The following is a 115,343-nucleotide window of genomic DNA, read 5'->3' as shown; positions in this document are numbered from 1 at the left end:
CGTCGAGGGGCACGCCGTCGTCGACCACCCGGGCGACGCCCAGCGGGCCGTGCGTCAGGACGTGGGTGACGGTCCGCCCGTCGACCGTGGTCTCGGTGACCCGCCGGGGTGTCTGCTGGCCGAGGCCGTCGTGGGCGATGTCGGCGACGATCGCGCCGCCGAAGACGCCGAGCACGGTCTGGTTCGTGTCGCTGTAGCGGAACGAGCCGGTCGGGTTGACCTCCTCGACGAAGTTGCCGGCGCCGTCGTAGTCGAACTCGGTCGCGCCGAAGCGGGTGACCTCGCCGGCCGCGCCGATGGTGAACGCCGTCTCCCCGAGGCGGACGAGGTTGAGCGCAGCGTCGTAGGCGTAGCTGGTGGGCCCGGCCTGGATGAGCTGGCCGAGCGGGTCGTAGGCGTACTCGGTGGCCTGCCCGTCCAGGACGAGCCGGCGCAACCGGTCGCCGTCCGCGCCGGTCGGGTCCCGGTAGTCGTACTCGGCGCTCAGCAGCGTCGCGCCGTCCGCGCCGAGCAGGGTCAGCGCCCGGCGGCGGCCCGCCGCGTCGTAGGAGATCTCCTGGACGGCGCCGCCGAACTCGATCCGCAGCGCGCGCCCGGCGGCGTCGCGGGTGAAGCGGGCCTGGTGCCCGGTGGGGGTGCGCACCCCGGCCAGCCGGCCGGCGGGGTCGTAGTCGTAGTCCGTGGTGCCGCCGGCGGTCGTCAGCGAGCGCAGCGCCCCGTCGGGACCGTGCTCCGCGCGCACCTCCTCCCGGCCGGCGTCGTCGGTGCGCACCACCGCGGCGAGCCGGCTGCCGGCCGACGTCGCCACCCAGCTGTAGTCGTAGCGCCAGCCGGCGCCCGCGCGGCGCACGATCCGGCCCAGCGGGTCGTGCGTCTGGGAGAGGAGCACCCCGCCGGGGCCGCTGACCTCGACGAGCCGGCCGACCGGGTCGTGACGGTACGCCGTGCGCCGCCCGTTGCCGCCGGTCACGGCGACGACGCGGCCGAACTCGTCGTAGTCGTACGAGGCGCGGCGCCGCGGTGCCGGCGGGCTGACCGCGACGAGCTCGCCCGCCGCGTCGTACTCGAAGGAGGTGCGATGGCCGGCACCGTTCGTGACGGAGCTGATCCGGCCGTGCACGGGGTCGTAGGCCCGCCGGTCGAGAGAGCCGGCCGCGCCCGCGGTGTCGGCTGCCCCCGCGGTGCCCGGGGTGCCGGCGCGCACCACCCGGCCGGCGGTGTCGTGCTCGAGGACGACCTCGTTGCCCGCCGGGTCCCGCAGTGTGGTGACCAGGTCCGGATGCGCCGGGTCGCCGTAGCCGACCGACGAGCGGGCCGAGGTCGGCGCGACCCGGGCGACGAGGCGGCCGTGCCCGTCGTACTCGTAGGCGGTGCGCCCGCCCGTCCGGTCGACGACGGCGGCCAGCCGGCCCACCGGATCCCATTCCTGGCGGTGCACGCCGCCCAGCGGGTCGGTGACCGTCAGCAGCCGGCCGTGGCCGTCGAAGGTGTACGCGGTGGCGCGGCCGAGCGGGTCCGTCACCACGGTGCGGGTCCCCTCGGCCGCCGGCCCGCCGGAGCCCGCCGGCCCGCCCGTCCCGGACGGTTCGTCCTGGTAGGTGAAGCCGGTGCGCCCGACGCCCTCCAGGACGACCTCGCTGACGGCCCCGGCGGCGGTGTAGGAGAGGCGGACGAGGGCGCCGGCCGCGTCGGTGAGCCCGGTCAGCCGGTGCTCGTCGTCCCAGCTGAAGGCGGTGACCGCGCCGGCGGCGTCGGTGTGCCGCACCGGCCGCCCGGCCGGGTCGTACTCGACCCCCGCGGAGTCGTCGGGGCCGGTGACCGACCAGCCCGGTCCCGGCCCGCTGTTCTCGCCGGTCCGCCGGCCGCGGTACTCACGCGACGGCGGCCGGACCGCGTCGGCGCGTGGGGCGAGCAGGTCCCGCTGGCGCAGCACCGGCTCACCGGTGGTGAGTTCGACCAACAGGATCGTGGTGTCACTGACCGGCAGCCGCCACACGGCGCCCGGATCGTGGTCGTCCTGGAAATCTGACACGGACGGTCCCCTCGTCGCTGTCTCGACGAGGTGAGAGTCGGCGGGCCGTCTAAAGGTTTTCTAATCCGGCGGCCGGACCAGCGCCCGGCGGGTACCGCCAATGCCGTCATCGCGGATGGCGGGCCGGGCCGCCACGTCCTTGATCGCCCGCTATAGTGCGGTACTCCGCAGGCGGCGCGCCCCGCGCCGCGGCGGGAATTCCCCCCCCGACGCCCCGGCCGGAGGAACGCGGCTGGAACGCCGCCGGGCGGCGTATCGGTTTACCTACGCAGTTTCACCGATGTGCGCACCACGTTGCCGCGGGACAGTGAGGCCCTCCCCTTCCCGGACTCGTTTCCTGCTGCCTGCACGAGGTGTCAATGCGATACGAACTGCTCGGGCCCCTGCGCGTGTCGAACAGCCGGGAGAGCCACCTGCTGAGCGCGCCGAAGATGGAGACCACCCTGGCCGTGCTGCTCGTCGGCGCCGGCCGGATCACGACCAAGGACACTCTGGTCATGGAACTGTGGGGAGATCGGCCGCCCCGCCGGGCGGCGGCCGCCATCCACGTCTACATCTCCCAGCTGCGCAAGTTCCTCGCGGCCGCCGGCGCGAACCCCACCCGCACCATCGTCACCAAGCCCGCCGGCTACCTGCTGCGGCTGGACGGCGCCAGCTACGACGTCGTCGAGTTCCAGGAGGCGATGCGCGACGGGCGGGAGCACCACCTGGCCGGGCGCTACGAGGAGGCGCTGGCCGCCGCCGAGCTCGCGCTGTCCCTGGTCCGTGGCCCGGTGCTGGAATCCGCCGTGGAGGGGCCGGTCCTGACCGCCTTCGCCGCCTGGGCCGAGGAGGAGCTCCTCGCCGCCCTGGAGCTGTCGGTCGAGGCCCGCACGGCGCTCGGCCGGCACCGGGAGGTGATCAGCCTGCTCGGCACGCTCATCGCCCAGCATCCGCTGCGGGAGTCGCTGTACTCGCAGCTGATGCTCGTCCTCTACCGCTCGGGCCGGCAGGCCGAGGCACTGTCGGTGTACCGCGACGCCCAGCGGGTGCTGCGGGCCGAGCTGGGGCTGGAGCCCTGCCGCTCGCTACGGCGGCTGCACCACGCCATCCTCACCTCCGACCGGCTGCTCGACCTGCCCACCGCGAGCTGACGTGGCGGCGGGTGCCGAGCCGTCCCGTGGTGTCACGCGCGGCGCGCGCCGTTGCGCGCCGCGCGCCGATCAGCGGATCGGCGACATCAGCGGCCCGGGGGCAGCAGTTGGACCGGGGACAGCAGCCGGGCCAGCTCGACCCGCGAACTCATGCCGAGCTTGTCGTAGATGTGCGAGAGGTGGGTGTCGACGGTGCGCGGGCTCACCCGCAGTCGGCTGGCGATGTCCCGGGTCCGCAGCCCCTGGCCGGCGAGCTGGGCGACCTCCTGCTCCCTGGTGGTGAGCTCGACCAGCGGGTCGGGGCCGGGGCGGTGGCGCCGTTGCTGAGCCGACCGCGCGAACGTCCGGGCCCGGCCGCCGGCGGGCGCGCCCGCCAGCAGGTCGGCCGCCTCGGCGTAGCACCGGTCGGCCTCCGGGCCGCGGCCCAGTGCGTAGCCGCGGGCGAGCAGTGCGTGGCCCCGCTGCTCGGGCAGCCCGACCCGGGCGGCCTCCTCGGCCGCGCGGGCCGCCCATGGCCGCGGATCCTCCCCGGCCAGCAGCGCGGCGGCGGCCAGCACCTCGAAGATGCGGGCGCCCAGCACCGGGATCGGCTCGGCGACCCGCCAGGTCTCCCGCTTCGACCCCAGCAGGGCCAGGGCAGCCGGTCCGTCGCCGGCGGCCAGCGCGGCCTCGGCGAACAACAGCGCGGTCAGCGGTGTGCGGGGCGCGTCGGCGTGCACGCCCTCCGGCAGCTCCGGGCCGAACGTGGGGGAGCGCCCCAGCCCGGCCCAGGCGGCCGTGGCCACGGCCTGTGCCAGCGCCGCCTGGTCGGCGCGACCGGCCCGCTGCGACACGTGCTGGGCCTCCCGGGTGACCTCGATCGCCTCGCTCCGGCGCCCCGACTGGTAGTGGATGTAGGCGAGGCTGTTGAGCAGGGCGGGCAGCAGGTGGCGCTCGCCGTGCTTGCGGGCGCCGCGCACCGCGCGGGTGATCCTGGCGTGCGCGCTGTCGTAGCGACCGAGCATCGCCTCCGTCCAGCCCAGGCACTGCAGGAGGTACAGCTCCGGGCCCGAGGGGTCCGGGCCGTTCACCGCCAGGGCGTCGAGCGCGGTGGCCGCCGCGTCCGTCTCCGCGCCCGCGGACCTGTTCCCGGTGGTGCCGCGGTCGGTGGTGAGCGCGGCGCACAGCGCCCGGACCGCGAGCCCGCCGGCCCGGGTCAGCGGGTCACCGGCCGGCTCCGGCCCGGTCAGCGCGTCGACCTCGGCGCGACTCGGTATGCCACCGGAGACGATGCGGGCGAGCTGGGTGAACAGCTGCACGCGCCCCTCCTCCGCCGGCCCGCGGGCGTCGGCGAGCGCGGTCGACAGCAGGGCGACGGCGTGGTCGTGGCAGCCCATCGAGGCCGAGACCATCGCCAGGTGCGCCGCCGTGCCCACCCGGCCGGCCGCCCCGTACGCGGCCGGGGTGTTCAGGACCTCCTGGCCGAGGGCGCGCAGGCGCGGGACGGTGTCGGGACGGGCGAGCAGGTCGATCACCGGGCGCCAGACGTCCGGGCCGACCGGCGGGAGCCCCGCACCGGCTGTGTCGCCGGTGCTGTCTGTGCTGCCTGTGCCGTTCGGGGTTTCCGGGGTGGCGCGGCGCAGCCGCAGGGCGGTGCTGAGCCAGTGGGCGGCCTCGGTGCCCTGCTCGCTCTGCACGGCCGCCCGGGTCGCGTCGAGCAGCACCGTCAGGTCCAGGGCCTGGCTGTGCGATCCGGAGCGCTCGACATGCCGGGCGAGCACGGCCGGCGCGGCGAACGTCGACCGGAGGTGCTCGAGGGCGCGCCGGTGCGCCCCGGCCCGCCAGCAGGAGTCGGTCTCCCCGTAGACACAGCTGCCCAGCAGCGGGTGGCGGAAGGCCAGCTCGCCGCCCGGCACCATGCGCACCAGGTCGCGGCCACGCAGCTGGCCGAGCGCCTGGCAGGCGTCCTCCCGGTCGAGCTGCGCGACGGCCGCCACGGCGTCGATCGAGAAGGTGTCGCCGAGTACGGCGGCCGCGTGCGCGACCAGCCGCTGGCGGGCGTCGAGATGCACGGTCTCGGCCAGCAGCCGGGCGCCGAGCGCGCTGCGCGTCCACAGGTCGGGCGGCTCACCGGCCGGGTCGTGGCCACCCGCGCCGGTCGGGTCCGGGCCGGTCGGGTCCACTCCGTTCAGACCGCGCTCCCGCTCGGCCAACGCCGTCAGGTAGAGCGGATTGCCGGCACTGCGCTCGTGCAGGTCGGCCAGCCCCGGCGCGGTGACCGCGAGCCCGAGGAGCTCGGCGCTCTGGCGCAGGCTGAGCGCCGGCAACGCGACCTGGTCCACCGCGCCCACCTCGACGCCCTGCTGCAGGGTGACCTGCAGCCAGGAGGACATCTGACGCCGGCGATGCGCCACCACGACCGACAGCGGCTGCCCCAGCGGCCAGCGCGTCAGGATCTCGAGCAGCTCGACCGACGCCCGGTCGGCGAAATGCACGTCGTCGAGCAGCAGCAGCAGTGGGTCGGGCGCCGCCGCCAGCGTCTCCTCCAGCAGCGATCGCAGCTCGGCGAAGAGCCGGCAGCGGCCGGTCTCGGTGTCGGCGAGCATGTCACCGGCGGTCGCCAGGGCCTGGACGAACGCGGTGGCCTGCGGCAGCGGCCCGGCGCCGGTGGGCCGCCAGGTGCTGAAGGCGTCGATGAACGGGTGGAAGGGCCGGTGCCGACGGGTCTCGAGCGACCTGCCCCGCAGCACGTCGACGCCACGCTTGCGGGCCTCGTCCGCCACGGCCGTCAGCAGCCGGGTCTTGCCGTAGCCGGGATCGCCGGTGAGCTCCACGATCGCCGGGCCACCGCTGTCCGCGCCCGCGAGCACGTTCAGGATCCGGCCGTGCTCCGCTGTTCGGACGGTGCCGCGCGCACCCGTCGCAGTGAGCTCGGCGGTGGTCATCGCGGCTGTGGTCATGCCCTGTGCCTCTCCTTCTCGACGCGGTTCCGGACATTCTTCGACGGACGACGGCGCTGTGGTGGCCGGGGCACGAATCATGCATGCCCGTGGTGGTCGCCCGGTCGGTGGGACGTGCCCGCGCCGGCCGCCGTGCGATGTCACGGCATCGTCGTAGCCGCCCCAGGCTTCTCCGGGGCGGCTGGTCTGCTTCATCGGCGGGCAGGCGCGGATCTCGAGGACGCGGGCGGCCGGGGGGCCGCGTTGATACCGTCTCGATCTCTTCTTCGGTTTTGCGTCACGGGGGCCCACACCGGCTGTCAGCGCGGTGTGAGAAGGAAGTAGTCGGCGGGTGCGGCTGTATTCCGATGCCGGGATGCCGATGCTCAGACGCGACCGTGGGGGCCGTATCCCGTGGAGCCGGGGTCGGGTCTCCGTCGTCCGTGCTGGGTGCTACGAGCCGTTCAGCCGTTGGTACAGGCGGCGGAGTTAACGCGCAGGAAGTCGATGTGACTTCGGGTCACCAGCACGGCCGAACGATACACATTGCGTATTTGACCATTTAGCTTCGGTCTCGTCAATGTGGATCTTCGTCCTGCCGTTCTCGTGTTCGGGTCCCGCTTTCGGTGCCTGACCGGCTGTTATGGAGAGCGGGCCAGGGCTTGGCGCGGTGGATGTGACGCAGCACCCATATCGGCGCCGCGGTGCGCGCTTCGACGGACGCGGGTCCGCTCCGTGGGCTGTCGCGCGGACGGTTGATGGGACGAAATGGTCGTGCCATGACAAACCGGGCGTTCAGCGCGAACCCTTCGCGTTTGGTCGCTACCGCTGACGCACCGGACAGGCCTGGTCATCGGCACCGGGCTGAGTCGGACAAGGCGGCGGCCGCCCGGCGTTGCCCCGACGACGCGGCGCTCGGCGCGCCGGTCGAGAGCCGGAAGAACCGACCTGCCGGAGCCGCCGGATCTTCCGATTCCGACCGACGGCGACGTCGCGTGCGGCCGGTGTCAGTACTCCGACCGACGGCACCGCCCGTCACGGCGGCTAATTCCGCCGCCCCGGCCGGAAAACCGGCAATTCACCGGCATCCGGGTGGGCCGGACCGCGTCGCCGGGGAGTGTCGGCGTACTTCGTTTTCCGGAACAGCGGGTCGGCGTCGTCGAGCGCGGGCCGTCCGGTAACTCTTCGGCGACCGATGATCAGGTGAGCAGCTTTTTCTTCTGCACCTTGCCCATCTGGTTGCGCGGCAGTTCGGTGGCGAACCGGATCTCGCGCGGGCGTTTGTGCGGGGCCAGCGCGGTCGCGACATGGTCGATCAAAGTCGTGGCGTCGATCGGTTCGTGCGTGACGACAACCGCCACGACGCGCTGGCCGAGATCGTCGTCGGGCACGCCGACGACCGCGGCCTCGGCGACGGACGGATGGGCCAGCAGCGCGTTCTCGACCTCACCGGCTCCGATCTTGTATCCGCCCGACTTGATGAGGTCGGTGCTCTGCCGTCCGACGATGCGCAGCTGCCCGTCCGGCTCGAAGAGGCCGAGATCTCCGGTGGAGAACCAGCCGTCGGATGTCAGCGCCGCGGCGGTGGCGGCCGGGTTGCCCAGGTAGCCGGTGAAGACGTTCGGGCCGCGCACCTCCACCGGTCCGAACTCGTCGTCGCCGGTGACCCGGACCTCGACGCCGCCCAGCGGCGCACCCACCAGGCCCGGCCGGCGGTCGCCGTCGGCCCGCGCGGCGGTGTTGATGAGGGTCTCGGTGAGCCCGTACCGTTCGGCGACCCGCTGGCCGGCGCGGGCGACGAACCGGTCGAACACCGGCACGGGCAGCGCCGCCGAACCCGACACGAGCAGCCGGGCGGACGCGAACGCCGCGGGCTCGGGCACCCGCGACCACATGGTCGGCACGGCGAAGTACAACGTCGCGCCCGGCACCGGCGCGAACCGGGCCACATGGTGCAGCGCGGACCCGATCCGCAGCGGGCCCAGCGTCCCGAGCACCAGCCCGTGCACGTGGAACAGCGGCAGCGCGTGCCCGAGCACGTCGTCCGGCGACCAGGCCCAAGCGTCGGCCAGCGCGTCGATGTTGGACGCGACCGCGCGGCGCGGGATCACCGCGCCCTTCGGGGGCCCGGTGGTCCCGGAGGTGTAGATGACCAGCGCGGGTGCGTCGTCGTCGGCCGACTCGGCCGGCAGCGCGCCGCGCGCGGTGAGATCCACGTCGTCGAGCAGCAGGTCGGGGTCGCTGTCGGCCAGGACGTACGCCCGCTCGGCGTCGCCGGCCTGCGGGTTGACCGTGACCACGGTGACGCCGGCCTCCACCGCCCCGGCGATCGCGACCACGGTCTCCAGGGTCGGGGTGGCCACCACCGCGATCCGGCGCAGCCCCCGCAGCCGCCCGGCGACGGCGCCCACCGCGCCGGCCAGGTCGTCGCCCGCGAGCGCGGCGCCCGACATCCGGACCACGGCCCGGCCTTCACGCAATGCAGTCAGCACACCCGCATTCTCCGGCGTGCCGCCCGTCCGGGTCGACCCACCCGGGTCGACCCGGACGGGTCACCCGGGCGAAGCCGAGCTCGGCGAGTCCGTGGTCCGTGACGTGCTCCAGGCAGGAGCGCATGTCCGGCGCGGTCATGCCACCGACGCCGCCGGCGAGCGGGTTGGGCGCGAACACCGTCTCCGCGTCGACGGCGTCGGGTAGCGAGCTGCTTGCCCTCCGGCGGCCACCTTGCCCTCAACGGGAGCAGAACCCGGCCATACCGCCCCGCAAACGGCGAGGACGTCAGCAAAAGCCGGCTCAGCTCCTCGCCGTTTCGCATCCTTCTCGCCATTCCGAGGGGATATTTCGGACAAATTTTAGCCCGAAGAGGTGAGAAAGAAATGAGATGGCGAGGACCGCGAGGCCGACCCGGCTCGGGCGGATCCCAGCGGGAGACCGGGTCCGGGCCGGGTGGACCGCGGCGGAACCCGGCCCGGCCCGAGAGGGTCGCGGCGGGCCGGGGTTCGGCCGACTGATCTCGAACAGGTGGTGGACGACGGGGCCGGGCGGATCTGAGCCGTGCTCGAGGTCCTCGTCGATCGAGCTTCGCGGTCAACCTTGACACCTGATATATCAAAATGTCAGTGTTGAGGTGACGGGGACGTCGTCCGCCCGGGCGGACACCACGCATCCTTCGCTGATCGAGAGGTGGGCCACGATGGGCCGGCGGCCGGAGGCAACCAGGACCAGCGCGGTCGACGCGGCGTCCACCGACACGGCGTCCGTCAACACCGTGTCCGCCGACACGGCGTCCGTCAGTGCCGCGCCCGCCGACGTCGGCGCCGTGCCTGTCAGCGCCGTGCCTGTTGACACCGCGCCCACGGCGGCGGCGTGGGCGGCCGCGGAGGACGACGCCGGTCGGTTCCGTGACGCCATGGCCTCGTTCCCCAGCGGCGTCACGATCGTGACGACCGCCGACGAGACCGGTCGGTGGTGGGGCTTCACGGCGAGCTCGTTCTGCTCGGTGTCCATGAGCCCGCCGCTGGTCCTGGTCTGTCTCGCGACGTCCGCGCAGTGCCACCCCGCGTTCGAGCGGGCGCGGCGGTTCATCGTGCACGTGGTGCCGCCGGAGCACACCGACCTCGCGGTCCGGTTCGCGACGCGCGGCGCGGACAAGTTCGCCGACGCGGGCTTCCGCCCCGACGAGAGCGGTCTGCCGGTGCTCGACCGGGCGTGCGTGGTGCTGGACTGCGCCTCCCACGCCATCCAACCGGCTGGTGACCATTCGATCCTGCTCGGCCGGGTCGAGCGGACGCGGGTCGGGGAGGACCGTCCCGCTGTCTACTTCCGCCGCCGGTTCCACCTGCTCGGGGATGCCACCTGAGCTGACGACCGCGGTCGGGCGGCCGCCGAACGAGTCCCAGGTGGCCGCCGGGCGGTACTCGGGCGGTTTCGCCGATGTCATCACGGTCATCGCGCCGCCCACTTGACGGCGCGGCCTCGCCCTCTCTCTGATATACCCTGGTCGCGTGTCCAGGCCCGAACACCTCCGCGCCCAGGAGGGCGCGTTCGTCGGAGATGAGCGGGCGGCAGCCGACACCGGTGGAGGCAGTCTTCGCAGGCTCCGGCTCGGCGCGACCGCCCGCGACAGGGTGGCCGACGTGCTGCGGGACGAGATCATGGGCGGCCGGCTCGGTCCCGGCGCCCGCGTCGACCTGGACGAGACCGCCGCCCGGCTGGGCACGAGCCGGACTCCGGTGCGCGAGGCGTGCCTGACCCTCCAGTTCGAAGGCCTGGTCCGCGTCGCTCCCCGCAGTGGTGTGTCCGTGATCGGCCTGCGTCAGCGCGACGTCGAGGACAACTTCGCTCTGATCGCCATGCTCTCCGGAGCGGCGGCGGCCTGGGCCGCGGAGCGGGTCTCCGAGTCCCACCTGGCCGAGATCCGGCGCCTCGCCGGCGACGTCCGCTCCGCTGTCGAGACCGGCGGTGATCTGAGGACGGCGAACTTCCTGTTCCACCGGGCCGTGAACCGGGCCAGTGACTCGGTGCGCCTGATCGCGCTCATCCGTCAGACCGGGCGGATCATCCCGTGGTCGTTCTTCGACCTCGTCCCCGAGCAGGTGGGCTGCGCCCTGCGCGAGCACGACGACATCGTCGACGCGCTCGCCGCCCGCAACGGCGCCCGCGCGCGCCGGGTGTCGGAGGAGCACGTGCTCAGCGCCGGCCGCCTGCTGGTCACCCGGGTGTTCGGCGCCGGCCCGGCCGGCGCCGCCACCGGGCCGGCAGCCGGCTCGGCCGGCTGACCGGCCCGGAGACCCCGCTGCCCGGCCCAAGCGGCGGCGGCGGCCTGTTCAGGCGCCGGCGCCACCGCCGGCGGTGGCCGACGCCGTGAAGCTGCTGGCCGGACGGGCCAGCCCGAGGTTCTCCCGCAGCGTCGAGCCCGTGTACTCGGTACGGAACAGCCCGCGGCGGCGCAGCTCGGGCACGACCAGCCGGACGAAGTCCTCGAACGCCCCGGGGAAGTGGGTGGCCGCGAGGACGAAGCCGTCGCAGGAGTAGGTCTCGAACCAGTCCTGCATCTGGTCGGCGATCTGCGGGCCGGTGCCGACGAAGCGCGGGCCCTGCAGCAGGGTGGCGCGGTGGTTGGCCAGGGTCCGCAGCGTCATCGGCCCGCCGCCGAGGTGCTTCTTCACGCCCTGGACCAGGCCGCGGATGCCGGAGACGGAGTCGATGAGCTCGTCGGTGATCTCGTCGTCGAGTGAGTAGCCCGCGAAGTCGTGGTTCGTCAGCTCGGAGAGCAGCGTCAGCGACGCCATCGGGTGGACGAGCTCGTTGAGGAAGATGTTCTCCTTCTCCCGGGCGATCGTCTCGGTCTCGCCGACGATGGCGTACGCCATCGGCAGCAGCCGGACGGCCTCGGCGGACCGGCCCTCGGCGGTGATGAGGTCCTTCTGGGCGCGGTAGTGCTCGGCGGCGACGTTCTGGCTCGGGTCCGCGGTGAAGATCAGGTCGGCCCACCGGGCGGCGAACCGCTGGCCGCGGCCCGACTGGCCGGCCTGGATGATGGGCACCCGGCCCTGCGGCGGGCGCGGCACCGTCAGCGGTCCCTGCACGTCGAAGTACTTGCCGTGGTGGTCGAGCTCGTGGACCTTGCCCGGGTCGGCGAAGACGCCGGACTCGCGGTCCAGCACCAGGCTGTCGTCCTCCCAGGAGTCCCAGAGCCGGGTGACGACGTCGATGAACTCCTCGGCGCGGTCGTAGCGCTCGTCGTGGCCGAGGTGCCGGTCGACGCCGAAGTTGCGGGCCTCGGAGTCGTTCACCGAGGTGACCACGTTCCAGGCCGCCCGCCCGCCGCTGAGGTGGTCCAGGGTCGCGAAGGTCCGCGCGACGTGGAACGGCGGGTAGTACGTCGTCGAGTAGGTCGCGCCGAGACCCAGGTGGGTCGTCGCGGCCGCGGCGGCGCCCAGGACGGCGGTCAGGTCCAGCTTGACCGGGCGCGCGCCGTAGCGGACGGCGTCGGCGGTGGAGTCGCCGTAGATCGACGGCATCGCCAGGCGGTCGTCGAAGAACATCAGGTCGAACGTGCCCTCCTCGAGCACCCGGGCGATCCGCTGGTAGTAGCGGAGGTCGAGGAAGTCGTGCGCCGAGCTCGGGTACCGCCACGACCCCGAGTAGACGGACACGTTCGAGGCCTGCATGAACGCGACCAGGGTGAGCTGGTCCTCGCGCCTTGGCGACACGGTTGCCCCTCTCGCGATTGATATATCAGAGTCTCGACATTAGACGTCGAGTCCGCCCTGAGGTCAACCGGATCGACGGTGTGTGGCCAGGCGGGCGGGGCCGGCCCGGGTCGAGGGGTGGGACTTCCATTCCACGTGCGCCACCGCCGAGCAGAAGGAGGGCATGGCCGCGTTCACCGAGAAGCGCGGGTCGGTCTCCCGCGACGCCTGACAGCTCAGCCTCGCCGTCGGGGACCCGTCAGGGACGCAGCCCGGCGAAGACGACGGCGAGGGTTCGGGCCTGCAGCTCGTCGTCCCAGCCGTCGTGCAGGGCGGCCTGGCAGCAGGCCGTGAGAAGCGCGAGCACCTCGGGGACGCGGACCTCGTCGCGCACGCCGCCGGCCTGCTGGGCGCGGGTGAGCAGTTCCGTGATCGGCTGCCGGAGGGCGTGGACCGGTTTGGCGACCGGGAGGTCGATTCCGGAGGCGGCGAGGAGGTCGACGACGGTCCTCTTGGCCGCCGCCTGCTCGACCATGCTGGTGAAGAAGGCGAACAGCCCGGTGGCGGCCTCGCCTCCGGCGACGAGGGCGGTGATCTCGCGCTCCAACCGGGTCACGAGATCGCCGACGAGTGCCCGCAGCAGGGCTTCCTTGGTCGGGAAGTGCCGGAAGACGGTGCCGACCGCGACCCCGGCCCGCCGGGCGACCTCCTCGGTCGACCCCGACGCGCCCCGCTCGGCGAAGACGGCCTCGGCGGCCTCGAGGATCCGTGTCCGGTTTCGCCGGGCGTCCGCGCGCAGGCCCTGGCTGCTGGCCGGTGGGGTGCTACGGCCGTCCGCCGCGGGCGTGCGTGACGTCATGACCGGACGTACCCCCGTGCGGTTGACAACATGAGTGGTGACTCACCATAGTCTGAGTCGCCACTCATGTTAGTGCCCGCGGTAGCTCCCGGACTGCTCCCCGCCGCGCGCACCGGCCGAAGGGAACGGGATCCATGCCGCCGTCCGGCAACGCCGAGCTCACGCCGCGGGAGGCCTACGCGCGCTTCCAGCAGGTACTGCTGGGGAACGCCCCCGAACTCGCGGACGACCTGTACGCCGAGGACGTCGTCGTCGAGTTTCCGTTCGCCCGGCCGGGCATGCGCCGGTGTTTCGAGGGGCGGGACGCGTTCCGGTCCTTCGCGGCGGCGGCGGGCGGCGCGTCGAGCCCGGTACGGTTCGAGGAATTTCGCGACGTGGTCATCCACGACACGACTGATCCTGAGGTGATCATCGCGGAGTATGACCTGGCCGGAACGGTGACCACCACCAACCGCCAGGCGGCGGAGTCGTTCGTCCTCGTGCTCCGGGTCCGCGCCGGACGGATCGTGCACCTCCGCGAGTACCAGAACGTCCTCGGTATGGCGGCGGCGCTGGGCCAGCTCCCGGAACTGCTGACCGGCCTCGACCCGACCACGGGAAACGGCGACGGGAGCCCGGGTGAGGGCTCGGGCCGGCGACGTCGGGAAAGCGCGGACGGACCAACGGGAAGCTCCGAGGAGGGCGTGAACACATGATCGACCACAAGGTCCGGGCACATCGCAGCGTCGAGCGGCTGGCCCGGGAGGACCAGCTCGCCTGGAAGATCGCCGCGGTGGCGACCGACCCGGTCGAGGTCACCGGCGACGTGACCGACATGGTGATCAACCGGGTCATCGACAACGCCGGGGTCGCCGCCGCCGCGCTGAGCCGCGGACCGGTGGCCGCCGCCCGCGACCAGGCGCTGCGGCACGTCCCCGCCCCCGGCCGGGCCGGCGCGACCGTGTTCGGCGCGCCGGCCGACGTCCGCGTCTCCCCGGAGTGGGCGGCCTGGGCCAACGGCGTCGCCGTGCGCGAGCTGGACTTCCACGACACCTACCTGGCGGCGGACTACTCCCACCCCGGGGACAACATCCCGCCGCTGCTGGCCGTGGCGCAGCACCTGGGGCGCGACGGCGCCGCGCTGCTGCGCGGGATCGCCATCGGCTACGAGATCCAGGTCGCGCTCGTCCGCGGGATCTGCCTGCACCGGCACAGGATCGACCACATCGCGCACCTCGGCCCGTCGGCCGCCGCCGGCGTCGGGACCCTGCTCGGTCTGCCGACGGAGACCGTCTACCAGGCGGTGCAGCAGGCGCTGCACACGACCACGACGACGCGGCAGTCCCGCAAGGGCGAGATCTCGAGCTGGAAGGCGTACGCGCCCGCGTTCGCCGGCAAGCTCGCCGTCGAGGCGGTGGACCGCGCGATGCGCGGTGAGGGCGCGCCGTCACCGGCCTACGAGGGGGAGGACGGGTTCATCGCCTGGCTGCTCGACGGGCCCGGCGGGCAGTACGTGGTCTCGCTGCCCGCCGCCGGGGAGGCCAGGCGGGGCATCCTGGAGACCTACACCAAGGAGCACTCCGCCGAGTACCAGAGCCAGGCGCTGATCGACCTGGCCCGCCGCCTCGGCCCGCGGATCGGGGACTTCGCCCGGGTCCGCTCCATCGTGATCCACACCAGCCATCACACCCACCAGGTGATCGGCTCCGGGGCGAACGACCCGCAGAAGTACGACGCGAAGGCCAGCCGGGAGACCCTCGACCACTCGATTCCCTACATCTTCGCGGTGGCCCTGCAGGACGGCGACTGGCACCACGAGCGCTCCTACGCCCCCGAGCGGGCGGCGCGGCCGGACACCGTCGCCCTCTGGCGGAAGATCACCACGCTGGAGGACAAGGAGTGGACCCGGCGCTACCACGCCATCGACCCCGCCGAGAAGGCGTTCGGGGGCCGGGTCGTCGTCGAGTTCGACGACGGCACCGTGCTCACCGACGAGATCGCCGTCGCCGACGCGCATCCGCTCGGCGCCCGCCCGTTCGGCCGCGACGAGTACGTCGGCAAGTTCCGCCGCCTCGCCGCGGGCGTTATCTCCGACGCCGAGCAGGAGCGGTTCCTCGGCCTCGCCGCCCGCCTGCCCGAACTCACCCCCGATGAGCTCGGCGGACTCACCCTCACCCCTGAGCCCGCGCCGACCACCGGGCACACCCGGGGAATCTTCTGACCACAGGACGATCTGACCACGGGACGAGTCGTCTGATGCTGCACGCGAGAACACCCGCCCACGCCCGCCGCGCCGCGTTCCGCGAGGCGCTGCGCTCCGGCCGGCTGCTGCGTTTCCCCGGCGCGTTCAACCCGCTGAGCGCCGTTCTCATCACCGAGCTCGGCTTCGACGGCGTCTACGTCTCCGGCGCGGTGCTCTCCGCCGAGCTGGCCCTGCCCGACATCGGGCTGACCACCCTGACCGAGGTCGCCGGGCGGGCCGGGCAGATCGCCCGGGTCACCGACCTGCCGGCCCTCGTGGACGCCGACACCGGCTTCGGTGAGCCGATGAACGTCGCCCGCACCGTCCAGGTCCTCGAGGACGCCGGACTCGCCGGCTGTCACCTGGAGGACCAGGTCAACCCGAAGCGGTGCGGGCACCTCGACGGCAAGTCCGTGGTCGGCACCGCGGAGATGGTCCGCCGGATCCACGCCGCGGTCACCGCCCGCCGGGACGACAACTTCGTCATCTGCGCCCGCACCGACGCCCGCGCCGCCGAGGGCCTGGCCGGCGCCACCGAACGGGCCCGCGCCTACGTCGACGCCGGCGCGGACCTGATCTTCCCGGAGGCGATGGCCGACCTCGCCGAGTTCGAGGCGATGCGCAGGGCGGTCGACGTGCCGATCCTGGCGAACATGACCGAGTTCGGGAAGAGCGAGCTCCTCACCGTCCCGGCGCTGGAATCCGCCGGCGTGAACCTCGTCATCTACCCGGTGACCCTGCTGCGCCTGGCGATGGGCGCCGTCGAGGACGGCCTGCGTCAGCTGCTGGCGGACGGCACGCAGGCCGGTCTCGTCGACCGGATGCAGACCCGCTCCCGCCTCTACGAGCTCCTCGACTACCCCGCCTACAACACCTTCGACACCAGCACCTTCAACTTCCGGATCTGAGCTCTCCGGTTCTCCTCGGAATTTCCGGTCCTCTCCCTGGAAGGACGTCCGCCGTGCCCGCCCCTTCCGCCCTGTTCGGCTCCGTCCGGGCCGCGCACCGCCATCCCGACCAGCACGGCCGGACGGACGGGACGGCCTGGTGGTGACCCGGCGGGTGCTGGTGCTCGGCGGCACCGCGGAGGGCCGCCAGCTCGCCGGCGCGCTGGTCGGGCTGGCGGGAGTCGAGGTGGTCTACTCGATCGCGGGCCGGGTGGCCGCGCCCGCGCTGCCCGAGGCCGCGCGGATCCGGGTGGGTGGCTTCGACGGCGCGGACGGCCTGGCCCGCTACCTGCGGTCCGCCGGGGTCGCGGCGGTGATCGACGCGACCCATCCCTACGCGGCGGTGATGACCCGGTCCGCGGTGGCGGGCTGCGGTGCCGCCGCGGTGCCGCTGCTGGTCGTGCGCCGGCCGGGCTGGCGGGAGGCCGACGGTGACGACTGGCACCGGGTGCCGTCGCTGGCCGCCGCCGCCGTGGCGTTGGACGGTTTCGGTGAGCGGGTGTTCCTGACCACCGGACGCTCGGGGGTCGCCGCGTTCGCGGGACTGGACCGGCACCGGTTCCTCCTGCGCTCGATCGAGGCGCCGTCGCCCCCGCTGCCGGCGCGGCTGGACGTCCTGCTCGAACGGGGGCCGTTCACGGTGGACGCGGAGGTGGCGCTGATGCGCGGGCACCGGGTGGACGTCGTGGTCACCAAGGACAGCGGTGGCCCGCTGACGGCCGCGAAGCTCGTCGCCGCGCGCCTGCTCGGCCTGCCGGTCCTGGTGGTGGACCGCCCGCCGGTGCCGCCGGGCGCGCTGGTCGCGGCGACCACACGGGAGGCCCTCGCCTGGGTCACCCGGCTGGACGGGCCGGCCGGCCCGCCGGGTCAGACGGGGTCGGTGACGTAGGCGTTGCGGATCGCGGCCAGGAGGTCGCGCGGTCCGGTGCCGGGTCCGGAGCGGTCCGCGAGGTGGTCGAGGGTGATCCCGCACAGGGTGGCGAGACCGAGGACGAGTTCCGCCATCGCCGCCGCGGGGTTGGCGCGGTCGGCTCCGTCCGCCATCACCCGCTGGACGGCGGTCCAGAAGAACGCGGGGTCGGTCGCGGAGTCGGTGTAGGCGGTCATGATCTCGATTGCCACCGGCAGGCACACCGCCGGACGGTCAGGGACGCCGGCCATGATCCTGCTCCCCTCGATCGACCACCGAGCTGACAGTAGTTGCAACTTATACGCAGCTGCAAATTCGATGCATAACTGGGGTGTCGGGGTGCGGCGTGACGGACGGACCGAGGGGCCGCCGGGATCGGGGAGGGGCGCTGCCACCCGCCGGGGGATCCGGCGGGCCGCTGACGTTCTAGGACAGCCCGGTGGCCTTGCGGGCCTCGTCCAGAGTGCTCCAGCCGGTGCCGAGCATCATCCAGCCGTCGTGGCCGGCCAGGCGGTTGATCGGGTCGCGGACCTTCACCTGCCAGTTGCCGGGGCTGGTCTCGCGGGCGAGGGCGGCCTTGCCGTCGCAGGAGCCGTAGTGTCTGCCGAGCGCGGGCGGTTCAGACTGGGTCGCTGTGAGCAGGTTGTCGGAGTCCATCAAGTCGCTCCGTAAGATGGCCACCGGTGCGCCCTGGCTGGGCGCCGCTCGCGGGTCACGACCCGGGTGGCTGTTGCTCCGTTTCGATGTTACGCCGCCGCCGGCACCCCGGCAGGATGGGAGACCCCACCGTCACCGTCGGTGCCGCGGGGCGTCAGCGCCGCCCGCGCGATCCGGGCCGGGCCGGCCTGACCTCGGGCATGCCGTCGCGGAGGTCGACGTCGACGGGCAGCCCGTAGGCCCGTTCGATGAGCACCGCGGTGTAGACGTCCGCCGGAGCCCCGGAGGCGACGATCCGGCCGTCGTGGAGCAGGGCGACCTGGTGACAGAACCGGGCGGCCAGGTTGAGGCCGTGGATGGCCGGCAGCACATGCAGGCCGTTGCGTTCGGCCAGGGTCTGGACGAGATGCAGGGTCTCCACCTGGTGACGCAGATCGAGGGCGCTGGTGGGTTCGTCGAGGAGCAGCACGGTCGGCTCCTGGGCGAGCGCGCGGGCGATCACGACCCGTCGCGCCTGGCCGCCGGAGAGCTCGTCGACGTGCCGGTCGGCGAGCGCGGTGAGATCGAGCAGGTCGAGCGCCTCGTGGACGCGCCGCTCGTCCGCGGCGGAGGCCCGCAGCCGGCTGCGCGGGGTGCGGGGTGCGGGGTGCGGCCGAGCATGACGGCCTCGGTGACGGTCAGCGAGAAGGCGCCCGGCGAGCCCTGGGGCACGTAGGCGACGACGCGGGCCAGGTCACGTGGTGCGAGCCGGTGCAGGTCGGTGTCGCCGAGGCGGAAAGTGCCCGCCTTCGGCCGGTGGATGCGGCCGACGCCGCGGATGAGGGTGGACTTGCCGCTCCCGTTCGGCCCGAGCAGGTCGACGACGGTACCGGGTGCGACCGTCGGGTCGAGATCGGCGATGACGGTGCGCCGCCCGTAGGCGAACCGGGCGCCCCGGATGTCCAGCGCGGCCGGAGACTGCCGGCGGAGGTCGCGGCGCGCTCGAAGGGCTCAAAGGAACTGCCTCCGCCGGGTCAGGATCAGGTTGATGAACAGCGGGGCGCCGAGGAACGCGACGACGATCCCGACGGGGATGACCGCGGGGGCGAACAGGGTGCGCCCGGCGGTGTCGGCGGCGAGGACGAGCAGGGCACCGCAGATCGCGGCGAACGGGAGCAGGAAACGATGATCGGCGCCGGTGACCAGGACATTCGAGCTACGGGAGACAGTTTGACGGGCCAGCCCGACCCAACCGAGGTGGCGAGCGCGCTGCGGAGGCTCGCCGAGATCAGCCCCTACTTCGAGGCTGACGTCGCGGCCGATCCCGCCGATCCCGCCGGTGCCGCCGGTGCCGACGAGGCGGGTGGCCCCGGGCCGGCGCCGACCCGCGTCGACGAGCTCCACCGGGGCGGAGCGGCCCTGGCGGCCGCGGTCGACGGGGTGAACGAGCGGCTGGGCGGCGTCGAACGACGGGTCGCCGCGTCCACCCTCGCGCTCGGCCACGCCGCCCGGCTCTGGTCCGTCGCCCTGGGCTGCTGGGCGACCGCCGGCATCATCCCCGACCTGCCCGCGCACCTCCTGTGGGTCCAGCCGAGACTCACCAGGCCGGTGCGGCTCATCGTGGCCGAGCCCGCCGGCCGGCGGGTCGAGAGCCTCGCCGAGGCCGTCGACCTGCTCCGCGAGACCGTCGTCGAGAACCACCTGCGGCCCTACTTCGCGGCCCTGGGCGGTGAGACCCGGCTCGCCCCGCGCCTGCTCTGGGGCAACGCCGCGTCCGCGCTGGTCGGCTCGACGCGGGCACTGGCCGCATCCCCGCTCGCCACCCGCGCCGGGGACGTTCCCCGGGCCGCGGCGGCGCTGCTGGCGACCCCGCCGCTCGCCGGGACGACCGTGCACGCCGTCACCTCCGACGGTGGCCTGGCGGTCTCCTCGGTGGTCCGGCGCAGCTGCTGCCTGTTCTACCGGGTGCCGGGCGGCGGTACCTGCGGCGACTGTCCCCTCCCCCGGGAAACCTTCCCGGGTTAGCGGGGCACGGCTGGGACCTGGATTTCCAGCCCCACCCGCGACCAATCACATCCACCGCTAGGCACCGCCAACCACCACATGCGGCCCGTGGACCGTCCAGTGTTTGACGGTTAGCAAGAGTTGGGGGTGTCGGGTTTCGTGGGCTGTTCACCTGGTCGACCTAGCGTTTCCGCCCGTGCCCCTCTCATCCCACCGGAATCGCCCGGTCGCCGTGCTCGGGTCGATCGTGCTCTCCGGATCACTGGTCGCGCTCGCCGCCGTCCCCGCGGCGGCCGCGGCCGCCGCGCCCCCGCGTTCCTTCTCCGCCCAGGTCGACCAGGGCCGTCCGGTGCCCTTCACCGCCGCCTCGGTCACCCCGGCGGGCGCCGGCAAGGTCACCGTCTCCTGGACCGCACCCGGCGTGGGCCACGTCCGGATCGAGGCCGGGAAGACCTCCACCACCGCGACCAGAGTCGTGGCGGTCGGCCCGGGCCGGGGCTCGCGGACGCTGCCCACCACCGGCGGCAGCTGGTTCCAGCTGGTCCCGGAGCACGGCCGCTCCCTGACACTGACCGTCCGTGATCCCGGCCTGGTCAGCGACCCGAACCTGCGGGACTTCGGCGGCTACCGCACGTCGGACGGCCGCTGGGTCCGGATGGGGATGATCTACCGGTCGCAGGCACTCACCCTCAGCCCCACCGACCAGCAGGTCGTCGACCAGCTCGGCATCACCGCCGACTACGACCTACGCACCCCGGCCGAGTCCACCGCCAAGCCGGATGTCGTTCCCGCCGGTGCCACCTACACCCAGCTCAACGTGCTCGGCTCCGGGTTGTCGGCCACTCCCGCGCTGACCTCCGAAACGGTGGCGCAGCAGCTCCTGCAGGACGGAGAGCGGCAGTTCGTCACGAACGCCACCTCCCGCCAGGTGATCGGAACCCTGCTGACGGACTTCGCCGGCGCCTCCGGCCCGGTCCTCTTCCACTGCACGGCCGGCAAGGACCGCAGCGGCTGGGTGTCCGCCGTCCTGCTCACCCTCCTCGGGGTCGACCGGGACACGGTCATGCGGGACTACCTGCTGAGCAACCAGTACTACTACGACTCGCCGGCCGTCCAGGCCTCGCTCGCCGCGCTGCCGCCCGCGCAGGCGAACATCTACCGCCACCTGTCCGACGTCGAACCCTCCTACCTCCAGGCCGGCCTGGACCAGGTGAGGACGTCCTACGGCTCGATGGAGAACTACGCGGTGAAGGGACTCGGTCTGAGCAGCCAGACGCTGAAGGACCTGCGGTCGAGGCTTCTCGTCGGCCGTAGCTGACCCTCCGCTCCACGCCCGGTCACCGGCCCCGCCGCCGCGCTCCCCACTGCGGCCAACAGCCTCCGCCGGCCTGTCCGCCGGACAGATCCCCCGCTGCCGGCCACGGCCAGTTTCTACGGCCGGCCGACGTGCGGTGGCGGTGGGCTCCGGTGCTCCGCAGAACACCATGATCGCCCGTGGCCTACGCGCGGTCGAGCGGGCGGTGTGCGCGCGGGAGCGTTGGGGGTCGGACTTCAGCCGGCTCGCCGCCTGGGACGCCCTGCGCGAGCGTCCCGCCGGGCTTCACTCCCGCGCCGCGTGCCACTGACCGGCTGGCGCGCGGGGCAGGCCGACGTCGGCCAGGTGCAGGATCCCGGGCCTTGCGGCCTTGACGTTGAAGACGGCGTTGACCGCGGGCAGGGCGGTCATGGTGTCCCACTCGTGGTTCCCCCAGTGGTCGGGCGGGATGAAGCGGATCCGGGTGTCGATCCCCGGCTCACCGTCGATGACCACCCGGTACTGGTCGTCGCTGAACTCCCAGCCCTCGTTCAGATGCTTGGTCAGGTACCAGCGGAACTTCATCTGGATGACCGTGCTGCCGCCCAGATTGCCGTTCCAGCCGACCTCCACAGCGGCGTTCGTATCCTTCTCGATGGTCATATAGCCCAGGTCGACCGTCTGGGAAGCGGTGGCGTAGCCAAGGAAGAACTCGACGTCGTCGAGCGTGTATTCCAGGGCGTGCGCCATGCGCTGCACAGCTTCCTCGGCCGACATCATCCACAGTTTCGCCGTGTCGATGATCTGCTGTGTGGTGCCGGTCAGGGAGATGCCCATGCCCTCCCAGGTCTCCTTCGACTCGTAGACGGCGCAGTCGGCGGACTCCAGAATGGAGATCTTCCGCACGTCCCGGCATGCGCCGGTCATGGCCGTCACCATCGTGTTGATCCACCCGGGACTCACGCCCGTGATGTAGAGCGAGCTGTTCCCGCGGGCGCAGGCGGCCTCCAGCCGCTCCTTCGTCGCTCCCCTGACGCCGCCGACGTTGAAGAACAGGTTGGTGCTGACCACGTCCATCCCCGCCTCGAGCAGCGGCAGGACATGGTCGAGATCGGCCATGAACGGGGTGTAGACGACAGTGTCCGCCTTGAGCGCGACCAGGGCGTCGACGTCGTTGGTCGCCGCGACGCCACATGGCGGCCGACCGCACAGCGTTCCCGCATCGGTGCCGACCTTGTCCGGCGACCAGGCGTACACACCCACAAGGTCCAGACGCGGGTCGTCAAGTACCGCCCGTAACGCCAGCTTGCCCACCTTCCCGGTGGTCCACTGGATGACGCGAAGCCTTTCCATACGCCTGCCCGTCCTCTCGGTTGAAGCGCACTGCCGCCCCGATACACGGCGTCGGACCTGCTGCCGTCCGCGCCTTCGACGTCGACCGACACCGGGAGCGGGACATCCGCTCCGTCTCACGTCACCGGGCGCCCTTGATCCACCAGTCTTGCTGCTGAACACCTGTATAACAGCGAGGTGCGGGCCGTACAAGGTGTCGATGCCCGCCGAGGGCGGAGTAGCGCAGGGAGGTGAACCGGGCCTCTGAGCGCATCGTCCCGTGCGGGTTCGCCGGGGTCTTGTGGCTACCGTGCCGCCAGGTCGGCTGACCCGCGACCCGTTCGCCAGCCCGGATGCCACTGGTCTGGCGAACGGGTCGTAGTCGCTTCAGTCGCGCAGGCCGACCGCGCGGTGGAGGAGCTGCCGGGCGGCGGTGACGAGCCGGGTGGTGTCGTCCATCTCGTTGCGGTGCCAGATGCGGTCGAAGGCGCGGTGCAGGGCGCTGCACAGCAGGACGGCGGTCAGCTCCGGGTCGTCGACGCGGTCGGCGAGGGTGGACTCGAAAGTGGCCAGTTCGCCGACCTGCGGGCCGTCGCCAACGCGCTGTCCGGCGGCGGCGCGCCGGAGATCGTCGCGCGCACCCCCGCGGCCACCCGCGCCGCCGCCGACCAGGCCCTGCACGCCGCGTTCGCCGCTGGCCTCGACCGGGTCTTCCTGATCTGCGGCGTCGCCGGTGTGGTCGCCGGGGTCGTGGTGCTGCTGCTCGTCCGTCCGGCACAGGCGACCGCCCGCGTGGCGGCGGTGGACGACGGCTCGGCGGGCGCGTCACCCGGCGGGCCCGTGATCCCGGCGCCCGGGGACGGCGGCCAGATGCCCACGGGGGCGAACGGCTGAGCGGGTGCCCGGCCGGGCTCCGTCGGCCCGAGTGAACCACCGGAAGGGATGGTCGTGACAGGGCGTGGCCGGGGTCAGGGCGTGGCCGGTGCCGCGTGGGTGACGATCTCGTCGGCGTGCCGGGCGATCCAGGCCATCAGCGGCACGAGCCGGGTGACCAGATCGTCCCCGAGACCGGTGAGGCTGTACTCGACGTGCGGCGGGATGACCACGAAGGCCTCCCGGTGGACGAGCCCGTCCTGCTCGAGGACGCGCAGCGTCTGGGCGAGCATCTTCTCGCTCACACCCTCGACGGCCCGACGCAGCTCCCCCCATCGGAGGGTCCCCTCGGCGAGCGTCAGCAGGACGAGGATCCCCCAACGACTCGTGACGTGGTCGAGGACCGTCCGGGTCGGGCAGTCACGGGGGAAGAACCCGCCTGCGAAGAGCGCCCGCAGCTCGCTGAACTCGCCCGCGGACCGGTCGACGGATTCGCCGCGGGACTGGCTGTTGGACTGACGAATGGACTGGCTCGCCACCTGGTTACTAACCACGAAGACAGTACCTTACCTGAAGGTGGGTACTGTACCTGGGAAAGTGGTCACGAGAGGGTCCTGGTGGGCGCAGACGGCGCTGTTCGACCACACCCACCCCAGGAGGGCACCATGTCCATCGTCGTCACCGGAGCCGGCGGTCACCTCGGCCGGCTCGTCGTCGAGAACCTGCTCGCCCGCGGCGTCCCCGCAGGGCAGATCGTGGCGGGCACCCGTGATGTCGCCGCGCTGTCGGCGCTGGCGGGGCGGGGCGTGGACGTCCGCCGGCTGGACTTCGACGACGCCGCCTCGCTCGCGGCGGGGTTCGCCGGGGCCGAGAAGGCGCTGATCGTGTCGGGGACGGACTTCGGCCGCCGGGTCGAACAGCACGTGGGCGCGGCTCGGGCGGCGCGCGACGCCGGCGCGTCCCTCGTCGTCTACACCAGCGCGCCGTACGCCGACACCACGGACATGCTGCTGGCCGCCGACCACCGGGAGACCGAGGCGGGTATCCGCGATCTCGGCGTCCCGTTCGCCTTCCTGCGCAACGGCTGGTACTACGAGAACTACACCGCCCAGCTGCCGGTGTACCTCCAGACGGGCGCGGTCGTGGGCTGCGCCGGCGAGGGTCGGGTCAGCGGCGCCGCCCGCTCGGAGTACGCCGAGGCGGCCGGCGCCGTCCTGACCGGGACGGGCCACGAGGGCGCCGTGTACGAGCTGGGCGGCGACACGTCGTTCACCCTGTCGGAGCTGGCCGAGCAGATCGTCAGGCGCACCGGCCAGCCGGTCGTGTACCGCGACGTCACCCAGCCCGAGCTGGAGGCCGTCCTGACCGGCGCGGGTCTGCCCGCGCCCGTCGCGCGCGTCCTCGCCGACGCGGACCGGGCGATCGGGGCCGGGTGGCTGCGGATCGACACCGGCGACCTGAGTCGACTCATCGGTCACCCGACCGCGCTCCTGACGGACGCGGTGGCCGCCACCGTGCCCGCGGCCGGGTGACGCCCCGGCCCGACCGCGCTCCGCCGCGGTCCGGCTGAGGCCGCCGTCGACACCGACCAGGAGCGGGGCGTACGGATCGGGGAGGACTGGGAAAAGCGGCTCTATCAGGAACTGCGGGCCGCGGACGCGCTTGTCGCTGTGATCACCTCCGGCTATGTGGCGTCGAGCTGGTGCCTGGCCGAGCTGGCCGTCGCCCGCTCGCGCGGCGCGGTCCTGTTGCCGCTGCTGGCGGAACCGGGCGTCGGGCTGCCGTTGCTGAGCTCCCTGCACTGTCTCGACTACGCGGCCGGCCCGGCCGCCTCCGTGCGGGCGGTGCTCGACGCGCTGGTCCGGGTGGATCTGGGAAGTGGCCGGGGCTGCTCCGAGGGCCGGGACGGAGGGCCGGCGCGGCCGGCGCGTGCCTCGGTTGTTCCGTGGCTATTCCTCGGCGAGGATTCGCCGCAGGAAGTCGGCGAACTCCCCGGGCTGTGTGCTGTCAATGATCATGCGGCCCATGACCTCCGAGTACCGGAGCACGTCGGCCGGTTTGTCCAGGTAGACCGCACCGCTCAGGTACCTGCAGTGGACGATGTCGGAAAGCTCCGGCTCGGCGAAGCGCAGGATGCTGAAGGTGCCGCCTTCCGCGGCGTGGCCGCCGAAGGCGAACGGCATCACCTGGATGATGATGTTCGGCTGTTCGGAGACCGCGAGCAGGTGTTTCAGCTGGGCGCGGGTGACTCGCGGCCCGCCGATCGGGCGGCGCAGGGCCGCCTCGTCCAGGACGACCCAGAGCGTGGCGGGGTCCTCCGGGTGCGTCAGTATCTCCTGGCGGCGCATCCGCAGGCTGACCCGGCGTTCGAGCTCCCCGCGCGGGCCCGCGACCTGGCTGCTGTTCAGGCCGATGGCGGCGCGGGCGTAGTCCTCGGTCTGGAGCAGATCCGGGATGAACTGGGCCTCGTAGGCCCGGATCCGCGTCGCGGCGGTCTCCAGGCCGAGGTACAGCTCGGACCAGTCCGGCAGGACGGCGGCGTAGGCACGCCACCAGCCGGGCTGGTTGGCCTCCCGGGCCAGGGCGAGCAGCGGGGCGCGCACGGCCTCGTCGGTCACCCCGTAGAGGGTCAGCAGGTCCTCGATGTCGCGGATCTTGAACGCGACCCGTCCCAGCTCCAGGCGGCTGATCTTCGAGTCAGAGCTCCGGATCGCGTACCCGGCCGCCTCGCGGGTGATCTCCTGTTTCTCCCGGAACCGGCGCAGCTGGCCGCCGAGCAGGATCCGCAGCGCGACCGGCCCGCGGTTCCGCTGGTCTACCATCCCGTCCCCCGTGTGTGATCATCGTCCGAGGATCTCTTCCTTTCCCTGGGGCACTCATCCCTGGGGCGCTCACGCCTTGCGTGCGACACCGCAGAACGAGTCCAGTGTGGTGGGGGTGGTGCCCGGGTCGGGGCGCCACAAGGGGGTCGAGATCAGGCCGGGTTCGAGCAGTTCGAGCCCGTCGAAGTACCGGGCGATCTCCTCGGCCGTCCGGTTGTAGTAGCCGTGCCCGCCGGATCCCTCGCTGAGGGCGTGCACCCGCCCGTCGGCGATGGCCCCGTCCGCGAGCACCAGGTGGCTCCCCGACGGAACGGCGTCGAGAAGCCGCCGCACGATCGCGTACGCCTCGTCGAGGTCGGCCACGTTGCCCATGATCCCCATGAGGATGACCCCGACCGGGCGGCTGAGGTCCAGGGTCCCGGCCGCGCCGGCCAGGATCGTCCCGGGGTCGTGCACGTCGGCGTCGAGGTAGGCGGTGGCCCCTTCGGGGCTGCCGGTCAGCAGGGCGCGGGCGTGCGCCAGCACCAGCGGGTCGTTGTCGACGTAGACGACGCGGGACCGCGGGTCGACCGACTGCGCGACCTCGTGGGTGTTCCCGCTGACCGGCAGGCCGGTGCCGATGTCGAGGAACTGGCGCAGGCCCACCTCGCCGGTCAGGTGGCGGACCGCGCGGCCGAGGAACGCCCGGGAGGCCCGGGCCATCTCCACGATGTCCGGGTAGAGCCCGACGTAGCGGTCGCCGTACTCGCTGTCGACCTCGAAGTAGTCCTTACCGCCCAGCCAGTAGTTCCAGACCCGGGCCGACTGGGGTCTGCTGGTGTCGAACGTGGCTGGCGGGTGGTCGTCGGCGGGGCTGTTCACGGGGCGGCTCCCTGCGTGCGGTGGATGGCTGCTGTTCGGCTACTTCAGGGAGATCGACCGGTCGAGGAACTCGTTGGTGACCAGGTCCTTCGGGGCCAGGCCGGGCTTCAGCCGGTCGCCCTGGGCCTCGAACACGGGAGTGAGGCGGCCGATCAGAGTCTGCACCCGCGCGGTGTCGAAGCTGCCCAGGACGCCGTCGCTGCCGTCGGCGATCAGGCCGAGGCGCTTCTGCTGGGCGTTGGCGTTCGCGAGCAGCTCGGGGGAGAGGGTGAACCCGCTGGTGTTGAGCGAGCCGAGGACCTTGAGCAGGAGCTGGTTGGTCGCCGCCGGATCGTCGAGGTAGTCGCGCTGCGCCTGCTGGAACAGCGGCACGAGCCCGCTGAGGCAGGCCTGGTTGGCGGCGAGCTTGTCCGGCCGGATGGAAAGCTGCGACCGGTAGACCGGGTAGTCCTTGTCGAGAAGCAGATATCTGACGGGCCTGTTCCAGGCCTTGACATCGTGTTCGAGCTGGTAGGGCTCATAGGTCACGAACCCCTGCTGCACGACCTTACCGTCGGCCGCGACGAACCGGTCCGGGGTTCCCTGGTAGGAGGTGTCGATCTGGGACTTGTTCAGCAGGCCTTCCCGCTCGAACACGTCCGGGTAGGAGACCTGGCTGGTGGAGACCAGCACCGTCGCGCCTTCCCGACCGATGTCGGCGACGCTGGTGAAGTTCCAGTCCGGATTTCCCCACAGCAGGACCTGCGGGTTCTTCTCATACACCGAGAAGACCGCCGTCGACGGGGCCTTGGCCGAGTTCTGGACCGCCTCGTCCGTGCTGATGTCGCCGAGCAGGATGTCGTCGTCCTGGGCGAGGAGCGACGACGCCGGCTGGAAGCCGACCGCCGGGCCGCCGGCCCGGATCTCCAGCGTCACACCGGTTCCGCCGAGCTGGCCGGTGATGCGGCTGGAGTCCTTGTCGACGGTGGGGTTCGGCCCGAGAAGCTGGAAGAGGAATCCCTGGTCGGCACCGGGCCACCATGGTTGTTGGACGACGACGGTATCCGGGCAGATTCCCTTCAGCGGAGTGCTGTACCGGGATGCGGAGACCGCTCCCGTGCCGCTCGCGGCCGGCTGGTCGTCGGAGTCGGCACACGCGGTTAGTCCGCACAGGAGGGCGGCGACGCAGACGCTCGTGGTCACGGAACGGCGACGGAATCCTGAAACTCGCACGGGGATGGATGTTTCCAGACCCGCGGAATCCGCGTCGTGACGGGATCGGACCGTCCACCGAGGTTTTTCAAGTCGAGATGTTCTGTAGTGTTTTCATTGATTTGGTCGAACCTGGTGAAATTCGCTGCCGGTCGCGTGCCGATCGCCGGGAAACCAGCTCTGACCTGGCTTTTCCCTCGCTCCGTTCGCGCCTGCCGGCCGAGTGGGCGGGGATGCGGTGGACCGTGGATTGATCTGCTGTGACAGCAGCGATCGGATCGTGGGGCCGGGGCGGGTACCGGCCGGCGCTCGCTGTCGGGCCGGCCGGCCGGCGCGGCCCCGGGGCGCTATGCGCCGTCCGGATCCTGGCGGATCCACCACTGCAGGGCCTCCGCGGTGCCGAGGGTGTCCGGGTGGTCGGGCCCGAGGATCCGGCGGCGACTGGCCAGGACCTGCTCGCCGAGCGCGCGGGCCTCCCGGTACCGGCCCAGTTTGCCCAGGTAGACGGCGAGGTTGTAGGCGGACGTGACGGTGTCCGGGTGCTCGGGCCCGAGGACGCGGCGGCGTCGGGTGAGGGTGTCCTCGCCGAGGTCGCGGGCGGCCCGGTGGTCACCGAGCGCGCTCAGCCGCACGGCCAGGTTGTAGGCCGAGTCGAGGGTGTCGGGGTGGTCGGCGCCCAGCGCGCGGCGCCGCCGAGCCAGGGTGTCCTCGCCGAGGTCGCGGGCGCCGGAGTGGTCGCCCAACGCGTTGAGCAGGATGCCGAGGTCGGTCGCCGAGCTGAGGGTGTCCGGATGGTCGGGCCCCAGCGCCTGACGGCGCCGGGCCAGGGTGTCCCGGTACAGCTCGCGGGCCGCGGGGTGCTCGCCGATCTCGGCCAGGTCGACGGCGAGGTTGTGGGCCGAGGTGAGGGTGTCCGGATGGCTGGGCCCCAGCACCTGGCGGCGCCGGGTGAGGGTGTCCTCGTCGAGGTCGCGGGCGCCCCGGTGGTCACCGAGGGCGCTGAGCCGTACGGCGAGGGTGTTGGCGGCGTCCAGGGTGTCGGGGTGCTCGGGGCCGTGGGTTCGCCGCAGCCGGGCGAACAGCTCCTCGGCGGATTCGGGGCCACCCGGCGGCCCACCCGCGGGCTGTCTCCTCGTGCGGACGGTCGTCGGGTCCACCCGGGCGGTCGTGGAGATCGCGGCCCCGGTGGCGCCCCGGGTGCGGCCGGCCCCCGGTGACCCCCCGGCCGGTGAACCCTCGGCGAGGCGGCGGACGGTGTCGTCGAGGTGCAGCGGCAGGCCGGCCCGGGCGAGCCAGCCCCCGCCGTAGGCCGCGGCGCCGGCGCGCGCGAGCGCGAGCGCGAACGTGGCGGCGTCCGGCTGACGGTCGGCCGGCTCCTTCTCCAGCGCGTGCAGCACCACCTCCGCGACCGGGGCGGGCACCCCGGCCAGGGGCGGGACGGGCTCGGTCAGCTGGCGCCGCCACAGGATGTGCAACGGCAGCTTCGGGTCGAACGGCGGCCGGCCGGCCAGCAGCCGGTAGAGCACGATGCCCAGCGCGTAGAGATCGGTGGCCGGGACCAGCCGGCCGCCCTCGATCTGCTCGGGTGCCATGTAGACCGGGGTGCCGGCTACCTTGCTGGCGGTGGTCGCCGACCCCTCGAACAGCTTCGCGATGCCGAAGTCGCCGACCTTCACGGTCCCGTCCGCGGCGAACAGGATGTTGTCGGCCTTGACGTCGCGGTGCAGCACGTTGCGGGCGTGGGCGTGGCTCAGCGCCGCGGACACCGCCAGGCCCACCGCGCACGCCTGTTCCGGCGTCATCCCGGCGCGCTGCCGGGTCAGCGTGCCCCCGGCGAGGAGCTCCATCACCACCAGACACAGGTCGTCGGCCTCGATGTAGTCGTAGACCCGGACCACATGTGGATGATCAAGACCGCCGAGCAGCCGTGCCTCGGCGGCGAAGTCGATCCGCTCACCCTCGGCGGTCTGGGCCGGCATGACCTTGATCGCCGCCGGCCGGCGCATTCGCCGGTGCTCCGCCCGCAGGACCAGCCCGAACGCGCCGGCGCCGAGCTGCTCACCGAGGACGTAGTTGGGCGCCGCCGCGGCCACCCGCCCCCGATCGACGATCACCGGCGGACCCGGTGGCCCGGTCGAATCGCCGGTCGTCGCGTCATCACGATTCTGATCATCACGATGAAACCAGCTTAACGACCGCCCCGGGATTCCGGACCACTACGGATAGCCCCGCTTGTGCGTCCCGGCCCGGTGGCCCTTCCGGCAATCCCGGCGTGTGTCGGCTTCGAGCGACTTCGGCCCCGGGCCGTCAGGAATGCCGCCGGCCCGCGGCGGCGCGGAATCCCGGTGATGCGGACGGGAACGCACGCGCCGTCCGCCACCGATCTGGTCACCACCGCGTACACACCCTAAAATGAGCCCGGTTCGGGTGATCAGATCGCTTGCGCCGCGGTGTGGCAGGCAGCGTGGAAAAGGGGGTGGTGGGTGGGTAGCCACGGTACGGGCCGCTCGCCGGGTCCGGTCGTCGTACTGGAGTACTGCGGGCGGAAGTGGCAGGTCGCTCTCGGCGAGGAGATCACCGTGGGGCGCAGCGGCGCCTGCGCCGTCAAGCTTCCGGACGACACCTACCTGTCGCGGCACATGGCCTCGCTGCGGGTTCTGGACGACTGCGTGCTGGTGTACAACAGGTCGCGGTCGAAACCATTCTGTCTGCGCCCGCCCGCCGGCGAGGACAGAATCGTCGAACCCGGGGCGGCGATGACCTCGCTGCCGTTCCCCAGGTTCGACATCGTCGCGGCCCGCCGCGGCGGGGCGACCGCCACCGTTCAGGTCGACGCCTCCGCCGTCACCCATGACCGGAAGTCGCTCGGCCAGGAGACGCTCGCCGAGAGCAGGGCGACCCTCAGCCGGCCGGTCCGGCTCACCCCGGCGCAGCTCGACATCATCATCGAGCTGTGCCGGCCACTGCTGACGAAGTCCGGGGCCGACGCCCGGCCGGCCACCTACAAGGAGATCGGCGAGCGGCTGGGCCGCGGCCCGAACTACGTGCGCAACGTCATCTCGGACGTCCGTCGGGAACTGAGCGACCGCGACGAGCCCGGCCTGGCGGACTGGGAGGACCTGGCCCGCTGGATGATCCTCAACCGCCTGATCACCGAGCGGGACATCCGGAGGTCCCGGCAACCGGACGCCGGGGTGTAGCGCTCAACTATCCGGCCGGGAGCCTTTCACCTAGGTTCTGGTCCGGCGGCCGGAGCCGGCTCGCGACAACGAAAACCTGGAGCTCGGCCGCCGGAGGTCTCACCTATGGTCCTGTTACGCGAGGGGCAGGTAATCCGGGATACCTACAAGGTCGACCGGCTGTTGGGCGAGGGTGCCTTCGCCGAGGTCTACCGGGTCGAGCACCGGTATCTGGGCCGGCAGGCGATGAAGGTCTTCCGGCAGGTCGGAATGTCCGCGGAACAGGTACGCGACGCTCTCGGCGAGGCGATGCTGCTGTCCGGCATGGGGCACCCCAACGTGATCCGCGTGTTCGAGGCCAACACCGTCGAGACGGCCGGCGGGACATACGCGTACTTCACCATGGAATATGTGGCCGGCGGCACCCTGCACAGCTTCTGGTCGTCGTACGGCACCACGTTCGTTCCCGTCCCGACCGCGGTCGACATCCTGCGGCAGATGACGCGCGGCCTGGCGGTCGCCCACCGGGCCTCCCCGCCGATCGTGCACCGTGACATCACCCCGCAGAACATTCTGGTCGGCTACAGCGGGGCCGGCCTGCACGTGCGGATCAGCGATTTCGGTCTCGCCAGGAAAGTCAGTGCGCTGACCCTGCTGGCCAGCTCTCAGGGAACCATCGCCTTCATGGCGCCCGAGACCCTGCTCCACCCGCATCTCGCGTCGGTACCGGGCGACGTGTGGGCTCTGGGCGCGGTGCTCTACCTGCTGCTGACCGACCAGCTGCCCTACCCGCGGCGTTCCGGCGGCGACCCGATCACGGCCGGCTGGAACACCGGCACGCTCGTACCGCCCAGCGAGATCCGGTACTCCGTGGACGAAGCACTGGACGGGATCGTCGGCCGGGCGCTGTCCTACGACCCGGCGAAACGCTACCCGTCGGCCGTCGGGATGCTCGCCGACCTGGAGGCGTGGGAGCCCGGGAGGCCGGCGCCGCCACGCCCGCCGGAACGGGAGCCCGGACCGGCCGGGGAGATCGCCGCGGGCAAGAACGCGCTCGGCCGATCCTCGTCCGCGGACGAGGCGACGGCCGTGCGGATGGCCCGCCAGGCGGTCACCGTCGCCACCGGCGGCCAGTACGACCGCGCCGCCGACCTGATGGAGGAGGCCTGCAACAAGTGGCCCGGGCTGCGTAACCAGTACGCCTCACGGATCCGGCTGTGGCGCAAGGGGGTGACGATGTGACGACCCGGGACACCGACACCGACGCCCTGCCGCGGGTGTCCGCGCTGATCTACCGGCAGAACGCCTTCCGGGTGACCGGCCTGCCGCTCTCTGCCACGGGACGCGACATCCGGCGCAGGGCCGACATGCTCGCCGTGATCGAGAAGACCGGCGGGCAGCTACCGGCCCCGGAGGTCCTCCCACTGCGGCCGGCCCCGTCCGCCGGGGAGGTCCGGGCCGCTCTCGACCGGCTGGGCGACCCGCGTCAGCGGCTGGTCGACGAGTTCTTCTGGTTCTGGCCGGCCGGGTCCGGCGCCGTGCCGGACCCGGGGATCACCGCCCTGGCCGCCGGCGACGCGGCCGCCGCGCTCCGACACTGGAGCGCGGCGGCCGTCCCCGGCGACGCCGGCGTCGCCGGGGACGGCGGGGACGGCGGCCCGGCCGCGTCCGCGGGCCCGGGGACCTCCGGAGATCCGGCCCCGCCCGGGGATCCCGCGAGCGCGGTTCACAACCTCGCGGTGCTCGAGCACCTGCGGGCCCTGGAAGTCGAGCTGGGCGCCGCGGGCGACCAGCCCGACTGGGCTTCGGTGTACCGCCGCTGGGGCGTCGTCCTGCACGACGACCGGGTCTGGGACAGCCTGGCGGCGCGGATCAGCCGTGCCGCCGACGCCCGTCTCGACGTGGGCCGCGCCGCCCGGATCCGCGCGGCGCTGCCGGCCGCCCTGCTGTCCATCGGCGCCGCGGTCGTCGTCGCCGCCATCGGGGACGGCGACGACGACCGGGCCGAGCGGCAGCTGACGGCGCTGCGGGCCGCCCAGCTCGGGGACGGCGCCCGGGAGGCGCTGGGCGCCGCCCTGCGCGCGGCCGGCGAGCCCTGGGCCGACCAGCTCGGCGAGCTGGGCGAGGAGGACGTCCGGCTGGCCACCGACGACCGGACGGCGGGCCTGGACCACGCCACGCACCTGCTCGACCACTCCGTGGAGCCGCTGGCACGGCTGGACCGGCTGCTGCCGGCCGAGGACCCGACGCGGGTGCGCACCCACGACAAGGTCGCCCTCGACGCGCTGCGCTGCCTGCTGCTCTTCGACCAGGGCAGGGACAGATCGGAGGCCGCCGCCGCCCGCGACCACCTGCGGATGATCGAGGTGCTCGGCCGGGCCGAGCGGGTGGCGGCGTCCGAGGCCGTCCGCGGCCGGCTGGCCGAGAACCGGGAGATCCTCGACCGGGCCTCCATCCGGCTGACCTGCTGGATCTGCCACGAGCAGCCGGCCGACCCCGGAGCGGCGATCACGAGATGGATGCACGGCGACGTGGTCCGGGCGGTGCGCGAGGTGCGCTGGAACAAGGTGGAGGTCACCGTGCCGCGCTGCCGGTCCTGCAAGCGCGCCGAGACGAGCCGGGGCTGGCTGGCCGCGCTGCGGTGCGCGCTGTACTTCGTGGTCGCGATCAGCCTTCCCACGATGCTGTTCACCGGCGCCGGCGGCGGATGGATCTTCCTGGCCGTACTGATCGCGTTCTTGGCGGTTTTCGAGGACCTCAATGTCGTCGTCGGGTTCGCCCGCAGAAGACAACGAAAACATGTCGACCAGTTCCCAACGATCGTGGAACTACGCGAAAAGGGATGGCAGAACGGGGAACGGCCGCTGGGGGTGGGCGGTGCCTGAGATCCCGCGCCAGTGGCGCCATCCCCGCGAGTTCCGCATCGCCCGGCCGGCGACACCGGAGGAATGGGCCGCGGCGCTGTTGCGGGCCGTCGCGCAGGCCGAGCCCGTGCCGGCACCCGCCGAGCGGCCGGCACCCGCCGAGCGGCCGGCACCCGCCGAGCGATCGGGGGACCCGGCCCCGGCGGAGGCGGCGCTGGGCGAGCCGGCGGTGGCCCAGCTCGCGACCGGGCTGTGGCGCCTGCGTCGGCGCCTCGCCGGCCCGGCGGCGGGTTCCGGCGCGGGCGACGGCGGTGGGGCGGCGGATCTGCGCCGGGCGCGGCGCCAGTTCGAATCGCTCTGGAGCACCCTCGCCGCGGCCGGCGTCGAGATCCAGGAGCACGACCACACCCGGTACGACTCGGGTCTCGACCTGCAGGTCCTGGAGTTCCAGCAGACCGCGGGCCTGACCGGCGAGACCGTCCTGGAGACCCTGCGGCCGAGCGTCTACCTGCACGGGCGGCGCGTCCAGACCGGCGAGGTCGTCGTCGGCGTCCCCGTGATCCGGGACGAGGCCGGCTGACCCGCCGGCACCCGCCCCACCCTCGCCCCCCGAACCGCCCCACTCCCCGTCCCACATCCGTCCCGCCGGGCAGCAGGAGGAACGATGGCGCGATCGACGATGGACTTCGGCATCGACCTTGGCACCACCAACAGCGCGATCGCGGTCCTCGACGGCACCGAGGCCCGCATCGTCAAGAACGCGTTCGGGCACGACACGACCCCGTCGGCGGTCTACGCCGACCGCAACGGCCGGATCCACGTCGGTGAACGCGCCCGGGAACGGGTCGAGTCCGATCCGGCGAACGCCGCCGCCGAGTTCAAGCTCAGGATGGGATTACGCGACCAGGCGACGAACTTCGCCAACAGCGGCCTTTCCCTGAGCCCGGAGGAACTGTCCGCGCACGTGCTGCGGGCGCTGAAGGCGAATGTGAACAGGCAGCTCGGGGAGGACATCCGGGCGGCGGTCATCACCGTTCCGGCGGCGTTCGAACTGAACCAGACCGACGCCACCCGGCGGGCCGCCGAGGCCGCCGGCCTCGGCCTGTCGCCGCTGCTGCAGGAACCGACCGCGGCCGCCCTCGCCTACAGCTTCCAGCGCGACGAGGACAACATCTACCGGCTGGTGTTCGACCTGGGCGGCGGAACCTTCGACGCCTCGGTCGTGCACATCCGGGACGGCGAGTTCGACATCGTCAACCACCGCGGTGACAACTTCCTCGGCGGGAAGCTCATCGACTGGGCGATCGTCGAGGAGCTGCTGATGCCCGCGCTGCTCCGGCAGTACTCCCTGCCCGGCTTCGGGCGGGGCGAGCCCACCTGGGCGCAGGCGGTCGCGAAGCTGAAGGCCGCCGCCGAGAACGCGAAGATCGAGCTGTCCTCCGCTGACTCGGCACTCATCGACATCAGCGACCCCCCGTTGTGCACCGACTCCCGGGGGAACCCGGTGGAGTTCGTCCACGAGCTGTCCGCCGCGGACGTCGACCGGCTGACCGAGCCCTTCGTCGCCCGCGCGATCAACATCTGCCAGGCCGCGCTGCGGGAGAGCCAGCTCGCGCCGGAGAAGATCGACCGGGTGCTGCTCGTCGGCGGGCCCACCCTCATGCCCTACCTGCGCCGGCGGCTGGGCGAGGGCCTCGGCATCGAGCTGGACGTCAGCCAGGATCCGATGACCGTCGTGGCCCGCGGCGCGGCGATCTTCGCCGGGACGCAGCGGCTGCCGGCGGAGCCGGTACGGGCCGGGGTCTCCTACACCGTGGACCTGGAGTACCGGCCGATCGGCTCCGACCCGGAGCCGGTGGTCGGCGGGGTGGTGCGGGGCCCGGCGGACCGGAGCCTGGAGGGGTTCACCGTCGAGTTCGTCAACGCGCAGGCCCGCCCGCCGTGGCGCAGCGGGCAGATCATCCTGCCGGCGGCCGGCTCGTTCATCACCACGCTGCGGGCCGAGCCCGGGCTGCGCAACAGCTACGAGATCGTCCTGGAGGACCCGACGGGAACCCGCGAGCGGATCCAGCCCGCGGAACTGACCTACACCCTCGGCGTGGTCGCGCCCGGCGCCACCCTCACCCACTCGATCGGGGTGGCGCTGGCCGGCAACGAGGTCGCCTGGCTGCTGGAGAAGGGCACCCGGATCCCCGCCAAGGGCCGCGAGATCCTGCGCAGCACCGTGCGGCTCACCCGCGGTCAGTCCGGCGGCCTGCTGCGGATCCCGATCCTGGAGGGTGAGCATCCCCGGGCCGACCGCAACCGGCAGGTCGGCGCGCTGGAGATCCTCGCCGACCAGGTGGCCCGGGACATCCCGAAGGGCAGCGAGATCGAGGTGGAGATCCAGATCGACGCCTCCCGGCTGGTCACCACCAAGGCCTACGTGCCGATCCTCGACGAGGACTTCGAGGCGTTCCACGACCTGACCACCGAGACCGCCGCCGATCCGGCCAGGCTGCGCCGGGACCTGACCGCCGAGCAGGAGCGGTACGACGCGCTGCGCGCCGACGCGGAACGGACGTCCGACCCGGCGGCGCTCGCCCTGCTCGGCGAGCTGGAGGACGAGCAGGCGCTCGGTCAGCTCGAGAACGACGTGTCCTCCACCGAGCACGGCGACGCGGACGCGGCGGGCACCGCCGGCAAGCGGATGCTCGACCTGCGGGCGAAGCTCGACGCCGTCGAGGAGGCGCTGGAGTGGCCCTCGCTGGTCGAGTGGGCGAACCGGGTGCTGCGCGACGCGCCGGGCATCATCGACGAGTACGGCGACGCCCAGGACCGGCGCCGGTTCGAGATCCTCGCCGCCGACGTCCGCCGGGCACTGGACGGCCGGGACGCCGCCCACCTGCGGACCCTCGTCGACGAACTGACCGGCCACCTGGCCATGGTGGTCGACCGCAAGACGGGCGCCGTCGTGATGGCCCACTTCTCCCAGCTGGTCGAACAGCGCTCCGAGCTGCGCGACCAGGCGCTGGCCAACCGCCTGATCGCCGAGGGCCGGCGCGCCGTCGACAGCAACGACATCGAGCGGCTGCGCACGGTGAACCGGCAGCTGTTCGACCTGCTGCCGACCGAGGACACGCCAGCGCGGCCGGAGGGCAGCAGTGTCCGCCGATCCCGGTGACGCGCCGTCGCCGCCGGTCGCGGCCACGACCGGGAACGGTGACGGCGCCACCGCCCGGGCCGCGCTGGTCGGCGAGGTCGTCCGTGGGCAGGCCGCCACGCTGGCCCGCTCCGGCCGGCACGAGGACGCCGCGCGCCTGCTCGCGGAGCTGGCCACCGGGCGCGACCACACCGCGGCGGAGCACGACCTGCTGGCCCGGATCCGGGCGCAGCAGGGCCGGTTCGTCGATGCCGAGCGGCACTGGCGCGCCGCGCTGGCCCTGGACGGCGACCACGCGGCGGCGGCGGCGGGCCTGCGCCGCCTGCAGCGGCCACGGGCCCGCGGTGGCGGCGGCCTGGTCCGGGGCGGCGCGGCCGCCGCGCTGCTCGGCGCGCTCGCCTTCGGCGGCGGCTGGTGGCTCGGCCACGACGGCGCCGACCCGGTGGCCTCGACCAGCCACCCACCGGGCCCCGCGGCTCCGGTGATCTCCGCCGCGCCGGCTCCCGCCGTCTCCGCGCCGGCTCCCGCCGGGCCGGGGGAGCTGACGGCGGATCTGGCCGCGCGTCTCGCCGGGCCGGACGCCACGATCACCCGGGCCGGCGGCCAGGTGGTCGTGGTCTTCCGCGCCGCGCTGTTCGCCACCCAGGACACCCCCACCCCGGACGGCCGCGCCGCGCTGAGCGGGCTGGGCGCCCGGCTGGCGGCCGTGCCCGGGATCGCCGTCGAGGTCGTCGGCCACAGCGACAGCCTTCCGGTCCGCCCGGGAGGTCCCTTCCCCGACAACACCGCGCTGAGCCTGGCTCGCGCCGCGTCCGCCGCGCGGATCCTGCGCGCGGCCGGAGTCCCGGCCGCGGCTTTCGCGGTCTCCGCGGCCGGCGACGCCCTGACCCCCTACGCCGGCGATCCGGCCGGCGCCGCGGCCGGGACGTCCGCCGGTGACCCCCGGAACCGAACGGTGACCCTCCGCGTCTCGCCGCCCGCCTGAGGCGACCGCGCCTGAGCAGGCGACGAAGCGGGCGGCGACAGAGCGGGCGGCAGGGAAGGACGAACACATGACGCAGGGTGAGTCGGAGCCGAAGCCGGAGCCGGAGCCGAGACCGGCGGCCCGGTCCCACGACCCGCTCGCCGTCGCCGTCGCCAACGCCTCGCTGTTCGGCGGCGGCTACCTGATGCTGGGTCGGGGACAGCTCGCCGTAGTCGTCCTCCTGATCACCGCCGAACTTCTGATCATCTTCGCCTCGGTCGCGCAGACACTGTGGTTCGGGCTCGTCCTGCTCGCCTGGTGGGTGGCCGTCATCGCGCACGGCTGGTACCTGGCCGGGGGACGGCCGAGCCGGGGCCGGCTCCGGCCGGTCCGGTCGAAGCGGCAGTGGGCCGTCGCCGTCGCCGCCGTGCTCCCGGTGCTGCTGGCCTTCGGCCTCCTGCGGTTCGACGTCGCGCGGATCGAGCGGGACGTCGCGCAGGCCCGCCGCGCCGACGACTGCCCGCGGGTGGAGTCGGCCGTGGAGCGGGTGTCGCCCGCCCATCGCATGGTGGAGGTCGCCCCGGCCGCCGCCGGTGAGGACATGGTCGAGGCGTGCGCGCTGCTGCGGACGGCCGCCGGCCCGCTCGACGCCGGGCTGACCGGCGACACCGCGGCGTTGGACCGGGGCTTCCGGCAGCTGTCCACCGTGCTCACGGCGCTGCCCGGCAACGAGGGCCTGGTAGGGGCGGCTCTGGACCGGTTCCTCGCCGGCCTGCCGACCGAGGATCCCTGCGTCACGGTGCGGATCGCCACCTGGCTCGCCCGGCAGCCGACCGGCGGCGGCGAGCTGGACCGCGCCCGCCGGGCCGTCCCGCGGATCGCGCCCGGGGCGCTGGCGGACTGCGGCGGGCGCCGGCTGGCGGCCGAGGACTGGGAGAACGCGCGGACGACCTACCAGCAGCTGCTCGACCAGTATCCCGACCACGAGCTGGCGGGCGCGGCCCGGGCGGGGGTGGGGCAGGCCGACCAGAAGCTCGAGGAGGCGCGGATCCGCCGTGAGCAGGCGGCCGAGCTGGCGAAGCTGCGTGGCCTGCTGCAGCGTCCGGCGTCCGGTCAGCCGGCGTACTGCGCCGCCCCGGTGCCGTTCTCGGCCGCTCCGGCCGGGCCGAACCGGGCACTGATCGCCGGCGACCGGCAGTACACCGCCCGGCTGCCCGCCGAGTGGATGACCGAGGACGTCGCCACCGCCACGCGGGTGCTCTGCGTCGGCGCGCCGGAGCTCGGCGCGGCGGTCAAGACCTGCCCGTACACCCTCGGCGGGAACGTGACGTTCCATCGGGTGGCGATCCCCGTCCGCGGCTACGACCTGCGGTCCGGGCGGCTGCTGACCGACACCCGGGTGGAGATCAGCGGCACCAGCTGCCCGCAGGTCATCTACGGCTTCGGCTCGGACAGGTACGTCACCCCGAGCGACTCCCAGGTGCAGGCCGCCTTCCGACCACTGATCAGCCCCTGATGATCATCCGGTGGGGTGGCGGGGCGGCGCGCCCACCCCCGGCGGCGGCCGGCAGTGGGAGGATGACCCCGTGGCCGTACCTGAGCTGACCCCAGAGGAACTGCTGACCACCACCCGCAGCGTCCGCAAGCGGCTGGACCTGGACCGCCCGGTCGAACCCGAGCTGATCGAGGAGTGCCTGCGGATCGCGCTGCAGGCGCCGAGCGGCTCGAACCGGCAGGGCTGGCACTGGATCGTGGTGACCGATCCCGAGCTGCGCGCCGGCGTTGCCGGGTACTACCGGGCCGGAGCGTCCGCCTACCTGGCCGCCGACGGAACGTCCGCCGAGGGGTACGAGGGCGAACGCGCGGCCACGCAGACCCGGGTCCGTGACTCGGCCCGCTACCTCGCCGAGAACATGCACCGGGTGCCCGTCCTGCTGATCCCCTGTCTGGAGGGCGACGTCACGCAGATCCCGCCGCACGCCCAGCCAGGGTTCTGGGGCTCCCTGCTGCCCGCGGTCTGGAGCTTCATGCTCGCCGCCCGCCTGCGTGGCCTCGGCACCGCCTGGACGTCGCTGCACCTCGGCCACTCCCGCGAGGTCGCCGAGCTGCTCGGCATCCCGCCCGGGTACAGCCAGGGGGCGCTGATCCCGGTCGCCCACACCATCGGCACGACCTTCCGTCCGGCCGCGCGGGAGCCGCTGGAGACCGTCCTGCACCGCGACCGCTGGTGAGCTCACCGGTCTCGTGCTGAGCCGGGCCGGGCCAGGGGGCCGCCCGGCCCGGCCCGGCGCTGAGCTCGGGTCACGCCAGCGCGGCGGCCTTGCGCACCAGCACCGACCGCTCGCGGATGTTGCCGCACAGCCGGGCGGCGAGCTCCAGCTCGGCACGGGCCTCGGCTGTCCGGCCGAGCCGGGAGAGCAGCTCGCCGCGCACGCTCGGGAGCAGATGCGACCCCGACAGCCGGCCGGCGGCGACAAGATCGTCCACGATGGCCAGCGCCTCCCGCGGCCCGGTCGCCATCGCCACGGCGACGGCCCGGTTGAGCTCGACGACGGGGGAGGGGGCCACCCGGCCGAGCGCCTCGTAGAGGAGCACGATCCGCTCCCAGTCGGTCCGGGTCACCGAGGGCGCCGACGCGTGACAGGCGGCGATCGCCGCCTGCAGGCCGTACGGGCCGAGGCCCCGCCCGAGCGCCGCGGCCCGGCTGATCGCGGCGGTGCCGCGGCGGATCGCCGACCTGTCCCACCGCCGCCGGTCCTGGTCCTCCAGAAGCACCGCCTCGCCGTCCGGCCCGGTGCGCGCCGGGAAACGCGCGGACGTCAGCTCGCACAGGGCGAGCAGCCCGTGCACCTCCGGCTCGTCGGGCAGCAGCGCGGCGAGCATCCGGGCGACCCGGATCGCCTCGTGGGCCAGATCGGGGCGCAGCAGGTCGGCACCGGACGTCGCCGTCGAACCCTCGGTGAAGATCACGTAGAGCACGCTCAGGACGCCGGAGAGCCGTCCGCGCCGTTCCGCCGCCGCCGGCAGCTCGAACGCCACCCGGGCCGCGGCGAGGGTCTTCTTCGCCCGGGTGATCCGGGCCTGGACCGTCGGCACGGGCACCAGGAAGGCCCGGGCGATCTCCTCGCTGGACAGCCCGCCGACCGCCCGCAGGGTCAGGGCCACCCGGGCCTCGGCCGACAGCACCGGATGACAGGCCACGAACATCAGCGCCAGGACGTCGTCGTCGATCCGGTCGGGGTCCCACGGCAGGTCGTCCGACCGGTCCACCGGGGGCGGTCCGCCCGAGACCGCCGCACCTTCGGTGAGCTGCCCGGCGACCATCGCGTACCGCTCGTCGAGCGCCGCCCGGCGGCGGAAGCTGTCGACGGCGCGCCGCCGCGCGGTCGTCAGGAGCCAGCCGGCCGGGTTCGCCGGCTCGCCGTCCCGTGCCCAGGAGACGAGCGCCTCGGCCACCGCCTCCTGGGCGACGTCCTCGGCGAGCGCGAAGTCGCCGGTGTAGCGGGCCAGCGCGCCGACGATCCGGGCGGACTCGATCCGCCAGACGGCCTCGACGGCCTTCGCGGCCTTCGCGGCTTTCGTGATGTTCGTGGCCTCGGCCGCCTCGGTGGCCCACCGCGCCGGCTCGGCGTTCGGCGGGCCACCGGTGGCCGCGGGCATCAGAGCTGGCCGGTCCGCTCGCGCCACGCCCGCTCCCGGGCGACCCACTCGTTGTCCTGCGGGAACTCGTCGATGCCCGGCACGCGCCGGATCTCGCACTTCGCGCCGTTGATCGCGGGCATCCGCTTCGCCCACTCGACGGCCTCCTCCTTCGAGGCGACCTCGATGATGTAGAAGCCGCCGAACAGCTCCTTGGTCTCGCCGTACGGACCGTCGGTGACCACCGGCGTCTCGCTGCTGTAGTCGACCACCACGCCCTGGGCCGGGTCGTCCAGCCCCTCGGCGGCGACGAGCACACCGGCCCGGATCAACTCCTCGTTGAAGCTGCCCACCACCTCGAGCATCTCCTCGAAGGGCGTGTCCATCATCTTCGCGAGGGACTCGTCCGTGCTGCGCATGATCAGCATGTACTTCGCCATCGTCGATCTCCCTTTCTCGAGGTCGCCGCTCGACCCTCTCACCACCAGGTCGAACGGCCCCGCCGCGGATCGACACGGTCCGCCGAAAATTTTGTGGCCACCTGTGGAGCGGCTGCTCCGGCCCGGCGGGACGCCCTGCCGGGCCGGGCGAAATCTCCAGGGGGCCGCCGTGCCGGGCCACCCTGCCGGTGTGCCGCGCCGGGGTGCCGTGCCAGTCGTCGAGTAGCGGTATGGCTACGGAAAGGACAGACGGTGACGCCACGCAAATCAGGGACCGTGGCCGTCTGGAAGTATGTGCGCAGCCGAGGCCGGCTCGGACTTGATTGCTGATGCGCAGACGTTCGCCGGTCGCCAGATGTCGAGCAGGAGAACTGATGAAACGGATCGCTGAACTCGTCGTCCGGCGCCGATGGCTCGTCGTCGCCGGCTGGATTGTCTTCATCATCGCGGCGCAGGGGATCGCCGGAGCGATGGGTGGGGCTTCGTACAAGGACACGTTCAGCCTGCCGCACACCGAGACCGCGTCCGTCGCGAAGCTGCTCGAGGACGCCGGCCTGAACAATCAGAACGGTGCTCCGGGCACAGTTGTGCTCAAGAACAAGGCGGGGGCGTTCACCGCGTCACCCCCGCAGCTGAAGCCGGCCCTGGAGAAGGTGTGCGCCTCGGGTAACCATGTGGCGCTCATCACATCGCCGTGGGGGTCGATCGACTGCGCGGACAGCGGCACGGACGCGCCGGGAAACCCGATGTTGCTCAACAGCGCGCATGGCTCCACCACGGCGCTGGTCACCATCATCTGGGAGAACGACCACTACGACGCCGAGCTGTTCAAGAACGTCTACGACCAGCTGAAGACCCTGCGCAGCGACTCGCTCCAGGTCGAGTTCACCGGTAACGCCTTCGCCGGCATCGGGCAAAGCAGCGGTTCGGGCGCTTCGGTGCTCATTGGCTTCGTGGCCGCGCTCATCATCCTGGCGTTGGTGTTCCGTACTGTGGCCGCCACGGTGCTGCCGTTGGCAAGTGCGATGGTCGCGCTCGTCAGCGGCCTGGGCGTGATCTACATCCTCAGTCACGTCATCAGCGTCTCCAACATCACCCCGGCTCTGTCCGAGTTGATGGTGATCGGTGTCGGCGTCGACTACGCGCTGTTCGTCGTCACGCGACATCGCCGCAATCTGCGGCGCGGCATGCCTGTCGCGGAGTCGGTCGTGAACGCGATCAACACCTCTGGCCGGGCGGTGCTGTTCGCCGGTACGACCGTGTGCATCGCCATCCTCGGCCTCATCGCGCTCGGGGTGAGCTTCTTCAACGGCATGGCGGTGGCGACCGCGCTCGCGGTCGGCCTCACCATGATCGCCTCACTGACGCTGCTGCCGGCCCTGCTCAGCCTGTTCGGCCTCAAGGTGCTGCCCCGCAAGCAGCGGGCGGCGGTACGGGCCGGCGAGTTCATCGATGACCGCCCGACAGGCTTCTGGGCCCGCTGGTCGCGGTTCGTCGCCCAGCGCCGCGTCGCCGTCGCGATCATCTCGGGCGCGGTGATGATCGTGATCGCCCTGCCGTTCTTCTCGCTGCAGCTGGGCTCCAGCGATCAGGGCAGCGATCCGAAGACCTCCACGACCCGCACCGGCTACGACCTGATCTCCGCCGACTTCGGCGTCGGCTACAACTCCACCCTGGAAGCCGTCGTAAGCGGTCCGGGCGCCTCGGACAAGGCCTATCTGCGGCGCGTCTCGGAGACGTTGGCGGACGTCCCAGGAGTCGACCCGGGCAGCATAGGCACGGCGCCACTGGCCAGGAACGTCGCCTTCGTGACGTTCAAGACGACCACGTCACCGCAGTCGGAGAAGACCTACCAGCTGGTCCGACACCTTCGCTCGACCGTCCTGCCCCCGCTGTACGACGGCACGGACAACCACATCTACACCTACGGCGACACGGCGATCAACGTCGACTTCGCCTCGGTGCTGGCCCGGAAGATGCCGCTGTTCATCGCGGTCGTGGTCGGTCTGTCGTTCATCCTGCTGCTCATCGCGTTCCGCAGCCTGGTCATCCCGCTGACCGCGGCGGTGATGAACCTACTGGCGGCGGGCGGTTCGTTCGGTCTGGCCGTGGCGGTCTTCCAGTACGGCTGGTTCTCCGACAGCATGGGAGCCGGACCGGGCGGGCCGATCGACGCCTGGATGCCGGTCATGCTCTTCGCCATCCTGTTCGGTCTGTCGATGGACTACCAGGTGTTCCTGGTCAGCCGGATGCACGAGGAATGGGTGCACACCCGCGACAACAAGCGATCGGTGATCATCGGGCAGGGCGAGACGGGCGGCATCATCACCGCCGCCGCCATCATCATGATCGCCGTCTTCCTCGGCTTCGTGATCTCTCCGGGCCGGCCGATCAAGATTTTCGGCACCGGTCTCGCCGCCGCGGTGTTCCTCGACGCCTTCGTCCTCCGGACGATGCTCGTGCCGTCGCTGATGCACATCGTCGGCAGGGCCAACTGGTATCTCCCGAAGTGGCTGGACCGCATCACCCCGCGGGTCTCGGTCGAACCGGCCGACGAGCCCGTCACCCACGGCGCGGTCACCACCTCACTCGACGGCGACGACCGGCCTGCCGACGACCGGCCTGCCGACGACCAGTCGACCGACGACCGGCCTGACGACGACCGGCCGGACGACGAACGGGAACTGGCCCGCTCCTGAGACGGGTCGCGTCCCGACACGGTCGAGGACACCACCAGCCGTGACACCCTCCGCCTCGACGGGCACGCCCGTCGAGGCGGAGCCTTTCGGTCGACCTCCGCCGCGGACGCGGCACCGGATCAGCGCTGGATCCGGCGCTAGATCTGGCCGACGGGCTCGCGCTTCTCGGCCTGGAAGCGGTCCTCGGCGCGGCCGGTGGCCCAGTACGCGGAGATCGAGAGCCGCTCACGGGGGACGTCGCGCTCATCGGTGAGCAGGCGCCGGGCGGCCTTGACGGTGCCCCGCTCGCCGTGTACGAACACCTGCGGTGTCCCGGCGGGCCAGGCCAGCTCGCGCAGCGCCGCCACGAGCGGGTCGCTGCCTGCCGCCGCCGTCTCCCGGTACAGCCAGCGCAGGCTGACGCCGTCGGGCCGGGGGAGGGGAACCTCGTACTTCGCGGAGTCGACGAGCAGGATCACCGTTCCCGTCGCCTCGGCGGGCATCGCGGCCAGTGCCGAGGTGGCGGAGGGGATCACCGTCTCGTCGCCGGCCAGCAGGTGCCAGTCGGCGGCCGGGTCGGGGCGGTAGGCGCCGCCGGCGCCGCTGAGGACGAGCTGGTCGCCGGCTTCGGCGCGCGCGGCCCAGGGCCCGGCGACCCCCTCGTCGCCGTGCACGATGAAGTCGATGGCCAGCCGGCGGGTGTCGGCGTCGGCCCAGCGGACGGTGTAGGTCCGGGTCGCGGGCAGCTTCTCGGGCTGCTCGGCCCGCAGCGCGACGAGATCGTACGGTGGCCGCAGACCGTGCGCCGGATCGGCGAAGAAGATCTTCACGTACTTGTCGGTGAACGTGTTGTCGTTGTAGGCGTCGAAGCCAGGGCCGCCGAGCACGACGCGGGCGATGCCGGGGCTGATCCAGCTCTTCTCCTGGACGGTGAGAACCGCCTGCGATCGAACGGGCCGGGTGCGACCGGTCGTGGCCATGGTCCTGACCTCCTTCGTCGCCGGCCGGGCCGCCGGAGACATCGAATGAAAGTAAGCTTAACCTGACTATTTCGGTGGCGCCGCTCGGGCGTCGGCGACGGGTGCGGTGCCCGCCTGGACACCGGGCTCACCCAGGCCCCCGGCTCCGGCGGGCCCGACCGGCACACCTGCTGGCCGACGACGATCAGTCGGGACGGCGCCCCGCACGTCACGGGCGTCGGCGCCCTGTTCGTCGACGGCTGCTTCTGGTTCGAGACGGGGGAGCGGACCCGCAAGGCCAGGAACCTCGCACGTGACCCACGTTGTGCGCTGAGCGTGGCCACCGCCGAGTTCGACGTCGTGGTCGAGGGCCGGGCGAGTCGGGTCGCCGACCCGGTGACCGTGGCGGCGATGGCCGAACGCTGGGCCGCCGAGGGCTGGCCGGTCCGGGTGGACGAGTCGGGGCAGGCCCTGACCGCCGAGTTCAGCGCTCCCTCGGCCGGTCCGCCACCCTGGTCCGTCTACCGGATCGACCTGACGGCCGTCACCGCGCTGCGGACCGTCGAGCCGGGTGGCGCCACGCGCTGGCGGATCTGACCGCGCCGCGCCGGTACGCCGGACCCGGGCCACCGCCCCTCGGGAAGCGGTAGCCGACCGTTCTCCCGCGGCGCGGGAGCGGGAACAGGCTGACCACGAGCGAGGTTGCAGCCCGCGGGCCGGAGGCCCGGTGTTCGAGCCGTCGTCGTAGGGAGCCAACCATGCGGATCGGGATTATCGGGGCGGGTCAGATCGGTGGGACGCTGACGCGGCGGCTGGCCGCGCTGGGGCATCAGGTGCGCGTGGCCAACTCCCGGGATCCGCAGACCCTGGCCGACCTCGCACAGGAGACCGGGGCGACGGCTGTCTGGGCGGCGGAGGCGGCCGAGGACGCCGATCTCGTCATCCTCAGCATCCCGCAGAAGCGCGTCCCGGACCTCGCGGCGGGACTGCTCAAGGGCGCGAGGCCCGGCGCCCCGGTGGTCGAGACGAACAACTACTACCCGCGGGAACGGGACGGACGCATCGCCGCGATCGAGGCGGGCACCCCGGAGAGCGTGTGGGTCGCCGAGCAGATCGGCTCGCCGGTGATCAAGGTTTTCAACGGGATCTGGTGGAAGCACCTGCTGGAGTCCGGGCGCCCGAAGGGCGCCGAGGGGCGGATCGCGCTGCCCGTCGCCGGCGCGGACGGCCCGGGGAAGCGGACGGTGTTCGACCTGGTCGACCAGCTGGGCTTCGACCCGGTCGACGGCGGCCCGCTGGAGGAGTCCTGGCGCCAGCAGCCGGGCACGCCGGTGTACGGCAAGGACCTCGGGGCCGCGGCCGCCGTCGAGGCGCTGGCCGCCGCGTCCCCCGTACGCCCGGAGGAGTTCCGCGCCTGACACCGTCCGGCGGGCGTACGCGGGGCCCCGCCTCGAGGCGGGTCCCCGCCGGCGGGAGCGCGGGGCCGGGGACCCGACCGGGCCCCCGGCGTCGGCCGGCGGGAGCAGCGGGCCTCAGCGGGTCCGGTTGTTGTAACCCTGGACCCGTGCGGCCAGCTGTGCCGCGCGCTGCTCGGGCGTGACGCGGGGGAGCTCGGTCAGCGCGTCCACCTCGGCGAGCGAGAGGACCTCGAAGTCGCGCACGAGGGTGCTCGTGTCGATCGTCGCGCCGACCGGAGCCGCCTGCCACCGGATCAGGCCGAGTCCCTCGTCGAGACCGGTGGTGTCGAGCCAGTTGGCGACGCCGGGGTCCTCGTGGGACAGCACGAAGGTGAAGGTGCCGTCCGGATTCGGGGCGGTCTGGCCCAGGTTGAGGGACACCTGGGACTTCTTGCCGTTCGCGCTGAGCATCCAGGGGTCCATCATCTGGAAGCCCGTGTAGGCGGCACCGACCGGATCGGTGGTGACGACGATGGCCTGGTCCGCGGCGAGGTCCCAGCTGAGCGCCGCGATGAAGCCCGCCATGCTGCCGTTGCGGCCCTGGGCCGGGGTGATCCTGTTGCCCTTGAGGCCGCCGAACCAGAGCTCCGGGAACTTCGCCCAGAAACGGACGTAGGGCGGAAGGTCGCGCAGGGCCGCCTTCCCGATCTCCTCGGGGTCGAAGCGGCCGGGCGGCACGGCGTCGAGCGCGCGCAGCTCCATGCGGACCGGACGCTGATCCCAGTCGGCGAACATGTCGCGGGAACCGAGCGTCAGCCGGCCCGGCGCCGACCGCAGATGTACCGGGCTCTCCGGCTCCGGGCCGATGGTGATGCGGAACGACCCGTCGGCGGCGATCCGCAGATCGCGGTCGGTGATGCTGGCCAGCGGCGTCAGATCCGACTTGTCGAGATCCATCGGCGGGGGGCTGACCTTGTTTCCCCGGTGCAGCTCGATGTTGAGCTGCGCGGGCCGCCGCGCCAGGTCGAACTGGCCGACGACCTCGAAGCGCCGGTCCCCGTCGAAGAAGGCGTTGCGATAGAGCGCGTCCGGGTTGTCGCCCGAGGTCCCGACACCGGGAAGCGTACGGCCGAGCCATTCACGCGGCGTGTCGTCCGTTCCCCACAGCTGCGCGGGGGTCGGCAGGAAGTTTCCGATCTCGGCCAGGACGAGCGAGTTCGTCCACAGCGACAGCGCCTCGTCGAGGGTGGCCGCGCCCGACTTCGTCCGCCCCCGGGGTGTCGCCGCCAGCTCGGCGTGCAGCTCGGCCCGCACGTTCTTCAGCGCGGGGTCGTCGAGCAGCTGGAGGAGGGTCTCCTCGGCGAGGATCTGCGCGGGCGTCGCGAGAACTGGCCGGGGGTCCCGGGCATCAGCCGGTGCCATCGTGACGGCTCCTATTGGTTGTTCGTACCCGGATTAAGACCGGGTCGGCTGGGAACGCTGCCACCGGTCGACGTCCACGGGGTTCGCGGTCCCGATCGGGCTCGATCCGGGGTTTAGTGGCAGTATCGTGACATCAATTTGCGGGCGGCGCAACGCCCGACAGGCGCCGGGTCGACGGCGCGCCCTGAGGCGCGACGGCGGCCGACGTCGGGTGCGCGGCGCTGTCCGTCCTCACGCCGTGCGGCCGCCTGACGATCCAGATCCTGATCGGCGACCGCTGGCTCAGGCTGGTGCCGGGCGGGCTGGTCACGGCGGGCGCCGTCGATGCCCGGACTGTGGCCGCCGCCGGCGTGCGACCGGCCTTCGTCCGGGATGGTTCCGCCTGGGATAATTCGCGATATGCACAATGGGGGGAACGGCGGGGCGCTTCCGGGCGACCGCTGGAGTTTCTTCGTCTCCTACACGCAGGCTGATCGCGCCTGGGCCGAGTGGATTGCGTGGCAGCTGGAGGACGCCGGGTTTCGGGTTCTGGTCCAGGCGTGGGACATGGTGGCTGGCTCCAACTGGACCGCGACCATGCAGGACGGAATGCAATTCGGTACGCGCACGATCGCGATCCTCTCGGACGCCTATCTACAGTCGGTTTATGGTCGGCACGAGTGGCAGGCCGCCGTTGTCGCAGATCCGGACAGTGCCCGGCGCAAACTGCTGCCCGTCCGCGTCGAGGACTGCGACCGCCCCGGCCTGCTCGGTCAGGTGGTCTCGGTCGACCTGTTCGGCCAACCGGCGGAGGCGACGCGCAGCACGCTGCTGACCGCCATCCGTGGCGCGGTCTCGGGCCGCGCGAAGCCCTCGGACGAGCCGCTGTTTCCTGGACCGCTCGCGACGCCCATACCGCCGCAGGCTCCTCCGCCGCGGGTGGCGCCGCTCTTCCCCGGAGCGGCCGAACCGGCGGCGACGACGGCTCGGCGACGTCAGCCGGTGCGCGCCGACACCTCGGCCGTGCCTGCCCGCCGGCTCGTGCACCAAGCCGCGGATCCGGCGCCCGCGGCGGCCGGAGGCGAATTCCGTGCGCTGCTGGTCGGGGTCGCGGCCTATGACGATGACCGGCTGCCGTCGCTTCCCGATGTGACGGAGGCGATCGACACCACCGTGGAGGCGCTGGAGGCCGTCGGCTACCGAGTGGAGATCCAGGATCGGTCCCGGCTCGGCCTGAGTGCGGTGAAATCCGCCATCCACGCCTTCATCAGCGGCGCCGCGCCCGGTGACACGCTGCTGCTGGTACTCGCCGGGCACGGCGTGCACAGCGGGCGCCGGGACTACCTCGTACCGTCCGACGCGGCCGTCGGGTACCAACCGTTCTGGGATCTGTGCGTACCGGTCGACTGGACTCAGGCAGTGTCCCGCAGCGCCGCCGCGCGAGTGCTGGTCGTGGTCGACGCCGCGGTGGCCTTCGACGACGACGTCCGCGACCTGGTCACGGAGGCCGGCTGGGCCGGCGGGCCGCTGGACACCCCGGCTGGAACCGACCTCGCCTACCTGTACGTCGACCCGTCTGACCCGTTCGGGCCTGTCGGGCCTGCCGGGCCGGGTGAGCCCGCCGAGCCGGGCGGGACGGAGGAGCCGGGCGGAACGGCCGGCGGCGCTGGACGGGCGTCGCTGCTGCGCGCGATGGTCGACGTCGCCTCGCACCGGCCACTGCCCGCGGGACTCGAGGAGCTGCGCGCCGCCCTCACCACCAGCCTGGGTCACGGTGACCAGGGGAGTGGCAGCGGCGCGGGACGTGGCCGGGGGACGTCGGGCCGCGCGCCCTCCTGTCTTCTGCGGGCGTCATCGCGCGATCCGCGACTGTTCACGGTCTTTCCCGCCGCCGCGGTCGGGCAGCAGGCCGGCAGGCCCGTCCATCCGTGGCAGACGGTGGCCGAACGGCACAGCGCCTGGACGCTCAGCGCGGAGGCCGCCGCCGGGGATCCGCGGGCGGGGGACGAGCTGCGGGAGAGCACCCTGCGGCTGATCGGGCGGCTGGGCCGGGTATCCGACGACGCGGCGGGACGGCTGCGCGGCGATCCCTGGCATGACCCGGGCCTGGCGGCGCGGATGACCAAGCGGGTCGAGTTCCTGGTGAACCGCCTGCCGGCGGAGGCGGACGCGCTCTCTCCGGCCGAGGCGGCCCTGCTGGTCAGCGTGCCGTTCCTGCACCAGGCGGTCTGGACCCGCCTGGTCGCCCGCGCGGCGCTTGCCCACCCGGGCTCGCCGAGTGTGTGGACCGACGACGTCGAGCGGGGGGAGTTCGAAGCCTTCCTTCGCCTCCACCCACGGCTGCGGCGCCGGGCCGAGCGGGCCCGGCGCAGCGGCGACCAGCAGTCGGCGGCGGCGATCGGGTGGTGGCTCGCTCATCAGTGGATCATCTCGAGGTCGGCGTCCTATGCGGGCACGGCGTTCGCCGACCTGCTCACCGGCCTGGGCGTGGAGACCGTCGCGAGCGAGGTGTTCCTGCCGGGCCGGCTCGCGGAGCTGCTGACCGCGCTGCGCGCCGCTCCCACCTTCCTCGGCCGACCCGGTCGGTCGGGTGCGCTGCGGGACCTGGTGCTGGTGGCACCGGCGACGGGCGACGAGATGCCGCTGCGGGAACGCCTGGTCGGATACCTGCTGGCCGCGGGACAGCGGATGGCGCTCGAACCGGCGGCGCTGCCCAGCGTGCTGGTCGAGCACCTCGGGGTGGCTGATCCCGTCAGGCTGGACGAGCTGCGGGAGACGATCCGGCGCGCCGAGTGGCAGCACCGGGGCCGCTCGAGCCGGGCCTTGGCGGCCCGATGCGGGCACCAGGCCGTTCAGGTGGCCCTCGAGCACCACGTCGCCGCGCTCGACACCCTGTTCGCCGAGGCGCACCGCGCGACGGCGGAGACCCCGGCCCTCGCGGCTCTTCCCACGCACGCGACCGCTGACCGCATCCACGCGGCAGAGGTGAACGGGCGGGCGGTGTACAGCGCGGCCGGCGCCCAGTTCCGGCTGGCCGAGGACAAGGTCCAGGAGCTGCTGATGGGCGAGCAGCTCTACGCGAACCGGGCGCTCGCCGTCCGGGAGCTGTACCAGAATGCGCTGGACGCCTGCCGGTACCGGCGCGCGCGTGAGGAGTACCTGGAACGGACGGGCGCAGCGGCGTCCGGCTGGGCGGGTGAGATCACCTTCAGGCAGGGCTTCGAACCGGACGGAGCTCCCTACATCGAGTGCCGCGACAACGGGATCGGCATGGGGCTGCGGGAGCTCTCGGACGTCTTCGCGGAGGCCGGGACCAGGGCCGTCGACCTGCCGGAGGTCGTCGAGGAGATGGTCGCCTGGGCCGCCTGCGACCCTCCGGTCGAGTTCCACCCGAACAGCCGGTTCGGGGTGGGGGTCCTCAGCTATTTCATGATCGCGGACGAGATCGACGTGGAGACGTGCCGGCTGGGACCGGACGGCCGCCCCGGCGATCGCCTCCGGGTGACGATCGCCGGCCCCGGGAACCTCTTCCGGATCCGCAACCTCGGGCCGGGCCGGGACGCCGGCACCACCGTGCGCCTGTATCCGAGCCGTGACCCGCAGAGCTCGCCGGTGTCCTGTGTCGACACCCTGCGCCGCATCCTCTGGGTGGCCGAGTTCGACACCCGCGCGACGGAGGGGGTGGCGCGGCAGTTCTGGCCCGCCGGCCGGCTCGCCGACTCGGCGCCGGTCGGGATGGAACACCCGTTGACCAGCACCCTGCGTCGGGAAACCACTCAGATCGTCATGGCTGACAACGGTGTCTGGTGGTGTGACGGCACCGGGGCGGTACTCGCCGACGGCCTCTGGGTGGGCAGGACGGCGTTTGGTGTCGTTCTCAACCTGACCGGACCGCTGGTGCCCGAGCTCTCCGTGGACCGCAACGAGATCCGCAGGTTCGTGGATGGCTCCGCGATCGATGCGGTGCTCACAGGCGAGCTGTCCGTGCTGCGTTCCGCCGCGTCCTTTGATGTCTCCTGGCGGTGGCTTGCCAGCTTCGGTCTGGGATTCCCGCTGGTGGCCGATGCCGTCATGACGGGCAAGGTCGCAGACGGAGAGTCCTGGACCCGTGTGGACGGCGACCTTGTGCCTGTGGAACAGGTTGGCTGTCTGGCGTTCGACCACGACCTGCTGCCGTCGGCAGTCCCTGCCCCGGCCGGCAGATCGGGTCGATATACGGCTTTCGACCTCACCGATCTGTCGGACTCGGTCGTGTTCGCGCGGATGCGGGGCTGGGTGGTCGGCCGGTCCGGGGATCCCGAGCGAACGCGCGATTCCGGGCGTGCGCTGCCGAGTGACATGGTGATCCTGGGCGTCCGAGGTGACGGTTCACAACGTTACGGGTATTCGATCGGCGATCTTTCCACTGTGGTCTTCATGGCGGGGATGCTGCGCTCCTCGCCGCAGCGCGTCCGCGACCGGATGTCGGGTCTGGGGATTTCGGTCGCGAGTGTGAAGGGTGTGGCCGTCGACGAGTTGGGCGACATCGACCTTCAGCTGGTCAGTGCGGATCTGGACGGCGAGGAGGCGATGTTCTACTCGGCGGGTGATGTGACTCCCTTGCAGGTGGCGAGAGCCACCCAGCATCTGATGCTCTCGTTCACCGAGGTCCGCGACCGCTACCGGGAGCTCGGTTTCGAGGTCCGGCCCGCACCGACCCAGTCGATGACCATCGACCCGCTGGACCTGGTGCTGCTGAGCAGATCACTGGACGGTCGCGGTGGTGCGCTGCCAGGTGGCCGGGTAGGCCTGTCGCATGTTGTGCGGGCCGCCATCCAGACGGGGAGGAGTGTCGGGGACGTCTGTTCGCGGCTTCGCCGGTTCGGGTATCGGACGCCGGCGACCGGGTGTCTGGAACGGTCCGGGATCAGGCCTGATGACGCGGTGATATTCGGTCGCGACTCCACTGGCGCGCTGTCGGCGCAGCCCGTGCCGGCGGTTTTCCTGAGCAATCTCGGCAACCACGCGCTGGAGAGTGCGGGGCGGTTGCGTGATCTGGGCTTTCCGATCGCCGACACCATCCGTGTGCCGGTTCGGGACGGCCGCAGTCCGGTCGATCTGTTTCCGAGCATGGGAACGCAGGTCAAATTTCGGGCGACATCACGACCGCTCGACCGGGTCGACGTCTATCAGCTGGCGCGCGAGGCGAGCCTGGGTCTGGAGCGGACCGCGGCGCATCTTCGCGCCGCGGGCTACGTCGTCCCGAACGTGTCCGAGATTGACGATGACCGGCTTCTTCGGATTCGCGGGGACCGGTTCACTCTCGGGTGGTTGCGGGCTCCAGTCGGTATTCCTGGTGTTCTTGGGCTCGCTCAGTCCCTCGGCGGTCAACCTTCGGAAGTAGAAGCACTGCTGGCCGACCTCGCCATCCCGATACCGGATCTCGCCGGAATCGAGATGACCACGGATGACGCGATAATCTTCAGTTCGGGCCTGGACGGGAACATCTTCGGTGGTCTGGGTGCGGTCGGCGGAGTGGCGGTCGCGCACGTGATCGCCGCTGCCGCCCGCATCCGCCGTCGTCCCTGTGAGGTAGCGGCGCGGTTCCTGGAACTCGGCGAGCCCGTCGCGGATCCGGACGGTTGGGACGCGACGCCCGTCACCCCGTCGGACCCGCCGCTGCTCGCGTGCAAGGCCGACTCGGCGGTCCCCTGGCTGCCGCCAGGTGGTGTTCCCGGCGGGCAGGTGATCGCGTTGGCGGCCCACTCCGGGCGGTCGCCGCGGGAGGTCGGCCGACGACTCGCCGAGCTCGGCTACCAGACCGGCTGGGTCGCGGATGTCCGCCTGACCGCGGCCGAGGACCGCACGCTGATCGATCTCCTCGACGTGCCGGATGCCCGCGCGCGCGGCCGGGCCCGGGCCAGCCGGGCGTCCCTGCTGGCCGCCGCGTGGCGACACGGTCGGGATCCGGTCGGCCTCGCCCGGTGGTTGGCCGGTCTCGGTGAGGATCCAGGGCTTGAGGTCGAGGTGATGCCCCGCGTCGCCATCGGCGTGGACGACCTGGATCTACTCAGCTGCGAGCTCGACGGCGAGCCGCCCTGGCTACCCGACGGGGAGATCGGCACCGGGCACATCCTCGCGGCGGCCGGCCGGACCGGCCGTTCGCCGGCCGAGATCGCCGATCGCCTGGGCGATCTCGGATTCACCGTCGCGGATCTGCCGCACCCGGTGCCGACCGAGGTCGACGCGGTCGACGTCATCCTGCTGAGCCGGGATCTCGACGGCGGGGCACCGTGGCTTCGCGGCGACCGGGTACCGCTGGCGTACGTCTACTCGGCTGCCTGTGACCTCTCCTGCGACGTGGCCGAGGTCCGGGCCCGCTATGCCCGGCTGGGTTTCACGGCGGCGGGACCGACCTCCGAACTCGATCAGGACGAGCGCGCGTTCGTGACCGTCGCGTTTCACGGCGCCGAGATCGACAGTGCCAGCCCGGCCGCGTGCGACACACTGTCGATCGCGCAGGTTCTCGGTGTCGCGGAGTTCACCGGGCGGCCGGCGGCCGAGGTCGCGCATCGCTTCGCCAAGCTCGGGTTCACCGTGCCGGACGAGACGAGGCCCCCGATCGCGTCACCGCCGGATCTGTCGGCGCGTGACGGCCTCCTCCTCAGCGCGGCTCTCGACGGCTCGGGCCCGTGGCTCGGGCCAGGCCCGGTGCCGATGGCGCACGTGCTCGCGGCGGCGGGCCGTCTGCGGTGGACGCCCGACCGCGTCGTCGGGAGGTTCTCCGAGCTCGGGTACTCGACGTCGCCGCTCGTCGCGTCCGCCCGGGGGGCGGTCATCGACGGGGCGGACCGGGCGCTCGCCGAGCTCCTCAGGGATGAGAACGACGTCTACCAGGAACGACAGGTGTCGTGGGCCGAGGTGCTGATGGCCTCACACCGCCTTCGTCGGCGTCCGGACCAGATCATCGCCAGGCTGGCCGAGCTCGGGCTGCGAGCCGCTCCCTAGCGCACCGGGCGCGGGTCCGGCGGGCTCGATCCGGGCGTCGCTGTGTGGAGTGTGACCGACGCCGCCTGGCCGTGTGCTGACCTTCGCCCCATATGCATGATACATATATTTGTATTGTGCAACGAATGTTGGGAGGAGGCATGGCCTCCATCAAGAACACCCGCCACCGCGGCTCGGCCACTGTCCACCGCGCGGACGACACACTGCCCGTCAACGCGATCATCGCCGTCCTGGGCGCGGTGGGCATCGTCGTCGCGATGACGCAGACCCTGATGGTGCCGCTGATCCCGGTGCTGCCGTCGCTGCTGCACACGCACGCGGCGAACGCCTCCTGGGCGATCACCGCCACCCTGCTGGCCGCGTCGGTCGCGAACCCGGTGTTCGGCCGGCTCGGTGACCTCTACGGCAAGCGGCGGATGCTGTTCGTCTCCGGGTTCGTGCTCAGCTGCGGCTCCCTGGTCTGCGCGCTGAGCAGCACCCTGGTGCCGATGGTCGTGGGCCGGTCGATGCAGGGCCTCGGGCTCGCGATCATCCCGCTGGGCATCAGCATCATGCGTGACCTGCTGCCGGCGAAGCGGCTGATCCCCGCCATGGCGCTGATGAGCTCCTCGCTCGGNATCGGNNGCGCGCTCGGCCTGCCGCTCGCGGCGGCGGTCGCCCAGCAGGCCAACTGGCACGTGCTGTTCTGGGGCTCGGCCGTCGCCGTCGTCGCCCTGATGGTGCTGATCTGGCGGGTCGTTCCCGAGTCGCCGGTGCGCGGCACGGGCCGGTTCGACCTGCCCGGGGCGATCCTGCTCTCCGGCGGGCTCGTCGCGCTGCTGCTCGCCGTGTCGAAGGGTGGCACCTGGGGCTGGACCAGCACCACCACCCTCGGCCTGGGCGGCCTGGCCGCGGCCCTGCTCGTGGCCTGGACCTGGTGGGAGACCCGCGCCGAGGCGCCCCTCGTCGACCTGCGCACCACCATCCGGCGCCCCGTCCTGCTGACGAACATCGCCTCGGTCATGCTCGGCTTCGCGATGTACACGATGTCGCTGATCGGCCCGCAGCTGCTGCAGCTGCCGAAGGCCACCGGGCACGGGCTCGGCCAGTCGCTGCTCGCCACCGGCCTGTGGATGGCTCCCGCGGGCCTGGTGATGATGGCCGTCTCGCCCCTCGCCGGCCGGCTGATCACCGCCCGCGGACCGAAGGTGGCGCTGATCGCCGGCTCGGCGGTGATCTCGGCCGGCTACTTCCTCGCCATCGCCCTGACCGGCAGCCCACTGGGCGTCCTGCTCGTCAGCGCCGTGACCAGCACCGGCGTCGGCCTGGCCTACGCCGCCATGCCGACCCTGATCATGCAGTCCGTCCCGGCCTCCGAGGGCGCCTCGGCCAACGGTCTCAACACCCTCATGCGCTCCATCGGGACGTCCACCGCGAGCGCGGTGATCGGTGTGGTCCTGGCGAACATGACCGTCACCTTCGGATCGTCGCAGGTGCCGTCGCTCGCCGGCATGCACATCGGATTCCTGATCGGTGCCTGCGCCGCCCTCGTCGCCTGCCTGGTCGCCATCGGCATCCCCGGCCGCCTGGCCCCGGCGGCGGACGCCGCTTCGAAGCCCGCCGCGACCCCGAACTCGGACGTCGTTCTCCCCGCGCCCCGCACGTCGGCGCGGCCGGCGGAGCCGGTGACGGCAGCCATCTCCCTCCGCTGACCGGCCCGCCCGGCCCGGCCGCTGGGCGGCGGTCGGGCCGGAGCCGGCCCCGGCGGTCAGCTGGCGGCCGTGAGGGCTCTCAGCTGCCCCAACGACTCGCGCATGACCGTCGCCAGGCCGCGGTCGGTCGGCTCGTCGACCCAGCGCTCGAACGCCACCCGGAAGACGGCGATCCCCGCCTCCGCGGCCAGGCTGGCGTCCGAATCGGCGACGCCGCGCCCGCGCAGGCCGGTGGCGAGAGCCGCGGACAGCGACGCCATCTTGATCAGTTCGCGTTCGCGCAGCTCCGCGTTGGCGGCGATGACGGACTGGCGCCGCCGGGAGAAGTCGCGCCGCTGGCCGAGCAGCGCCGCCGCCGCGTCGAGGGCGGCCGCGACGGCCGCCATCGGCGACGCGGCGGCGGGCACGCTCTCGAGCGCGCCGACCAGGTGCTCCTCCAGGAGGGCGGAGCCGGCGAAGAGCACCTCGCGTTTGTCGGTGAAGTAGCGGAAGAACGTCCGGGCGGTGAGCCCCGCCCGCTGGGCGATCTCGGCGACGGTCGTCTGCTCGAAGCCGCGTTCGACGTAGAGCTCCATCGCCGCCTCGCTGAGCCGGCCGCTCGCGTTCGGCTCCCATCGCCCCATGCGCCGATTCTAGTGATGACACACGCTGACATCGCCTGCTAGGGTCATGTCATCAAGTGACATCACGTCCGCCGTCGCGGTGGACGGACCTCTGGAGGTCCTCGTGCGCATCTTCGTCACCGGCGCGTCCGGGTGGATCGGCTCGGCCGTCCTCCCCGAACTCCTCGACGCCGGACACCAGGTCGTCGGCCTCGCCCGCTCCGACACCGCCGCCGCCACCGTGCGCGCGCTCGGCGCCGAGGCGCTGCGCGGCGATCTCGACGACCCCGACAGCCTGCGTGCCGGCGCGGCCGGGTCCGACGGGGTCGTCCACCTCGCCTACGTCCACGACTTCTCCCGCATGGCACAGGCGGCGCGGACCGACCTCCAGGCGATCGAGGCGCTCGGCGGGGTCCTCGAAGGCAGCGGTCGCCCGCTCGTCATCGCCTCGGGCACCCTCGGGCTCACGGCCGGACGGGTCGGAACCGAGCGGGACAGCGCCTACCCGGGCGCCCACCCGCGGATCGCCGGCGCGCACGCGGCGCTGGCCTACGCCGAGCGAGGCGTGCGGACGGCCGTCGTGCGCTTCGCCCCGACGGTCCACGGCGCCGGTGATCACGGCTTCGTCGCCACGCTGGTCGCGATCGCCCGGGAGCGCGGCGTCTCCGGCTACATCGGCGCCGGGGAGAACCGGTGGCCCGCGGTGCACCGGCTCGACGCGGCGCACCTCGTGCGCCTCGCCGTGGACGGCGCCCCCGCCGGCTCGGTGCTGCACGCCGTCGCGGAGGAGGGCGTGCCCATCCGCGTCGTCGCCGAGGCGATCGGCCGCGGCCTCGGCGTCCCGGTGGTCTCGGTGCCCGCCGAGCGGGCCGGTGACCACTTCGGCTGGCTCGCCCCGTTCCTCGCGGCGGACTGCCCCGCCGCCAACGACCTGACCAGCGAACTGCTGAACTGGAAGCCGACCCGGCAGGGCCTCGTCGAGGACCTCGACCAGGGCCACTACTTCCAGACGTCCGACTGATCCTCCCGGTCCCTCACGCGGTAAGCCGGACGGGCAGCTCCCGCAGCCCGCGGATGGTGCTCTGGTCGCGGTACACCGGCGGGCCGCCGATCAGCGCGAGCCCGCTGGTGCGCTCCAGGAGCAGCCGAAAGGTGATCTCCGTTTCCAGCCGGGCCAGGGCCGCGCCGAGGCAGTAGTGGATGCCCAGCCCGAAGCCGAAATGGCGGGCGACCGGAGCGGCCCCGGCCGCCGAACCGCCCGCGGCGGCGGCGTAGCGGGTGACGAGGAAGCGGTCCGGGTCGGCGAAGGCCGCCGGGTCGCGGTGGGCCGAACCGACGAGCACGAGGGCCCCCTCACCGCGGCGGAACGGCCGTCCACCGAGCTCGGTGTCGCGCAGGGCGGTGCGTGGGAGGAACTGCACCGGGGCCTCGTGACGCAGCATCTCGTCCACGGCGGTGGGGACGAGGTCGGGGTCCGCGCGCAGGACCGCCAGCTGGTCGGGGTTGCGCAGCAGGGCGAGGATCCCGCTGGCGATGAGGTTGGCCGTGGTCTCCTGCCCGGCGACCAGCATCACGGCGCACAGGGCGAGGATCTCGCTCTCGCTCAGCGTGTCGTCCCCGAGGTGGATCTCGACCAGCTGGCTGAGAAGGTCCGTTCCCGGGCTGGTCCGGACCCGCGCGATCAGGCGCCGGAAATAGTCGTCCATCTCGCGTTGGGCCTGCCGGCGGGCGGCGATGTCGTCTGGTGTGAGCAGGAAGTCCGGGTCGATGCCGCGGATCAGCGCCGCCGCCCAGGCACCGAACACCGGTTCGTCGGCGGCCGGAATGCCGAGCAGGTGACAGATCACCCGCAGCGGGGTCGGCTGGGCCAGCGCGGTGACGGCGTCGACCTCACCGGCGGCCAGGGCGGCGTCCAGGAGCGTGGTGACGAACGCGGTGATGTCGGCGGTGAGCGTCGCGAGGGCGCTCGGGGTGACGGCCCGGCTGGCCAGCCGGCGCAGCCTGGTGTGGTGCGGAGGGTCCGCCCGCAGCAGCGAGTCCAGCCCGTCGTCGGTGTCGCCGTCGGGGCGGAAGGGGCTGATGTTCTCCCGGTGCCCGTGCCCGAAGGCCGGGTTCTGGAACACGGCGCTGGCGTCGGCGTGCCGGGTGACCAGGGTGATCCGGCGACCGGCGAGCTCGAGCGCGGGCAGCGGGTCGGACTCGCGGATGGCCCGGTAGGTGGGGTACGGGTCGATCCGGCGCGCGGCGGTGAGCGCGGCCAACAGGGGCGGAGCCGCCAACGGTGTCTGGACGGTGCTCATACAGGGCTCCCCACGGGGTGCTCGGGCCGGCGGAACTCGGTGGCCATTGTGTCCGCGGCCGGCCAGCCGTTCGGCGCGCATAAGGGCCTCGAATCGACCGATCAGGTCCGGGCCCGACCGGGCCCTGATTCACGCAAGACTCCGTGCATGAAATGGGTTACGCTGCGCCTGACGAGGCGCGAGCGCCGTGGGCCCGGCTCCGCCGTCCACCGTGATCCGCGCGTTCGTGTCCTCGGGCCCCTCTTCGTGAGCGTCTGGAGCCGGCTGTGACGACCACCGAACTTCCCAAGTGCCCGATGGACCCGACCCGTGACGACCGCAAGTCGGCGGCGCTGGCCGCCCAGCGGGTGCGCGCCGACGCCGGGGCGCGGGTCGTGAGCGGCTTCGGCTTCGGCCGGGCCATCCTGCGCAGCGCGACGATGCTGCAGGCGGGCGCCGGCTCCGAGCAGCTGCAGGCGGGCGGCGGCGAGCACGGCCCGGTCTTCTTCCTCGACGGGGAGGAGCACCGGCGGCGGCGGACGGCGATCGCGCGCTTCTTCACTCCCAAGGCCATCAGCACCCGGCACCGCCTGGTCATGGAGCGGACGTCCGACGAGCTGCTCGCCCGGTTACGGGCGAACGGCGGCGGGCGGCTCGACGAGCTGAGCTATCAGCTCGCCGTCGCCGTGGCGGCGGAGATCGTCGGCCTGACGGACAGCGACCAGGCCGCGATGGCGCGGCGCATCCAGGCGACCCTGCTCGGCACCCGGCTGCGCGGGATGCATCCCGCCATCCGGGTCGGGGCCCAGGCGCTGACCGCCGTCCACGCGATGCGGTTCTTCCTGCGCGACGTCCGCCCCGCGATCAGGTCGCGCCGCCGGGAGCGGCGGGACGACGTCATCTCGCACCTGATCGACGAGGGCTACCCCGACAGGGCGATCCTGATCGAGTGCATGACCTACGCGGTCGCCGGGATGGTGACCACCCGTGAGCTCATCGTGATGGTGGCCTGGCACCTGTTCGACGACGACGCGCTCCGCGCCCGGTTCACCGCGGGCGACGAGGCCGACCAGACCGCGATCATCGAGGAGATCCTGCGCCTCGAGCCGGTCGCCGCCATGCTGCACCGGCGCGCGACCGCGGACGCCGACCTCGGGGTGGGCTCCGTGCGGGAGGGCGAGCTGCTCGCCGTGAGCATCCGCGCCGCGAACGTCGACCCGGAGACGGTCGGCGAGTGCCCGCACGCGCTCGACCCGGACCGGGCCCGGCGGTTGAAGGGGGTCGGCTCCTACCTGAGCTTCGGCGACGGCAGTCACCGCTGCCCCGGCGCGCAGGTGGCGATCGGCGAGACCCGGGTGTTCCTGGACCGGCTGATGCGCCTGCCCGACCTGCGCCTCGCGCGCGTCCCGGACATGACCTGGTGCGACGGGCTGATGAGCTACGAGCTGCGCGGCGCGACGGTGACCTGCTCCCGGGATCTCGTCCCGGCGGCGCGGGAGACCGGCCAGGATGGTGGTCCGCGAGCCGGACGGACCTGAGGTCCCGGACCTCGCGTGGGCCGGGGAGGAGCTCGGGGCGGGCCCGGATTACCCCGTGCCGCCCAGGCGTTCTGGACACTGAGGAGATTCGGCGTGGCTCCCGGAGGATGGCCGCGGACACTAAGAAAGTGTACGTTTACTTCCCAATGGCTCGCCGTCATGGTGGCTGCCACGGGCCTCACGCCCGTTCCGCGTCGCGCGCACCCGGCGGGTGGCGGGATCCTGTGCGCCGGATCCCTGGTGAGAACCCAGCGAGTAGCTGTACCGATTCTGAGGAGCGACTGTCATGCGTGACGCGGTGATCGTGGAGGCTCTCCGCACGCCGACCGGTAAGCGCAATGGGTCCCTGTCGGGTGTGCATCCGACGGATCTCTCGGCGCACGTGCTGGCGAGCCTCGCGGAGCGGGCCGGCGTCGACCCGGCCGTGGTGGACGACGTGGTGTGGGGCTGCGTCGGCCAGGTGGGCGAGCAGACCTTCGACATCGCCCGCAACGCCGCGCTCGGCGCCGGCTGGCCGGAGACCGTCACCGGTGTGACCGTCGACCGGCAGTGCGGGTCGAGCCAGCAGGCGGTGCACTTCGCCGCCGCCGGGCTGATCGCCGGGCAGTACGACGTGGTCGTCGCCGGCGGTGTCGAGTCGATGTCCCGGGTGCCGATGGGCTCCTCCCTGCAGGGCAAGGTCCCCTTCGGCGAGCGGTACCTGGCCCGCTACAACGGTGTCTTCCCGGACCAGGGCATCGGCGCCGAGATGATCGCGCAGCGCTGGGGCCTGTCCCGGACCCAGCTCGACGAGTTCGCGATCCTCTCGCACGAGCGGGCCGCGGCGGCGCAGGACGACGGCCGCTTCGACGGGCAGATCCTCCCGGTCACCCTGGCCGACGGCACCGTGGTCAGCAAGGACGAGGGCATCCGCCGCGGCGGCACGGTCGAGGGCCTCGCCCAGCTCCGGACCGCCTTCAGGCCGGACGGCGTGATCACGGCGGCGAACTCGTCCCAGATCTCCGACGGCTCGGCGGCGCTGCTGATGACGACCAGCGAGAAGGCCGCCGAGCTGGGTCTGCGCCCGCTCGTCCGGGTGCACACCGCCGTCCTCGCCGGCACCGACCCGGTGATCATGCTGACCGCGCCGATCCCCGCCACGCGGAAGGTGCTGGCGAAGGCCGGCCTGAAGCTCGACGACATCGGCGCCTTCGAGGTCAACGAGGCGTTCGCCTCCGTGCCGCTGGCCTGGCTGGCCGACATCGGCGCCGACCCGAAGGTCGTGAACCCCAACGGCGGCGCGATCGCCCTCGGCCACCCGCTCGGCGGCTCCGGCGCCCGGCTGATGACCACCCTGATCCACCACATGCGCGACAACGGGATCCGTTACGGCCTGCAGACCATGTGCGAGGGCGGCGGCCAGGCGAACGCGACCATCCTCGAGCTGCTCTGACCTCGAGCCGCTCCGGCCGGGCGAGCTCCGTTCCACCCGAGAGCCCGGGAACCTGACAACCAGGGTGCCCGGGCAGCCGGCGGCCGTGCCGGTGATCCAGTTGCGGCTCGGTTCCGCCGTGCCAGCATGGGCCGGTGAGTGAACCGTCCCCGCGGCCTCCCGGCGTCGAACTCCTGGAGGTGCGCCGGCTCCGGCTGGTCGAGGCAGCCCCGCCCCGGATGCCGCCTGAGGACCGGCTGGCCATGGACCGGGTGTGGGACGAGGCGGTGCGGGACAACCCCAGCCTGTTCGACGGGCCGGTGGTGGCGTGCGCCGGGCTGGACTGGGACGGCCCCCACAGCCTGGTCCTCGCCTGGGCGAGGACCACCTACCGGTTTCACGGCCTGCGGCAGGTCCCGGGTGCCAACCCGGGGCTGTCGTCCCTGTTCGTCAGCGTCGTGCAGCCGACCGACGACGGGAGCCTGTTGATCGGGCGGATGGCGTCGTGGACGGCGGCACCCGGTCGCTGGCAGCTGCCCGGTGGATCGGTCGAACCACCCGATGACCCGCGGCCCCTCGACGTGGCCGCGCTGCGCCGCCATGCCGCTCGGGAACTGGCCGAGGAGACCGGCATCGACGTGCCCCTCGGTGACCTGCCGCTGTGGTTGGTTCTGCGCGGGGAGCGCGGCGACGTCGGTGTCCTGTTCCTCGCGCCGCCCGGACCGGCGTCCCCGCTGCGTGAACGGTTCGACGCCCTCGTGTCCGCGGAGACGGCGCTGGGGCGCGATCCGGAACTGGACCGGATCGCCCTGGTCCGCTCCCGGGCCGATCTGGCGGCTCTCGGCGGCCCGTGGGCGGACTATCTGGAGCCGATCGTCCGCCGGTACGCGGCACCGCCGGCCGGCGCCCCGCGGTCAGTCGCCGCTGGCCGCGAACGGCTGGGGGCGCATCGCGGCGGGGATGTCGGGTTCGGCGTCGAGGACGCGCAGCAGCAGGCCGAATAGCTGCTCCTGCTCCGCGGGGGAGAGGACGTCGAACGACGCCGGCGGGACGGCCATGAGCGTCTGGGCCCGGGCCACCACCAGCCGGCCCTCGTCGGTGACCGTGACCGTCTTGGCCCGCCGGTCGGTCGGGTGCGGCTCGCGCCGGGCCAGGCCGCGCCGCTCCAGGGTGTCGACCACGCCCGTCAGGTAGGACGGGTCGAAGCGGAACGCGCTGACCAGGTCGCGCATGGGCCGGGCCCCGGAGGAGAGCACCAGCAGCATCTTGAGGGCGGCCGGGGTGAGCTCGACCTCCTGGCAGATCTGGTGCAGCCGGTTGTGCCCCTCGCCGCCCATCACCAGGGCCTGCATGGCGCGCCAGGCCTCTCCCGCGGCCGATTCGATCACTCCTTGACGGTACCTGGTCGGCGGCGGCCGGTAAAGGTTTAGTTGTTACCACTATATGTTTGACAGATCTCAACTATCGACGGATGCTGGGCCTCGACCAGGCCGCCGGCGGAGCCGGTGGCCGTCCGTCGCATCGTTCCGGGAGCTCATGTGTCCGATCAAGCGCACGAAGCGGGGGTGTCGCCCGCCGAGGTCCCCGCACCGGTCGCCGCCGCCGTGCCCGAAGCCGCTGGGCCCGGCCCCGCCGGGCTCGAAGCCGCCGCGCCTGACGCGACCGAGATCGATCCGGCGCTGCGCCGCCTCGCTCTCACGGTCACCCTCGGCGCGATCATGGCCATCCTCGACACGACGATCGTGGCCGTCGCCATCAACACCCTCGGGCGGGACTTCGACGCCTCGCTGTCGACGATCTCCTGGGTGTCCACCGGCTACCTGCTGGCCCTCGCCGTCGTCATCCCGCTGACCGGCTGGTCGGTCGAGCGGTTCGGCGCGACCCGGATGTGGAACATCTCGCTGGTGCTGTTCCTGGCCGGCAGCGCGCTGTGCGGTGCCGCCTGGTCGGCCGGCAGCCTGATCGCCTTCCGGGTGCTCCAGGGCCTCGGCGGCGGCATGATCATGCCGATCTGCATGACCCTGCTGGCCAGCGCCGCCGGCCCGCAGCGCATCGGCCGGGTCATGAACCTCATCGGTGTGCCCGCGCTGGTCGCCCCGATCCTCGGCCCGGTCATCGGCGGCCTGCTCGTCGACAACCTCGACTGGCGCTGGATCTTCTTCGTCAACCTGCCGATCGGGGCGGTCGCGCTGGTCGCGTCGTGGCGGGTGCTGCCGCGCGAGGACCGCGGGCAGTCGCACCACCGGCTCGACGTCCCCGGCCTGCTGCTGATCTCACCCGGCCTCGCGGCCCTCGTCTACGGCCTGTCCGAAGCCGGCTCGGGTGACGGCTTCGGCTCGCTGAAGGTCCAGATCAGCGTCGCGGCCGGCGTGGTCGCGCTGGCGGCCTTCGTCGTGCACGCCCTGCGCCGCGAGGACGCACTGCTCGACCTCCGCCTGTTCGGTGACCGCGTCTTCACCGTCGCCGGCGTGACCACGTTCATGGTCGGCGCCGGCCTGTTCGGTGGGATGTTCCTGCTGCCGCTGTACTTCCAGGTCGCCCGCGGGCAGAGCGCGCTCGCCGCCGGCCTGTCGCTCGTCCCGCAGGGGGTGGGCGCGATGATGGGCATGCCGATCGCCGGGCGGATCGCCGACCGCCGCGGAGCCGGCTACGTCGTACCGGTCGGGATGGCCGTCTGCCTGCTCGGCACGGTCGCCTTCACGCAGGTCGACGCGCACACCGACACGGTCGTGCTCGGGGCGCTGCTGTTCGTGCGCGGCCTGGGCTTCGGAGCCTCGATGATGCCGGCGATGAGCGCCGCCTACGTGACGCTCCGGCCCACCGCCGTGCCGCGGGCCACCACGACGCTCAACATTCTGCAGCGGGTCGGTGGCTCCATAGCCACCGCCCTGCTCGCGGTGGAGCTACAGCACGGGATCACCGGCCGGCTCCCCGGCTCGGACGGCGGCATGCTGAACGCATCCGAAGGAACGGACCTGCCCGCGACGGTCGCGGACAAGATCGCTCATGCCTTCGGCGCCACGTTCTGGTGGGTCGTCGGCCTGACCGTGCTCGGTCTCGTGTCCAGCGTCTTTCTGCCCCGCCATGCCCGGAAGCCCACCGCCGCTCCCGCCGCTGCGGACGATGAGCGACCGGCCGGCGCTGCCGCCGCCGGCGCCGATGAGCGACCGGCCGTCGACACCGCCGCCGGGCAGGACGCGAACGGGCAGGACGAGCCGGCCGGGAAGGGAGAGTACGTCCCGGTGGGCACTCCGGCCCCCGACACAGGCGTGTGACGGTGCCAGACCGTCCCACCTGGTCCGCCAGGCGGCGGCGCGTCGTGCCAGGGGAGGGTCCCGTGCTCGGCCGGGCCGTGAACCAGCCCGTCGGTATGCTCGGCCGACTATGCCCGAAGGTCACACTGTGCACAGGTTGGCCGCCGTCCATCAGCGGATGTTCCGTGGCCGGCCGGTGACCGTCTCGAGCCCGCAGGGCCGGTTCACCGACGGTGCGCGCATGCTGGACGGGCGGGTGCTGACCGAGGCGGAGGCGCACGGCAAGCACCTGCTGCTGGGGTTCGGCGACGAGCAGGTCCTCCACATCCACCTGGGCATCTACGGCACGTACGCACTCGGTCCCGGCCCGGCGCCCGTGCCGACGGGAGCCGTCCGCCTGCGGCTGGCCGCCGACACCGGGTACGCCGACCTGCGCGGGCCGAACGCCTGCGAGCTGCTGGCACCCGGTGAGGTGAAGGCGCTGCGCGACCGGCTGGGCCCCGATCCGCTGCGCGCGGACGCCGATCCGGCGCTGGCCTGGCGCCGGATCGAGCGCAGCCGCACCCCGATCGCCGTGCTCCTGCTGGACCAGAAGGTCGTCGCCGGGCCGGGCAACATCTACCGGGCCGAGGTGCTGTTCCGCGCCGGGATCCACCCGCTGCTGCCGGGCCGGGAGCTGGCCCGCGACCAGTGGGCCGAGATCTGGGCCGACCTGGTGGCGCTGATGGCCGACGGGGCGCGGACGGGCCGGATCGACACCGTGCGCCCCGCGCACACCCCGGAGGCGATGGGCCGCCCACCGCGCGTCGACGACCATGGGGGAGAGGTCTACGTCTACCGCAGGACGGGCCAGCCCTGCCTGGTGTGCGGCGTCGAGGTGCGCACGGTGCAGCTGGCCGGCCGGAACCTGTTCTGGTGCCCCGGCTGCCAGCCACCCGCTCCCCGCTGACGCCGCGTGCCGGGCGCCGCGTCAGCCCGCCGGGCGGCCCGCTTCCAGGAACGCGGCCAGGCCGGCCAGGGCCATCCGGGTGCCCGCCTCGTTGTCCGCGACGGGCACGCCGTCCGGGATGCCCTCGTGCCGGACGGTGACGTCGGTGCCCCCGCCGTCGGCGTCCGCCAGGTCATCTGTGTCGCGTACACCCGACTGACTGTAGGGAGTCCGCCCGCTGCGGGTCGAGGCGGCGGACTTCTCGAGCGCGCCGCCCAGTGACCGGGCGTCGCGCCTCGGCGCGGACACCCGAGTGCCGATCCGGGCCTTAGGGGGCGACGATCCAGCCGGGGAACCACATGCGGTCGTGCCAGGAGCTCAGCGGAATCGTCTGGGCGGCGAGGATCGGGTAGAAGTAGGCGAACATCAGCGCGACGGCGGCCAGGTAGAGCCCGAACGACAACGCCCCGATCATGCGGCGGGTGTCCGACGCGTCGCGGGGGCCGAGCGCGAGGCCGGCGGACGCGGTGATCCCGAGGATCAGGAACGGCAGTGACGGCAGGGCGTAGAAGAAGAACATCGTCCGGTTCGGGAACGCCAGCCACGGCAGGAACGACGAGCCGAAGCCGACGAGTACCAGGGCGGCCCGCCAGTCGCGCCGGCTGACCCACAGCGCGAGCATCGCGACCAGCGCGGCTGTGCCGACCCACCAGACCGCCGGATTACCCAGGGCCAGCACCTCGCGGGAGCAGCCGGCGGCGGCGTGGCAACCCCGCTCGCCGAGCTTCGGGCTGTCGTAGGCGTAGACCACCGGCCTGGCGAGCACCAGCCAACTCAGCGGGGTGGACTGCGCCACGTGCGGCGCGTCCAGGTGCTCGTGGAAGTCGAGGATCGCCTGCTGGTAGTCCCACCAGCCGTGCCAGGCGGCGAAGAACCCGTCGCCGTGAAGGTGCCGGTCGTAACCGCCGTCGGTGACGAACCAGCCCGTCCAGGTGGCCAGGAACGTCACGATCGGCAGCAGGATGTAACAGCCGGACCAGGCCGGCAGGTCGCGGCGTAGCGCCCCGCGCACCGGCCGCCGCGCGCCCGCGGTGCGCCGGGCACCGACATCCCAGGCCAGGGCCAGCGCGGCGAGACCGACCAGCGTGTAGAGCGCGCTCCACTTCACGCCCATCGACGCCCCGAGGCACAGCCCGGCGGCGATCCGCCAGGGCCGCAGCCCGGCGCGCGGCCCGTAGCGGACGAAGCGTTCGGCCGCCCTGGACGGCGGGCCACCGGACGGCGGGCCCGCGGCGACGCGCGCGGCGAGGGCGGCCCGGCCGTGATCGCGGTCGAGCACCAGGCAGGCCAGCGCGAGCACGAGCCCTGTCATCAGGAAGATGTCGAGGATGCCGATCCGGCTCTGGACGAACTCCAGCCCGTCCAGGGTCAGCAGCAGGCCCGCGAAGCAGCCGAGCACGGTGGACCGGAACATCCGCCGTGCGGTGCGGGTGAGCACCAGTACCGCCAGCGTGCCGAACAGCGCCGAGGCGAACCGCCAGCCGAGCTCGGGGTTGCCGTGCGCGACCCCGGCGCAGTCGGTGTAACCGAAGATCTTCTCGGAGGCGGCCATGAACCACTTGCCCAGGGGTGGATGCACCACGAAGGCCGGGCCGGCGCAGGTCCCGCTGTTCACCTCGTAGCCCGAGGTCATCAGGCCCCAGGCGTCCCTGGTGTAGTAGACCTCGTCGAAGTTCATGCCCCGTGGCTCGGTCAGCTGCCAGAACCGCAGGATGCCCGCGACGGCGGTGACCGCGAGCGCGGCCACCCAGCCGAGTCTCCGGTCGCCGGGCATCGGCGGGCACAGTCGCGCCCGCAGGGCGTCGGGACCGGGTGGGCGCCGCCGTTCGGTCCCGGCCCGTTCGGTTTCGGCCTGATCGGTTTCGGAGCGGGCGAAATCAGCTGTTGTCGCTGCCGTCACCTGGTCAGGCTAGGGACTGGGCCGCCGCGACGGACAACCGGTGGCCTTCGGACTGTCTGGTCTAATAGCACCCAGAAGGGGCGTGGATGACCAGCTTGCAGATGAGGGCGGTCGCCGGGATTCTTCGGGTGACCAGAAAACCGGGAACGGCCACCGTCGAACGGGCCCACCGGCGGATCGCGGCGCGCAAACGGCCGTCGCCGCCGCCCACGGCCCTGCGTCGGCGGCACGCGGTGAGCAGTTGGCAGGTCGCGGGGTTTCCCTGCCACACCGTCGCCCCGAAGGGCCGGCCCGCCGAGCGGGCCGCGGTCTACATCCACGGCGGCTCCTACATCAACGGCATGGCGCCACAGCACTGGACGCTGGTCTCCCGGCTCGCCGCCGCCGGCGTGCGGGTCGACGTCCCCGACTACGGCCTCGCGCCGCGGCACACCTACCGCGAGGCGTATCCGTTCCTCACCGCGGTCTACCGGCGGCTGCTGGAGGAGATGGACCCGGCGGCGGTCACCGTCGCCGGGGACTCCGCCGGCGCTGGGCTGGCGCTGGGCTTCGCGCAGACCCTGGACGGGCCCGGGCTGCCGCAGCCACGCGGCCTCCTGCTCATCTCCCCGTGGCTGGACCTCACCCTGGCCGACCCGGCGGTCGCGGCGGCGGAGGCCCGCGACCCCTGGCTGACCCGCGTCGGTCTGGTGGAGGCCGGCCGGGCCTGGGCCGGCGGTGACGACCCGGCCGCCCCGCGGCTCAGCCCACTGAACGGCCGGCTTACCGGCATCGCCCCGACGCAGGTGTACGTCGGCACCCGCGATCTGCTCTACCCCGACGTCCTGCGTTTCCAGAAGCGGGCCGCCGCCGAGGGCCTCCAGGTGGACCTGACGGTCCGCGACGGTGCCGTGCACGTCTACCCGCTCATCCCGGTGCCGGAGGGCCGCGCGGCGTCCCGGGTGATCGTGCGGGAGGTCTCCAGCTGACGCGAACCGTGCCGCCGAGCAGGCGGGCGCTGCTCGTTCTCGCGGCGAGCGCGGTCGGTGGGGGCCTCGCCGGATGTTCGACGGGCCCGGCCGGCTCCGCGGCGCCGGTGTCGGCCGTGTCGCCCGGCTCACCGGCGTCGCCGCCGGCTTCCGTCCCGCCGGCCGCCGGGCCGACCGCGGGGGCGGCGCTCACGGCCGGCCCGGTGGAGGTCGCCCGGCTGAGCTTCGCGAGCGCGGCCCGGGGCCGGCAGGTCGGCCTGGTGGTGATCGCGCCGGGCGGGGCCCGGGACGGGCTGCCGGCCTGCCTCGTCCTGCACGGGCGGGGTGACGACGCGGAGCGGTCGGTCAGCCTGCTGAACCTCGACCGGCATCTCGCCGACGCCCTGGCGGCCGGCGTGGCGCCGTTCGCGCTCGTCGCCGTCGACGGTGGCGAGGCCTACTGGCACCGGCGCGCCTCGGGCGACGACCCCGAGCGAATGATCATCGGCGAGGTGCTTCCCCGGCTCGCCGGGCTGGGCCTGCGGACGACGCGGCTGGCGGCGACGGGCTGGTCGATGGGCGGGTACGGTGCGCTGCTGCTGGCCCGGCGCCACCCCGGACTGGTCGTCGCGGTCGCGGCGAGCAGCCCGGCGATGTGGCCGTCCTACGGCGCGAGCGCACCCGGCGCCTTCGACTCCAGGGCCGACTTCGCGGCCCACCCGGTCCTCGGGACGGCGCCCGTGCCAGGGGTGTCCTACCGGATCGACTGCGGCTCCGCCGACCCGTTCTTCACCGTCTCCCGCCAGGCCGCCCGTGACCTGGAAGCGGGCGAGCGGAACTTCGGCCCCGGCGGGCACACCGCCGAGTACTGGCGTTCCGTCGCCCCGGCGCAGCTCGCCTTCCTCGGTGGCGCGCTGGGCCGTCGAGCCTGACGGCCGCCGGGCCTGACGGACCGGTGACCGGTCCCGCCCCGCCACCGGGGCGGGACGGGACCGGCGACGCGGTCGCTCAGGGAGCGTCGGCGAAACGCAGGTAGGGCTTGGTCTCCTCGACGTTCCGGAACCGCTTCTTGGCGTCCTCGGTCGAGACCGAGATCGCGACGATCACGCGGTCGCCGGGCTTCCAGTCGGCCGGGGTCGCGATCGGGTTCGCGTCCGTCGCCTGCAACGCGTCGATGACGCGGATGATCTCGTCGAAGTTGCGGCCCACCGACTTCGGGTAGGTCAGGGAGAGCCGCACCTTGTTGGCGGGGTCGATGATGAACACCGAACGCACGGTGGAGGTGTCGCCCTCGCCCGGGTGGATCATGTCGTACAGCTCGGCGACCCGGTGGTCGGGGTCGGCCACGATCGGGAAGTTGAGCGCGCTTCCGGCGACCTCCGCGATGTCCGGCGCCCAGGCGTTGTGCTGGTCGACCGGGTCGACGGACAGCGCGAGCGCCTTGGTGTTGCGCTTCTGGAACTCGCTCTGCAGGGCGGCGGTGCGGCCCAGCTCGGTGGTGCACACGGGCGTGAAGTCGGCCGGGTGGCTGAAGAAGACCGCCCACGAGTCCTTCTTCCACTCGTGGAAGGTGATCTCGCCGTCGGTGGTCGTTGCGGTGAAGTCGGGAGCGGTGTCGCCCAGACGGAGACCCACGGGCCGTCCTTTCGTCGTAGCGTCGAATGGTTGTTCAGGCCAGGCCAAGGCTACGGTCGATCGGCCCCGTCCGTGCGCGTGATACCCGGGCGGCTGCCCGGAGCCCTGCTCCCTAGCGGGCCGCGGCGCCGGCCGGAGGCGCCGCGGGCGCGGGTTCCGCCGCCACGGGCGCCACCGTCACGGCCGCCGGTGCCGCCGCCGGCGGGGCGGCCGTGTCATCGGTGTCGAGGCCCTTGATCTCCGACTTGAGGATCCGCAGGGAGCGGCCGAGGGAACGGGCGGCGTCGGGAAGCCGCTTCGACCCGAAGAGGATCATGATGACCGCGGCGATGATGAGCAGCTCGGGAGCGCCGATGTCGGCCATGGGAACCATCCTCCGGGCGGGACGAGTGAATGTCCGTCTTACCGTGCCTGACCGGATGTTACGTGGTCGGAACCCGGGCCTGCTTTACGCGCGGCCACCGCGGCCCGTCGGTCCGGCGAACGGGAGCGGACCGGCGGATCGGAACCGGCGGCACCGTAGCCGTCCACGGCCCCCGACCGGACGGAACGCCGTGGGCGCGGCGGGGTTCAGGCCGGGGGAGTGAAGGCGATCGCGGTGACGATCAGGCCACGACCCACCGCCCAGCGCCCACTGAAACCGGTCAGCTCCCCACCGGGCAGCGCGGGCCCAGCCACCAGCAGGCGCGCCTGGAACGCCCCCCGCGCGTCCACCCCGGTCCCGGCGGCGTCCCCGGCGTCGACGGTGATCGTCAGCTCGGCGTCGTCGAAGCCCAGCCAGCGTTGGGCCAGCGGGAACCAGGCCTTGTAGACCGACTCCTTGGCACTGAACAGCAGACGGTCCCAGCGGACGGCGGGATGCTCCCCGCCGAGCGCGGTGAGCATCTCCCGTTCCACGGGCAGCGAGATCTCCCGGAGCACCCCACCTGGCGTCGGCTCGTTCGGCTCGGCGTCGATGCCGACGCTCACCGTCGAACCCGCCGCCGCGCGGGCCACCGCGGCCGCCCGGTAGCCGGCGGTGTGGGTGATGCTGCCGACCACCCCGGCCGGCCACAGCGGTTCCCGGCGCTCCCCGGGCAGGATGGGCACCGCCGGCACGCCCAGGGCCTCCAGCGCCCGGTGCGCGCAGATCCGTCCGGTGGTGAACTCGCGGCGGCGTTTGTCGACCGCGCGGGTGAGGGTCGCGGCCTCCTCGGGGAACAGCCGGGCGTCCGCGGCGCCGCCGAAGTCGTCGTCGAACTTCTCCACCGCGGCGAGCGCCGGTCCGGCCCCGGCACCCGGGGCCGGGGACCAGGCGGCACCGGGTGCCGGCAGCACCGCGGCCAGCAGCACCGCGCCGCCGGCGAGCCGAACCGGGCCGGTCGCCGCCACCGTGGCCGGCGCTGTCACCGATGCCGGTGCCGGTGCCGTCGTCGGCGTCCCGGCCGCGGTGCTCCACCTGTCGCTCATCGGACCGCCTCTCCCACCTGCCGACCGGCCTCGCCGGCCGAACCGGATCCGCCGGCCCCGCCCGGGCCGAGGCCGAGCTCGTCGGCGCCCAGCGGGGCGAAGAACCGCTCGACGTCGCCGGCCGTGACGTCGGCGAGCCGGTCCGGGGACCAGCGTGGGGAGCGGTCCTTGTCGACGACCGCGGCCCGCACCCCCTCCACCAGGTCGTGGGTGCCCAGCAGCACACAGGAGATCCGGTACTCCTGGTCCAGGCAGGCCCCCAGCCCCGGCAGCGTCCGGGCCGCCCGCAGCGCGCGCAGCGTCACCTTCAGCGCGGTCGGTGACTTCGTGGCGATCTCCAGTCCGGCGGCACGGGCCGCCGGGACGGGGCTGGCCGCCAGCGCCGCCAGGATCTCCTCCACGCTGTCGTAGCGGTAACACGGGTCGATCCAGGCCCGGTCGGCCGCCAGCGCCGGCGGGCCGCCCGCCGCGGCGGGCGTCGCGTACCGACGGGCCAGCGTGTCCGCCCCCCCTGCGCCGAGGCCGGCCGCGGCGGCCGCCCGCAGCGCGGCGACGAACGCCGGCAGCGCGGCGCCGGGCAGCTGATGGTCGGCCAGCCCGCAGGCGATCGCGTCGGCCGCGCCGATCCGGCCGCCGGTGAGCGCCAGATGGGTCCCGATCTCCCCGGGCATCCGGGCGAGCAGATGGGTGCCGCCGACGTCGGGGACGAAACCGATCCCGACCTCCGGCATCGACAGCACCGAACGTTCGGTGACGATCCGGGTGGCGCCGTGCGCCGAGATCCCGATCCCACCACCCATCACGAGCCCGTCCATCAGCGCCACATACGGCTTCGGATAGGTGCTGATCAGCGCGTTGAGCCGGTACTCGGCGGCCCAGAACGCCTTGGGCGCCGGGTCGCCGCGCAGCGCGCAGTCCCGGAAGAAACGGATGTCGCCACCCGCGCACAGGCCACGCCCGCCCGCCCCGTCGACGAGCACCGCGGCGACCCGGTCGTCGACCGCCCAGGCCCGCAGCGCCGCGTCGACGGCCACCACCATGCCCGTGGTCAACGCGTTGATCGCCTTCGGCCGGTTCAGCGTGATCCGGCCCAGGGCACCCTCACGGCGGACCAGCACCGCCGGCTCGGCGGGCTCGGCCGGCTGGGCGGGCACGGTCGCCCCGCGGGGCGCGGCGGGGGCGGTCGGTTCGGGTGGCATGCGTCCCATCTTCGCCGGCACCGCCCGCACCCGGGAGCGGTGGTGCCCCGTGTGGCCCTCATGACACGCACCGGCCCACCCGGCCCACCGGCCGCGGCCGGTGGGAGAAGGTTGGCCCATGGACGCCTCCGACCTGCTCGCCCGGGACCGCGCGGTCGTCTGGCACCCCTACGCCTCGGTACACGACCCGGCCCCGCTGTTCGCCGTCGCCTCCGCCGCCGGGGTGCGCCTGACCCTCACCGACGGCCGTGAACTGCTCGACGGGATGTCGTCGTGGTGGGCGGCGATCCACGGCTACCGCCACCCCGTCCTGGACCGGGCCGCCCGCGACCAGCTCGACCGGATGTCGCACGTCATGTTCGGCGGGCTCACCCACGAGCCCGCCGTCACCCTGGCCGAACTGCTCGTGCGGATCACCCCACCCGGCCTGGAACGGGTGTTCTTCTGCGACTCCGGCTCCGTCGCCGTCGAGGTCGCGATCAAGATGGCGTTGCAGTACCAGGCCGGCCGCGGCCGGCCCGGGCGGACCCGACTGCTCACCATCCGCCGCGGCTACCACGGCGACACCTCCGGCGCGATGTCGGTCTGCGACCCCGACACCGGCATGCACCACCTGTTCACCGGCCTGCTGGCCCGGCACCTGTTCGCCCCCGCCCCGGCCCCCGGCTTCACCGAGCCGGTCACCGACGCCGACCTCGCCGACATCGAACGCCTGCTCGCCGCGCACGAGGGGGAGATCGCCGCGGTCATCTGCGAACCGGTCGTGCAGGGTGCCGGCGCGATGCGTTTCTACGCCCCCGGCTGGCTGGCCCGGGTCCGCGAGCTGTGCGACCGGCACCGGGTGCTGCTCGTCGCCGACGAGATCGCCACCGGTTTCGGGCGCACCGGGGAGCTGTTCGGCTGCGATCACGCCGGGATCACCCCGGACATCATGTGCGTCGGCAAGGCGATGACCGGCGGCTACCTGACGATGGGTGCCACCCTGTGCACCGCCGAGGTGGCCGACGGCGTCTGCGCCTCGGCGGCGGGCGCGTTCATGCACGGCCCCACGTTCATGGCCAACCCGCTGGCCGCCGCGATCTCCCGGGCCAGCGTCGAGCTGCTGCTCTCCTCCCCGTGGCGGGCGCGGGTCGGTGCCGTGCACGACGCCCTGGCGGCCGGGCTCGCGCCCGCCGCCGACCTGCCCGGCGTCGCGGACGTCCGTACCCTCGGCGCCATCGGCGTGATCGAGACCCACCGCCCGGTCGACATGGCCGTCATCCAACCGCTGCTCGTCGAGCTGGGGGTCTGGGTACGCCCGTTCGGCCGGCTGGTCTACGCGATGCCGCCGTTCCTGATGGAGCCGGCGGACGTCACCACCCTGGCCGCCGCCATGGTCACCGCGGTCGCCGCCACCACCGGCTGACCCCCGCTCCCGGGCCGCCGGCGACCGTCCGACGGCCCGCCGACCCACCCCATCAGGCGGGTCGGCTGTGGTCTTCCCGGGCCGCGCCCGCCGGCCGTCGCGGCGCCCGCGACCCGGCCGTCCGCACCAGCCCACCGGCTGATGACGCAGGTCAGGAGCGCGAGGACCGGCACGGCACACCCGCCCGGGGCGCGTCGAGCGCCGACGCCGATGCCGGTGCTGCATGTCCGACATCCACGAACTAGTTGCGGATGCCCGAAGAGCCTTCATACCCTTCGTTCACGGGGCTTCACTGTGTGTAGCAGTCGGCGGGTGTGGCCGCCGACGGCGTCGGTCCCACCGAGGGCGTCCCGCCCCCGGCCGGCGCCGGGCACGGGTCGGCCCCGGTTCGGGAACGGATGCCCCGACAGACCTGGATACCGCGAGGTGGGCGCCGCGGGCGTCACCAGCACCCGGCGGTGAACGAGAAGGGCCACGTGCGGATGCCGTTACGACAGGCGCGATGGCGACCCGGGCGCGGGCACGTCCCACCCGGGCTCGGGGCGGTGGCGCGCGCCGTCCGCCGGGCGACGGCCCGCCGCCCGGCCGGGCTCGTCGCGATACCCGGGACGCCAGCGATACCCGGCCCGTCCGCGGACGGGCCTCGAACCCCCACCGGGCTCCCCGCCACCCACCCGGCCCCGGCCGCCATCCCGACCCGGCCCGCTCCCACCCGGGCGGGCCCGCCGCCGATGCCCACGTTCGGGCGGGCGGCACCGGCCACGGCCACCGCTCCGGTCACCGTGCCCCGCGACACCCCCTTCCCGCGGCGGACGGGCACCCCCCGCGCCGACCCGGGCCACGGCGCCCCGGTGGGCCACGGCGCCTCCCTGTTCCTGAACGAGCCACGCCCACGGGTCCGCCCACGTCCACGGCGCCCCGGCGGCGCCCCGGGCGGGCCGCGGCCACCCGCCGAGCTGATCGGCATCCTCGCGGTCGAGGCGCTGTTCCTCGTCGCCGCCGTCGTCCTCGTCGCCAACGCCGCCGCCGACCGCAGCCCGCCCCGACCCGCCGAACTCGCGACCTTCGCCGCCTTCACCACGCTGGCCGTCGTCACCGGGGTGCTGCTCACCGGCCCCACCGCGGCCGGCGCCGGGCCGCGTGCCGACGGCGCCCCCCTGGACAGCGGTCCGCCCCTGACCTCGACCTGGACGCTGCCCGTCGCGCTGCTGCTGCCCCCGCTCTACGCGCTGCTCGCGCACGTCCCGCTCTGGCTGGCGACCGGGGGAGCGGGCCGGCTCGCCCGCCCCCCCGGCCCGCCGGGCTCACCACCGCCGGTCCGGCCCCGGCTGCACGACACCGCCGCGCTCGGTCTCGCCGGCGCCGCCGCGTCCGCCGTCCACCACCTGATCGCACCCACGACGGACCCGCGGTCCGCGGAGCGGCTCGCCGGCTCGTCGCACACCTTCGCCGCGCTGATCGCCGCGGTCGGTGCCTACCTGCTCGTCGACCGGCTGCTGCGCCCCGGCCACTGGTCCGGCGGGCGGGAACAGACGGTCACGGCCGCGGTGGAGACCGGCGCCGCGCTGATCCTCGCCGTCCTGTGGGCGGCCAGCCCGCTGCTGCTCGTCGTCGCCGCACCGCTCGTCCTGCTGCTGCGCCGTGGGCTGGCCCACGCCGAGCTGCTCACCGCGGCCCGCACCGACCCCAAGACCCGGCTGGCCACCATGGCCTACTGGCGACAGGTCGCCCAGCGCGAAACCGCCCGGACCCGCCGGCTGGGACGTCCACTGTCGGTGCTGCTCGTCGACGTCGACCACTTCAAACAGGTCAACGACCGCTACGGCCACCTCAACGGCGACGCGGTGCTGCTCGCCGTCGCCGACGCGCTGCGCCTGGCCACCCGCCCGCAGGACCTCGTCGGACGCTTCGGCGGGGAGGAGTTCGTCGTGCTGCTCGCCGAGGTCGACCTCGACGCCGCCGCCGCCGTCGCCGAACGGGTCCGCCACCAGGTCGCGGGCACCCGCATCCGCCTCGGCCGCGCCGACGTGACCGTCACGGTGTCGGTCGGCGTCGCCGGCACCAGCAACAGCCCCGGCGGCCTCGCCCGGCCCGGCCACCCACCCGGTCCGACCCCCGGCCGAACCCGCCGCGGCCAGCCCGGCACCGCCGCGGAGCCGGTGTTCCCCGGCCCGTGCCCGACGCCGGCCGGCGACGACCTCACCATCCTGACCGACCTGCTCGAGCGCGCCGACGCGGCGCTCTACCAGGCGAAACGCGAAGGACGCAACCGCGTGCGCACCGCCGGCACGGGCCCGGCGGGCGGCCCGCCACCGCGTCCCGCCCACTGACCGAAGCGGCCCACCAGACCGGCCCGGCTACCGCCGCCCGCTCATCACCCGCCCGCCGCCCGCACCGTGTTACGCAGCAGCAGCATCGTCGTCACCGGCCCCACCCCGCCGGGCACCGGGGTCAGCGCGCCCACGACCGGGGCCACCGCGTCGGCGTCGACGTCACCGACCAGACCGGCGTCCGTCCAGTTCGTGCCGACGTCGATGACGACCGCCCCGGGCCGGACATGCCCGGCACCGACCATCTTCGGCCGGCCGACCGCGGCCACCACGATGTCGGCGTCGTGCGCCACCGTCGCCAGGTCCTTCGTCCGGGAATGGCACACCGTCACCGTCGCGTCCTCGGCGAGCAGCAGCAACGCCGCCGGCTTGCCCACCACCGAGCTGCGCCCGATCACACACGCCCGGGCGCCGGCCAGCGGCACCGCGGCCCGGTTGAGGATCTCCAGCACGGCCGCCGCGGTCGCCGGCGCGAACGCGGGCAACCCCAGCGCCAGCCGGCCCAGGCTCAACGGGTTCATCCCGTCGACGTCCTTGCCCACCGGGATGCGGGCCCCCACGTCGGCGGCGGTCAGCCCGTCCGGCAACGGCGTCTGCACGATCATCCCGTGCACCGCCGGGTCGGCGGCGAGCCGGTCCACGGTCGCGATCAGCTCGTCCGGGTCCCCGGACAGCTCGTGCACCGCGCAGCCCACCCCGAGCTTCGCCGCGCCGCGCTCGATCACCCGCACGTACGACCGAGCCGCCTCGTCCGCCGTCGGCAGCACGACCGCCAGGGTCGGGGTGACCCCGGTGGCGGCGAGCCGTTCGACGTCGTCGACGACCGAGCGTCCTATGTCGGCGGCCATCGACCGCCCGTCCAGCAACCTCATGACCCGATCCGATCTGCCACGGCGCGCACGACGACGTCCGCGCCGGTCACCGACGACAGGTACTTGTCCAGCTCGGCGGCGGTCGCGTCGCGGGTGGCCGCGTCGCTCATCGACGCCAGGTTCACCCGCACGTTGATCGCCGCCGAGTCGAGGGCCGCCCGCGCGCTGGCGGCGGCGACGGCCACGTCCGACAGGACGTTGACGTTCGCGCCATCCAGGATGCGCTGGCACAACCCGACCACCTCCGCGGCGGCCGCCGCGGTGCGCAACGGCACGTCGGCCGCCCCGACCAGCGCGTGCTGGATCGCCGCGCTGCGCGCGGCCTTCTCCTGCGCGCTCTCCTTCGGCAGCCGGTAGGCGTCGGTCACCGCGGTGAACGCCACCGCGTCGGCGTCGGCCAGCGCCAGCGCCGCACCGCGCAGCCGGTCCGCCTCGGCGCGGGCGGCGAGCATCACCGCCTCATGCTCGGCGTACCGCGGCTTGCCGATGGTCAGATTGGTGACCATGCTCACCAGGGCCGCGCCCAGCGCCACCTGCACCGCCGCCGCGGCGCCACCGCCGGGCGCGGGAGCCGCCGAGGCGAGCGCCTCGAGGAACCCGTCGAGCGTCTCGTCCGCCATCGCTTTCGACTCCCACCTCGAACCGTTGTCCGGATCCGTGCCCGTCCGGACCTGTGCCGGCCAGCTCCCCACGCCGCAACCCCGCGTGCCGGCACTGCCCCGCGGGAACGGCCGGATGCGAGGCTGGTCGGAGCTGGCCGGAGTGCACCGTAGCAAGTGGATCGGTGCCCTGGACGGGAGAGGGGACAGCACGGACCCGGCGCGGGCCCGTCCCGGACGGGATTGTGAGGTTTGCCGCCTCCGTCGACGACGACCGGCCCACCGACCCCGAACGCCACGCTCACCCCGGCAGCGACCCCATGATCAGATCAAGGCCGTCGTCGAACTGCGCGGCCGTGTCGGCCCGCAGGAACGGCACCGCCGCCGCCAGATCGGGCAGCTGGTGCGCCGGCGGGTTGAACGTCGCCGTCGGCGTGCCGGGACGCTTGTCGCGCGCGACCGCGGCGGCCAGCGCGCGCGCCTCGGACAGCACGTGGCCCAGGCTGTAGAACAACAGCGTCTGGTAGGTCGACGTCGCCTGCTCGGGGCTCAGCCCCATCCCGCGCAGCAGGCCCAACGCGTGGTTGGCCCGCTCCCAGTACGCCCGCCCACCCGGCGGGCGGCGCAGGATCACCCCCGCCATCGTCGGATGGCGCAGCAGCGAGCGCCGCAGCTGGTGCAGGCTCGCCCGCAGGTCGGCCCGCGCGTCCCCGGTCGCCGGCAGCGGTTCGTCGCCGGCGATCAGAAGGTCGGCGAGAACGTCCAGCAGTTCGTTCTTGGTGTGGAAATGGCGGTAGACCGCGGTCGGGTCGACCTCGAGGCGGGCACCGAGGGCACGCATGCTGAACGCGTCGGCGCCCCCGATCCGCACGATCTCCATCGCCGCGTCGAGCAGAACCTCCCGCGACAGGGTGCCCCGAGGCGTGCGTTGTGGGGGAGCCGGCGCGCCCGCCCGGGGCGCGTTCTCATCCTCGTCCGATGCCGTCACGACCCCTGATCCTAGTAGAACCCACAGTGTGGTCAACGGTGTTGACGCGCCGGCCGGGGCCGGCGGACCTGGCAGTTCGACGCCGCACGGCATAGACCACGGCCGCCACGGCCAGCACGGCGCACCCACCGGCCACCGACGCCCCGGGCAGGCTGAACGCCAGCAGCAGGCAACCGGCGAACCCGACCACCGGGACGGCCCGCGCCGGGCGGCCTTCGGTGGGGGAGAGGGTCCACGCCGCGGCGTTGGCGACCGCGTAGTACAGCAGCACCCCGAAGGAGGAGAACCCGATCGCGCCGCGCAGGTCCGCGCAGAGCACGAGCACCGTCACGGCGGCTCCGACCACGATCTCCGCGCGGTGCGGAACCCCGAACCGTGGATGGACCGCGGCCAGCGGCGTCGGGAGATGGCCGTCACGGGCCATCGCCAGGGTGGTGCGCGAGACACCGAGGATCAGCGCCAGCAGCGACCCGAGCGCGCCGAGCGCGGCCCCGACCCGCACCACCGGGGCCAGATCCGGCACACCCGCGGCGCGCACGGCGTCGGCGAGCGGCGCGGACGACGCCCCGAGCACACCCACGGGCAGCACCAGCAGCAGCGCGACGGCGACCGCGGCGTAGACGACCAGCGTGACTCCCAGCGCGACCGGGATCGCCCGGCGGATGGTGCGCCGCGGGTCCCGGACCTCCTCGCCGAGGGTCGCGACCCGCGCGTATCCGGCGAAGGCGAAGAACAACAGCCCGGCGGCCTGCGGCAGGCCGGACCACGCCGGCCCGGCGGATCCGGCGGGGGAGAGCCGGGCCGGTTCCGCGGCGCCGCTGGTCACGCAGACGGCCACGACCACGGCGAGCACGGCGAGGACCACGGCGACGATCAGGCGGGTCAGCCAGGCCGCGCGCCGCACCCCGGAACAGTTGATCGCGGTGAGGGTGACCGCCGCGCCCGCCGCCACCGGACGTTCGTGTCCCGGCCAGGTGTAGGCGCCGACGGTGAGGGCCATCGCGGCGCACGACGCGGTCTTGCCGGCGATGAACGAGGCGCCCGCGAGGTAGCCCCAGAAGTCGCCGAGGCGCCGCCGCCCGTAGACGTAGGTGCCGCCGGCCTGCGGGTACCGCGCGGCCAGTCGGGCCGAGCAGATGGCGTTGCAGTAGGCCACGACCGCCGCCGCGGCCAGGGCGAGCAGGAGCGCCGCTCCGGCGGCCCGGGCCGCCGGAGCGAACGCGGCGAACACGCCGGCTCCGAGCATCGCGCCCAGGCCGATGACGACGGCGTCCCCGGTGCCGATCGTGCGGGCCAGCACCGCCTGCTGTTCACCGCCGGTTCGCCCTGACATGCCCGCCAGGCCATCAAGATAGTCAACAGTGTTGACGCGCCGGCCTTGCCATAAACGATCAAGAAAAGGAATCAAGCACACAAAGGATCAAAAACTCTCTTCCTCAAAAGGAGAGCCTTCGGCCGGAAGGGATTTCCGATCATGGGGCGGGTTCGGGTCGCGTAGACGATCAGGATTTCTTGCCCGCGCGCGGCCGCCGCCTTCGCCGCCCCCGCCGGCGAAGGCGGCGGCCACCAGTCCTTCCCGGCCGGGTCCTGCTCTACTTGACATAATGTGCATTATCGGCGCGGTTCCGAGTGGGGGTGTGCGGCCTTTTCTACGCCGGTTCGCGTGCCGTGTGGCGCGTGTTCACGATGCCTGCTGTGGGCTTCCTGTCCCCCGGGGCCAGGAAGCCTCGGGGTGGGCCGCGTCCCGGGGCTCGTGGCCTTTCAACTCGGTGCCGACCGTGCGCTCTCAGTTGCCGATGTAGGCGGCGAGGTGTTCGCCGGTGAGGGTGTTGCGGGCGGTGACGAGGTCGGCGGGGGTGCCTTCGAAGACGATCCGGCCGCCGTCGTGGCCGGCACCGGGGCCGAGGTCGATGATCCAGTCGGCGTGTGCCATGACGGCCTGGTGGTGTTCGATGACGATGACGGACTTGCCGGAGTCGACGAGCCGGTCGAGCAGGCCGAGGAGTTGTTCGACGTCGGCGAGGTGCAGGCCGGTGGTGGGTTCGTCGAGGATGTAGGTGCCGCCCCGGTCGGCCATGTGGGTGGCGAGTCTGAGTCGTTGCCGTTCACCGCCGGAGAGGGTGGTGAGGGGCTGGCCGATGGTCAGGTAGCCGAGTCCGACGTCGGTGAGCCGGTTGAGGATGGTGTGTGCGGCGGGTGTGCGTGCCTCCCCGGTGCCGAAGAACTCCTGGGCGTCGGCGACGGACATGGCGAGTACCTCGCTGATGTCGCGGCCGCCGAGGTGGTGGTTGAGCACGGAGGCTTCGAACCGTTTCCCGTCGCATTCCTCGCAGGTGCTGGCCACGCCGGCCATCATCGCCAGGTCGGTGTACACGACTCCGGCGCCGTTGCAGGTGGGGCAGGCGCCTTCGGAGTTGGCGCTGAACAGTGCCGGTTTGACGTTGTTGGCTTTCGCGAACGCTTTGCGGATCGGGTCGAGCAGCCCGGTGTAGGTGGCGGGGTTGCTGCGCCGTGAGCCGCGGATAGCGGTCTGGTCGATGGAGATGACGTCCGCGCCGGCGGGGATTGATCCGTGGATGAGGGAGCTTTTCCCGGAGCCGGCGACGCCGGTGACGACGACGAGGACCCCGAGGGGGATGTCGACGTCGACGTCGTGCAGGTTGTGGGTGTTCGCGCCGCGGATCGGGAGCTGGCCGGTGGGGGTGCGGACGGCTGGTTTGAGGGTGGCGCGGTCGTCGAGGTGGCGGCCGGTGCGGGTACCGCTGGCGCGTAGGCCGTCGAGGGTGCCTTCGTAGCAGACGGTGCCGCCGGCGGTGCCGGCGCCGGGTCCGAGGTCGACGATGTGGTCGGCGACGGCGATGGTCTCGGGTTTGTGTTCGACGACGAGCACGGTGTTGCCTTTGTCGCGTAGTCGCAGGAGCAGGTTGTTCATGCGCGCGATGTCGTGGGGGTGCAGGCCGATGGTGGGTTCGTCGAAGACGTAGGTGGTGTCGGTGAGGGAGGAGCCGAGGTGGCGGATCATTTTGACGCGTTGGGCCTCGCCGCCGGAGAGGGTGCCGGAGGGCCGGTCGAGGGAGAGGTAGCCCAGGCCGATCTCGACGAAGGAGTCGAGGGTGTGCTGCAGGGCGGTGAGCAGGGGTGTGACGGAGGGCTCGTCGAGGTGGTGAATCCAGCTGGCGAGGTCGTTGATCTGCATGGCGCAGGCGTCGGCGATGCTGATGCCGGCGATGTGGGAGGAGCGGGCGGCTTCGCTGAGTCGGGTGCCGTCGCAGTCGGGGCAGGTGGTGAAGGTGACGGCCCGGTCGACGAAGGCGCGGATGTGGGGCTGCATCGCTTCGCGATCTTTGGACAGGATTGATTTCTGGATTTTCGGGATGAGGCCTTCGTAGGTGAGGTTGACGTGGTCGACCTTGATTTTGGTTGGTTCTTTGTGGAGCAGGTCGTGGAGTTCTGTCCCGGTGTATCGGTGGATGGGTTTGTCGGGGTCGAGGAAGCCGGAGCCGGCGAAGATGCGGCCGTACCAGCCGTCGACGCTGTAGCCGGGGATGGTGAGGGCGCCTTCGTTGAGGGATTTGCTGTCGTCGTAGAGGGCGGTGAGGTCGAAGCCGGAGACGGTGCCGCGGCCTTCGCAGTGGGGGCACATGCCGCCGGTGCGGGTGAAGGTTTTTCGTTCGGTTTTGCCGGTTCCGCGTTCGATGGTGATCGCGCCGCTGGCGCGGACGGTGGGGATGTTGAAGGAGTAGGCGCCGGGTGGGCCGATGTGGGGGTGGCCGAGGCGGCTGAACAGGATGCGGAGCATGGCGTTGGCGTCGGTGGCGGTGCCGACGGTGGAGCGGGGGTCGGTGCCGAGGCGTTGCTGGTCGACGATGATGGCGGTGGTGAGTCCGTCGAGGACGTCGACTTCGGGTCGGGTGAGGGTGGGCATGAAGCCCTGGACGAAGGCGCTGTAGGTTTCGTTGATCAGCCGCTGGGATTCCGCGGCGATGGTGCCGAACACCAGGGAGCTTTTACCTGAGCCGGAGACGCCGGTGAAGACGGTGAGTCGGCGTTTGGGGAGTTCGACGCTGAGGTCTTTGAGGTTGTTGACGCGGGCGCCGTGGACGCGGATGAGGTCGTGGCTGTCGGCGGGGTGCGGCGCGGGTGTCTGTGGGTCTGTTCTGGTGGCGTGGCTCATGGTGTCTCCCTCGTGCTGGCCGGCCGGTGATCCCGCCCGCCGGCCGGCGACCCGGTCACCGGCCGGCGGGCGGGCGTGGGATCACCGGGCTGGTTCAGCGGCGTTCGTTGATGCGGACGAGGTTGCCGGCGGGGTCACGGAAGGCGCAGTCGCGGACGCCGTAGGGCTGTTCGGTGGGTTCCTGGACGACTTCGGCGCCGCTGGCGGCCACCTTGGTGAAGGTGGTGTCGAGGTCGGCGGTGGCGAGGATGAGGTGGCCGTAGCTGCCTTTGGCCATCATCTCGGTGATGGTGCGGTGCTCGTCGTCGGTGATGCCGGGGTAGGCGGCGGGTGGTTCGAGGACGATGCAGGTGTCGGGCTGCTCGGGTGGTCCGACGGTGATCCAGCGCAGGCCGTTGTAGCCGACGTCGTTGCGAACTTCGAAGCCGAGGCTGTCGCGGTAGAAGGCCAGGGAGGCGTCGGGGTCGTCGTGCGGGAGGAAGCTGGTGTGGATGGTGAGGTCCATGCCGGTCACGCTAGGTGTGACTGGTTGTGTGTGCTTCTCGATTCCTGACCGGTCTTGGTCCTGACCGGTCTGGTGATCTGTTTCGCGACGCAGGAGGGTATGCCGGCGGTGGCCGTGGCGGCGTGGCGGCGGTAGGCGCTGGGGGGCATGCCGACGAGTTCGGTGAAGCGGCTGCTGAAGGTGCCCAGGGAGGAGCAGCCGACGGCGAAGCAGACGTCGGTGACGGTGAGGTCGCCGCGGCGTAGCAGGGCCATCGCGCGTTCGATGCGCCGGGTCATCAGGTAGGCGTAGGGCGATTCGCCGTAGGCGAGGCGGAACTCGCGGCTGAGGTGTCCGGCGGACATGTGGGCGCCGCGGGCGAGGGCCTCGACGTCGAGTGGCTGGGCGTACTCGCGGTCGATGCGGTCGCGGACGCGGCGGAGGCGGGCGAGGTCGCGGAGGCGCTGTGCCGCGGCGGGACTGCTGCTCACCCGCGGGATGGTGCCATGTCGGGGTGGGGGCGCCCAGTGCCGGGCTGGTGTGGTTGGTGTGGGGTTTGCGGGCTGCCGGGTGGTGTCCGGCAGCCGGTGTGGGAGGGGCGGTGGTTTCCGGCCGGTGGGCCGGGTTGGTCAGCCGGTGTTGGGCTGGTTGGTGTCGTCGAGGGCGAGGGCGAGGCTGTTCATGCAGTACCGCTGCCCGGTGGGGGCGGGTCCGTCGTCGAAGACGTGGCCGAGGTGGGAGTCGCAGCGGGCGCAGCGGACCTCGGTGCGGGTCATGCCGTGGCTGCGGTCCTGGATGAGGGTGACGGCGTCGGCGGTGACGGGCTGGTAGAAGCTGGGCCAGCCGGAGCCGGAGTCGTATTTGGTGTCGGAGGTGAACAGGGGGGCGCCGCAGGCGCCGCAGCGGTAGGTGCCGTCGGTCTTGTCGTAGGTGTAGGCGCCGCTGAAGGGGGCTTCGGTGGCGGCCTGGCGCAGGATGGCGTAGCGCTGGGGGTCGAGGAGCTGGCGCCATTCGGTGTCGCTGCGGGTGACTTTCTCGCCGGGGCTGGCGCCGGGGCTGGTGGTCGGCTGGTCGGTCATGGGATGTCCTTCCGGGCGGGCTGGTGGGGGGTGGGGTTGCCGGTGGCGGTGCCTGGGTGTGTCTGTCCGTGGGTCGGATGGTGGCCCTGTGGTGGTCAACGCGGCGGGCGGCCGGTTTGTTCTGTCAGGCCACCGGTGCGGTGGTGGCGGGGTGGCGGGTGAGGGCGGTGGCGGCGAGGGCGACGCCGCCCGCGGCGGCGGCGGTCATGGCGGTGCCGGTGCCGGGTGGGAGGTGGTGGCGGATGGTGGCGTGGGTGAAGACGGCGGTGTCGGCGGCGTCGGCGAGCAGGCCGGCGAGCAGCCATCCGCGGGTGGGTGCGCCGGTGAGCTGGGCGTGGAGGAGTCCGGCGCCGAGGGCGAGGTCGCGGATGCCGGCGAGGCGGGCGAGCCAGGCGATCTTCTCGGCGGTGACGCGGTCGACGCCGGTGGCGCGGATGACCTGGATGGGCCTGGCCAGGGCGGTGAGCCCGACGGTGGTGCGGGCGAGGCCGTTGAGCAGGATCGGAGCCCGGTCTGTCGCCCGCTTCGTCACGCGCCGTGTATCCTTTGCAGTCGGTGGAACACACAGTGTGATCACGATCTCGTTACCTGGCCTTCCGGGGTGGGAACGACTTCGCTTGTCCGTACGTTGGACTCGGTTGAGGTCCACACGCCACGACGCTCTGAGGAGTCATATGGGCGAGCGCATTCTGCGGGGCAGCCGTCTCGGTGCAGTGTCCTACGAGACTGACCGCAGCACGGAGCTTGCCCCGCGGCAGACAGCGTCGTACGACTGCCCGAACGGTCACCAGTTCACCATGCCCTTCGCGGCCGAGGCCGAGGTGCCTTCGGTGTGGGAGTGTCGCGTGTGTGGGGCGGCGTCGGTGATCGTGGACGGTGAGCGGCCGGAGCCGAAGAAGAGCAAGCCGCCGCGTACGCACTGGGACATGCTGATGGAACGTCGGACGACCGACGACCTGGAGGAGGTGCTGGCCGAGAGGCTGGCGGTGCTGCGGGGCACGGGTGCGGACAGGCGGTCCGCCTGACGCGGTGAGGGGTCCCGGGTCTGGCCGGTGCGCGGTGCCGGTTGGGTGCGAGTAGGTCGGAAACGTCGAGTGGGGTGACAGCGCACGCTGTCACCCCACTCGACGTTTCAGGGCCGGCCGGCGTCGACGGTGTCGGGTCCGGTGGCGGTCGGGGTGGTGAGGGTGCCGCCGGTGGTGGGGTCGGTGGGCCGGGTGGGGGTGGGGATCGTGGTGTCGCCCGTGCGGGTGGTGCGGGGGCTGGTGCTGGCGGGGCCGCGGCGCAGGGAGGTGAGGGCCCACCAGCCGACCCGCCAGAAGCCTTCGGCGACGATCGCGCGGCTCATCTTCGACGCGCCGCGTTCGCGTTCGACGAAGTCGATGGGGACTTCGACGACGCGGAAGCCGGCCTGCCAGGCGCGCCAGGCGAGGTCGACCTGGAAGCAGTAGCCCTGGGAGGCGACGTCGTCGAGGTCGCGGGCGCGTAGGACGTCGGCGCGGTAGGCGCGGAACCCGGCGGTGGCGTCGTGTAGGGGGACGCCGAGGGCGGCGCGGACGTAGGCGTTGGCGCCGCGGGAGAGGACGAGTCGGCTGCGGGGCCAGTTGTGGACGGTGCCGCCGGGGACCCAGCGGGAGCCGATGGCCAGGTCGGCGTCGGTGAGGGCGTCGAGGAGGCGGGGTAGCTGCTCGGGCTGGTGGGAGCCGTCGGCGTCCATTTCGACGACGATGTCGTAGCCGTGCTGTAGGGCCCAGGTGAAGCCGGCGATGTAGGCGGAGCCGAGGCCGGATTTGCCGGGGCGGTGCAGGACGTGGATGTGGTCGTCGTCGTCGGCGAGTTCGTCGGCGATTTTTCCGGTGCCGTCGGGGCTGGCGTCGTCGATGACGAGCAGGTGGACCGCGGGGTTCGCCTGGCGTAGCCGGCGCGTGGTGTCCGGCAGGTTCTCCCGTTCGTTGTAGGTCGGGACGCAGACGACGACGCGGGTGGCTTCCACGCCTCTCCTCTTCTGGTCGGTGCCGGCGGCGGGTTGGTGTGTGTCCCCCGGGTGCTGGTGGTTGTCGCCGGTCCGGTTGGTGGATGTGGGGGTGGGCTGCTGGGTGGTGCCGGTCGGGGTGGTGCGGGTGCGCCGGCTGTGGGCCAGTGCAGCAATCATGGCGAGGGCGCCGAGGGTGGCGAGCACCGCCTCCGGGACGATACCGAGGCGGGTGGCGAGTGTGCGGGTGGTGCGTAGTGGGAGTTGTGCGGACAGGACGCCCGCTTCGTAGAGCCCGGTCTGGCTGAGGATGGTGCCGTTCGGGGTGATGAGGGCGCTTTGGCCGCTGGTGGAGACCTGGATGGTGGCGCGGCCGTGTTCGACGGCCCGCAGGCGGCTCATGGCGAGCTGTTGTTGGCTTTCGCCTTTGCGGCCGAAGGAGGCGTTGTTGGTCTGGATGACGAGGAGTTCGGCGCCGCGGTCGACGTTGTCGCGGACGAGGCCGTCGTAGGCGACTTCGAAGCAGATGACGTCGCCGATGACGGTGCCGGCGACGGGTAGGGTGCCGGTGCCGGTGCCGGCGAGGAAGTCGTTGGGCATCTCGTCGGCGAAGCGGCTGATGAGTTTTTCGAGCAGGGCGCGGCCGGGGAGGTATTCGGCGAAGGGGACGGGGTGGCGTTTGACGTACATGGCGCCGGTGGGTCCGTCGGTGGTCCAGATGAGGCCGGCGTTGCGGACGTGGCGGGGGCCGGGGCCGTCGAGGACGGCGCCGACGAGCAGGGGTGCGCCGGCGACGGTGGCGGCGTGGGTGAGGGCGGCGTGGGCGGTGGGGTTGGTGAGGGGGTCGATGTCGGAGGAGTTCTCCGGCCACAGGACGAGGTCGGGTTGGGGGGTGTGTCCGGCGCGGACGGCGGCGGCGAGGTTCTCGGTGCCGGTGACGTGGTTGTCGGTGACCTGGAAGGCCTCGCCGAGGGCGTTGATGCCGCCGGCTTCGGGGACGTTTCCCTGGACGGCGGCGACGGTGAGGGTGCCGTGTTGGGCGGTGGTGGGCAGGGGGACGGCGAAGCCGGCGAGGGTGAGCGCGAGGGCGCCGGCGAGGGTGGCGAGCAGGGGCTGTAGGTGGGCGGCCGTGGTGTGTGGTGTGCGGTGGGCGGTGTTGTTGTCGCCGTTCGAGCTGTCTGGGCTGCCTGGGTTGTCACCGCCGGTCGCGTGGGGGGCGGTGCGGGTGGTGGCCGCCCGGGTGGCGTGGGTGAGGGCTGTGGCGAGCAGGGCGGCGGTGGTGGCGACGGTGAAGGTGATCAGGGGGGCGCCGCCGAGTGCGGCGAGGGGGGTGTAGGGGCTGTCCGGTTGGCTGAACGCGATCCGGCCCCAGGGGAAGCCCCCGAAGGGCGCGCGGCCGCGCAGGGCCTCCTGGGCGACCCAGACGGCGCCGGTCCACAGCCAGGGGGCGGGTAGCCGCTGGACGAGGGTGGTGGCGGGGGCGACGAGGGCGAGCAGGGCGGCTTCGGCGACGGACAGGACGATCCAGCCGTCGGCGCCGACGAAGGAGACGAACCGCAGCAGCGGTAGCAGGAAGGCGAGGGAGAACAGCATTCCCAGCCCGTAGGAGGCGCGTAGCCGCCGTCCGCGGACGGTCAGGGTGAGAACGGCCAGGGCGAGGGGTGCCAGGGGCCACAGGCCGACGGGGGGGAAGGCGAGGTAGAGCAGCGCGCCGGCGAGGGTGGCCAGGGCGGGGCGGGTGAGGCGGTGCCGGCGGGTGCGGCCGGTGGGCTGTGGGGGTGCGGGGGGCGCGCCTGCCGGGGCGGGGTCGAGCGGGCCGGGCTCGAGTGCGGGTGTGGCGGGCGCGTCGGTCACCGGTCCAGTGTCGGTTACGGGGGCGGTGTGGACCACGCCGGGCTGGTGGGCTGTGGGGGTGTGGGCTGGTCGTGGAGGGTGCTGGTGGGGGTGTGAGCTGGGCGGGTGGGGTGTCGGGTGCGGCGGGTCACCCTTACCCCCACCGGTGGGATCGGCAGGGTGACCGTCGGGGTTTTCGGATCCTGGTCCCGGTGCGGGTCAGGGCAGGGCGTGCAGGGTCTGTCCGCGGAGCACGGTGCGCAGGCAGCGGGGGGCGTCGCCGGTGTGGGCGAGGTGGGTGAGCAGGATCTGCAGCGGGTCGGGACCCGGCTGTCCGCCGGCCACCGGCCGGGGGGTTTCCCAGATCGCGAAGGTCGCGGGTGCGCCGACGGTGATCCGTCCGGCGCCGTCGCGGGTGCGGGCGGCGAGCCAGCCACCGTGGGTGGCGGCGGTGAACGCGGTGAGGGGGCTGATCCGCGCGGTGGCGGTGTGATGGGTGGCCGCGGCGTGTACGGCTCCCCACGGGTCGAGGGGGGTGACGGGGCTGTCGGAGGACAGGGCGAGGGTGACGCCGGCGTGGTGCAGGGCGGCGAACGGGTTCATCGCCGCGGCCCGTTCGGCGCCGAGGCGGCGGGTGTAGAGGCCGTCGGGGCCGCCGTAGCGGGCGTCGAAGGCGGGTTGCACGGAGGCGATGAGACCGAGGCGGGCCATGGTGGTGATCTGTTCGGGGTGGAGGAGTTCGGCGTGTTCGACGCGGTGGGTGCCGGCGGCGATCGTGGCGGTACCGAGTCGGGTGGCGGCGGCGCGGATCCCGTCGAGGACGGTGTCGAGGGCGGCGTCGCCGATGGCGTGGAAGCCGGTCTGCAGGCCGGCGCTGGCCGCGTCGAGGACGGTGTCGCGGATGTCGTCGGCGTCGCGGTGCAGCTGCCCGCGGTGGGTGGGCTGGTCGGTGTAGGGGCTGCGCAGCGCGGCGGTGTGTGAGCCCAGGGAGCCGTCGACGAACAGGTCACCGCCGTAGCCGACGGGGCCCAGGCCGGGTTCGTGGTTCAGGGCGGTGGCGACGGTGAGTTCACCGGCCCAGTAGCCGGTGATGGCGGGGCCGGGTTCGTCGCGGGCGAGGGTGAGCAGGGCGGCGAGGTCGTCGGCGGAGGAGACCTGTGGGCCGGCCATCTCGTGCAGGGCGGCGATGCCGAGGGTGGCGGCGTGGGTGCGGACGCGGCGGGCGGCGTCGCGGCGGGTGGTGGGGGGCAGGTCGTGGTAGGCGGCGGTGCGGGCGAGGTGGTGGGCGTCGTCGCGGCACAGGCCGTCGCCGAGCCAGCCGGTGGCGTGGGGGGCGCCGCTGCGGGTGGCGAGGTGTGGGGAGATGACGGCGGTGTGGCCGTCGGCGCGGGCGAGGTAGACGTCGACGGGGCCGGCGGCGCGGGCGAGTTCACCGCTGGTGGGGGGGCGTGCTTCGGGCCAGCGGGTTTCGTCCCAGCCGGTGCCGAGCAGGGGCTGGCCGGGTCGGTGGCGGGCGGCGCGGGTGAGCTGGTCGAGGGCGTGGCGCAGGGACGGGCTGTCGGTGAGGTCGACGCCGTCGAGGGCGAGGCCGGTGGCGGTGGTGTGCAGGTGGGCGTCGACGAAGGCGGCGGTGAGGGTGGCGCCGTGCAGGTCGACGGTGTGGTCGATCGGGCCGGGTGGTGGCCTGTGGCGGGTGGCGTCGGGCTGGTCGGTGCCGATCCAGGTGATGGTGGGGCCGTCGGTGAGCAGGGCGGTGGCGTGCGGGTGGGTGGGGCTGTGGATGTGCCCGTGGTGGTAGAGGACGCGTCGGGATGCCGGCGGGTGGTGGGGGCGCACGGCCCTACTGTGCCGGGCGGGGGGTGTTGGGCTGTGGCCGGCTGTGGGCCTGGTGTGGGACGGGTGTGTGTGGGCGGGGTGGGGTCACAGGTTGGGGGGGCGGTTTTCGTACGGGGTGGAGAGCACGACCATGGTGCGGGTCGACACGTTCGCGGCGGCGCGGATCTCCTGTAGGAGGCTTTCGAGGGCGGCGGGGTCGGCGACGCGGACCTTGAGCAGGTAGCTCTCCTCCCCCGCGACGCTGTAGCAGGCTTCGATGGCCGCCAGGTGGGTGAGCCGGTCGGGGGCGTCGTCGGGTTGGCTGGGGTCGATCTCCTTGATGGAGACGAAGGCGGTGAGGGCCAGTCCGACCTGGGAGGGGTCGACGAGCGCCACGTAGGAGGTGATGACGCCGCGCTGCTCCAGGCGTCGGACCCGCTGGTGTACGGCGGACACCGACAGGCCGGTGGAGCGACCGAGGTCGGTGAAGCTCATCCGGCCGTCGCGGCACAGCAGCTGCACGATCTGACGGTCTAGGTCCTCCAGCACGATCCGGAGGTTACGCAGATCGTGGCGGTGGATGTGGGCCGGGCGGTGTTCTCTGGTCCCGGCGGGACTTTTCGACCTGGTGGGTGGGTGGGGGGCGGGGGTGCTGGACACGGGCGGTGGATGGCCGTTGTCGCTGCGCAGCCGGGTCGGGGGTGGGGTGTCGTCCGGTGGTGGGGTGGTGGTGCTCTGCGGTGGGGTGGTGGTGGTTGTTGCCGGGGCTGGGTTGGTCGGGGTGGGGATGAGCTGTCGGTAGCGCATGCCAGTCTGACAACGTGACCAACTTTCACGGTGATGTCGAGGACGGGACGGTCGGGGGTGCGGCGCCGGCGGGTGGCGGGGGTGTGGATCGGCTGCTGCTCGCGGACACCCCGTCGTTGTATTTCCGGGCGTTTCACGGGGTGCCCCGGTCGGTGCGGGCGCCGGGTGGGATGGCGGTGAACGCGGTGCGGGGTCTGCTTGATGTGCTGGCCCGGCAGATCGTCGAGGTGCGGCCGCGGCGGCTGGTGTGCTGTTTCGACGCGGACTGGCGGCCGGCGTTCCGGGTGGCGTTGATCGGTTCGTACAAGGCGCATCGGGTCGCCGATCGCGCGCCGGCCGGTGTGGTCGAGGAGGAGGTGCCCGACGAGCTGGTGGCGCAGCTGCCGGTGATCGACGCGGTGCTCGACGCGTTCGGGATCGCCCGGGTGCAGGCGGCGGGTTTCGAGGCCGACGATGTGATCGGCACGCTGGCGGCCCGGCACAGTGGCCGGCCCGGCGGGGGGCCGGTGGACATCCTGACCGGGGATCGGGATCTGTTCCAGCTGGTGTGTGACGACACCGGGGTGGTGGTGCGGTACGCGGTGGAACGGTTCGCGGTGGTCGACGAGGCGTCGATCAGTGCCCGGTATGGCATTCCGGGTCGGGCGTACGCCGATTTCGCGGTGTTGCGTGGTGATCCCAGTGATGGTCTGCCGGGGGTGGCGGGGATCGGTGCGAAGACCGCGGCGGCGCTGCTGGGTCGGTTCGGGTCGTTGCGGGCGATCCTCGCCGCGCTGGACGCGGGTGGTGTGGAGGGGTTCCCGGTGGCGGCGCGGCGCCGGCTGCTGGCGGCCCGGGAGTATGTGGACGCCGCGGTGCGGGTGGTCGCGGTGGTGCGGGACGTGCCGGTGGGTCCGGTGGGTGGGGTGCTGCCCGCCGCGCCGGTGGACGCCGCCGCGGTGGCGGAGCTGGCGGGCCGGTACGGGCTGGGTGGGTCGGTGGACCGGTTGTGTGCGGCGCTGGCCGGTGCCGCGCGGGGCTGTTGAGCTGCGGGGACGGGGCTTGGTGCGGGTGGCGGGGGTGGGTTGCGGGCCGGTCGGCGCGGGCCGGCGGCGCGCTCGGGGCGGCGGTGACGGTAGGTTGCCCCTGATCTGGCAGCGTGCGTGTACACGCAGGTGACCGACGGGTTCGTTCGTGGACGGTCCGGTGTCGCCTACTGTTGCGCACCGGGCGTCCGTCGGGGACGCCGGTAGGGGCTGCGGGGAAGTGCGGAGGTGACCGGTGGGGCTGCGCGAGCGGCTCGCGGGCAGGCGTGTGTTCGTGACCGGGGTGACCGGGTTCGTCGGTGAGGCGCTGCTGGAGCGGCTGCTCTCGGAGTTCCCGGATACCCAGGTCGTGGCGCTCGTCCGGCCCCGGGGTAGCCATTCGGGGATGGCCCGGCTGGAACGGATGACCCGTAAGCCGGCGTTCGCCGGGCTGCGGGAACGGTTGGGCCGGGACGGGTTGGCCGCGCGGTTGGCGGCGCAGGTGCGGGTCATCGAGGGTGATCTGGCCAGCATGGGTGAGGTGCCCGCCGATCTGGACGTGGTGATCCACTGTGCTGGGGAGGTGTCGTTCGACCCGGCGATCGATGAGGGTTTCGCGACGAACCTGGGTGGGGTGCAGGAGCTGCTGCGCGCGGTGCGTGCCGCCGGGGCCCGTCCGCATCTGGTGCACGTGTCGACCGCCTATGTGGCGGGGTTGCGGTCGGGGCACATCGCCGAGGGCCGGCTGGCGCACGAGGTGGACTGGGCGGCGGAGCAGGCGTCGGCGGGGCGGGCCCGGCAGGCGGCGGAGGACGCGTCGCGTTCCCCGGAGAACTCGGCGCGGTTCCGGGCGCAGGCGGAGGCCGAGCATGCGCGGGCCGGGGCGCAGACGGTGTCGGCGCAGGCGGAGGCGGCGCGGCGGGCGTGGGTGGCGGCGCGGCTGGTCGCGGCGGGCTCCGAGCGTGCGCAGGTGCTGGGCTGGACGGACGCGTACACGTTCACCAAGGCGTTGGGTGAGCGGTATCTGGAGGATTCGCACGGCGATCTGCCGTTGACGATCGTCCGCCCGTCGATCATCGAGAGCGCGCTGGTGAAGCCGTTCCCGGGGTGGATCGAGGGGTTCAAGATGGCCGAGCCGCTGATCCTGGCGTTCGGTCGGGGGGAGCTGCCGGACTTCCCGGCGTCCCCGGACGCCGTGGTGGACATCATCCCGGTGGATCTGGTGGTCAACGCGTTGCTGGCGGCGGCGGCGAGCCCCCCACCGGCGACGGTCCCGGCTTATTACACGGTGTGTTCGGGGTTCCGGAATCCGTTGCTGTTCCGGGATCTGTACGACCATGTGCGGGGCTATTTCCTGGCCCATCCGCTGCCGCGGCGGGGCCGTGGGCACATCGGGGTGCCGGAGTGGCCGTTCGCGGGTGCGGTGGCGGTGGAGGCGAAGCTGCGCCGCGGGGAGAAGGCGGTGGAGTGGGCGAACCGGGCGTTGGCGCACGCGCCGCGTTCGGAGCGGGTGCGCCGGCTGGCGGTCGATCTGGAACGTACCGAGGGGCGGGTGTCGTTCCTGCGCCGCTACTCGGATGTGTACCGGGCGTACACGAAGGCCGAGCTGGTCTATGTCGATGACGCGACCGCGGCGTTGCACGCGGCGATGGACCCGGCTGATCAGGTGGAGTTCGGGTTCGACCCGGCGTGTTTCGACTGGCGGCACTATCTGCAGGATGTGCACTGCCCGGCGGTGACGCAGGTGCTGCGCCGGCCGCGGGAGGCCGCTCCGGTGCGGCGGATGGCGCGGAACCTGACCGCCGGTGAGGGGGTGCTGGCGGTGTTCGACCTGGATGGGACGCTGGTGTCCTCGACGGTGGTCGAGTCGTATCTGTGGCTGCGGCTGGCCGATGGGGATGTCGGGGAGCGGGCGCGGGAGCTGGTGTCGTTGGCGCGGGCGTTGCCGGGGTATCTGCGGGCGGAGCGCCGGGACCGGGGGCATCTGATCCGGTCGGTGTACAGCCGGTACGCGGGGGTGGATCCGGTGGAGTTGGCGCGGGTCGTCGACGAGGTCGCCGCCGATGTGGTGTTGCGGCGGGTGAAACCGGCGGCGGTGCGGCGGGTGCGGGAGCATCGCGCGGCCGGGCATCGCACGGTGCTGCTGACCGGGGCGGTGGAGGTGCTGACCCGTCCGTTGGCGCCGCTGTTCGACGAGATCGTCGCGACCGGTCTGGAGGTCGGCGTGGACGGCCGGTACACGGGGCGGTTGTCGTCCTCGCCGCTGGTCGGGGATGCCCGCGCCGCTTTCGTGGATCATTACGCGCGGCGGGTGGGCGCGGATCTGGGTGTGTCGTGGGCGTACGCGGACAGCCTGTCGGATCTGCCGATGCTGCGCACGGTGGGTAATCCGGTGGCGGTGAACCCGGATGTGGCGTTGCACAAGGTGGCGCGGGGGGCGGGGTGGCCGATCGAGGAGTGGCCGTCGACGCCCGGTGAGCCGCGGCTGGTGGTCGCCAGCCGCGGTGAGCGGGTTCTGTTCGCCGCGGCGGCGCGGGCCCGCGCCGCGGTGGGCGGGTCGGGGGCGCAGGGTCGTGACGGGGTGCGGGTGGAAGTGGGTGAGGGCCGGTGACACGCGGTCTGGAGTTGTACCGGTCGTTGCCGCGGTACGCGGCGGCGCGGGTGGTGTCGGGTCGGTTCCCGCGGTTGTCGGGGGCGGCGGCGACGACCGCGGCGCCGTTGCGGCTGGTGGACCGGGGTGATCCGGGTCTGCCGGGGCCGGGGTGGGTGACGGTGCGGCCGCGGCTGGCGGGGATCTGCGGGTCGGATCTGGCGACGGTGACGGGGCAGAGCTCGTTCTACTTCTCACCGCTGGTGTCGATGCCGTTCACGCCGGGCCATGAGATCGTCGGTGATCTGCAGGAGCCGGTGGCGTTGGCCGATGGGCGCCGGTTGGACGCCGGGTCGCGGGTGGTGATCGACCCGGTGCTGGGCTGCGCGGCGCGCGGGTTGGAGCTGTGCGCGGGCTGCGCGGCGGGCCGCACGTCGCGCTGTGACCGGATCACGGTGGGTCATCTCGCGCCGGGGTTGCAGACGGGGTTCTGTGCGGATACCGGGGGTGGGTGGAGCCGGGCGCTGGTCGCTCATCACAGCCAGTTGCATCCGGTGCCGGACAGTCTGCCCGATGAGCGGGCGGTGCTGGTCGAGCCGTTGGCGACGGCGGTGCACACCGCGGGCCGGTCGGGGGTGCGTTCCGGGGACCGGGTGCTGATCATCGGGTCGGGTGCGGTGGGGCTGCTGACGTTGCTGGCGATCCGCGCCTACACGAAGGCCGAGCATGTGACGATGGTCGCCAAGCATCGCCGGCAGGTGGAGTTGGCGCGGCGTTTCGGTGCCGATGAGGTGCTCGCTCCCGATGACGCGGTCGGGGGGGTGCGCCGGGCGAACCGGGCGTTGCGGCTGACCCCGCAGCTGGGTGGGGAGTATCTGCTCGGCGGGGTGGATGTGGCGATCGACTGCGCGGGTAGCGCGTCGTCGTTGTCGACGGCGCTGCGGGTGACCCGCGCCGGTGGCCGGGTGGTGCTCTCGGGGGTGCCGGCGGGGTCGGTGGATCTGACGCCGTTGTGGTTCCGGGAGTTGGAGCTGGTGGGGACGTACGCGTCGTCCGGTGGCGCCCGGCCCGGTGCGGCGCGGGCCACCGATGCCGGTGTGGAGCCGGCGGGGTCGGATTTCGGGCGGGCGTTGGCGTTGGCCGCCACGGCCCCGCTCGACGGGGTGGTGTCGGCGGTGTATCCGCTGGCCCGGTGGCGGGAGGCGTTGGACCACGCGTTGTCCGCGGGGCGCCTCGGCGCCGTGAAGATCGCTTTCGATCCGGCGGCGTCGGCGTGAGGGGGCCGTGCGCCGCGCCCGAGAGGCCCGGTGGGCGTGGGGGCGCCGGTGGTAGTGGCAGTGGCACGGTCGGGGTATATGGGATTGTCTCCCCGCGCGGCGGTCCTCGCCGCGGGGCGGGCGGGCGTGGGGGCGCCGGGGCCGGCCGGGGTGGCACACGGATGAGGGGAACGTGCAGGTGAGACCGGGGTTCGTGCTCGAGGTCGACGAGCGCACACCTCCGCTGCTGGTGCACCAGGGTGAGGGGCTGACGCTTGAGCGGTTCCCCCTGGGTACCCGGGTGGTGTATCCGCCGGAGTCGCTTCCGGGGGTGGCGGATGTGGACGCGGCGATCGCCGCGGCGTTGGAGCATCCGTTCAACTGTGAGCCGTTGCGGGTGCTGTTGCGGCCGGGGATGCGGTTGACGATCGCGTTTGACGATCTGTCGATCCCGTTGCCGCGGATGCGCCGTCCGGATGTGCGGCAGCGGATCATCGAACAGGTGCTGACGTTGGCGGCGGCGGCGGGTGTGGACGACGTGGTGCTGATCGCGGCGAACGCGTTGCACCGGCGGATGACGGCGGCGGAGATCGAGCACATCGTCGGGGAGCGGGTGTTCCGGTCGTTCTGGCCGGACAATCTGTACAACCACGACGCCGAAGACAAGGACAATCTGACGCATATCGGGGTGACCGACCACGGCGAGGACGTGGAGATCAACCGGCGGGCGGCGGAGAGTGACCTGCTGGTCTATGTGAACGTGAACCTGGTCGCGATGGACGGCGGGCACAAGTCGGTGCCGATCGGGTTGGCGTCGTACAACAGCCTGCGCCATCATCACAACTCGCACACGATGCTGCGGTCGCGGTCGTTCATGGACCACACCCGGTCGGAGATGCATTCGTCGGCGTGGCGGATGGGCCGGTTCCTCGCCGACCATCTGAAGATCTTCCACGTGGAGACGACGTTGAACAACGCCTGTTTCCCCGACCGGTACAGCTTCCTGACCCGCCGCGAGTGGGAGTGGTCGGTGAAGGACCAGGCGATGGCCTACGGGATGAGCCGGGGGTTGGCGGCGATGCCGACCCGGCCGCGGCGGAAGATCTTCCATGATCTGCTCGCGGACTATCAGGTGACCGGGGTGTTCGCCGGGGAGACCGAGGCCACCCACGAGCAGACGATCGCCAGTGTGCACCGTCAGCAGCTCGTCGAGGTCGACGGGCAGTCCGACGTGCTGGTGGTGGGCCTGCCCTATGTCGGCCCGTACAACGTGAACTCGGTGATGAACCCGATCCTGGCGACCTGCATGGGGCTGGGGTATTTCTTCAACATGTACCGGGGGCGGCCGCTGGTCCGCCACCAGGGTGCGATGATTCTTTACCATCCGGTGACCCCGGAGTTCTCCCAGTTGCACCATCCGTCGTATGTGGACTTCTTCTCCGAGGTGCTCGCCGAGTCGACGGACCCGGCGACGATCGAGGCGAAGTTCGAGAAGCAGTACGCGACCGACCCGTGGTATGTGCACCTGTACCGGACGTCGCACGCCTACCACGGCGTCCACCCGTTCTACATGTGGTACTGGGCGGCGCACGGCATGGATCATCTGGGGGATGTGGTGTGGGTCGGGGGGGATCGGGCGGCGTGCGCGCGGATGGGGTTCCGGTCGGCGTCGACGTTCGCCGACGCGTTGGAGATGGTGTCGGGGACGGTGGGCCGTGACCCGTCGATCACCTATCTGCATTCCCCGCCGCACGCGATCGCGGACGTGCGATGAGCCGGCCGGGTGCGTTCGGTGGCCCGCCGCGGCCGGGGGTGGGCGTGCGGGAGCTGGTGAACGGATTCCGCTGGGGGGGCCGGTCGCTGGTCCCCGCCTCCGCGCAGGCGCACCGGGCGCCGGTGAGCGCCCGGGAGTTCCCGACGGCATGGGCGCGGGGCGCGCCGGCGCGGGCGGCGCGCACGGTGTTCCTGGAAGCGGCGATGAACCCGCTGCTGCACGCGGCGTTGACCCCGACGGTCGCCGGGGCGGAGGTGTTCGACTCCCTCGGCGGCGAGCCGGTGATCGTCGTGTCGAACCATTCCAGTCATCTCGACGCGCCGATGCTGCTGTGCGCGTTGCCGCGGCCGGTGCGGGACCGCACGGCGGTGACGGCGGCGGCGGACTACTTCTTCGACAGCACCTGGCGGGGCCTGTCCTCGGCGTTGGCGTTCGGGACGGTACCGATCGAACGCCGCGGTGGGGCGCCGTCGGCGACGCCGGTGGAGTTGCTGCGCGACGGGTGGAACCTGGTGGTGTTCCCCGAGGGCACCCGGTCGGTGGACGGGTCGCAGGGCCGGTTCCGGCTCGGGGCGGGCTATCTGGCGATGACAGCCGGGGTGGCGGTGGTCCCGGCGGCGTTGCGGGGCGCGTACGCGGCGATGCCGCGGGGCCGCGGGTGGCCGGTGCCGGGCCGACCGCGGGTGTCGGTGCGGTTCGGTGCTCCGTTGCGTCCCGGTGACGGGGAGGATGTGCGGGCGTTCACCGGGCGGCTGGCGGCGGAGGTGACCCGGCTCGGGGTGGAGGACACGACGAGCTGGTGGGCGTCGCTGCGTTCCCCGACCCCCGGCACCCCGGCACCGACCCCGGGGGCCGGTGCCGGGGCGGTCCGGCGGGCCCCGGCCGGGGCGGGTGGGCCGTCCCGGTGGCGGCGGATCTGGGAGGCGACCGAACCGCCGGCCCCGGTCCGGTCGCGGTCTCCCTGGGACCGCTGACCCACCCACCCCCCATCATGTGAACTTCCTCACATGATGATCGTTGTGTGGATAACCCTGTTCATGACCCGGTGGGTAGTGGGGGTGGACCTGGGGATGACCTGTGGGGGGCGGGCCGCCCCGGTCGGGGCGGTGAAGTCAAGACGTTGCCTGACCGGGGGCACCCGGTATCACTGGAGACATGGCTCTGCTGCCCCGTTCCCACCGTCCCGGCCCGCCGCCCACCGCCGGGCCCACCCGCCGCACCCCCGACCCGGCGCGGCGGCGCGCCAACCCGACCCCCGGCCCCGCGTCGGTGTGGGGCGCGGGGGCGCTGCCACCGAGCGTGGCCCGGGTCGCGGCCCGCACCCGGCTGTCCGCGGAACTGCTCGCCGCGATCCTCGAGGTCGAGGAACGCACCCGGGCCACGTTGGACGACATCGAACGCGCCGACGCGCTCGCCGACCGGCTGCTGGCGCGGCGCCGGGACCGGCTCGCCGCCCACCGCGCGGACCCACCCGCGACCCGCCTGTCCGCCTGAGCGGGCGGTTCAGGCGGTGGTGCCGGCCTGCCCGGGCTGGGGGGCCAGCGGCCGCGGATACCCGGCGGTGCGCACCAGGTCGTTGACCCGGCTGGACAGCAGCCGGGACGGGTGCACGTCGAGGATCCCGACGATCTCCCCGAGTAGTCGGCTGGCCGCCGGTGGATCGTCGGGGGCCAGCGCCCCGGCGAGCGCGGCCAGCGCCCAGCCCCGTTCCAGGGTGCCCGAGCTGGTCAGGTCGACCGCGACCCGGCTCAGGCTGGCCGCGCCCTCACCGCCCATGCGGCTGACGACGTCCGCGACGACGCAGGCCTCCCGGACCTCGTCGAACGCCGGCCAGCCCGGGTGGCGCAGCCCCTGCACGCAGGGTGTCTCGGACAGCCGGGTCAGCGCGGCCAGCGCCCCGTCGTTGTCCCCGAGGGTCGCCGCCGCACCCGCCTCGAACGTGGCCGCCCAGCCGTGCAGGTAGGGATGGCCGGCGGCCGCGGCGCGCCGGGCCGCGCCGCGGGCCGCGTCGTAGCGGCCGGTGACGAAGGCGACGAGCGAGTCCAGGGTGGCGGCGGTGCCGGTGAGCAGCGGGTCGTCGAGCTGGGTGGCGAACTGGTCGGTGAGGGTCGCGAACCGGCGGGCGGACGGGTCGTCGCCGGCCTCGACGGCGAGCACCCCCAGGTAGAACGACAGGAACCCGGCGACCGCGGTGAGTTCCCGGTGGGTGGCGGGGGACAGCCGGCGTCCCAACGCGGCCTGCACCCGACGCCAGTCGGCGATCACCGGGCGTAGCAGCGCGGTGTGCGGGGTGGTGAGAAGGGTGGTGGCGAAGCGGTGCAGCCGGTCGTCGAGCTCGGCCATGGTCAGCGGGTCCGGGTCGGCGTAGGCGATCTCCCGGGAGAGCATGGCGGCGGCGCGGGCGGCGGCGGGTAGACCGAGCCGTTCGGGACGGGTGGAGTCGGGTAGCTCGACTCGGCTCATCCCACATCCCTCCCCCCGGGCTGCGCCGGAGTACCGGTGGTGCACCGTCACGGCCCGCCCCGCCCCCGCGGGCCGCGTCGGTGACGCGCGGGGTGTCGGTACGTACGGTCCGTGGCGCGGCTCCGACCGCCGTGCTGGCCACCCCGAGGGGCGACCCGCCTGGCCGGCGCTGTGCGTCACCGGCCCGGTCGGATCGGTGACGGAGCGCACGCTACCGTGTTCAGGCTCACGGTGGGGGGCGGATGTGTGATGTCGCGTTGGCCTGTCACCATCGCGCCGCTGGTGCCAGGATCGGCCTGTCTGTGCGTCGATTGTTGTCCACATCCACCGGTGGAGTACAGGTTTCGGCGGGATTGTGGCGTGTTACGGTCCTGCTCGGCGGGCCCCTTCCCCCCGTTCGGCGCGCGCACCCCGGCGCAACCCCCGGGCGGGGGTGGTTCGGAACACCACCGCCCCGCAACACCGGTGTTCCGGGGCGGTGCGGATCCTCCGCCTGATCGCCGCGTCCCCGGTCACGGCCGGCGGCTGACCCGCCCCGCTCACCCCACCGGGTGCGCGGCGTGCGGCCCGTGACCATGACCGGGCCCGTGGGAATGCGACGGGTCGTCGGGATGGTCGTGCGGGGTCTGCGCCTGCCCGACCCGATGCGCGTGCCCCGGCAACGCGATCCGGTACAGGCAGGTGTCACAGTTCATCCGAATGTCCCCACCGAGCGCCTCCCGATACCGCTCCACCACCAGCTCGACCAGCCCACCGCCGCCACCCTGCCCGCCGGTGCCGGTGTTCGGGTCGGGGTCACCGAGCAGACCCGCGCAGGCCAGCTCCACCTCCGCGCGCCCCGCCGCCCACCCGGTCGCCTGCTCGACGGTGCGCCGCGGCAGCACCCCGGTGAACAGGAAGTACGGCACGACGACGATCCGCCGCCCACCGAGCCGGACGATCCGCTCCAACCCGGCCGGCACCGACGGTTCGGCCAGGCTGATGAACGCCACCTCCACCCCGGCGTACCCGCGGCCCTCCCACAGCAGCCGGGCCACCTTGAACACCTCGGCGTTGGCATCCGGATCGGTCGAACCCCGCCCGACCAGCAACACCATGGTCCGTTCGCGCTGCCCCGCCGGGCACAGGGCGTCGACCCGGTCGGCGAGCAGCCGCAGGATCGTCGGATGCGGACCGAGGGGACGGCCGTAGGCGTACCGCAACCCCGGGTGCCGTTCCCGTTCCCGGGCCATCGACCCGGGAATGTCACCCTTGGCGTGCCCGGCGGCGACCAGGGTGAGCGGGACGACCCCGAGCCGGTGGTGCCCGGCGTCGACGAGCCGGCGGACCGCGTCGGCGACCGGCGGCGCGGACAGCTCGATGAACCCGCCGTCCACCGCCACCCCACCGGCGCGGCGGCGGACCCGGTCGACGAACCGGCGGAACTGCTCGGCGCCGGCCTCATCCCGGGTGCCATGCCCGACGATCAGCAGCGCCGGCCCGGTGGACCCGCCCGCACCCGCCGGAGCGGGAACCACAGCGGCGGTGGGAACGGCGGGGACGGTGCCGGGGGGCGGTGGGGTGGTGTTCACAGGGACGCTCCTCCTGCGGCGGGTCGGCCGGAACGGGCCCGGCGGCGGGCGGTCAGCGCCATGTGTAGTCCCGTGGGGTGACGACCAGGCCGGCACGCAGCCGGGTCTGGGTCGAACCGACGACGACCGTGGTCGTCATCCCGACCAGGTCCAGCAGCCGATCCCGCTCATCCGCACCGCCCGGACCGGCGGTGCGGTCGGTGAGGGCACCGAGGGTGGTGACGGTGATCCGCTGCCCGGCCCGGAACGCGTCGGTGACGATCCCCACCGGGGTGCCGGCCGGGCGGTGTTCGGCGAGCACGTCGAGGGCGTCGGGAAGCTGATGACGTCGGGTGCGGCTGCGCGGGTTGTAGAACGCGACCACCAGGTCGGCTTCGGCGACCGCGCGGACCCGGCCGGCGATCCGCTCCCACGGGGTGTGCAGATCCGACAGGCTGATCAGCGCGTGGTCATGCCCGAGGGGGGCGCCGAGCAGCGCGGCGGCGGCGAGCGCCGCGGTCACCCCCGGCACGGCGACCACGTCGAACGACCCGTCGGCCAGGTCGAGGGCGGGGCTGCCCATCGCGTACACCCCGGCGTCGCCGCTGCCGAGCAGCGCGACGGCATGCCCGGCGCGGGCGTGCGCGACCGCGGTCTCGGCGCGGGCCTGCTCGTCCCCGAGACCGCTGTCGAGCATGACGGCCCCCGCCGGCAGCAGATCGGCGACGGACCGCACGTACTGGTCCAACCCGACGACGATCCGGGCGCGGGCCAGTTCGGCGCGGGCGGCGGGGGTGAGCAGCCGACGGTCCCCCGGGCCGAGCCCGACGACGGCGAGCCGGCCGCGGGGCCGATGCCGGGCCACGGCGACGGTCGCGTGCGCGCTGACCTGCTTGGCGACGACCAGCCGCGCCGTCACCGCCGGCACACCGCCCGTCGCACCCGCTGCCACACCCTCAGTGACACCGCCCGTCGCGGGTGTGCCGGGAGGGACCGGTAGGAGACTGGCCGCCTCGGCGACACTCGGCGTGCCGACCGCGGCACGTACCACCTCCGAGGGATGCGGCACGGCAACCGCGGCCAGGACCTGCGGGGGGTGCACCACCAGCGGCCAGCCGCGGCGCCGGGACACCTCCAGCAGCCCCACCTCGTCGGCTTTCACGGTCACCGACGCCAGATGGCTCACCGCCAGCGGGGACAGCCCGGCACCGGCCAGCGCGGTGTCGATGAGCGCGTCGATCTCGTCGGCGGGCGCGCCGCGGCTCGCGCCGACCCCGACGACCAGGCTCGGGGGCCGGTAGAGCACCCGCGGGCCGGCCCCGGCCGGCGCCGCGCCCAGCAGCCGGTCGGTGACATGAATCGACGCCACCGCCCCGCCCACCGCCGCACCCCCACCACGAGCGCCAGCGTCGCCGTCGCCGGTGACGACGCTGGTCACGGACGGGGGTAGCGGGGGCAGCGGCCACACCGCGTCGGCGTACAGGGCGACCGGATCCCCCGACAGCACCGCCGTGCCGACGGCGGCCAGCTCCGAACCCGGTTCGACGGTGAACCCGAGCTCCGCGCCGAACCCGTCCAACGCGCTCACCCCGGTGGCGTCACTGGCCGTCGTGATCACCGGGGTGGCGCCGAGCGCGTCGGCGACCCGTTCGGCGAGCCGGTTCGCGCCACCGGCGTGCCCGCCGCACAACGCGACCGCGAACCGGCGCGCCTCATCCACACACACCACACCCGGGTCGAGGTCCTTGCCTTGCAGCAACCCGTCGAGGAGGCGCACCGTCGCCCCGGTCGCCAGGAAACACACGACGCCCCCGACGCCGTCCGCGAGCGCGGCGCTGATCGCGTCGCGCGCCCGGCCCGGGTAAAGCCGGGCGGCCGGCCAGCGGCGGGTGAGTTCCCCGGCCGCGGCCCGCCCGGCGGCGGTCACCGCCACCAGCGCGACCACACCCGGCAGCCCGCCGCCCACCGCCGCGTCATCCACACCCACCACCGCACCCGCCGGCCCTTCCACCGGTTCGGGGGAGACCGGGCCGGGAGGAAGCTGGGTGGCACCGGCGGCGGCCAGCGCCCGGTCGGCGTCACGCAGGACCGTGCGCGCCCCGGACCGCGCCCGCCGGTAGGTGTGGAAATGCCCCGGGTGGTACAGGTGGGAGCGGCGCCCCTCGGCCACCAGCGCCGGGCCGACGAGGACCAGGGTGTGCTTCCACAACCGGTGCGCCTTGACCGTGTCGGCGAGCGTGTCCAGGGTGCACCGCACGATCAGCTCGTCGGGCCAGCTCACCTGGTAGGCGACGACGCACGGCGTGTCCGGCGGGTAGCCGCCGGCGAGCAGCTCCTCCCGCAGCTGCCCGGACCGGGCCGCGGACAGGAACAGCGCCATCGTCGTGCCGTGCCGGGCCAGGTCGCGGACCTCCTCCCCGGGCGGCATCGGGGTCTTCCCACCCCCGAGCCGGGTCAGGATCACCGACTGGGCGACCTCGGGGACGGTCAGCTCCCGGCGCAACGCCGCCGCGAGCGCGGTGAAGCTGCTCACCCCGGGCACGATGTCGCTGTCCAGACCGAGCCGGTCGCAGATCTCCAGCTGCTCCTGCACCGCCCCCCACAGCGCCGGATCCCCCGAATGGACCCGGGCGACGTGCAGACCCTGCCCGGCGGCACGGCGGTAGACCGCCTCGACACCCTCCAACGGCAACGCCGCGGAGTCGATCACCTCGGCGCCCGCCCGGGCATGGTCGAGGATCGCGGGGTGCACCAGCGACGACGCCCAGATCACCACATCGGCGGCGGCGAGGACCGCCGCGCCACGCACGGTGATCAGATCGGCGGCCCCCGGCCCGGCGCCGACGAAACTGACCCGCCCGCCGCGCCGCGTCCCAGCGGCGTCCGCCGGCAGGCCGGACTCACCGGTGGGGCGGCTCATCGAGGCCACCGTGCCCGGCGCGTCGCCAGGACCGTGGACAGGTAGGGACCGGTCTCGCCCGCCCGCAGCTCGGCACCGGGCCGGATGTCCTGCTCGGGCAGGCCGAGCGCGGCCCCGTAGACGGCGTACCCGGCCGGGCCGTCGAGCCGACCGGCGTCGGCGAGCACCCCGCGCACGGCCGGCAGCGCCCGCCCGCCCTTGTAGGCGACGACCGTGTCGAAATCGGCGACGGCACCGCGGTAGGCCTCGACACCGGCGGTCAGCGGCAGCAGCACGAGGGTCTCCGCGCCGTGAGCGAGCACGGTTCCCGAACGGGCGGCCAGATCCTGCATCGCGGTGATTCCCGGCACCGTGTCCAGTTCGACGTCGGGGAGCAGGGTCCGCACGGCGGCGGCCAGCGCGGTGAACGTCGAGTACAGGTTCGGGTCTCCGATCGTCGCGAACGCCACCGTGGGGCCGCCGGCCACGGCGCCACCACCGTCGGTGTCACCGCGCAGGGCGGCGGCGACGACCCGGGCGGGGCCGAGATAGTCGGCGTCACCGGCCATCCGGAACGGCAGCGTCACGATCCGGTCATGGTCGATGTGGGCACGCACCGTCACCTCCGCCCGCCCCGGTGGCGCCACGCCGGCACCCGCGGCCGTCCCGGGCCGGTCCGCGGGGCTGACCCCGGGGCCGGGAGCGGGGCCGTAGGGGCCGTGGCCGTCGCTGACCGGAACGAACACGACACTCGCCTCACGCAGGACGCGTACCGCCCGGTAGGTCACCAGGTCCGGGTCACCGGGGCCGACACCGACACCGACAAGCCGGGGGTTCACCGTGCCGCTCACCGCGACGACACCTCCGTTGTTCCAGGGGACACCGGGGGGTTGTCCCCGGCCCATCGCCAGAGCCCCGTGCCGCCACCACCCGCCGCGCCACCACCGCGGGGACGGGTGCGGGCGGTGCCGGCGGCGGCGACGAGCCGCACCGGCGCGGCGGGCAGGCCAGCCCAGTGCAGATGCAGGTAGGAGGCGTGCACCCCGCCGTGGACGAACCCCTCGGGTCGCCCACCGCCCGCCCCCACGGCCGGACCCTCACCGAGAGGCGACGGGACGGCGTCCACCTGCCAGGCCGGTGTGCCGGGCAGGTGCGCCCGCTCCACGCTCAGCCGGGTGCGGTGGAACTCGTGCGCGCGCACCACCGTCCCCGCCGCCACCAGCGGGCTGTCCGCCACGGCGACCGCCCGCCGATAACCCAGGGTGAGCCGCGGGCCCATCACCGCGTCGGTGTCGAGAACCCCGCACATCGCCGTCCCGTCCAACGAACGACCCAGGTAGAGCAGCCCGGCGCATTCGGCGACCAGCGGCGCGCCGCGGGCCGCCAGCGCCGCGACCTGCCCACGCAGCCGGCTGTTCGCCGCCAGCGCGCCGGCATGCTCCTCGGGGAACCCACCGCCGACGACCAGCGCGTCGGTGCCCTCCGGGAGGGTCTCGTCGTGCAACGGGTCGACGGTGAGCACCTGCGCGCCGGCGGCGGTGAGCAGCTCGACATGCTCGGTGTAGCCGAAGGTGAACGCCGCCCCGCCGGCCACCGCGATCCGCACCGGCCGCCCCCCTCCCGGCGGGTCCGCGCCGGCGGAGCCAGGTCCACGCCGCCCACCCCCAGCGGCGGCGGCCTGGGTGATCTGCCGGGCGGGATCCCACGGGTCGACCGGCGTCCGCGGCGCGGCGGACGCCACGGAGATCAGCGCCCCCAGGTCGACCGACGCGCCGACCAGCTCCCCGAGCCGCCGCACCGCCGCACCGGCCGCCGCCGCCCGTTCCGCCGCCGGTACCAGCCCCAGATGCCGCGACGGGGTGTGCACCGCGCCGTCACGGGGCACCGCGCCCAGCACCGCCACCCCGATCCCGGCGAGCGCACCGGTGAGGATCTGCCGATGCCGCCGCGACCCGACCCGGTTGAGGATCACCCCGGCGAGGCGCACCCGCCGGTCGAACGCGGCGAACCCGGCGACCAGCGCGGCCACCGACCGCCCGGCGCCGGCCGCGTCGACGACCAGCACCACCGGCGCGTCGAGCAGCCGCGCGACATGCGCTGTCGACCCGTGGTCAGCCTCCTGCCCGGCGCCGGGGGCGGCGACCCCGTCGAACAGGCCCATCACCCCTTCGACGACCGCCAGCTGCGCGCCGGCCGCCCCGTGGGCGAACAGCGGGCCGATCAGCTCCGGCCCGCACAGCACCGCGTCCAGGTTCCGGCCGGGCCGGCCCGTCGCCAACGCGTGGTACCCGGGGTCGATGTAGTCCGGGCCCACCTTGTGCCCGGACACCCGCAGCCCACGGGCGGTCAGCGCCGCCATCAACCCGGTCGCCACCGTCGTCTTCCCCGCGCCGGACGTCGGGGCGGCCAGCACCAGCCGGGGGATCAGCCCGGCGCTCACCATTCGATGCCCCGCTGCCCCTTCTGCCCGGCGTCCATCGGATGCTTCACCTTCGTCATGTCGGTGACCAGGTCCGCGGCGTCGACCAGCGCGGCCGGCGCCTCCCGGCCGGTGATCACCACATGCTGCCCGTCAGGTCGGGCGGCGAGCACGGCGAGGACCTCGTCCAGATCGATCCACCCCCAGCGCAGCGGATAGGTCAGCTCGTCGAGGACGTAAAGCCGGTAGGTGCCGGCGCTCAGATCGCGGGCGATCTGCGCCCACCCCTCGGCGGCCGCACCCGCCGGGTCGGCGGCCGGGTCGATGCGCCGCTGCACCCAGCTCCACCCCTGGCCCATCTTGTGCCAGCTCACCGTCCCACCCTCACCGCTGGCCGAGAGGACCCGCAGCGCCTTCTCCTCCCCGATGCGCCACTTCGCCGACTTCACGAACTGGAACACCCCGACCGGCCAGCCCTGCGCCCAGCCGCGCAACGCCAACCCGAACGCCGCCGTCGACTTTCCCTTCCCCTGCCCGGTGTGCACGATCAGCAGCGGACGGTCGCGGCGCTGCCGCGTCGTCAGCCCGTCGTCGGGGACCTGCTCGGGCTGCCCGTGGGGCGCCATCAGGCGACCCACCCGGCGGCGCCACCGGCCCGCGGGAGCGCGTCGAGGTCGACCAGGTCGGCGCCGAGCGCGACGGCGAGCCGCCCGGCCAGCCCGAGACGCACCGGGCCGGTCTCACAGTCCACGACCACACTCGCCAACCCGCCCCGGCGCACCCGGCCGGCCGCCCCGGCCCCACCGCGCGCCCCGCCGCCCTGCCCGGCGACCCCACCGGCCGCACGCAGCAACCCCCGCGCCGCCGCGCCCGGATCACCCCCGGCGGTGGCCCGCCCGTCGGTGACCAGCACCAGCAGGGGACGGCGGTCGGGATCACGGCGCGCCTCGGCGCGCAGCACCACCCCGGCGCATTCCAACCCGGCCGCGATCGGGGTCCGCCCCCCGGTGCGCAACCCGACCAGCCGCGCCGCCCCCACCTCCACACTGGACGTCGGCGCGAGCACCACCTGCGCACCCACCCCCCGGAACGTGATCATGCCGATGCGGTCGCGGCGCTGGTAGGCGTCGACGAGCAGGGACAGCACCGCGGTGCTGACCCGCCGCAGCCGGCTGCGGGCGGCCATCGATCCGCTGGCGTCGACGACGAACAGCACCAGGTTCCCCTCCCGGCCACGGCGGTGCGCGCCACGCCGGTCGGCGGGCCGCAGGATCAGCGCCGGGCCGGTGCGGCCCCGGCCGTGCTGGTGGGGGGCGGCGGCCAGCAGCGTCGCCGGCAGGTGCAACCCGGGTGCGTCCGCGCCGGTCCGGGCGACCGCCCCGCGGGAGGTACGCGCCGCCGAACGACGCCCGGCCGCCCCCGCGCCCAGCCCGGCGACGGACAGCAGCCGCGGCCGGAACGGCATACCGGGAACCCCGGCCGCCGGTGCCGGCCCACCACCGCCCGCCGCGCCGCCGTCCACATGATGCCTCTGCGCTGTCTGGGCTGCTCGGGCCATGCCCGCCGGGCCACCCGCCTCCGCGGCCGGCCCACCACCGCCCACCGGCCCGACACCCTCGGACCCACCCGCCGCCGGCCCAGTCAGATCAGCGGACCCGCCCCCGGCCCCCGCCGAGGCGCCAGTGAGGTCACCGGTACCACCAGCCGGGACATCCACCCCCGACCCGCCGGCGCCGCCGGTGTCGTCACGCCACCGCCGGCCACCACCCGGCGACCCGCCACCAGGAGAATCATCCGACCCGTCCCCGTCCGGGCCGTCGCCGGGGCGTACCCGCTCGGCCAGCACCTCCTCGACCGTGTCGTCGAGCGCGCGGCCGTCCCCACCCGGGGCGTCGAACGGGCCACGGCGACGCCGATGCGGCAACACGAACCGGGCCGCGACCCGAATGTCATCCGGGCTGACCTCCGCCCGACCCTCCCACGCCGCACGCGCCATCGCCGTCTTCGCCAGCACCACGTCGGCGCGCATCCCGTCCACGTCACACGCCGCGCACACCGCGGCGACCGCGTCCAACGCGGCGTCGGGCAGCTCCACCCGGCCCAGCCGGGCCTGCGCCCGCGCGATCCGCCCCGCCAGCTCCGCCTCCGCACCGGCCCAGAGGGCGGCGAACCCGACCGGGTCGGCTTCGAACGTCAACCGGCGGCGCACCACCTGCGCCCGCACCCGCGGGTCACGGCTGGCCGCCACCTGCACCGTCAACCCGAACCGGTCCAGCAGCTGCGGGCGCAGCTCACCCTCCTCCGGGTTCATCGTCCCCACCAGCCAGAACCGCGCCGGATGGCTGACCGACACCCCGTCGCGTTCCACCTGCGCCACCCCGAGCGCCGACGCGTCCAACAGCAGATCCACCAGATGGTCGGCGAGCAGGTTCACCTCGTCGACGTAGAGCACCCCGCGGTGCGCGGCCGCGAGCAGCCCCGGACGCAGCGCGCTCACCCCTTCGGCCAGCGCCCGGTCCAGGTCCAACGCGCCGGTCACCCGGTCCTCCGACGCCCCGACCGGCAGCTCCACCAGCCGCGCCGGCCGCGACACCCCCACCCCGCCGGCACCGTGACCGGCGGCGGGCCCGGTCAGGTGCGGGCCGTCCGGGCAGTGCGCCACCGGCGCCACCGGATCGCAGGAGAACCGGCAGCCCGGCACCACCGCCACCGGCGGCAGCAACCCCGCCAGCGCCCGGACCGCCGTCGACTTCGCCGTGCCCTTCTCCCCGCGGACCAGCACCCCACCCACCGTCGGGGACACCGCGTTGAGCAGCAACGCCAACCGCAGATCATCCTGACCGACCAGCGCGGAGAACGGGAAGCTCACCACCGGCCCGCCACCCCCGCACGGGCCGTCGAACGCCACCCGGCTCCCGCCGCGCGGCCACACACAGTCGTGGGCATGCCAGTGTCCTCCCCGGGGTGTCCTCGCCCTCGAAGCCAGCACGGACGGCGGAAGTATCCTGGCTGCCGGATCACCACCCACCCTCGGCCTTCCAACGGCCCACCTGGCCGCCGTGACCTTCCGCTGAGGGGGACTCCCCGGTAACAGTGGCGGGACCGCGCCGGATTCACACCGGCTTCCTCCCCGACCGTCCGGCGCCCAGCATGGCACATCGGACAACCGGAACGGGGCGCCCTGAGACCCACGCCCCGTTCCACCGGCCGCCGCCCACCACCACGCGACCAGCCCCGACCACCCACCGCAACACCCGCCCGCCGGAGCCGGTCAGCTCACGGACGGATCACAGACCGACCCGACCCGACGGGTTGTCCGCGTCGAACAACCGCCCGGCCCGCACATACGACTCCAACGACGCCGCCGACCGCCACCGGCCCTGCCGCATGATCGACCGGTCCGTCACCCCGGCCCGCGCCGCCGCCGTCGCGAACCCCGACCGCAGCGAATGCCCCGCGAAATCCGCCGGATCCAACCCGGCGGCGGCCACCCGCCGCTGCACGATCCGCGCCACCGACCCCGGGTAGAGCCGGCCCACCCCCACCTGCCCGTGCCGGTTCACCCCCCGAAACGCCGCCCCACCCGCCAGCGGCGTCCCCGCCGCCGCCGCGGCCGCCACCCACCCCCGCCACGCCCGCACCGGGCACGTCGGCCGGTACGACCCGTACGCCAACCCGACCTGCGCACCCGCGGACTCCTGGTCGGTCTTGGACCGGCGCACCGTCACCACCAGCCCGTCCTCGGTCTCCACCAGATCAGCGGTGTCCAACCCGACCAGCTCACTGCGCCGCAGACAACCGGCGAACCCGACCAGCAGCAACGCCCGGTCCCGCACATCCGCCAGCTGACCGTCGTCAAGACCGGCGACGACCCGCGACAGCAACGACGTGTCCAACGCGGCCTTACGCGCCGGACGCACCCCCCGCGACCGGCGGATCCCGTTCCACACCGCCGACACCTCCGCCGACCCCGTCGGATTCTCCGCATGGGCCAGCTGATGCGCCACCGAGATCGCGGCCAGCCGGCGGCGGATCGTCGACGGCGCGTACCCGGCGTCCGCCAGCTCGGTGATGTACCCGGCGACCGTCACCGCGGAGGCGGGCACCGCGACCAGCGGCACCGGACGGCCCTCACACCAGGACCGGAAATGACGCAGGTCAGCGTCATAGGCACGCCACGTCGCCGCCGACCGCGACGCCCGCGCGTAATCCCCGACCCGGCCGGCCAACGGCCCGTCGAGCCCCACCGGCCCCGGCCCGGCCACCGGCGCGACCGCGACGACCTCCACCCCGTCGACGACCTCCACCTCCGGCCCGGACCCGATCTGCCGCCGCTGCCGCCGGCCGGTCTCACCACCGCCGCGCTGCCCGCCTGCCACCCGCCCGCCTCCCACCCGCACCGCGCCTACCGGTCCGACACCCCACCCGCAGATGATCATAAGGGGTGGCGGGGGACACCGTCCCCACCCGCCGGGGTGGTGTCCCACCCCCCGACCAAGCCCACACCCACCCCCCACGACCACGACCAGCAGCGGCACCCTGACCGTGAGACGACCCAACCCCGCTCCCACCCCGCCACGACCCACCGTTCGGTGCCGTCGGCCACCCCGCCACCCCCACCGTCCGGCGCCACCCACCCCGGCACCGGCACCGGGCACCCGCCGGCCCACCCGAACCGGTGCGCCACCACCCACGCCCACGACCAGCCGCCGGCCCCTCCCCACCTGGCTACGCTTCCCGCCATGGCCCCGACGTCACCCGACGCCGCGCCCGCCCGGCTCCGGCACGCCACCCACTGGCTGATCGCGCAGCTCGCGAAACACGCGCAGCGCCGCAGCTCCCACGTCTTCACCGCGCTGCACAGCCACCCCGCCCACTACGCGCTGCTCGCCGCCCTCGACGAACACGGCCCGGCCAGCCAGGCCACCCTCGACCGCCGGGCCACCCTCGACCGCGCCGGCACCACCGCGCTGCTCACCGACCTGCGCGCCCGTGGCCTGGTCGAACGCACCCCCGACCCCACCGACCGGCGCCGCACCGTCATCACCCTCACCGACGAGGGCACCACCCACCTGCACCACCTCGACACCCTCACCGCCGCGATCAGCGACGACCTGCTCGCCGCCCTGCCCCCCGCCGACCGTCACCAGTTCACCGCCCTGCTCACCCGGCTGCTCACCGACCGACCCCGCTGAGCCCACCGGCACCCCGCCCGCGGGGTGCCCGTGGGCTTTCTGCGTTCGGACGCGACAAACCTCCGCTCCTGCACATCGTTGATCTTTACTCGTCGTGCGTATGTACTCCGGTGGCGGCGCGCCCGCCAGAACGCGCCGAAAACCGCGCCGCCACACAGCCACCGGGAATTCCGCCACGCGGCGGAACCCGAAGGGAGTACACATGCATAGAAAACAGCTACGAAGAAACGCGCTTTCCCTTTCCCTGGTGGGCGCGGCCCTGCTCGCCGGGGCGACCGTCGGACTCCAGAGCCCGGCCGGGGCGACGGCACCAGCCACCCCCGTCCCGGCCCCGACGGGAGACCCCGCGCCGCTGCTGTGGTTCGACAAACCGAACCTCACCGCGATCGGCCTGACCACCAACGGCCGCCTCGTCCGGTTCCAGACCTCCGACTCCAGGTCCCTGACCACCCTCGGCCCGGTCACCGGACTCACCGCCGACACTGCGCTGGTCGGCATCGACTACCGGGTCCAGAACGGGCGCCTCTACGGAGTCGGGAACGCCGGCGGCATCTACGTCCTGTCCACAGCCAACGCCGTCGCAACCAAGGTCTCCCAGCTCACGGTGCCCCTGGTCGGCACCCGGTTCGGCGTGGACTTCAACCCCGCCGCGAACCGGCTGCGGGTCGTCAGCGACGTCGGGGAGAACCTGCGGCACAACATCGACGACCCGGTCGGGACACCGGCGGCCGGCGTGACCGTCGCCGACACACCCCTGACCTTCCCCCCGTCGCAGCTGTTCGCCACCGGTGTCAGCGCCGTGGCCTACACCAACAACGACCTCGACCCCTCGACCGCGACGACCCTGTTCGACATCGACACCGACCTCGACCGGGTCGCCGTCCAGTCACCGGCGAACAACGGTTTCCTCGCGCCGACCGGAAACCTCGGCCCGGCGGTCGACCCCGGCGCCGGATTCGACATCTACAGCACGATCAGCAACGGCCGGTCCGTCGGCTCGTCCGGATACGCGGCGCTGTCCGTCGGCGGCGTCCACACCCTGTATTCCGTCGAACTGCTCTCCGG

At 73.4% G+C, this 115,343-nt stretch carries 91 protein-coding genes, 5 pseudogenes and 1 riboswitch (2 of these 97 cut by a window edge); of the genes and pseudogenes, 46 read left to right on the top strand and 50 right to left on the bottom strand.

Annotated elements, in window-relative coordinates; translation table 11 throughout:
- On the bottom strand, window positions 1-2,032 hold the 5' portion of the coding sequence (locus B056_RS0132490) for an allene oxide cyclase barrel-like domain-containing protein (protein WP_018506019.1). It extends 1,040 nt beyond the left edge of the window; only the first 2,032 of its 3,072 coding nucleotides appear in the window; it begins with the start codon at window positions 2,030-2,032; its stop codon lies off the left edge, out of view.
- A gap of 359 nt (window positions 2,033-2,391) precedes the next feature.
- On the opposite strand from B056_RS0132490, the gene B056_RS0132485 reads away from it, so the two are divergent.
- Entirely contained in the window at window positions 2,392-3,165 is a 774-nt protein-coding gene (locus B056_RS0132485; protein WP_018506018.1) for an AfsR/SARP family transcriptional regulator, read from the top strand.
- An 86-nt stretch (window positions 3,166-3,251) separates the two neighbouring features.
- Here the strand turns inward: B056_RS0132485 and B056_RS0132480 are convergent, their stop codons facing one another.
- Both B056_RS0132480 and B056_RS0132475 read right to left on the bottom strand, forming a co-directional pair.
- Window positions 3,252-6,104: a helix-turn-helix transcriptional regulator gene (locus tag B056_RS0132480; protein WP_026240407.1), complete on the bottom strand. Its 2,853-nt coding sequence runs from the start codon at window positions 6,102-6,104 to the stop codon at window positions 3,252-3,254.
- A gap of 1,178 nt (window positions 6,105-7,282) precedes the next feature.
- Window positions 7,283-8,575, bottom strand: a complete 1,293-nt coding sequence (locus tag B056_RS0132475; protein ID WP_076784816.1) for an AMP-binding protein — start codon at window positions 8,573-8,575, stop codon at window positions 7,283-7,285.
- A gap of 917 nt (window positions 8,576-9,492) precedes the next feature.
- On the opposite strand from B056_RS0132475, the gene B056_RS0132465 reads away from it, so the two are divergent.
- Window positions 9,493-9,942 (top strand): flavin reductase family protein, encoded by a 450-nt coding sequence (locus tag B056_RS0132465; RefSeq protein WP_051105800.1) that lies wholly within the window; start codon window positions 9,493-9,495, stop codon window positions 9,940-9,942.
- A 145-nt stretch (window positions 9,943-10,087) separates the two neighbouring features.
- Window positions 10,088-10,861 carry a GntR family transcriptional regulator gene (locus B056_RS38865; RefSeq protein ID WP_018506012.1) on the top strand — a complete coding sequence of 258 codons (774 nt, stop codon included), beginning with the start codon at window positions 10,088-10,090 and terminating at the stop codon, window positions 10,859-10,861.
- A 48-nt stretch (window positions 10,862-10,909) separates the two neighbouring features.
- Here the strand turns inward: B056_RS38865 and B056_RS0132450 are convergent, their stop codons facing one another.
- Window positions 10,910-12,256 (bottom strand): LLM class flavin-dependent oxidoreductase, encoded by a 1,347-nt coding sequence (locus B056_RS0132450; RefSeq protein ID WP_035753569.1) that lies wholly within the window; start codon window positions 12,254-12,256, stop codon window positions 10,910-10,912.
- A gap of 124 nt (window positions 12,257-12,380) precedes the next feature.
- On the opposite strand from B056_RS0132450, the gene B056_RS45605 reads away from it, so the two are divergent.
- Window positions 12,381-12,509 (top strand): hypothetical protein, encoded by a 129-nt coding sequence (locus tag B056_RS45605; RefSeq protein WP_018506010.1) that lies wholly within the window; start codon window positions 12,381-12,383, stop codon window positions 12,507-12,509.
- Window positions 12,510-12,536: 27 nt separating this feature from the next.
- On the opposite strand, the gene B056_RS0132440 is transcribed toward B056_RS45605, so the two are convergent.
- Window positions 12,537-13,136 carry a TetR/AcrR family transcriptional regulator gene (locus B056_RS0132440; protein ID WP_018506009.1) on the bottom strand — a complete coding sequence of 200 codons (600 nt, stop codon included), beginning with the start codon at window positions 13,134-13,136 and terminating at the stop codon, window positions 12,537-12,539.
- A gap of 134 nt (window positions 13,137-13,270) precedes the next feature.
- Between B056_RS0132440 and B056_RS38860 the strand changes: the two genes are divergently transcribed.
- From B056_RS38860 to B056_RS0132415, 4 genes are all read left to right on the top strand, one after another.
- A complete protein-coding gene (locus B056_RS38860) occupies window positions 13,271-13,831 on the top strand; it encodes a nuclear transport factor 2 family protein (RefSeq protein WP_018506008.1) in 561 nt (186 codons plus the stop codon).
- On the top strand, window positions 13,828-15,336 hold the full coding sequence (locus B056_RS0132430) for an MmgE/PrpD family protein (protein WP_018506007.1): 1,509 nt from the start codon (window positions 13,828-13,830) through the stop codon (window positions 15,334-15,336). The genes B056_RS38860 and B056_RS0132430 overlap by 4 nt, the downstream gene beginning before the upstream one ends.
- Window positions 15,337-15,371: 35 nt before the next feature.
- Window positions 15,372-16,265 (top strand): methylisocitrate lyase, encoded by an 894-nt coding sequence (prpB, locus tag B056_RS0132425; RefSeq protein WP_018506006.1) that lies wholly within the window; start codon window positions 15,372-15,374, stop codon window positions 16,263-16,265.
- A 139-nt stretch (window positions 16,266-16,404) separates the two neighbouring features.
- A complete protein-coding gene (locus B056_RS0132415; RefSeq protein ID WP_018506005.1) occupies window positions 16,405-17,193 on the top strand; it encodes a cobalt-precorrin-6A reductase in 789 nt (262 codons plus the stop codon).
- On the opposite strand, the gene B056_RS0132410 is transcribed toward B056_RS0132415, so the two are convergent.
- The 6 genes and pseudogenes from B056_RS0132410 to B056_RS41345 form a co-directional block, all read right to left on the bottom strand.
- A complete protein-coding gene (locus B056_RS0132410; RefSeq protein ID WP_018506004.1) occupies window positions 17,172-17,465 on the bottom strand; it encodes a hypothetical protein in 294 nt (97 codons plus the stop codon). The two genes, B056_RS0132415 and B056_RS0132410, sit on opposite strands and share 22 nt — an antisense overlap.
- 175 nt (window positions 17,466-17,640) lie before the next feature.
- Complete coding sequence (locus B056_RS0132405; protein ID WP_018506003.1) at window positions 17,641-17,871, bottom strand: hypothetical protein; 231 nt, start codon at window positions 17,869-17,871, stop codon at window positions 17,641-17,643.
- 154 nt (window positions 17,872-18,025) lie between these two features.
- Entirely contained in the window at window positions 18,026-18,292 is a 267-nt protein-coding gene (locus B056_RS45135; RefSeq protein ID WP_018506002.1) for an ATP-binding cassette domain-containing protein, read from the bottom strand.
- Window positions 18,293-18,373: 81 nt separating this feature from the next.
- Window positions 18,374-18,442 (bottom strand): annotated as a pseudogene (locus tag B056_RS46290) (hypothetical protein); the annotation flags it as partial.
- A gap of 155 nt (window positions 18,443-18,597) precedes the next feature.
- Window positions 18,598-18,726, bottom strand: a pseudogene (locus B056_RS46285) (ATP-binding cassette domain-containing protein); the annotation flags it as partial.
- Window positions 18,727-18,861: 135 nt separating this feature from the next.
- Window positions 18,862-19,254, bottom strand: coding sequence for an iron chelate uptake ABC transporter family permease subunit (locus B056_RS41345; protein ID WP_230203298.1), 393 nt, complete (start codon window positions 19,252-19,254; stop codon window positions 18,862-18,864).
- A gap of 36 nt (window positions 19,255-19,290) precedes the next feature.
- On the opposite strand from B056_RS41345, the gene B056_RS0132390 reads away from it, so the two are divergent.
- From B056_RS0132390 to B056_RS43290, 3 genes are all read left to right on the top strand, one after another.
- Window positions 19,291-19,875 (top strand): (2Fe-2S)-binding protein, encoded by a 585-nt coding sequence (locus tag B056_RS0132390; protein ID WP_018506000.1) that lies wholly within the window; start codon window positions 19,291-19,293, stop codon window positions 19,873-19,875.
- Window positions 19,876-20,050: 175 nt separating this feature from the next.
- On the top strand, window positions 20,051-21,172 hold the full coding sequence (locus tag B056_RS0132385) for a tyrosine-protein phosphatase (RefSeq protein WP_018505999.1): 1,122 nt from the start codon (window positions 20,051-20,053) through the stop codon (window positions 21,170-21,172).
- Between the two features lie 139 nt (window positions 21,173-21,311).
- Window positions 21,312-21,479, top strand: a complete 168-nt coding sequence (locus B056_RS43290) for a hypothetical protein (protein ID WP_154677353.1) — start codon at window positions 21,312-21,314, stop codon at window positions 21,477-21,479.
- On the opposite strand, the gene B056_RS0132375 is transcribed toward B056_RS43290, so the two are convergent.
- A complete protein-coding gene (locus B056_RS0132375) occupies window positions 21,455-22,501 on the bottom strand; it encodes an NAD(P)H-dependent amine dehydrogenase family protein (RefSeq protein WP_026240403.1) in 1,047 nt (348 codons plus the stop codon). The genes B056_RS43290 and B056_RS0132375 overlap by 25 nt on opposite strands.
- A 390-nt stretch (window positions 22,502-22,891) precedes the next feature.
- Between B056_RS0132375 and B056_RS0132370 the strand changes: the two genes are divergently transcribed.
- On the top strand, window positions 22,892-23,374 hold the full coding sequence (locus B056_RS0132370) for a hypothetical protein (protein ID WP_018505996.1): 483 nt from the start codon (window positions 22,892-22,894) through the stop codon (window positions 23,372-23,374).
- Between the two features lie 74 nt (window positions 23,375-23,448).
- On the opposite strand, the gene B056_RS0132365 is transcribed toward B056_RS0132370, so the two are convergent.
- Window positions 23,449-23,811, bottom strand: coding sequence for a winged helix-turn-helix transcriptional regulator (locus tag B056_RS0132365; RefSeq protein WP_051105799.1), 363 nt, complete (start codon window positions 23,809-23,811; stop codon window positions 23,449-23,451).
- 207 nt (window positions 23,812-24,018) lie between these two features.
- Between B056_RS0132365 and B056_RS0132360 the strand changes: the two genes are divergently transcribed.
- Both B056_RS0132360 and B056_RS46280 read left to right on the top strand, forming a co-directional pair.
- Complete coding sequence (locus tag B056_RS0132360; protein ID WP_018505994.1) at window positions 24,019-24,885, top strand: NmrA family NAD(P)-binding protein; 867 nt, start codon at window positions 24,019-24,021, stop codon at window positions 24,883-24,885.
- 75 nt (window positions 24,886-24,960) lie between these two features.
- A pseudogene (locus B056_RS46280) lies at window positions 24,961-25,164 on the top strand (toll/interleukin-1 receptor domain-containing protein); the annotation flags it as partial.
- A gap of 138 nt (window positions 25,165-25,302) precedes the next feature.
- Here the strand turns inward: B056_RS46280 and B056_RS0132355 are convergent.
- The 4 genes from B056_RS0132355 to B056_RS43780 form a co-directional block, all read right to left on the bottom strand.
- Window positions 25,303-26,175 carry a helix-turn-helix domain-containing protein gene (locus tag B056_RS0132355; RefSeq protein WP_018505993.1) on the bottom strand — a complete coding sequence of 291 codons (873 nt, stop codon included), beginning with the start codon at window positions 26,173-26,175 and terminating at the stop codon, window positions 25,303-25,305.
- Window positions 26,176-26,244: 69 nt separating this feature from the next.
- The gene (locus B056_RS0132350; RefSeq protein WP_018505992.1) at window positions 26,245-27,036 is read right to left on the bottom strand and encodes an SAM-dependent methyltransferase; all 792 of its coding nucleotides are present in this window, start codon (window positions 27,034-27,036) and stop codon (window positions 26,245-26,247) included.
- Between the two features lie 39 nt (window positions 27,037-27,075).
- Window positions 27,076-28,218, bottom strand: a complete 1,143-nt coding sequence (locus B056_RS0132345; protein ID WP_018505991.1) for a hypothetical protein — start codon at window positions 28,216-28,218, stop codon at window positions 27,076-27,078.
- Between the two features lie 356 nt (window positions 28,219-28,574).
- Window positions 28,575-30,341 (bottom strand): serine/threonine-protein kinase, encoded by a 1,767-nt coding sequence (locus B056_RS43780; RefSeq protein WP_051105795.1) that lies wholly within the window; start codon window positions 30,339-30,341, stop codon window positions 28,575-28,577.
- A 369-nt stretch (window positions 30,342-30,710) separates the two neighbouring features.
- Between B056_RS43780 and B056_RS0132335 the strand changes: the two genes are divergently transcribed.
- From B056_RS0132335 to B056_RS0132300, 8 genes are all read left to right on the top strand, one after another.
- A complete protein-coding gene (locus B056_RS0132335) occupies window positions 30,711-31,427 on the top strand; it encodes a helix-turn-helix domain-containing protein (RefSeq protein WP_018505990.1) in 717 nt (238 codons plus the stop codon).
- A gap of 105 nt (window positions 31,428-31,532) precedes the next feature.
- Window positions 31,533-32,648, top strand: a complete 1,116-nt coding sequence (locus B056_RS0132330; RefSeq protein WP_026240401.1) for a serine/threonine-protein kinase — start codon at window positions 31,533-31,535, stop codon at window positions 32,646-32,648.
- On the top strand, window positions 32,645-34,291 hold the full coding sequence (locus B056_RS0132325) for a hypothetical protein (protein WP_018505989.1): 1,647 nt from the start codon (window positions 32,645-32,647) through the stop codon (window positions 34,289-34,291). Before B056_RS0132330 ends, B056_RS0132325 begins: the two co-directional genes overlap by 4 nt.
- Window positions 34,284-34,850 (top strand): hypothetical protein, encoded by a 567-nt coding sequence (locus tag B056_RS0132320; protein ID WP_026240400.1) that lies wholly within the window; start codon window positions 34,284-34,286, stop codon window positions 34,848-34,850. Before B056_RS0132325 ends, B056_RS0132320 begins: the two co-directional genes overlap by 8 nt.
- Window positions 34,851-34,934: 84 nt before the next feature.
- A complete protein-coding gene (locus B056_RS0132315; protein ID WP_026240399.1) occupies window positions 34,935-37,433 on the top strand; it encodes an Hsp70 family protein in 2,499 nt (832 codons plus the stop codon).
- Window positions 37,414-38,397, top strand: a complete 984-nt coding sequence (locus tag B056_RS0132310; protein ID WP_018505987.1) for an OmpA family protein — start codon at window positions 37,414-37,416, stop codon at window positions 38,395-38,397. Before B056_RS0132315 ends, B056_RS0132310 begins: the two co-directional genes overlap by 20 nt.
- A gap of 67 nt (window positions 38,398-38,464) precedes the next feature.
- The gene (locus B056_RS0132305) at window positions 38,465-39,892 is read left to right on the top strand and encodes a tetratricopeptide repeat protein (RefSeq protein ID WP_018505986.1); all 1,428 of its coding nucleotides are present in this window, start codon (window positions 38,465-38,467) and stop codon (window positions 39,890-39,892) included.
- A 70-nt stretch (window positions 39,893-39,962) separates the two neighbouring features.
- Window positions 39,963-40,607: a nitroreductase family protein gene (locus tag B056_RS0132300; protein WP_026240398.1), complete on the top strand. Its 645-nt coding sequence runs from the start codon at window positions 39,963-39,965 to the stop codon at window positions 40,605-40,607.
- A gap of 70 nt (window positions 40,608-40,677) precedes the next feature.
- Here B056_RS0132300 and B056_RS0132295 read toward each other — a convergent pair whose 3' ends face one another.
- Both B056_RS0132295 and B056_RS0132290 read right to left on the bottom strand, forming a co-directional pair.
- Window positions 40,678-42,036 (bottom strand): RNA polymerase sigma factor, encoded by a 1,359-nt coding sequence (locus B056_RS0132295; RefSeq protein WP_018505984.1) that lies wholly within the window; start codon window positions 42,034-42,036, stop codon window positions 40,678-40,680.
- Window positions 42,036-42,455, bottom strand: coding sequence for a YciI family protein (locus B056_RS0132290; protein WP_018505983.1), 420 nt, complete (start codon window positions 42,453-42,455; stop codon window positions 42,036-42,038). Before B056_RS0132290 ends, B056_RS0132295 begins: the two co-directional genes overlap by 1 nt.
- Window positions 42,456-42,829: 374 nt before the next feature.
- On the opposite strand from B056_RS0132290, the gene B056_RS0132285 reads away from it, so the two are divergent.
- The gene (locus tag B056_RS0132285) at window positions 42,830-45,154 is read left to right on the top strand and encodes an MMPL family transporter (RefSeq protein WP_018505982.1); all 2,325 of its coding nucleotides are present in this window, start codon (window positions 42,830-42,832) and stop codon (window positions 45,152-45,154) included.
- 137 nt (window positions 45,155-45,291) lie between these two features.
- Here the strand turns inward: B056_RS0132285 and B056_RS0132280 are convergent, their stop codons facing one another.
- The gene (locus tag B056_RS0132280; protein ID WP_018505981.1) at window positions 45,292-46,113 is read right to left on the bottom strand and encodes a siderophore-interacting protein; all 822 of its coding nucleotides are present in this window, start codon (window positions 46,111-46,113) and stop codon (window positions 45,292-45,294) included.
- Window positions 46,114-46,221: 108 nt separating this feature from the next.
- Between B056_RS0132280 and B056_RS45600 the strand changes: the two are divergent.
- Window positions 46,222-46,689, top strand: a pseudogene (locus B056_RS45600) (pyridoxamine 5'-phosphate oxidase family protein); the annotation flags it as partial.
- Between the two features lie 155 nt (window positions 46,690-46,844).
- Window positions 46,845-47,510: pseudogene (locus B056_RS0132270) on the top strand (NADPH-dependent F420 reductase); the annotation flags it as partial.
- Window positions 47,511-47,624: 114 nt separating this feature from the next.
- Here the strand turns inward: B056_RS0132270 and B056_RS0132265 are convergent.
- Window positions 47,625-48,911, bottom strand: coding sequence for a hypothetical protein (locus tag B056_RS0132265; protein ID WP_018505978.1), 1,287 nt, complete (start codon window positions 48,909-48,911; stop codon window positions 47,625-47,627).
- A gap of 399 nt (window positions 48,912-49,310) precedes the next feature.
- Between B056_RS0132265 and B056_RS38845 the strand changes: the two genes are divergently transcribed.
- Both B056_RS38845 and B056_RS0132255 read left to right on the top strand, forming a co-directional pair.
- The gene (locus tag B056_RS38845) at window positions 49,311-55,877 is read left to right on the top strand and encodes a wHTH domain-containing protein (RefSeq protein ID WP_018505977.1); all 6,567 of its coding nucleotides are present in this window, start codon (window positions 49,311-49,313) and stop codon (window positions 55,875-55,877) included.
- A 140-nt stretch (window positions 55,878-56,017) separates the two neighbouring features.
- Window positions 56,018-57,568 (top strand): MFS transporter, encoded by a 1,551-nt coding sequence (locus B056_RS0132255; RefSeq protein WP_018505976.1) that lies wholly within the window; start codon window positions 56,018-56,020, stop codon window positions 57,566-57,568.
- A gap of 56 nt (window positions 57,569-57,624) precedes the next feature.
- Here the strand turns inward: B056_RS0132255 and B056_RS0132250 are convergent, their stop codons facing one another.
- A complete protein-coding gene (locus tag B056_RS0132250) occupies window positions 57,625-58,191 on the bottom strand; it encodes a TetR/AcrR family transcriptional regulator (RefSeq protein WP_018505975.1) in 567 nt (188 codons plus the stop codon).
- Window positions 58,192-58,237: 46 nt separating this feature from the next.
- Here B056_RS0132250 and B056_RS0132245 point away from each other — a divergent pair, with 46 nt between their 5' ends.
- Window positions 58,238-59,191 carry an SDR family oxidoreductase gene (locus B056_RS0132245; RefSeq protein WP_018505974.1) on the top strand — a complete coding sequence of 318 codons (954 nt, stop codon included), beginning with the start codon at window positions 58,238-58,240 and terminating at the stop codon, window positions 59,189-59,191.
- Window positions 59,192-59,204: 13 nt separating this feature from the next.
- Here B056_RS0132245 and B056_RS0132240 read toward each other — a convergent pair whose 3' ends face one another.
- Entirely contained in the window at window positions 59,205-60,470 is a 1,266-nt protein-coding gene (locus tag B056_RS0132240; protein ID WP_020572829.1) for a cytochrome P450, read from the bottom strand.
- A gap of 266 nt (window positions 60,471-60,736) precedes the next feature.
- On the opposite strand from B056_RS0132240, the gene B056_RS0132235 reads away from it, so the two are divergent.
- The 3 genes from B056_RS0132235 (at window position 60,737) to B056_RS0132225 (ending at window position 64,402) form a co-directional block, all read left to right on the top strand.
- Window positions 60,737-61,987, top strand: coding sequence for a cytochrome P450 (locus B056_RS0132235; protein ID WP_026240395.1), 1,251 nt, complete (start codon window positions 60,737-60,739; stop codon window positions 61,985-61,987).
- A gap of 286 nt (window positions 61,988-62,273) precedes the next feature.
- Window positions 62,274-63,419: a thiolase family protein gene (locus B056_RS0132230; RefSeq protein ID WP_020572828.1), complete on the top strand. Its 1,146-nt coding sequence runs from the start codon at window positions 62,274-62,276 to the stop codon at window positions 63,417-63,419.
- Window positions 63,420-63,553: 134 nt separating this feature from the next.
- Entirely contained in the window at window positions 63,554-64,402 is an 849-nt protein-coding gene (locus tag B056_RS0132225) for an NUDIX hydrolase (protein ID WP_026240394.1), read from the top strand.
- Here the strand turns inward: B056_RS0132225 and B056_RS0132220 are convergent.
- Window positions 64,313-64,786 carry a MarR family winged helix-turn-helix transcriptional regulator gene (locus B056_RS0132220; RefSeq protein ID WP_018505969.1) on the bottom strand — a complete coding sequence of 158 codons (474 nt, stop codon included), beginning with the start codon at window positions 64,784-64,786 and terminating at the stop codon, window positions 64,313-64,315. The two genes, B056_RS0132225 and B056_RS0132220, sit on opposite strands and share 90 nt — an antisense overlap.
- Before the next feature lie 150 nt (window positions 64,787-64,936).
- Between B056_RS0132220 and B056_RS0132215 the strand changes: the two genes are divergently transcribed.
- Both B056_RS0132215 and B056_RS0132210 read left to right on the top strand, forming a co-directional pair.
- Entirely contained in the window at window positions 64,937-66,673 is a 1,737-nt protein-coding gene (locus B056_RS0132215; RefSeq protein WP_154677351.1) for a DHA2 family efflux MFS transporter permease subunit, read from the top strand.
- A 109-nt stretch (window positions 66,674-66,782) separates the two neighbouring features.
- A complete protein-coding gene (locus B056_RS0132210; protein WP_026240393.1) occupies window positions 66,783-67,601 on the top strand; it encodes an Fpg/Nei family DNA glycosylase in 819 nt (272 codons plus the stop codon).
- A 21-nt stretch (window positions 67,602-67,622) separates the two neighbouring features.
- Here the strand turns inward: B056_RS0132210 and B056_RS45110 are convergent, their stop codons facing one another.
- Together B056_RS45110 and B056_RS0132200 are read right to left on the bottom strand one after the other, a co-directional pair.
- A complete protein-coding gene (locus tag B056_RS45110; protein ID WP_018505966.1) occupies window positions 67,623-67,889 on the bottom strand; it encodes an SRPBCC family protein in 267 nt (88 codons plus the stop codon).
- Window positions 67,890-67,908: 19 nt separating this feature from the next.
- Window positions 67,909-69,540 (bottom strand): dolichyl-phosphate-mannose--protein mannosyltransferase, encoded by a 1,632-nt coding sequence (locus B056_RS0132200; protein WP_018505965.1) that lies wholly within the window; start codon window positions 69,538-69,540, stop codon window positions 67,909-67,911.
- An 86-nt stretch (window positions 69,541-69,626) separates the two neighbouring features.
- On the opposite strand from B056_RS0132200, the gene B056_RS0132195 reads away from it, so the two are divergent.
- Both B056_RS0132195 and B056_RS0132190 read left to right on the top strand, forming a co-directional pair.
- A complete protein-coding gene (locus B056_RS0132195) occupies window positions 69,627-70,508 on the top strand; it encodes an alpha/beta hydrolase fold domain-containing protein (RefSeq protein ID WP_026240392.1) in 882 nt (293 codons plus the stop codon).
- Window positions 70,509-70,516: 8 nt separating this feature from the next.
- Window positions 70,517-71,419: an alpha/beta hydrolase gene (locus B056_RS0132190; protein WP_018505963.1), complete on the top strand. Its 903-nt coding sequence runs from the start codon at window positions 70,517-70,519 to the stop codon at window positions 71,417-71,419.
- 76 nt (window positions 71,420-71,495) lie between these two features.
- On the opposite strand, the gene B056_RS0132185 is transcribed toward B056_RS0132190, so the two are convergent.
- From B056_RS0132185 to B056_RS0132170, 4 genes are all read right to left on the bottom strand, one after another.
- Window positions 71,496-72,122, bottom strand: a complete 627-nt coding sequence (locus tag B056_RS0132185) for a peroxiredoxin (RefSeq protein WP_018505962.1) — start codon at window positions 72,120-72,122, stop codon at window positions 71,496-71,498.
- A gap of 112 nt (window positions 72,123-72,234) precedes the next feature.
- Window positions 72,235-72,486, bottom strand: coding sequence for a Sec-independent protein translocase subunit TatA (gene tatA / locus B056_RS0132180; RefSeq protein WP_018505961.1), 252 nt, complete (start codon window positions 72,484-72,486; stop codon window positions 72,235-72,237).
- Window positions 72,487-72,692: 206 nt separating this feature from the next.
- Window positions 72,693-73,571, bottom strand: coding sequence for a 4'-phosphopantetheinyl transferase family protein (locus tag B056_RS0132175; RefSeq protein WP_407672445.1), 879 nt, complete (start codon window positions 73,569-73,571; stop codon window positions 72,693-72,695).
- A complete protein-coding gene (locus B056_RS0132170; RefSeq protein ID WP_020572826.1) occupies window positions 73,568-74,770 on the bottom strand; it encodes an enoyl-CoA hydratase/isomerase family protein in 1,203 nt (400 codons plus the stop codon). The genes B056_RS0132175 and B056_RS0132170 overlap by 4 nt, the downstream gene beginning before the upstream one ends.
- Window positions 74,771-74,888: 118 nt before the next feature.
- Between B056_RS0132170 and bioA the strand changes: the two genes are divergently transcribed.
- Window positions 74,889-76,175, top strand: coding sequence for an adenosylmethionine--8-amino-7-oxononanoate transaminase (bioA, locus tag B056_RS0132165; RefSeq protein ID WP_018505958.1), 1,287 nt, complete (start codon window positions 74,889-74,891; stop codon window positions 76,173-76,175).
- Between the two features lie 458 nt (window positions 76,176-76,633).
- A complete protein-coding gene (locus B056_RS0132160) occupies window positions 76,634-78,505 on the top strand; it encodes a GGDEF domain-containing protein (protein WP_230203297.1) in 1,872 nt (623 codons plus the stop codon).
- Window positions 78,506-78,549: 44 nt separating this feature from the next.
- On the opposite strand, the gene B056_RS0132155 is transcribed toward B056_RS0132160, so the two are convergent.
- From B056_RS0132155 to B056_RS38840, 9 genes are all read right to left on the bottom strand, one after another.
- Window positions 78,550-79,377 carry a bifunctional 5,10-methylenetetrahydrofolate dehydrogenase/5,10-methenyltetrahydrofolate cyclohydrolase gene (locus B056_RS0132155; protein WP_018505956.1) on the bottom strand — a complete coding sequence of 276 codons (828 nt, stop codon included), beginning with the start codon at window positions 79,375-79,377 and terminating at the stop codon, window positions 78,550-78,552.
- Window positions 79,374-79,997 carry a cyclodeaminase/cyclohydrolase family protein gene (locus B056_RS0132150; protein ID WP_018505955.1) on the bottom strand — a complete coding sequence of 208 codons (624 nt, stop codon included), beginning with the start codon at window positions 79,995-79,997 and terminating at the stop codon, window positions 79,374-79,376. Before B056_RS0132150 ends, B056_RS0132155 begins: the two co-directional genes overlap by 4 nt.
- Before the next feature lie 280 nt (window positions 79,998-80,277).
- Window positions 80,278-80,964, bottom strand: coding sequence for a TetR/AcrR family transcriptional regulator (locus tag B056_RS0132145; protein WP_018505954.1), 687 nt, complete (start codon window positions 80,962-80,964; stop codon window positions 80,278-80,280).
- Window positions 80,942-82,297: an APC family permease gene (locus tag B056_RS0132140; RefSeq protein ID WP_018505953.1), complete on the bottom strand. Its 1,356-nt coding sequence runs from the start codon at window positions 82,295-82,297 to the stop codon at window positions 80,942-80,944. Before B056_RS0132140 ends, B056_RS0132145 begins: the two co-directional genes overlap by 23 nt.
- Before the next feature lie 453 nt (window positions 82,298-82,750).
- Window positions 82,751-85,138, bottom strand: coding sequence for an ATP-binding cassette domain-containing protein (locus B056_RS0132135; protein WP_018505952.1), 2,388 nt, complete (start codon window positions 85,136-85,138; stop codon window positions 82,751-82,753).
- A gap of 94 nt (window positions 85,139-85,232) precedes the next feature.
- Entirely contained in the window at window positions 85,233-85,643 is a 411-nt protein-coding gene (locus tag B056_RS0132130; RefSeq protein ID WP_018505951.1) for a VOC family protein, read from the bottom strand.
- A gap of 5 nt (window positions 85,644-85,648) precedes the next feature.
- Window positions 85,649-86,113: a helix-turn-helix transcriptional regulator gene (locus tag B056_RS0132125; protein WP_018505950.1), complete on the bottom strand. Its 465-nt coding sequence runs from the start codon at window positions 86,111-86,113 to the stop codon at window positions 85,649-85,651.
- A gap of 138 nt (window positions 86,114-86,251) precedes the next feature.
- Window positions 86,252-86,701, bottom strand: coding sequence for a peptide-methionine (R)-S-oxide reductase MsrB (msrB, locus tag B056_RS0132120; RefSeq protein WP_018505949.1), 450 nt, complete (start codon window positions 86,699-86,701; stop codon window positions 86,252-86,254).
- 124 nt (window positions 86,702-86,825) lie between these two features.
- Window positions 86,826-87,233 (bottom strand): hypothetical protein, encoded by a 408-nt coding sequence (locus tag B056_RS38840; protein ID WP_018505948.1) that lies wholly within the window; start codon window positions 87,231-87,233, stop codon window positions 86,826-86,828.
- Window positions 87,234-87,375: 142 nt separating this feature from the next.
- Between B056_RS38840 and B056_RS0132110 the strand changes: the two genes are divergently transcribed.
- Window positions 87,376-87,726 (top strand): RNA polymerase-binding protein RbpA, encoded by a 351-nt coding sequence (locus tag B056_RS0132110; protein WP_018505947.1) that lies wholly within the window; start codon window positions 87,376-87,378, stop codon window positions 87,724-87,726.
- Window positions 87,727-87,833: 107 nt separating this feature from the next.
- Here the strand turns inward: B056_RS0132110 and lnt are convergent, their stop codons facing one another.
- The 3 genes from lnt to B056_RS0132095 form a co-directional block, all read right to left on the bottom strand.
- On the bottom strand, window positions 87,834-90,563 hold the full coding sequence (lnt, locus tag B056_RS0132105) for an apolipoprotein N-acyltransferase (RefSeq protein WP_018505946.1): 2,730 nt from the start codon (window positions 90,561-90,563) through the stop codon (window positions 87,834-87,836).
- Between the two features lie 162 nt (window positions 90,564-90,725).
- Complete coding sequence (locus tag B056_RS0132100; RefSeq protein WP_018505945.1) at window positions 90,726-92,342, bottom strand: amidohydrolase; 1,617 nt, start codon at window positions 92,340-92,342, stop codon at window positions 90,726-90,728.
- An 84-nt stretch (window positions 92,343-92,426) separates the two neighbouring features.
- The gene (locus B056_RS0132095) at window positions 92,427-92,870 is read right to left on the bottom strand and encodes an Lrp/AsnC family transcriptional regulator (RefSeq protein ID WP_018505944.1); all 444 of its coding nucleotides are present in this window, start codon (window positions 92,868-92,870) and stop codon (window positions 92,427-92,429) included.
- Window positions 92,871-93,142: 272 nt separating this feature from the next.
- Between B056_RS0132095 and B056_RS0132090 the strand changes: the two genes are divergently transcribed.
- The 6 genes from B056_RS0132090 to B056_RS38835 all read left to right on the top strand — a co-directional run bounded on the left by B056_RS0132090 (window position 93,143) and on the right by B056_RS38835 (window position 101,246).
- Window positions 93,143-94,153, top strand: coding sequence for a 5'-3' exonuclease (locus B056_RS0132090; protein ID WP_018505943.1), 1,011 nt, complete (start codon window positions 93,143-93,145; stop codon window positions 94,151-94,153).
- Between the two features lie 235 nt (window positions 94,154-94,388).
- The gene (locus tag B056_RS0132085; RefSeq protein ID WP_018505942.1) at window positions 94,389-96,743 is read left to right on the top strand and encodes an HAD-IB family hydrolase; all 2,355 of its coding nucleotides are present in this window, start codon (window positions 94,389-94,391) and stop codon (window positions 96,741-96,743) included.
- Complete coding sequence (locus B056_RS0132080; protein WP_018505941.1) at window positions 96,740-97,999, top strand: zinc-dependent alcohol dehydrogenase; 1,260 nt, start codon at window positions 96,740-96,742, stop codon at window positions 97,997-97,999. Before B056_RS0132085 ends, B056_RS0132080 begins: the two co-directional genes overlap by 4 nt.
- A gap of 172 nt (window positions 98,000-98,171) precedes the next feature.
- On the top strand, window positions 98,172-99,752 hold the full coding sequence (locus B056_RS0132075) for a lactate racemase domain-containing protein (protein WP_020572825.1): 1,581 nt from the start codon (window positions 98,172-98,174) through the stop codon (window positions 99,750-99,752).
- On the top strand, window positions 99,749-100,726 hold the full coding sequence (locus B056_RS0132070) for a lysophospholipid acyltransferase family protein (RefSeq protein ID WP_018505939.1): 978 nt from the start codon (window positions 99,749-99,751) through the stop codon (window positions 100,724-100,726). The genes B056_RS0132075 and B056_RS0132070 overlap by 4 nt, the downstream gene beginning before the upstream one ends.
- A 181-nt stretch (window positions 100,727-100,907) precedes the next feature.
- Window positions 100,908-101,246: a hypothetical protein gene (locus B056_RS38835; protein WP_018505938.1), complete on the top strand. Its 339-nt coding sequence runs from the start codon at window positions 100,908-100,910 to the stop codon at window positions 101,244-101,246.
- A 9-nt stretch (window positions 101,247-101,255) separates the two neighbouring features.
- Here B056_RS38835 and B056_RS0132060 read toward each other — a convergent pair whose 3' ends face one another.
- The 8 genes from B056_RS0132060 to B056_RS0132025 all read right to left on the bottom strand — a co-directional run bounded on the left by B056_RS0132060 (window position 101,256) and on the right by B056_RS0132025 (window position 113,462).
- Window positions 101,256-102,215, bottom strand: a complete 960-nt coding sequence (locus B056_RS0132060; RefSeq protein WP_018505937.1) for a hypothetical protein — start codon at window positions 102,213-102,215, stop codon at window positions 101,256-101,258.
- Between the two features lie 539 nt (window positions 102,216-102,754).
- Entirely contained in the window at window positions 102,755-103,732 is a 978-nt protein-coding gene (locus tag B056_RS0132055; protein ID WP_051105797.1) for a sirohydrochlorin chelatase, read from the bottom strand.
- Window positions 103,733-103,838: 106 nt separating this feature from the next.
- Entirely contained in the window at window positions 103,839-106,685 is a 2,847-nt protein-coding gene (cobM, locus tag B056_RS0132050; protein ID WP_076784817.1) for a precorrin-4 C(11)-methyltransferase, read from the bottom strand.
- Window positions 106,682-107,515: an SAM-dependent methyltransferase gene (locus tag B056_RS0132045; protein ID WP_018505933.1), complete on the bottom strand. Its 834-nt coding sequence runs from the start codon at window positions 107,513-107,515 to the stop codon at window positions 106,682-106,684. The genes cobM and B056_RS0132045 overlap by 4 nt, the downstream gene beginning before the upstream one ends.
- A complete protein-coding gene (locus B056_RS0132040; RefSeq protein WP_018505932.1) occupies window positions 107,512-109,107 on the bottom strand; it encodes a cobyrinate a,c-diamide synthase in 1,596 nt (531 codons plus the stop codon). The genes B056_RS0132045 and B056_RS0132040 overlap by 4 nt, the downstream gene beginning before the upstream one ends.
- A complete protein-coding gene (gene cobO / locus B056_RS0132035) occupies window positions 109,101-109,709 on the bottom strand; it encodes a cob(I)yrinic acid a,c-diamide adenosyltransferase (protein ID WP_026240385.1) in 609 nt (202 codons plus the stop codon). Before cobO ends, B056_RS0132040 begins: the two co-directional genes overlap by 7 nt.
- On the bottom strand, window positions 109,709-111,955 hold the full coding sequence (locus B056_RS0132030) for a VWA domain-containing protein (RefSeq protein WP_026240384.1): 2,247 nt from the start codon (window positions 111,953-111,955) through the stop codon (window positions 109,709-109,711). The genes cobO and B056_RS0132030 overlap by 1 nt, the downstream gene beginning before the upstream one ends.
- A gap of 127 nt (window positions 111,956-112,082) precedes the next feature.
- Window positions 112,083-112,211: riboswitch (cobalamin riboswitch) on the bottom strand.
- Between the two features lie 159 nt (window positions 112,212-112,370).
- Window positions 112,371-113,462: a site-specific integrase gene (locus B056_RS0132025; RefSeq protein WP_051105796.1), complete on the bottom strand. Its 1,092-nt coding sequence runs from the start codon at window positions 113,460-113,462 to the stop codon at window positions 112,371-112,373.
- A 363-nt stretch (window positions 113,463-113,825) separates the two neighbouring features.
- Between B056_RS0132025 and B056_RS0132020 the strand changes: the two genes are divergently transcribed.
- Together B056_RS0132020 and B056_RS0132015 are read left to right on the top strand one after the other, a co-directional pair.
- Window positions 113,826-114,278, top strand: a complete 453-nt coding sequence (locus B056_RS0132020; protein ID WP_026240383.1) for a MarR family winged helix-turn-helix transcriptional regulator — start codon at window positions 113,826-113,828, stop codon at window positions 114,276-114,278.
- A 202-nt stretch (window positions 114,279-114,480) separates the two neighbouring features.
- Window positions 114,481-115,343, top strand: the 5' portion of a protein-coding gene (locus tag B056_RS0132015; RefSeq protein WP_035753540.1) for a DUF4394 domain-containing protein. The gene runs 73 nt beyond the window's last position; only the first 863 of its 936 coding nucleotides appear in the window; the start codon lies at window positions 114,481-114,483; its stop codon lies beyond the right edge, outside the window.

The sequence above is a fragment of the Parafrankia discariae genome (genome assembly GCF_000373365.1).
GTDB classification, from domain to species: Bacteria; Actinomycetota; Actinomycetes; order Frankiales; family Frankiaceae; genus Parafrankia; species Parafrankia discariae.
Note: the sequence above shows the minus strand (reverse complement) of the source record. Positions and strands in the feature narration are given on the sequence as shown.

Coding starts and splice junctions, on each gene's coding strand:
- B056_RS0132485 (WP_018506018.1), top strand. CDS start 2,392: ATGCGATACGAACTGCTCGGGCCCCTGCGCGTGTCGAACAGCCGGGAG.
- B056_RS0132480 (WP_026240407.1), bottom strand. CDS start 6,104: ATGACCACAGCCGCGATGACCACCGCCGAGCTCACTGCGACGGGTGCG.
- B056_RS0132465 (WP_051105800.1), top strand. CDS start 9,493: ATGGCCTCGTTCCCCAGCGGCGTCACGATCGTGACGACCGCCGACGAG.
- B056_RS0132450 (WP_035753569.1), bottom strand. CDS start 12,256: ATGCAGGCCTCGAACGTGTCCGTCTACTCGGGGTCGTGGCGGTACCCG.
- B056_RS0132440 (WP_018506009.1), bottom strand. CDS start 13,136: ATGACGTCACGCACGCCCGCGGCGGACGGCCGTAGCACCCCACCGGCC.
- B056_RS38860 (WP_018506008.1), top strand. CDS start 13,271: ATGCCGCCGTCCGGCAACGCCGAGCTCACGCCGCGGGAGGCCTACGCG.
- B056_RS0132430 (WP_018506007.1), top strand. CDS start 13,828: ATGATCGACCACAAGGTCCGGGCACATCGCAGCGTCGAGCGGCTGGCC.
- prpB (WP_018506006.1), top strand. CDS start 15,372: ATGCTGCACGCGAGAACACCCGCCCACGCCCGCCGCGCCGCGTTCCGC.
- B056_RS0132410 (WP_018506004.1), bottom strand. CDS start 17,465: ATGGCCGGCGTCCCTGACCGTCCGGCGGTGTGCCTGCCGGTGGCAATC.
- B056_RS0132405 (WP_018506003.1), bottom strand. CDS start 17,871: ATGGACTCCGACAACCTGCTCACAGCGACCCAGTCTGAACCGCCCGCG.
- B056_RS0132375 (WP_026240403.1), bottom strand. CDS start 22,501: ATGGAAAGGCTTCGCGTCATCCAGTGGACCACCGGGAAGGTGGGCAAG.
- B056_RS0132360 (WP_018505994.1), top strand. CDS start 24,019: ATGTCCATCGTCGTCACCGGAGCCGGCGGTCACCTCGGCCGGCTCGTC.
- B056_RS0132355 (WP_018505993.1), bottom strand. CDS start 26,175: ATGGTAGACCAGCGGAACCGCGGGCCGGTCGCGCTGCGGATCCTGCTC.
- B056_RS0132330 (WP_026240401.1), top strand. CDS start 31,533: ATGGTCCTGTTACGCGAGGGGCAGGTAATCCGGGATACCTACAAGGTC.
- B056_RS0132315 (WP_026240399.1), top strand. CDS start 34,935: ATGGCGCGATCGACGATGGACTTCGGCATCGACCTTGGCACCACCAAC.
- B056_RS0132305 (WP_018505986.1), top strand. CDS start 38,465: ATGACGCAGGGTGAGTCGGAGCCGAAGCCGGAGCCGGAGCCGAGACCG.
- B056_RS0132295 (WP_018505984.1), bottom strand. CDS start 42,036: ATGCCCGCGGCCACCGGTGGCCCGCCGAACGCCGAGCCGGCGCGGTGG.
- B056_RS0132290 (WP_018505983.1), bottom strand. CDS start 42,455: ATGGCGAAGTACATGCTGATCATGCGCAGCACGGACGAGTCCCTCGCG.
- B056_RS0132285 (WP_018505982.1), top strand. CDS start 42,830: ATGAAACGGATCGCTGAACTCGTCGTCCGGCGCCGATGGCTCGTCGTC.
- B056_RS0132280 (WP_018505981.1), bottom strand. CDS start 46,113: ATGGCCACGACCGGTCGCACCCGGCCCGTTCGATCGCAGGCGGTTCTC.
- B056_RS0132265 (WP_018505978.1), bottom strand. CDS start 48,911: ATGGCACCGGCTGATGCCCGGGACCCCCGGCCAGTTCTCGCGACGCCC.
- B056_RS38845 (WP_018505977.1), top strand. CDS start 49,311: ATGCACAATGGGGGGAACGGCGGGGCGCTTCCGGGCGACCGCTGGAGT.
- B056_RS0132250 (WP_018505975.1), bottom strand. CDS start 58,191: ATGGGGCGATGGGAGCCGAACGCGAGCGGCCGGCTCAGCGAGGCGGCG.
- B056_RS0132245 (WP_018505974.1), top strand. CDS start 58,238: ATGTCATCAAGTGACATCACGTCCGCCGTCGCGGTGGACGGACCTCTG.
- B056_RS0132240 (WP_020572829.1), bottom strand. CDS start 60,470: ATGAGCACCGTCCAGACACCGTTGGCGGCTCCGCCCCTGTTGGCCGCG.
- B056_RS0132230 (WP_020572828.1), top strand. CDS start 62,274: ATGCGTGACGCGGTGATCGTGGAGGCTCTCCGCACGCCGACCGGTAAG.
- B056_RS0132210 (WP_026240393.1), top strand. CDS start 66,783: ATGCCCGAAGGTCACACTGTGCACAGGTTGGCCGCCGTCCATCAGCGG.
- B056_RS0132195 (WP_026240392.1), top strand. CDS start 69,627: ATGACCAGCTTGCAGATGAGGGCGGTCGCCGGGATTCTTCGGGTGACC.
- tatA (WP_018505961.1), bottom strand. CDS start 72,486: ATGGCCGACATCGGCGCTCCCGAGCTGCTCATCATCGCCGCGGTCATC.
- B056_RS0132175 (WP_407672445.1), bottom strand. CDS start 73,571: ATGAGCGACAGGTGGAGCACCGCGGCCGGGACGCCGACGACGGCACCG.
- B056_RS0132170 (WP_020572826.1), bottom strand. CDS start 74,770: ATGCCACCCGAACCGACCGCCCCCGCCGCGCCCCGCGGGGCGACCGTG.
- bioA (WP_018505958.1), top strand. CDS start 74,889: ATGGACGCCTCCGACCTGCTCGCCCGGGACCGCGCGGTCGTCTGGCAC.
- B056_RS0132155 (WP_018505956.1), bottom strand. CDS start 79,377: ATGAGGTTGCTGGACGGGCGGTCGATGGCCGCCGACATAGGACGCTCG.
- B056_RS0132150 (WP_018505955.1), bottom strand. CDS start 79,997: ATGGCGGACGAGACGCTCGACGGGTTCCTCGAGGCGCTCGCCTCGGCG.
- B056_RS0132140 (WP_018505953.1), bottom strand. CDS start 82,297: ATGTCAGGGCGAACCGGCGGTGAACAGCAGGCGGTGCTGGCCCGCACG.
- B056_RS0132135 (WP_018505952.1), bottom strand. CDS start 85,138: ATGAGCCACGCCACCAGAACAGACCCACAGACACCCGCGCCGCACCCC.
- B056_RS0132130 (WP_018505951.1), bottom strand. CDS start 85,643: ATGGACCTCACCATCCACACCAGCTTCCTCCCGCACGACGACCCCGAC.
- msrB (WP_018505949.1), bottom strand. CDS start 86,701: ATGACCGACCAGCCGACCACCAGCCCCGGCGCCAGCCCCGGCGAGAAA.
- B056_RS0132110 (WP_018505947.1), top strand. CDS start 87,376: ATGGGCGAGCGCATTCTGCGGGGCAGCCGTCTCGGTGCAGTGTCCTAC.
- B056_RS0132070 (WP_018505939.1), top strand. CDS start 99,749: ATGAGCCGGCCGGGTGCGTTCGGTGGCCCGCCGCGGCCGGGGGTGGGC.
- B056_RS38835 (WP_018505938.1), top strand. CDS start 100,908: ATGGCTCTGCTGCCCCGTTCCCACCGTCCCGGCCCGCCGCCCACCGCC.
- B056_RS0132060 (WP_018505937.1), bottom strand. CDS start 102,215: ATGAGCCGAGTCGAGCTACCCGACTCCACCCGTCCCGAACGGCTCGGT.
- cobM (WP_076784817.1), bottom strand. CDS start 106,685: ATGAGCCGCCCCACCGGTGAGTCCGGCCTGCCGGCGGACGCCGCTGGG.
- B056_RS0132040 (WP_018505932.1), bottom strand. CDS start 109,107: ATGGTGAGCGCCGGGCTGATCCCCCGGCTGGTGCTGGCCGCCCCGACG.
- cobO (WP_026240385.1), bottom strand. CDS start 109,709: ATGGCGCCCCACGGGCAGCCCGAGCAGGTCCCCGACGACGGGCTGACG.
- B056_RS0132020 (WP_026240383.1), top strand. CDS start 113,826: ATGGCCCCGACGTCACCCGACGCCGCGCCCGCCCGGCTCCGGCACGCC.